The sequence below is a fragment of the Porphyromonas canoris genome, from assembly GCF_000765975.1.
GTDB classification, from domain to species: domain Bacteria; phylum Bacteroidota; class Bacteroidia; order Bacteroidales; family Porphyromonadaceae; genus Porphyromonas_A; species Porphyromonas_A canoris.
The window spans coordinates 115,343-230,685 of sequence record NZ_JQZX01000002.1 but is presented as its reverse complement, the minus strand read 5'-3'; the positions used below and the strand labels follow the sequence as shown (position 1 = coordinate 230,685).

The following is a 115,343-nucleotide window of genomic DNA, read 5'->3' as shown; positions in this document are numbered from 1 at the left end:
ACAATCTCGGCACTTTATGCTGTCCTCCCAGCTTTCCTTTCGAGTGGAGCCAGTCATGAAACGTTCCGTTCGGTGCTATACTCAATTGGAGAGGGAGTAACGTGTAGTCGTTGAACCTCTTGGCGTCGTAGTCCGAATTGATCTCCCTGAGGGTTTTATCCAATATATCGGCAAACTGCTCCGGTGAATCGGGTTGCGTATAAAACTCTATCAGCCACCGGTGATAACCTCTTCCCTCCTCTGCCAGTACAATAGGTGCAACGGTGTATTCAGACACTTTAGCTCCTGTTTCGGCACAAGCTCTTTCTATTGCCTTGTCCGCATTGTGCACCATCAGTTCTTCTCCAAATGCGTTGATATAAGACTTTGTCCGCCCCACTATCTTTATCTTGTGAGGATAAATGGATGTAAACTCCACGACATCCCCGATGATGTAACGATACAAACCTCCTATTGTGGTGATGATCATAGCATAAGGGCTACCTCTCTTCACGCCTGAAAGTGGTACGATAGCCCTTTCGTCTCCTCTGTTATATGCGTCCAGAGGCCAAAACTCATAGAATACAGCGTGATCCAGAAGAAGCAACATTCCGGGATCTTGACTCTCATCTTGAAGTGCAAAAAAGCCTTCGGAAGCGTTGTAGGTTTCTCTATAAAAGATCTCCTTTCCCATTATGGAGCCGTATTCTGCCCTGTATGGGTCGAAGCTGATACCTCCATGAAAAAACACCTCGATATTGTTCCAAATCTCCGCCACACTCTTTGCCCCCGTGTAGTCGAGCACTCTCTTGATCACCATCAATAGCCATGAGGGAACGCCCGAAATGCTTCCCACATCCGCTTTGGCTATCACCGGAATGAGCTTTTCCAGCTTTTCCTCCCAGTTTCCCATCAACAAAATCTCTTTTGAAGGAACTCTGATCCACTCCCCGATGCTTGGCATATTTTGCACAAGTATGGCAGAGACATCTCCTGTCCGGATCCCGCTGCCCTCGTATGTAGGAGCATGACTTCCACCGAGAACGAAACCTTTGGATGCGAAAAGCCTGCTGTCGGGATTTTCTGCCAGATAAGACCAGACCACGTCCGAGCCGGCTTTGTAGTGGTTCTGCTTCAAGTAAATCTTTGGAACCGGTATATACTTGCTCCTGTCATTGGATGTACCGCTGCTTTTTGCCATCCAAGTGACGGAATAAGGAGAAAGAACATTCTTCTCGCCCCTTAGCATTCGCTCGATGTATGGTGCCAAAGCCTCATACTCTACCACCGGGACAGACGATGCAAACTGCTCATAAGAACACTGTTGCCCTAATCGAAAAGGTGCAAGGTAAGCAGTATTCTTGCTTCTATCCAGAATATACCGCAGCTGTTGGTCCTGCAACGCTTCTCCGGTCTTTGCGTAGCTGTTCAGGACTTTTACCCGATGTTTCGTGGCTTGATGCAATATCTTAGTCAGAAGATCCATTATTGTCTATATGAATTCGGATGTACACAAAGCGCAACAAAAGCGAATAGCTCAGCAGGTTGCCCCATACTCCTATTCGCCTTTGAAGATATTGGTTCGGACATATTCCGTACCAAACAGTTATTTCAGATACTCGGAGAGATCTGTATTTCCAAGAATTTCGCCAAGTTTGGTCAGATTAGGCTCTAAGCGTCCCCTTACCATTCCGGCCAGGAATGGAGGAACATCTGCATCTACCAACAGCTGTCCGTAGTTTTTGCCCTCTCTTTCCGTAAGCTCTACTCTCAGGCGAAGAGGAATGGGAGTAGATATGCCTTGATAGGTTATACAGTTCGGAGCAACATCTATCAACTTCAACCCCACTTCTCCGAGCGTTTTCACTTTCAGTTTCAGTTCTCCCTCAGAAGCAGAAAGAGTCTGAACCTTCTCTCCTCCAAACTTTGCAATCAAAGGTTCTACTTTGGTCAGGTCTGTAAGATAAGAGTGAACAGCAGGTATATCGAGCTTTATTGGAAATTCGGGACTTGAGAATGTCTTCATCGTAAATAATCTGTTTAAGTGTTACTCTACAAAGCTAATGAAAAACGTTCAGATCTGCCATCCTCCACTATTCAAGGAGTGTGCATTGCGAACTTTCTACTCAAAATCTTCTCGATGAATGCGTTTCTTTTCTCTCTTTAACCTGTTTATAAAGAGAGATTAAGCTATTAAGGAAACAATTTCAAGGCTTGGTCTGTAATATTCAAAGATTGGTTTGCAGGATCCAAGGCTTGGTTTCCAATATTCAAAGCTTGATGTTCATGCTTCACTATTTGATTTGAGATTTTTATAACGTTCAGAACAAGATATAAACGAGATAAGAGAAGCTTCTTAAAGCGTTAGGAAGAGGGTTTGAATTTTAATAGTTTCGGGTTTTGCAGTAACCCTTAAAAATATTATTTTTGCAACTTATAAAACATATAGGGTAGAAAGCCCTCGAACAACTCAGTAGAAAATATAGAACTGCAAGATATATGAATAAAAAATACACTGAATATAGTGGTATGGATTTAGCCTCCACCAACCGCACGATGCTTGAAAAATGGAAGGCTGAAAATCTCTTTGCTAAAAGTCTTAACATTCGTAACGGAGCTCCGGACTTTGTCTTTTTTGAAGGACCTCCCTCTGCTAATGGTATGCCGGGTATCCACCATATCATAGCAAGAACGCTTAAAGATGTATTTTGCAGGTATAAAACCATGAAGGGATTCCGTGTCAATCGTAAGGCGGGATGGGATACACATGGTCTTCCGGTAGAGCTTGGCGTGGAAAAGAATCTCGGTATCACGAAAGCGGACATCGGTACAAAAATCTCCATAGAGGAGTACAACCACGCTTGTAGAAAAGAGGTGATGAAGTACACTAAGGAGTGGGAAGATCTTACAGACCAAATGGGATATTGGGTAGATATGCAACATCCTTACATCACCTACGATAACAAGTACATAGAGACCCTTTGGTACATGCTCAAGAAGCTCTACGAGAAAGGGCTTCTTTATAAGGGTTACACCATTCAGCCCTACTCTCCTGCTGCCGGCACAGGGCTGAGTTCTCATGAACTTAACCAACCGGGGTGTTACAGAGATGTTAAAGACACCACTTGTACGGCTCAGTTTGAGATATGCGCCCCAAAGTCGGAAATGCAAGGATGGGGAGATGCTTACTTCTTGGCTTGGACGACAACACCGTGGACCCTCCCTTCCAATACGGCTCTTTGCGTAGGCGGAAAGATAGATTACTCCGTTATCAGAACATACAATCCCTATACATTCAAACCCATCACCGTGGTTTTGGCTTCGGATCTGGTGGGTTCATACTTCCATAAAGACGGGGCTACTTTGGACCTTGACTCCTACAAAGAGGGCGATAAAGTGATCCCCTACCAAGTGGTAGCACAGCTAAAGGGAGCAGATCTTGTAGGCATGAGATACAAGCAGCTTATCCCTTGGATCAAACCGATGGGAGACGCTTTCCGTGTAATATCGGGCGACTTTGTTACAACAGAGGACGGAACGGGTATCGTACACATAGCTCCCACATTCGGTGCAGATGATGCCAGAGTGGCGCAAGCCAATGACATCGTAGGTCTTCTGCTTATAGACCATGAAGGCAAGCAAAGACCTATGGTAGATCTGTCCGGAAAATATTACAGGTATGAAGATCTGTCCGAAGAGTTTATCAGCTCCTATGTGGACAAATCTCTGTATGACGAGTATGCAGGACACTTTGTAAAAACAGAATACGACGACTCCGAACAGAAAAAGGATGAGGAGTCTCTGGACCTTAAGCTCTGTATGATGCTTAAGCAACAAGGACTCGCCTTCAAGATCGAGCGATATGTGCACAACTATCCTCACTGTTGGCGGACAGACAAACCTATCCTCTACTATCCTCTTGACAGCTGGTTTATCCGATCCACTGCCGTACGAGAGCGTATGATAGAGCTGAATGAAACAATCCTTTGGAAACCTGCAAGCACGGGCACAGGGCGTTTCGGAAAGTGGTTGGAAAACCTTCAGGACTGGAATCTTTCCAGAAGCCGCTATTGGGGAACACCTCTTCCAATCTGGAGAACAGAGGATGGCAAGCATGAGATATGTATCGGTTCCGTACAGGAGCTTTACGAAGAGATAGAGAAAGCTGTCAAAGCTGGAGTTACAAGCAAAAATCCTCTCGAAGGATTCGTTCCCGGCGACTTCTCCAAGGCGAACTACGACAAGATAGATCTTCACAGACCTTTTGTCGATGAGATTGTTCTTGTTGCGCCTAATGGCGAACCGATGCACAGAGAATCGGATCTGATAGATGTTTGGTTCGACTCCGGTGCCATGCCTTTTGCACAATGGCACTATCCGTTTGAGAATAGGGAGTTCATAGATAATCATCAAGCCTATCCGGCAGACTTTATCGCCGAAGGTGTGGATCAGACCAGAGGTTGGTTCTATACGCTTCATGCGCTGTCTACCATGATGATGGACTCTGTCGCTTTCAAGGCAGTGATCTCGAACGGATTGGTATTGGACAAGAATGGCAACAAGATGTCTAAACGTCTTGGTAATGGTGTGGATCCGTTCGATACGATCAACAAATATGGTTCAGACCCGTTGCGCTGGTACATGATGACCAATGCGTCTCCGTGGGATAACCTCAAGTTTGATATAGAAGGGCTGGAAGAGGTTCAAAGAAAGTTCTTTGGAACACTTTACAACACCTATTCGTTCTTTGCCCTCTATGCGAATCTTGATGGCTTCTACAACGAGCAAAACGAAATTCCATACAAGGACAGACCGGAAATAGACAGGTGGATACTCTCAAAGGTTAATACGCTTATAGAGGAGGTGGATAGTGCTCTCCAACAATACGAACCTACACGGGCAGGGCGTGCAATAGCCGAATTTGTAACAAATCAGCTTTCAAACTGGTACGTGCGTCTCTGTCGTAAAAGATTCTGGGGCGGTGGTCTCACCGAAGATAAGCTGAGTGCTTACCAATCTTTATACATCTGTCTGGAAACGGTAGCCAAGCTGATGGCTCCAATAGCTCCGTTCTACGCAGATATGCTATACAGAGACCTTCAGATGAGCACGGCATCAGAAGAAGATCCGGTATCAGTTCATTTGGCCGACTTCCCTGTCTCCGATAACCGTGAGATAGATACTGCTCTTGAAGCACGCATGGAACTTGCACAGAATATCTCTTCCATGGTGTTGGCACTAAGAAGAAAAGCAAATCTTAAAGTGCGTCAGCCTCTGACCCGCATCATTGTTCCGACGATAGATAAAGAGTTCAGGAAAAATCTGAAAATGATAGAGCACATCGTGATCAATGAGGTCAATGTGAAAGCTATCGAGACTGTGGATCCTTCCGACAGCGTTATAGTAAAACGTGTGAAGCCGAATTTCAAAGCATTGGGCCCCAAGTGCGGTGCTCACATGAAGCAGGTGGCTGCATATCTTACCGCTCTGGAACAAGAGGATATAAACAACCTCGAACAGGCAGGATCCATATCGTTTGAAGTGGCAGGTTCTAACATAACGGTAGATAGAGCCGATGTGGAGATCTTTGCAGAAGATATTCCGGGCTGGTTGGTTGCCAATGAGGGAACTTTGACATTGGCTTTGGATATCAATGTAACAGAAGAACTGCGCCGAGAAGGAGAGGCAAGAGAGTTTATCAATCGTGTGCAAAACCTCAGAAAGTCAAAGAACTTTGATGTTGTGGACAAGATAAAGATCACCATCAAATGCGATGAGGATCTCCAACAAAGCATACAGACACACATGGAATATATCTGTACACAGGTTCAGGCATTGGATATAGCATTCTCTTCAAACTTGGATGAGAACAGTGCAGATACGATAGATATAAACGAGATAATAGTACCTCTTGTTCTGGAAAAGGTACAATCTTGATGGGAATATAAATAACCTCTTATACATTAAATGCTATGAGTGAAAAAATTGAAAAGACCAGGTATTCGGATGAAGAGCTTTTGGAGTTTAAGGAGATCATAACTCAAAAACTGGAAAAAGCCATAGAGGACTATGAGCTGCACCGTTCTTCTCTTGACAATTCGGACAGCAATGACACCGCGGACACCTCTTTCACATTTAAGAATATGGGAGAAGGCGCCAATATCCTCTCTAAGCAGGAGTCTGCAATGTTCGCTGAAAGACAACTCAAGTTTATTCAGAATCTTCAGGCAGCTCTGGTAAGGATAGAGAATAAAACTTATGGCATTTGTAGGGAAACAGGAAAGCTTATTCCGAAAGAACGGCTAAGAGCTGTTCCGCATGCAACACTAAGTATTGAAGCTAAGAATAGCGGAGTGAAGTAAACCGGGAAATAAAGAATAATGATAGGAAGCGAAAAAAAGAAGAGGAGCATCATAGTGGGATCACTAATACTCCTTCTTCTTGTGGTGGATCAGATTGTAAAAATTCTGGTCAAGACTAATATGGCTCTTGGAGACTCTATTGAGATAACCAAGTGGTTTTATATACACTTTACAGAGAATCCGGGAATGGCTTTTGGCTGGGATTTCTTTAATAAGTATATACTGACCATCTTTAGGATTGTAGCCTCGATGGGACTCCTTTATCTCATTGTAAGACTTATAAAATCTTACGATAAAGAGAAGCCTCGTTACTCTCTAGGGTTTATACTTACAATCTCTGCCATATTTGCCGGAGCTTTTGGGAACATAATAGATTCCGTGTTCTATGGTCAGCTTTTTTCTCATAGTCACGGACAAGTAGCCCAATTTTTACCGGCGGAAGGAGGATATGCCCCTTGGCTAAATGGGAAAGTGGTGGATATGTTCTACTTCCCGATCATCCAGACAGTATGGCCAAGCTGGGTTCCATTCTTTGGAGGAGAAGAGCTTATATTTTTCCGTCCTATCTTTAATGTAGCAGACGCTTGTATCTCCGTTGGGGGAATACTTCTCATCACACTGTATTATAAGTCTTTCGGAAGATTGATAGAATCGTCTAAGAAACATGAAGACTCTACTGAGGAGAAGGTATAATACCATTATTCTCTCTGTATTCTTATGCAGTATTCTCATATTTGGTTGCCGGACAAGACCCAAATATGTTCTCAATAGCGATGAATTTTATGCTGTTTCAAAGGATATATTCATCGCCGAACAGATTTTACGATCCGAATCCGTAGAAGATTCCGTTAAGGTTCTTTACTATCAAAGTATTTTTGACAAGCACAACCTTACACAGGCTCAATATGATTCGTCTCTTGTCTGGTACGCCAAGAATGTGAATCTTCTTAATCCGATATATGACAAGATTGCCAATGAGCTTGCAGCAGAAGAGGCTCTATTAAAAGTGATCAAACAGGATTCTCTTCATGTTTTGGACAGATTGGCTCCTAAAATAGATGATCTGTGGACTCATGCCAGACAGTTTGAGGTTCCGACTTCTCACTCTATATTCAGACGCCTGTTCTTCTTCAACAGTTTTCCTAAAGGAGCAGATAATGAAGGGTTGCGCTTTTCCTTTAATGTTATCACACCCTCGAATGAAGAGCGTTCGGATAGTCTGAGAGTGGTTTGGTTGATCTTTTCCGAAAAGCGGAAAAGTGTTCGGATAGATACATTGTACAATCATCCTTCAGGGCAATATAGAATAGACATCCCTTATGACTCGACTCTATTTAACAACGCAACAAGACTTATAGGTCTGTTTCATTGGGATGGAGTAAAGAGTCTTCAAAGAAAAGCTCTGAGATCTTTTATAGACTCCATTCGTTTTTACCACTTCAAAGAAGAGAGTCTAACGGATACATTAGATGTTTCCAAAGATAAAAACGGAAGTCTCGATACAATACCAACAGCAGATACAAGCACAGACAGCATCCCTGAAGAATCCGAAATAAAAGACTCGATACCCGGCTCCAAAGAACTCTAATCATGAAAGAAAAGATAGAACAACTCCGAGAAGAACTTAATAACCATAACTACAACTACTATGTTCTTGGAGTTCCTACTATTTCGGATATAGAATTTGATGCTCTGATGAAAGAGTTGGAAGCATTGGAGAAACAGCATCCGGAGTTTTTTGATCCTCTTTCCCCTACTCAGCGTATAGGAAGCGATTTAACCGAAAAAGGTGTAAAGGTTAAGCACGCAAGGCCTATGCTTTCTCTTTCCAACTCCTATTCATTTGAAGATGTAGTTGCTTTCTCTAACCGAGTCAAGGAGACAATAAAAGAAGATACCATTGAATATAATACCGAGTTGAAACTGGACGGTATATCTATATCTGTGATCTATGAACATGGTCGCCTGTTACAGGCTTTGACCAGAGGGGATGGTGAGCAGGGAGAAGATGTTACTTCGTCTGTTAAAGCCATTTCTTCCATTCCTCTAAAACTGAGAAGCGGAAATAAAATACCCGAAAGGATTGAAGTAAGAGGAGAAATAATCCTTCCATGGAAAAGATTTAAGGAGATCAATGAGGAGAGAGCAAGAGTAGGAGAAGAACTATTTGCCAATCCTCGAAATGCAGTATCTGGAACGATTAAGCAATATAGCCCGGCACTCGTTGCTCACAGAAAGCCTGAAGCGTATATGTACTACATCTATGCCGATGATGCTTCTTTTCTTCCCCAGAGTATATCAGAAAGAATAAAATTGCTCCATAGTCTCGGCTTTAAGACGGAATCTCATGGAAAAGTATGTCGTAGTACCGATGAGATTCTGGAGTTTATCAAACATTGGGAAAGCAAACGAGATGATCTGCCATTTGCAACAGATGGCATCGTGATCAAAGTAGATGAAATCAGACAACAAGAAGAGCTTGGACTTACAGCCAAATCTCCTAAATGGGCCATCGCCTATAAATATCCGGCAGAGAGAAAAGAATCTAAACTTATCGGGGTTGAGTTTCAAGTGGGAAGGACAGGTACTGTAACGCCTGTCGGGATAATGGATCCATTACATCTTTCCGGTACAATCGTCAGACGTGCTTCCCTGCACAACGCAGACTATATCAAAAGTATGGATCTCCGCCTTGGGGATATTGTTGCAGTAGAGAAAGGAGGCGAGATCATTCCCAAAATTGTAGGAGTAAGAACCGATCTTCGGAATGATGGAGCGACATCCCCTATTGTTTTTCCATCCAACTGTCCGGAGTGTGGCACTCCTTTGGTACGAAAAGAAGATGTTGCAGCAATCTACTGCCCCAACTCTACCGAATGTCCTCCGCAAATCATAAACTCAATAGAACACTTCTGCTCAAGAAAAGCTCTCAATATAAACATTGGTCCGGAGACTATTAAGGAGTTGTATGGTAAAGGCATGGTGAAAGATGCATCGGATTTATATACTCTCACGCCCATGCACCTTATCCAACTCAAAGGTTTCAAGGAACGTAGCGCTCTCAAACTATACGATAGCATAAAAGACTCTGCAAGCACTCCTTACCACAGGGTGCTGTATGCTTTGGGGATTCCTCAGGTTGGGGAAACGACAGCAAAACTTCTCGCACAAAAGTTCAAGTCTCTTGACAATCTCTCTATTCAGACAACCGACTCTCTCTGTGAGGTAGAAGGTATCGGGGAGATTGTTGCCGGTTCCATTAGAGGCTATTTTCAAGAGGAGAGACACACGAGTTTTATAAACAGATTAAAAGCAGCAGGACTCAAGCTTGAAGTAGAAACGACATCGGAGCAAACTATTACTTCCAAAAAGTTAGATGGAATGACTTTTGTTGTCAGCGGAATATTCTCTTCGCACTCAAGAGATGAGATAAAAGAACTTATCACTCAAAATGGAGGGAAAGTTGCCTCTTCCATATCCTCTAAAACGAGCAAAGTAATAGCCGGAGAGAATATGGGACCACAAAAGTTAGAAAAAGCGAACCAACTCAATATCCCTATCATCTCCGAAGACGATTTTCTGAGCCTCATCCATTAAAACTTCATCAACACCATGAGCCATAACATATATCCATTTACACACCTTCATGTTCACTCTTTCTACTCAACCCTGGACGGACTTTCCTCTATCCCTCAGCTTGTAGAAGCCGCAAGAGAAGATGGACAAAGAGGTCTTGCCCTCACGGATCATGGAAATATGTTTGGAATAAAGGAGTTTTATAACCATGTTCAGAAGATCAACTCTCCCATCAATAAAAATATCAAGAATCTTAAAGAGCAGCTTAATGATGCTATTTCAAATGGAGGAGATGTAGCAAATATAGAATCCCAAATAGCAGAAGAAAAGAAAAAGCTGTTTGTTCCGATATTTGGCTGCGAGTGTTACTGTGCCAGAAGAGGCAGACTATCCAAGCAAAACAATGAGTTTGACCGAAGCGGCTACCACCTCATAGTCCTTGCAAAAAACAAAGTAGGATATAACAACCTTATCAAAATGGTTTCGATATCCTACTCTGAGGGAAAGTACCACCGCCCCAGAATAGACAAAGAACTCCTGGAAAAGTACCATGAAGGTCTTATCATCAGCAGTGCTTGCCTTGGAGGAGAGATTCCGAGACTTATCGCTCAAGATAAACTGCAAGAAGCAGAAGAGAGCATCCGCTGGTTCAAAAATATCTTTGGGGACGACTACTATCTTGAACTTCAACGACACAAAACGGACGATCCAACCGCAGATAGAACAACCTTCCTCAGACAAGAGAGTGTAAACAAACATATTTTGGATTTAGCAAGAAAGGTTGGAGTTAAAGTCATTGCGACCAATGATGTTCACTTTGCAAGAGAAGAGAATGCAGAAGCCCATGACAGACTGATCTGCGTAAGCATGGGAAAGCTTCTTGACGATCCCAATCGCCTAAGATACACAAAGCAAGAGTGGCTGAAGACTCAAGCACAGATGAGTGAGATATTTCAGGATATTCCTTTTGTGCTTACCAATACGCAGGAGATATTGGATAAAGTAGAGATCTACTCCATAGACAATCCTCCTCTGATGCCCCACTTCCCTATTCCGGAGAACTTTAGAGATGCGGACGACTACCTGCGTCATCTCACTTACGTCGGTGCTCAAAAGCGATACGGAGAAAATCTTTCGGAAGAACTTAAAGAGCGTCTTGAGTTCGAGTTGAACACGATCAAGAACATGGGATATCCCGGATACTTTCTCATCGTCCAGGACTTCATTGCTGCAGGACGTGCAATGGGTGTGGCCGTTGGTCCGGGGAGAGGATCTGCTGCGGGATCTGCGGTTGCATATTGTCTTGGCATAACGAACATAGACCCCATCAAGTATGACCTTCTTTTTGAAAGATTTCTAAACCCCGACAGAATCTCACTTCCCGATATTGATATAGACTTCGATGATGATGGTAGATTTGAAGTGATCAAGTGGGTTACCGAAAAATATGGTGTGGAAAACGTTGCCCATATCATAACATTCCAGACGATGGCATCAAAGAGTGCCATAAAAGATGTTGCCAGAGTAACCAATGTCTCCATTGCCGAGAGTAATCATTTGGCAAAACTGATTCCGGCGAGACTCCCGGACGTTAAAAAGATAGACATTACATCAAGTCTCCAACATGTTCCGGAGCTTGCTGAAATTTACGGCAAAGGGGACAAAAAGATACGAGAGACGTTAGACTATGCCATCCAATTGGAAGGGACTGTCCGCTCTACCGGTATTCATGCCTGTGGTATTATTATTGGTCAGTCCCCCATCTCAGATGTTGTACCCATTGCCACATCCTACGACAAGGAAATAGATGAAGAGATTCTTGTTACTCAATATGAGGGAAACATCATAGAGGAGACCGGACTTATAAAGATGGACTTTCTCGGTCTCAAAACACTCTCCATCATCAAAGAAGGATTAAAGAACATAAAGAGCAGACATGGTATAGAGATAGACATTGATGCCATTCCTCTCGATGATGCAAAGACTTTTGAGCTCTTCTGTAAAGGCAATACTTCTGCCGTCTTTCAGTTTGAATCCGCAGGGATGCAGAAGTATATGAAAGAGTTGCGACCATCTCGCTTTGAAGACCTTATTGCGATGAACGCTCTCTATCGTCCGGGGCCAATGGACTATATTCCCTCTTTCATCAAACGCAAGCATGGTGAAGAGGAGATATCCTATGACCTTCCCTGTATGGAGCGCTACTTGGCAAACACTTATGGTATTACGGTCTATCAGGAGCAAGTGATGCTTTTGTCCCGTGAGATTGCCGACTTTACTCGCGGACAGTCCGATGAGCTTCGTAAAGCTATGGGTAAAAAGATCATCGAAAAGATGATGACACTCAAAGACAAGTTTATGGCAGGAGGTTCGGCTAAAGGGTATCCCAACCAAACATTGGAAAAGATCTGGGCAGACTGGGAGAAGTTCGCTTCATACGCGTTCAATAAAAGCCATTCCACTTGTTATGCCTACTTAGCTTACCAAACGGCATACCTAAAAGCTCACTATCCTCCGGAGTTTATGGCAGGTGTGCTCAGCAGAAACGTAAACAACGCCACAGAGGTTACCAAATACATAGACGAATGTCAGAAGCTGGGTATTCAAGTACTTTGTCCCGATGTCAATGAATCGGACCACAAGTTTACCGTAAACAAAGATGGTAACATCCGCTACGGATTGGAGGCAATAAAAGGGATGCCCAAGTCTGCCGTACATGCTATAGTTTCGGAAAGAGAAGCCAACGGTTCCTTTACCGATATTTACAACTTCTTTGAGAGGGTTAATCTTTCTGCTTGTACAAGAAAAGCTTTGGAATCCATAGTTTATTCCGGAGGTTTCGACTCTTTCTCCAATTACAGCCGAGAAGATTTTGTCGTCCCGGAAGTTCCGGGAGATGAAGATACTTTCCTCCTTAAGCTATTCAGATACGGACAGAAAGTACAACAAGATAAACACAGCATGCAACTCTCTCTCTTCGGGGATAGCGACTTTCAAGAGATGGCAAAGCCGTGTCTGAACAGCCATCCACCCAAGTGGAGCGATATAGAGAGACTCAAGAAAGAGAGAGAGCTTTTGGGAATATCCATCTCGGCATCCCCTCTCGATAAGTATGCCATCACGATCAAACACTTCTGCAACTCATCCATTTTGGATCTGAACCACGTCGATGAGTTCGTTGGAAAAGAGATGACGATGGCAGGAGTCGTAACAGGTTTCCGACAAGCCTATACCAAGAAAGGGCAGCTGTGCGGTTTCATCAAAGTGCAAGACTTTGAAGGAGAAGGCGAGATAGCACTCTTTGGAGACTCTTTTCCGAAATTTTCATCTTACGGAGTAGAAGGAATGTACATTTATGCCCAGATTCGGGTAGATGTGCCTCATTATAGAAGTGAAAACAAAAAGCCTTTCGTCAATATCGTCAATATCACTTCTTTGGACAACATCCACGACAATCTGAAGTACGATCTCGAAGTAGAGATTCCGATAACCAATCTGACGGAAGAGATTGTAGCCGAAATAGGAGATCTTCTTACGGTATGCGAAGAGGGAGATACCAATATCTATTTTCATTTCGTAGACTCCATAGCCGAAGTGAGGCTGAAAATGCAGGTGGAAAGACCGCTTAATATTTCGGCAGATCTATTGGACTACCTGACAGAGGCAGAGCTTAAATTCACTTTGGCACAAAAATAGATAGGACATTAAGAAGATAGATGATAGAGTATTTATTCCGAAACGAAACCGGTAAAATGCCTATCTTTATGTTGAAAATGATTTTTTTGATACTAAGAACCCTTTAAAACTTAACAGCAATGGCTTTTAACTTTACAGACGACAACTTCAAGCAAAAAGTGGCAGAAAGCATGCCTATCGTAATAGATTTCTGGGCAGAATGGTGCGGACCGTGCAGAATGGTAACCCCAATCATCGAAGAGCTTGCCGCTGAATACGAAGGCAAAGTCCTCATTGGCAAGATGAACGTAGATGAAAACAGCTCTACACCGGCAGAGTTCAGCGTTCGCAATATTCCTACTATCCTGTTTATCAAGAACGGAGAAGTGGTAGAGCGCCACGTGGGAGCGGCAAGTAAGGCAGTTCTTCAGCAAAAAGTGGAAGCTTTGCTGTAATCTTACTCGATCTCCGATCAATAAGCCTTTACACAGAAAGGAATTTTTCCAAGCTGTGTAAAGGCTTTTTTGTTGCTCTAAACCGACTAAAAAAACGGGATATAAATATTTATATGTTTGGTTTAACAGGTTCAGAGTTGCAAACCAAGCCTTGATTGGTAAACATCAAGGTTTGATTTCTGAAAATCAAAGTCCGACTTATGGCATTCAAAACTCGGTTTGATATAATAAACAGGTTCGGACAAAGCTTTATACACGTTCATTCTTTTTTGTGGCAGTATTCAAAAAAAACAACGCAAAGCTCCATTCCACCATCTTTCAACTTCATCTTTTCTACTCATCCGCATCTCCGGGCAGATCCCCAACGTTAAACGGGTATGGTGTTCGGCATAAAACGATCCAGGGACTCTCCTAAGCTCCTTTTTTTCAAGGATGGCAGTGCCGTTCAAAGATGGCATGCATCGCTCGGTGGGTCTCTTTTTATTTGAATTTGACGTTGAAAACTATTATCTTTGTAAAATCTATAAACCAATGATTGTAAAGGAATATGGGAAAGAGAAAGATCCTCTTTGTTTCACAAGAGATTACTCCATATATTGAAAACTCCGAAATAGCAACACTTTCATTAAAGCTTTCTCAAGGCATCCAAGAGAAAAAGCATGAAATACGGACATTTATGCCCAATTACGGCAGCATAAACGAACGCCGCAATCAGCTCCATGAAGTGATAAGGCTTTCCGGTATGCTCTTGAATATCAATGATCACGATAATCCTTTGATAGTGAAGGTTGCAACACTTTCATCGGCGAAAATACAAATCTACTTTGTCGAAAGTAAAGACCTTTTCGATACAAAAACAGGGGTGTTGAATGAGGAAGGACTTCCGCATGACAACAACACGGAGAGAGCCATATTTTTTGCGAGAGGAGTGTTTGAAACAGTAAAGAAGCTCCGATGGGTACCCGATATTGTGCATTGCCAAGGCTGGTTTGCCGGCATGGCTGTCTTGTATCTCAAGAAGATGTATCATGACGATCCGCTTTTCAAAGATACAAAGGTGGTACTCTCTCTATTTGAAGATACCCCTGAAATACCTTACGGAAAGGATACGGAAGAGATCTTGAAGTACGACAATATCAAGTCTAAACATATCACAAAAGAGGGATTGAACTTCTCTTCATTCGTGAAGCTCATGACCGAAAATCTTGATGGTATGATTTTAGGACCGATGGAAGCTCAAAAGGGTACAGAAATAGAAGAGGTTCTAAAACAAGAGAGTGTACCATATACCCGATTTGAAGGAGAAAATGATCTGGTGGACAAGGTTGTTGCATTCTACGACACGATCTAAAGATCGGCTCTGTCTAATATCAGTAAACATGAAAAATGGTAGTAATATGAAGAAACTTATAGCGTTTCTCCTTTGTAGCGTAGGTCTTTTGGTCTCCGTTGCTTCTTGTGATGAACCAAGGAATGCTCTCGGAATAGAGCTTCAACCCGACGACTCTAAGATAAAGACCTACTCGGCACAGTTTTCATTGGATGCAGTAACTGTTCCCTTCGATGTCAAAACAAATGGCGCAAAAGACGAAGACGGATTCAATAAGATATTGGTATCAAGTCCTTTCAGCTTTATAGGACATCTGCCCGATGAGTATTTCAAGAGTGTAAGCAGCGATTATCTCTGCCAGTTGTACGCTCCAAAGGGTTTGAAGTTCTCTGACATTCCCGAAAAAGGACGCATAGACTCCACAAGAGTTTCGCTCTACTATACCTCCTATGACGGAGACTCTTTGGCTCCTCTTACTATTGCCGCATATAAGTTGGGGAAGACAATTCCTTTTGAACACTACTCCGTTGGAAACATAGACCAGTACGGGCCTTTTGAAAAATTGGGAGAGTCTTCTTTTCTTCCATCTGTGGGCAACTCCCGAATCGTTATCGGCTCCGGACAAGATAAGGTAACAATCATGTCCGTATCTATTCCGGTGGATAACAAATTGGGACAAGACATATACGATCGGAGCGTAAAGAATGACCCGATATTCTCTTCGCAAGAGGCGTTTAATAAATACTTTCCGGGAATGCATCTGACCGTTCAAGCCGGATCCGGTAGTATGTTGCGCGTCTATCGTACTGCTCTTACGATGTATTATACCAAAGATACCATTGTTCAGTCTTCAAAGAAGACGGACTCACTTGTACACTTGGTAAAGGATCAAGAACTGATCCTTACTCCGGAGGTTTCGCAGATCGCAAGATTTCATCATGCGGATCTTTCATCCCTACTTGGCAAGACTACGCTGAGCGGTAATCCGGATGAGTACTACACGAATCTCAAATCTCCGGCAGGAGTAGTTACGGAAATTACCTTCCCAACAAAAGCTATCCAAGCTCTTCTCAAGGAGGGCAATACCGGTTATGAAAGAGCTTTGGAGTCTGTTCCGCTCACTCTTACCGCAGATCCGAGCGACAATGGCGTCTATCATCTCTCTGCTCCGACCTATCTTTTGATGTTGCCTAAAGACTCTGTCGCTTCATTCTTCAGCAGAAGAGAGACAGAATTGACAGAAGCTTATACAACATTCTTAAGTCAGATTTACAGCTCTGCATCTACAAGCTACAGCTTTTCAAACATATCAAAGCTTATCAACAAGCACATCAAGGACACCCCCAATGAAGATCTAAAGGTATGGGTACTCCCGGTAGAGAGAGCGTTATCTGACCCTAACAGCAGCAATCCTGTTACTTTAAGCATAAGCAATCTCTTGAAACCGACCGGTCTCCGACTCAAACACAGTAAGAACGTAAAGAACTTACGCATCATTTACTCGGAGCGGAAGACGACGAACAAGTGATATAGTAAACCAAAGAAGAGACAATAAAAAACAAAAGAGAGGATACTACGGGCTGATGTTCCGGGTAATCCTCTCTTATTCTAAAGAGTCATATAGAAATGAATAATTCATCAGTATCAAACTTAAAGTTCAGACTTATCTTAATGAACTTTTTGCAGTATGCAATCTGGGGAGCATGGTTGATCTCCTTAGGCGCATACTTGGGAGGATCACTACACTTTACCGGACTGCAAATAGGAAGTTTTTATGCCACAATGGGGATTGCTTCGCTGTTTATGCCCGCCATTATGGGTATCATAGCAGATAGATGGATTCCGGCAGAAAAGCTCATGGGAATCTCACATCTGTTAGGAGGAGGTTTTATGTTCTTAGCAGCCGGAATGACATCCTATGAAACACTCTACCCGATAATCCTATTGAGCGTAATGTTCTATATGCCAACCATAGCTCTTTCCAATTCCGTTGCATACTCCGCATTGAGCAATGCCAATCTCGATACCGTTAAAGTATTTCCACCAATACGGATTTGGGGAACCATCGGCTTTATCATTGCGATGGTGGCTGTGGATTTGTTAGGATTTAAGACCAATGCCAATCAGCTCATATTCTCTGGAGCACTCTCCATAATATTGGCACTCTATTCCCTAACCCTTCCGAAGTGTTCGATATCCAAAAGCAAAGATAAAAAATCGTGGGTGGACTTGTTGGGCTTACGTGCATTCGCCCTGTTCAAAGAGAAACAGATGGCAATATTTTTCATCTTCTCTATGTTTTTGGGCGTTTCCCTGCAAATCACAAATGGCTTTGCCAATGACTATCTAACCAACTTCTTCGGATCAATGCCACAGTTCGGCGACACCTTTGGAGTGAAATATTCGGGAGTACTCATTGCTATATCACAAACATCCGAAACACTCTGCATCCTTCTCATACCATTCTTCCTCAAGAGATATGGCATTAAGATCGTGATGCTCATGAGCATGGTGGCTTGGTCTCTTCGCTTTGCCTTGTTAGGCTTGGGCGATCCCGGCAACGGAGTGTGGCTCCTTGTCCTATCTATGATTGTCTATGGCATTGCTTTCGACTTCTTCAACATCTCCGGCTCGTTATACGTGGACAAAAAGACCGATACCTCCATACGTTCCAGTGCACAGGGAGTATTCATCATTATGACAAACGGGCTGGGTGCAACAATAGGATCCTATGCCGCAGGATACGTGGTGGATCAGTTCGGTTATCCCAACTCCTGGTACATATTTGCAGCTTATTCTGCCGTTGTTGCCGTCCTGTTTGCTTTTCTATTCAAATATAAACACGAGCAGTAACCTCTCTTTCCTATTACTGAGCGACACTTGCTCAGATTACGTGCCTTAAAAAAAGCTCTCCGATAAGCGTTACGATGCTTATCGGAGAGCTTTTCTTATGTAGTATAAAACAGAAACGAAGAGGAGTTCAGAGACGATGCGCAGTGAGTTCGGCTTGTACAAGCGCAAGGTCTCGCTCCATATTCAGTTTCTCTTCATAGGCTTCAAAGAAGTATTCAACCTCCAAGAGGTAGGTAAGCAGGGAGATCTCTCCGTTGTCGTATGCCTTGAAGAGCAGGGCATCGTTACGATTATTGACCAGTACAGCGTTGTAGCGGTCTATATTTTGTCGCAGCACTTTGGCTCTGTCATAGAGGTTGCGATAGTGGCGTTGGTGCTGAGTACGACTCTCTTCAGTTTCTGCACGTGCCGCAAGAAGCTCCGCCTTGGCTTGACGAATGCGGTTTTTATTCTCCCAGAGAGGAATGGAGACTCCCACGGTGATGCCCTGGAACCGCTCTCCGGTAAGAAACTCTCCCAAGTATCCGACGGAAAGCTTTGGAAGAGTCTCGGAGCGAGTGAGCCTAAGCTGCTGCTCGCCAACGTGCTCTTGCTCTTTTTGTGTGAGCAGAAGCGGACTATTGTCTTGTGCATCCGTGTACCAAATGTCAAAGTCCGGCATCTCTTCGGGAGCAGGATAGGAGTCAATGGCAAACTCCGGTGCTTCTCCCCCATTGAGTACGGCAAGTTCGGAAAGGAGTCGATCTCGCTCCAGATTCAGGAGCTTGAGCTTGTTTTCGGCATTGGTGAGGTTGAGAATGGCTTTATTGTATTCAAGGACATTGACGCTGCCGGCTTTACTCATTCTGTCGTACGCGGTGGCTATCCGACGTGCATTGTTCAAGATCCTATCGTATAGCGCGAGAAGAGCATTGTAGCGAACGAGTTCTATGCAAAGTGATTTGGCTGCGAACATCAGCTCCATCCTCTCCGTGAGGTATTGGTAGTGAGCCGTGCGATTCTGTCTGTCGGAGAGATTTTTCCTATACAGATAAACGGTTGGAAAGTCCAGTGTCTGCTTTACGATGATCTCTTGACGCACTCCCAGTTCTGCAGGCCTGCCTCTGAAATAGCCCCATTCCACTTCCGGATTGGCAGGAGTAAGCCCGGTCTTATTGGAGATTTTTTTGGCTTCATATTGCCGTTGGAGCGTTTTGAGCTTCTTGCTGTTCTGCTCTATCTGCCTAAGCACAGGAGTGTATATGTCTTGCGCAAGGAGAGGTGCAGCAGTAAGAGATAGGAGTAATATCAGGGTCTGTATTTTTGTCTTCATTGTGCGTTCTGTTTTTGTTTTCTTTGTGCGAACCATTCGTACACTATCGGCATGAGATAGATGTTGAGAAGAGTAGAGGTGAGAAGCCCGCCCAACACAACAACAGCCATAGGGCTCTGAATTTCATTACCTGGTTTGTCTCCACTGAGAATAAGCGGAATGAGCGCAAGTGCAGAGGTAAGGGCGGTCATGAGGATAGGATTGAGGCGGTCAATAGAACCGTTCAATACTGTTTCATGCAGCGGTGTCTGCTTCTCTTGCAGCTGTTTGTACTTGGAGATGAGGAGTATTCCGTTGCGAGTGGCTATCCCAAACAGGGTGATGAAGCCGATGATAGAAGGAATACTTACAATAGAGGTGGTAAAGAATATGGCAAGAACGCCTCCGATAAGTGCCAATGGCAGGTTCAACAGTACGATGGCGGAGAGCGAAACACTCTGAAACTCTCCGAAAAGCAGCAAGAAGATGACAAGGAGAGAGACTATCGTGGCGATCAGAAGAGTCCGTGTGGCACTCTGCGCACTCTCGAACTGTCCTCCATATTCTATGCGATAACCTTCCGGAAGTGTCGTGCTTTTTTCTATCTCGGTGCGTATCTCTTCTACCGCTCCTTTGAGATCTCGTCCGGAGACATTAGCGGAAACAACGAGCTTGCGCTGTACGTTTTCTCTTGAAATGCTGCTCGGTCCTCCCGCGGATACAATCTCTGCAACTTCACTCAAAGGGACTTTTCCTCCGAATCCGGTGTCTATAAGAGCATCTTTTATAGCGTCTATGGAGGAGGTGTAGCGTTTATCCAGCCTTAATACCACTCCGAAGCTTCTCTGTCCTTGATAGATTTCGGAAAGCTGCTCACCGGAGAATGCCAACTCAATGAAGCGGTTGAACTCCTCAACGCTTATACCATATCTGGATAAAGCCCCCCGATTGGCTCGGATTTGTAACTGCGGCGTCTCGGTCTGCTGCTCTACAGAAACGTCCACCACACCATCTATTTTCTCTATAACACTTTCGATCCGGTTACCCAACATTATGAGTCTGCTCAGCTCAGTACCGAAGATTTTGATCGCAATATTGGCTCTGGTTCCAGAAAGCATGTGATCTATCCGGTGTCCCAACGGCTGTCCTATTGTGGTTGCAATGCCGGGAATGCCTGCCAAGCGTTCTCTCATTTCATTGAAGAGCTCTTCTCTGCTTCGCTTGTCAAGCTTGAAATTGACGTCGATCTCTGCTCCGTTGGTGGACTGTGAGTGTTCGTCCAACTCTCCTCTTCCTGTCCGTCTGGCTGTGCTGATTACCTCCGGAATCTCCAATAATGATCGTTCTATCATGGAACCAATCTCGTTGTTCACATCCAGCGATACTCCCGGCTTGACAACGGCGGATATAACCGCAGATCCTTCATTGAACTCCGGAAGAAAACTCTGTCCCATTCGAGAGAATATCACTATGGCTCCGACAAAAAGAACCACAGTGAAAGCCACGACTTTCTTTTTGTTATCCAATACCCACGAGAGAGTTTTGAAGTATCCGGCAGAGAGTTTGCGAGTGATCCAGCTGTCTTTTTCGTTCTTTTTAAGGTACTTTTCTCCTGAGAGGATCATCTTGCAAAGCAAAGGTGTTACGGTCATAGCAGTAACCAAAGACATGAAAAGAGAAATAATATACGCTATTCCAAGCGGTTTGAGCATGCGACCCTCCATCCCGGAAAGGAAGAAGAGAGGCACGAAGGCAACCATGACTATGAATGTTGCATTAAGAATAGAGGCACGTATCTCCTTGGATGCCTCAAAGACAACCGTGAAGACCGACTCTCGTTCGGCCTTTGGCTTCTTATGGTTCTGCCTTAGTCGCTTGTAAACATTCTCCACATCTATTATGGCATCATCGACCAAAGAACCAATGGCTATACACATCCCTCCCAGTGTCATCGTATTGATATCCAATCCAAGAAGGTAAAGCACGACAAGAGTGCCAAGAAGAGAGAGAGGAATGGCAATAACGGAGATAATCGTAGTCCTAAAGCTGTTGAGGAAGATAAACAGTACAACGATAACAAATATCGCTCCCTCCAACAACGCTCGACCAACATTGCTCACTGAACGCTCTATAAAATCTGCCTGACGGAATATATGGCTATCCAGCTTTACATCTGCCGGAAGAGACTTTTGAATCTCTTTCAGATTGGCTTCAATCTTTCTTGTCACATTCAGAGTATTGATGTTCGGCTGCTTTGAAACAGATAGAATGACAGCCGGAGTAGCATTCCGGGAAGCATATCCCATCTTGATGGCACTGCCTATCACTACATCTGCCACATCGGAAAGCAGTACCGGTTTCCCGTCATTCATCTTCACAAGAGTAGATCCAAGCTCTTCCAAATCGGTTGTTCGGGCAATACCTCTGATGGCATACTCGTTACCATAGTCTCTCACAACTCCTCCGGTGGAGTTTGTACTCATGCTTCTTCCTACGGCCTCCAGCTCTGACATCGTTACACCATAGGCGTGCATCTTCTGAGGATCTGCAAAGATCTGATACTGCTTTAGATCTCCTCCTATTATGGTAACCTGTGAGACACCTCCGGTGGCAAGTATCGCTGGCTTTACGACCCAGTCTGCCAATGTCCGCAAATCCATCATGGAAGTGGAGTCTGCCTGCATACCGATAAAGAGGATCTCCCCCATAATACTGGATTGAGGTGCAATAATCGGAGTAATACCTTCGGGCAGAGACTCGCCCAAAGCAACCATCTTCTCGCTCACGATCTGTCTGGCTTTGAAAATATCCATTCCCCAGTCAAACTCCGTCCAGACAAAAGAGTAACCATAAGAGGAGGCAGAACGGACTCTTCGCACATTTGTTGCTCCGTTCACAGCCGTCTCTATGGGGAAAGTAACAAGGCGCTCCACCTCTTCTGTTGCCATTCCTTGAGCATCGGTCATGATGACAACGGTAGGAGCCGTAAGATCCGGAAAGACATCCACATCCATCTTTCCCGATGAGTAGATACCTCCTATTATGAGAAGCACCGAAGCGAGTAAGATAACCAACCGGTTCTTCAAAGAGAATCGGATTATATTATCTATAATATTCATCACTATCCTCCTTTCTTTTTAGTGCAAATGACCGGCATGAGGGTCTATTGATCCGGATGCTTGTGCCAGCTTTACCAAAACAGCTCCACGTGCCACCACTCTATCTCCTTCGGAGAGACCTCGAACGATCTCCGTTCTCAAGCCATCTTTCCTTCCTGTCTCCACCTCTCTTTTTTCAAACAGAACCGGTGTAAGTTGCAGATAAACAAAGAAGTTTCCCATCTCTTCTATGAGAGACTCATTGGGGATGGTGAGAACTTCTTCCTGACCTCTTGTACGGATGTACATCTCTATGAAAGAACCGGGAAGCAGATCGGCAATATTCTTTACGCGGAACAGCGTTGATACCACAGGGTTTTCGGTATTGACAAAACGGCTGTAAGAGACCAGACTACCATCCAATTCCTCAAGCGTGTATGTCTTTTCATCATTCAGCTTTTTGAAATGAGCTGCAGAGATATCTCCGAGATAAGGATAATATTTTGAGGGTATCTCTGCCCGAATAAACAGATTTTTATTCTGCGAGATAGTCATGATGGCACGCCCCTCTTCCACATACTCTCCACCGGCAACCATGAGTTGCTTTACGTATCCGGATATTGAAGCAGTTACGGCTCTACGATTACCGGAACAGTTTTTCTTTAAGTTATTGAAGATACTTTCTGCTGTCTCGTACTCCGATTTGGCTTGAAGAAGTTCGCTCTCCGTAACGATATTGTCTTCGGCAAGAGTGAGTTTGCGCTCATATTCCCTTTTTGCCAGCTCATATTGGCTCTCGGCTTCTCGGTAGCGCACGGCAAGGTTATTGTCTACCAACTCTCCCCCTTCCACATAGAGCAGTGTCTGTCCGGAAGAAACAGATTTCCCCTCCACCATATCCCCGAATGGAATGGAAACGATACCGCTGTTCTTTGCCACGATAACACGCTCTTCGCCTTGTGCCGGTTCTATTTGAGCCATGGTCTTTATTACCTGTCCAAACTGCTCTTTCTTGCACACTTCTGTCGAAAAGCCTATTTTCCAACTCATCTCTTTAGTAAAAGCCACGCCGTTGGAACTGGTTATGACAAGATCTGCAGCTGCATGTTGTGCTTTATGAAGATTGTTAAATACGACTATTTCCGGTGTTCGGGTTGGCTGCTGTTCTCCTTTACCGTCAATCATTTCTATTAACAAAGCTCCTTTTCCTGCTGTTGATGGGGCAAGCTTCAGCTTGAATATCCCCGGACTTTGAGGAGCTTCGACTTCCTGTTTTACGGTCTCCATCGCCTCACCAATAAGGCTAACGGTTATCTTTCCCGACTCTAATGGCTTAAAGTCTGAAAGTTGAGTAACATAAATGGTTATATTGGAGGCTTTTCCTTTAGCAAATGGTGTGGCTTCGATAAAATACTCGTAATGGTCGTTATATGCCGTAAGCTGAAGCACTTCATCGTGCGTATGTTCCTCTTTCTCGGCATCTTTTTTTGCTCCACATCCTGAAAAGATTATAGTAAGGAGCAGAGATAATATTATGGTATATCGTCTCATTTTATAGAATCTGTTTATAGGTTTTACAGGACTTCCTCTGCCGACAACATGAGAATATATTCGGACAGAAGTATATAACGTAACCCTCTTTCTCGCCATACGGATGGCAGAAAGAAAGATAAAGTCTCAGAAAATATCCGGACTCGACAGATCTATAAAACGGGAGGGGCGCGTAAACCGGAGACAGGCAGTACAGCTTCTGAGAGCTTGTACTTTACGTAAGGATTAAATAGTAATGTTCGGACAGGAAAAGCTGCTGCACCATCTATCTCTATGCCATTCAAAAGAAACGCTACCCCGAAACTTAGGTCTAAAATAACCGGTTCCGGAATCTGATCGGCATCATTGACGCTTCTGGATGAAGCCACATAAGCATCTTTCACCAAACACTCTTCCGCTCTCCCATCGCTGTGAGAACAATCGTCTCCGTGTGTATGTGTACGCTTCTGTTCGCCTACAATAGATGTTACAGATACGAAGTGCTCATTCAAGTGAAGATGAGGGGCCAAAGAGTGCACCAGCACGAAAATACCGGTAATCAAAGTCACTAATATGATGCGTCTGTCTATCATAAAGATGAAATCTGCACAACGTATAGGGCAAAAGTAACAATTTATATCCAAATAAAGCAACAATTTTATCCGGCTCCTTCTATTTATTCAAAACAACACCATTTTCTAAAATCATTCCTGCTTTTGAAGCAAAAGTCAAAGATGTTTTTATATAAAAGTACCGCACCTCTTTCCCTTATTTTCTTTCTCTTTTCTTGCTTTTGCAGCTTACTCGGAAAAACAGATTTCTCATAAAACACTTATAATAAACATCTTATCAAAATCTCAAATTTTTGATCAACTCTCCTCTCGGTCGTTTTCATAGGCTGTTTTTTCGTTAATATAGTTGAAATTTATACCATTTTAGTGTGAATAAATCCTAACTAAGAATATACATAAAAAATGGTCATCCAATCAAGAAAATATCATAAACATATAATTATCAATACATTAAACCAAAAATCTAAACGTATTAAGTGAATTCGATAAACGTATTAAATGAAATCAATAAACGTGTTTACTGAAAAATTAAACACGTTAAGCCGATCGACTATCCCTATTCACACTTTTCACTTACCTGAATCGCTTAATTTGTGTAAAGAATCAAGCCGGTTTTAACAATTCGATTTGGAGTCAAAAACAAGAGGAAAGATCAAAATAGAGAGCCGTATTATGGGGAAAATCTTCGGGATGGAATATATAAAAATACACTCTCTATAGTTGAATAAAAAAGCCAAGAGGACAGGATGCCCCTGTCTCTTTTTAGAAAAAGCATGTATCTGCCCCGATTTACAGAGTTTTCCTGTCGGAAGAATAAAGAAGAATAAGACTGATATACAGGAACTAAAACTCCCACTGCAGCTTCATCTTGAACCCAAATTCATTATAATCTTTGAGGCGAGAAGGGGTTATTCTGTAATAGAAATCCACACGCAAGATACGTAAAATATTCTCCAATCCCACCCCACACTCTGCATACCATTTATGAGACATGGGTGTGGTTTCGGGTGGAGTGATAAAAATTTCATCCGAATACTTGGGATGGTTGCGTCTACTTGTATTGCCGTACATACCGTTGAATATCAACACTTCCCTAAGTTTAAGCTCTTTGATGAGTGGGATCTTGTTGAGAAGAAGTCCTTTCATGTGATAACTCATAAAAAGAGAAGCGTACTCATCGGCAACATACTCCAATGGGCGCATAAGCTGGAACGCATGAGAGTAAAACTCGAATGAGGAGTTGGCAGGCGGTGAAAAGAGCATCGGGAATGGCACATGGTTCCAAATAATACCGGCACCTATCTTATAGTCTATATTCCCAAGGCGACCAATCCATAGATTTTGTTGCAAAGCAATCTCGGATCTATTGTAATAATACTCTCCGCCCATACGTGGAATGGCTGTCTCATGGCTGAATAGTATCTCCGGAATATCCATGGAAATTCTCACCTTTTCCGGATTTCTGGAAGCTCCCTCATACACCTTGCTACCCGGTGCATACTTTAGATGAATACCCAGTTTGACATCCTGAATGTGAGGTACTATCTCCAATGTGGAGTCCGGTAATATTTTCAGATAACGATATGTACCGGTGGGAGTATCTTTTACTTTCGTCCACTCCGCTCGGAGAGAGAGTCCGGAAAACCAGTCTTTCCTATAACTCACTTTGGCCGCATTGCGGTAAGATCTGTTTGTGAGATAGGCAGAGCCCAAGCTGTTTAGCAGATTATCTTTGCTGGAACTGGAGTATATCTGTCCCGGAGTATGCAGATCCCGTTCGCTCGTAATGGTAATATCGTGCTTGGGGAACTCGTTCAGATTGTACTTTTTATCCGTAAAAGAGTATGAGGAAGATATGGAATACTTCCACTGCTTGTCCTTGAAGCCATAAGCTGCAAAGCCGTCAAGGAAAAAGTTTGAAAACAGATAGCCGGTTGTCTGTCCCCCTATCCTGAGTCTCAATCCCTCTATCGCATTGGTAGACACAAAGCTCGAAATGGGACCGAAATTGAATTTACTTCCGCCGAAGAGCATATCTTTTCGATAGCGTGTTCTCAGATAGTCGGAAGCAAAAGTATCTATCGTGCCGAAGACGAAGCGATAAAACGAAATCTCTTTCATCTCATCCAAAAACGATTTAAGCCCCTCGTTCGTGGACAGAAGCCTGCGATCCGCAACATAAGTACTATCTAAAGCCACTGCGGCATCAGTATTTGAAAGATCTATATATCGAGATGGAGTATTCAGGACGATAGAGTCCGGAGGATTCCATGCATGGTTATCGTACATTCTGTTATGAATGCTGTATACTTTCAATAGTCGGTGAAAAAGCGACATTTGAGAGTACATATTTTCCGTTTTCGGCACTACAAGTCCATTCTCAAGAGCCATATAGTCTATCTCTATTCGGAGCTTTTCCACAAAATTGAGGTTGATATACTCCGGCACTTCCAGCTCGCACCTTTCTATGGTATAGTCTTTGGTCGTATTAACGATGACACTTCCCGTAAAATTGAATGCTTGTGGCGTGAAAGGATAAAAGCTCAACACCCGGAGGCTATCCCCTTGGTCATTAACCAGTGAGTCCGTTATATAATATTTGTATGCCTTAGTCCCTTGAGAGCCGATCGGGGAAACAAATCTGTTGTTCAGCAGTTTTATGTAGCTGTTATGGATATCCATGTCGGGAAACATCTCGTCAAGACTTTTGGTCATAGTACCATCATCTATGTCCTGATCCACTCCGAGCGTGTTTCTGTAAAGTACAACCTCGTTTTTCTTAGACTTTTTGATTTCCGTTCCTACTGCCGTAACAGACTCTCTAACAGACAGAGGCAAGATGTATGACTTGTCAAAAACAGATCTCTCCACATATTTCTGGAAGAATGGAAGAGCTTTGTTCATCAACTTGTTGTTCAAGTTGAAGTTGGAAAGGCAGAGAGTAAGGTTTTCATATCTCTTGGCAGAATAGATTTGAACATCATCCACCAACAGCAGTCTCTGTCTATGCTTGCTCTGAATGCTGTCCAAGAGAATCACTGCAGGATTATTCTTTGCCTGATACTTCCCTCTTTTTGCTACAACAATAACATCCGGCGTTTTCCATACACCTGCCTGCTTATGTATGATAGAAGTGCTATCTTGCATCGGGATATGCTCCACTCTATCCGGGATAAGCAGTGTGCCTCTGGCAAGAGCCCTCACAGGCTTTAATCCTAAAAGCAAGAAAACCGCTAAAAGCAGTAAATATGTTATTCTGTTATAACTCATTCGATTACAAAAATAGGCTATTTCTTTTTATTCTTCAATAAGTAATAGTTTCTGCTTTTTGCATATATTTTTATCTATATTAGGCTTCTTGACCATAGAAATACCGTTTTAATGGATTATCTTTGTGGGAGAAGAAATAAAAGTCGACACAAAGAAGAAACACAATAAACACTTATACAACATTTATAATTATGGCATTTTTGACACAAGACAAACTCGTAATCGTTGGTGCTGCCGGTATGATCGGCTCAAATATGGCACAAACAGCAGCTATGATGAAGCTTACTCCGAACCTATGTTTGTTCGATCCATTTGCTCTTGGATTGGAGGGTGTAGCAGAAGAGTTAAGGCACTGTGGATTTGAAGGAATCAATATCACCTACACCACAGATGTTAAAGAAGCATTTGCCGGAGCCAAGTACATCGTTTCTTCAGGTGGTGCACCAAGAAAGGAAGGCATGACAAGAGAAGATCTTTTGAAGGGTAATGCAGAGATCGCAGCTCAATTGGGTAAGGATATCAAGCAATATTGTCCGGATGTTAACCATGTTGTCATCATCTTCAACCCTGCAGATATTACCGGTCTTGTTACTTTGGTTCACTCAGGACTCAAGCCAACTCAGGTAACTACCCTTGCAGGTCTCGACTCTACAAGACTTCAAAGCGAATTGGCTAAGCACTTCGGCATCATGCAAAGCGAGGTAACCAACCCACGTACCTATGGTGGACACGGAGAGCAAATGGCAGTATTTGCATCTACTGCAAAGGTTCAAGGCACTCCTCTCACCGATCTTATCGGTACAGATAAGCTTACCAATGAAGCTTGGGCTGCTCTAAGAGAACGTGTGGTAAAAGGTGGAGCCAATATCATTAAGCTTCGTGGACGCTCTTCTTTCCAAAGCCCTTCTTACGTTTCAATAGAGATGATTCGTGCGGCTATGGGCGGAGAAGCTTTCCGTTGGCCTTCCGGATGTTATGTTTCTACTCAAGGATTCGACCATATCATGATGGCTATGGAAACAGACATCACCAAAAATGGTGTGGTATATAAGGAAACAAAGGGTACTCCGGAAGAGATGGCTGAACTGCAAAGCAGCTACAAGCACTTGTGCGAATTGAGAGATCAAGTTATCGCTATGGGTATCCTCCCTGCTCTTGATAAGTGGAACGAACTTAACCCCAATATCAAGTAATGGTGCTGTAAAGTATCTTTCATAAAGAAGAAAAGAGAAAATCCCTTAGAGTGCTTGCTCTAAGGGATTTCTTTTTTAGCCTGATCCGAATAGTTCTACTGCTTAATCAAAGGCGAGGAGTATGAAGCCGTTTGAACGGGCAGGATATCTATGGAGACCGGTAGCTTTCCTCTAAAAGGGGCAACGCCGGTTATGGCTTCAACCATCGCTTTGCAAGCCATGGAGGTATCTTCGTACCCGACACAGATAGCGGAAGCTTTTTCGGATAACAATGGCAAAGCATTAAGAAGATAAGGCGTTCCCATTACCACGATGAGCGGCTTCCCTTTGACTTGTAAAGATTCAAGAGCTTCTTTATTCTCAACCCTCTTACCGGACAGTACAAGCAGAAGAAGCTCCCTATCCGATGTCTCTTCCGATATTCTATGAACCTGCTTCATCGCATCCGTTTTAGATAAAAGAAACTTTTTCGATAACAGTTGGCGAGGGATGTGGCGGGCAAAATCATTCATCAAACTCTCGTTTCCATCCACCAGCAATACGATCTTTTTTCCATCGTTCGGCTTCAAAGGCAGAGTGTTATTGTTTTTCACCAAAGTCATGCCAAGAGCGTGCATTTTCTCAGATAGCTGCACTGCTTTTTTTGCATGAAGACGTTGAAGAAGTCTGTCCGAAGAGAGAGCTGTTCTATCCATACATCCCAAAGCGATTTTGAATGCCAATACTCGTCGACACCTATCTTCCACTTCATTATTCTGCACTTCTCCTCTTTTTACGGCGTTGGCTATGGTGATAATATCTTCCAACGGAGTATTGCTGCCCAATAACAGATCTGCTCCGGCTCTGAAAGCTTCAAGTGCCACATTGATCTTTTTATTCTCCTTTGCACCTTCCATTTCGAGAGCATCCGTGAAGAGAAGTCCATCGAACAAGAGTCCGTCTCTAAGCAGAATGGTAGATATATCCCTGTTTAAGCTTGCGGGAGACGGCTCCGAAGATAGAGACGGCACCAGAAGATGCCCGACCATCATACTACCCATTCCGGCACGAGCATACTCTCTAAAGGGAAGAAGAGCAGTCTCTTCCAAAGTCTGACGATCCGCCGCAACCGTTGCCAGAGCCTCATGAGAGTCTATATGTGTGTCTCCATGTCCGGGAAAATGTTTGGCACAAGAGAGGATACCATTTGCCTCCAACCCTTCCGAGTAGGCAATACCCAGGCGAGACACATTATGTGGAACTTCTCCGAAGCTCCGAATACCGATGACAGGATTTGCCGGATTGGTATTTACATCCAACACAGGAGCAAACATCACATGAATGCCCATCTGTTTGGCTTCTTCTGCAACCACTTCTCCGTACTCCCTCATAAGCGACGCATCATCTATCGCACCCAGCAACATACTTTTGGGGTATCGTGTTGTGCCTTTAAGTCTCATAGCCAACCCCCATTCACCATCAAAAGCCACCATCATGGGTGTTTTGGCTCTTGCTCTCATTCTATTGGTCATGAAGAGCTGATCATACGCACTTCCCCCTCTGAAGAGGACGCCTCCCATCTTGCCGTCAATAAGAAGATCCCATTTTTTCATGGCATTTGCATCTGTGGAAGGGACGACCATCGGCATCATACATTGTGCTACCTTCTCTTCCAAGCTCATCTGGTCCATTATGGAGTCGGCTTGCCGGTAGTATGCTTCGGCATTCTTCCCGAACAGTTTTAAGGGATGTTTGGCAGATTGAGCTGCAACAGAAAAGGGGCAAAGCAGTAGAGCAAGGGCGGTAAAAACGAGATAAGATACTCGAATGTTTGGGTTGGTATTCATGATAAATGCTTATTTGTTCTATTATACAAATGTAAGAAGAACAGCCGTATTTCTACTCTTTAAGGCTTCCACTCTCTTTGTCGAAAAGGTGATCCTCTTTCATTTCTTTGCCAAACGCATTCAAATAAAGAGATTAACGGGAATAAAAGTTGCGATGAACCTTAAATCTTCTGCAAATCGAGCTTTGATTTGTGGCATTCAAGACTTGATGGTAGCCAATCAAACTTTGTTTCTTGCAACCCAAGGCATGATTTCAACCTTTTATCATATTCAAGCATAAATATATACCTGATCAATCTATTTTTTCAACAGCTATAAAGAGAAAAAGCAGACAATACAGGCTTGAACAGAGCATGGAAAGAGGCCTTAAAGAAGGAGTAAAAAGAAAGATTTGGTTAGGTGGGAGAATTTCCCTTTTTTTGTACCGAAATATGAGTACCCAAGTAGAAAAAGTGCTATGAAGGGTAGCGAATAATTGAATATAAAACAATGTATATCACAGTATTAAAGTCCAAGATTCACAGAGTACACGTTACGGAAGCCAATCTGGACTACGTAGGCAGTGTTACCATAGACGAAGATCTTCTGGACGCTTCGGGTATTTTGGTGGGAGAAAAAGTGCAAATCGTTAATAACAACAACGGAGAGCGAATCGAAACTTACACCATACCCGGAGAGAGAGGCAGCGGTATTGTCTGCCTTAATGGTGCTGCCGCCAGAAAGTTTATGGTCGGAGACGTCGTCATCATTGTGGCTTATGCGATGGTTACACCGGAAGAAGCCAAGACGCTGAAACCGACAATCATATTCCCCGATACTGCTACAAATAAGTTGGCTCGGTAATCCCGAAGTCTATACATGAATAACAGATAAAAGATATGAACAGTATGTACAATCCACAGGAGTTCTTGAAATATGCTACCAAGCATGTCGGGCTGTCATCCCTCGGAGTGGAACAATATATAGGGCACTTGAATACCAGATCCGAAGGCGGATATATCAATCCTTCAATCATTGAAGAACGCCAGCTGAATGTTGCCCAAATGGATGTCTTCTCGCGCTTGATGATGGACAGAATCATCTTTCTCGGCAGCGGTATCAACGACTATGTTGCCAACGTAATACAAGCACAGCTTCTGTTCTTGGAAACCAGTGAACCGGGGAAGGATATATCTATATATATAAACTCACCCGGAGGCAGCGTCTATGCCGGATATGGCATTTACGATACCATGCAGTATATCTCTTGCGATGTTAATACCATCTGTACCGGTATGGCTGCTTCCATGGCTGCAATAATATTGGTTGCCGGAGAGAAAGGCAAACGCATGGCACTTCCCCACTCTCGCGTCATGATCCATCAGCCTCTCGGCGGAATGCAGGGGCAGGCTTCGGACATGGAGATAGCGGCAAGAGAGATTCTCAAAGTGAAAAAGGAGCTTTATGCCATCATAGCAAAACACTCCGGAAAATCTATCGAAGAGGTAGAGCGAGACAGCGACAGAGATTATTGGATGGGGTCTCAAGAAGCGTTGGAATACGGAATGATAGATAAGGTGCTTGTACGCAACGACAACAAGAATGCCTAATAACCCTGTACATGAGCAAGAAAAAGTCTGAAGATAAAGATAGACAGAAGCAGCACTGTTCTTTTTGCGGCTTGGGACTGGATCAGGTTGACATCTTGGTTCCGGGGCCTCAAGGAAGTTTGTGTGACAGGTGTGCCTATGCCGTTCATGATGCTTTAGAAGAGGCTCTGAACCCGAACTACAACAAAAAGAAAAAAGGGAAAAGCGCAGAGCTTCCCCCTTTGGAACTTCTTCCCAAACCAAAAGACATAGTAGCCTATCTGGACAAATATGTCGTAGGACAGGATGATGCCAAAGTAACACTTGCAGTGGCTGTTTACAACCACTACAAGAGATTGCAGTACAAACAGGCAAATATCGCCGGAGGTAAAGATTTGTCTTATCTTGCAGATAGCGAAGTGGAGTTGGAAAAGAGCAATATCATGATGGTTGGACCCACAGGAACGGGAAAGACTCTTCTGGCTCGCTCCATATCCAAACTCCTGCACGTTCCGTTCACAATAGTGGATGCCACAGTGTTTACCCAAGCCGGATATGTCGGAGAAGACGTGGAAAGCATTTTGTCTCGCCTGCTTCAAGCAGCAGACTATGACGTATCGTCCGCAGAGAAAGGCATAGTCTTTATAGACGAGATAGATAAAATCGCAAGAAAAAGCGACAATCCATCCATCACAAGAGACGTGAGCGGTGAAGGCGTGCAACAGAGTCTGCTGAAACTTCTTGAAGGTACGGATGTCAATGTTCCCCCCGAAGGCGGACGCAAACATCCGGAGCAGAAGATGGTTAAGATCAATACAAGCAACATCCTCTTTATCTGCGGAGGGGCATTTGATGGTATAGAGAAGCGTATCGCCAAACGTCTGAATACCAAAGTGGTGGGATATGGCGTGGAGAACAAGCATAAAAAACTTGGGGAGCTGGATCTTTTGAAGTATCTCTTGCCTGCAGATCTTAAGTCTTTTGGTCTTATTCCTGAGATAGTGGGACGTGTTCCCGTCCTCACCCATCTGCTGCCTTTGGATAGGAATGCCCTGAGAATGATCTTGACAGAACCGAAAAATGCCATCTCAAAACAGTACAAACTGCTGATGAAGATGGATGGTATAGACTTGGATATATCCGAAGAGGTTTATGATTTTATCGTAGATGTCGCTTTGGAGTACAAGCTTGGAGCTCGCGGACTTCGAGGTGTTTTTGAAAGATTGATGAGAGGAGCAATGTTCAGTATGCCTTCAAGTCAGGAAAAAAGACTGCACATAGACTTGGAATATGCGAAGGAACATATTGATCTGACAGACTTCAAAGAGGGGTATTTGTAGAGAAAGCCGATATTTTCAAAGAAATATCATGAGAAGTGGTTGGTATATTCGTTTTATTGCTATATTTAACTTCAAATAGGGAAGGATTCTTAACACTTTCCTTAAAGTGAGAACCACTCGAAGAATAAAGCAATAGTTTTAAGACTATAGATACCAATACTACTTATTATCTGTAATAATGGCTAACTCTTTACGACTGACAGAGCATCTGAAAAAGCACTTTGGCTTTGACTCTTTTAAGGCAACACAAAAGGAGATTATTCAAAGTATCATAGAGGGTAACGATACTTTTGTGTTGATGCCTACGGGAGGAGGAAAGAGCCTTTGCTACCAACTCCCGGCTCTTATGTTGGAAGGGACAGCCATTGTAATATCTCCGCTGATAGCATTGATGAAAAATCAGGTTGATGCCATCCGTTCATACACGGAAAAAGAATCAACGGCACACTATATCAATTCATCTTTGAATAAGGCGGCATTAGAGCAGGTAAAAGCGGACGTTATCTCGGGGCAAACAAAGCTCTTATATGTAGCTCCTGAAAGTCTTACAAAACAAGACAATATAGAACTGCTTAGACAGATAAACATATCTTTCTATGCAGTGGATGAAGCTCACTGTATCTCTGAATGGGGACATGACTTTCGTCCGGAATATCGCCGGATAAGGACATTGATGGATGAGATAGGTACTAAACCTATAATCGCTCTGACAGCAACCGCAACGCCTAAGGTGCAAAGCGACATCCAGAAAAACCTCGGCATGGTAAATGCCAAAGTCTATAAAAGCTCCTTCAACAGAGAGAATCTCTACTACGAAGTTCGACACAAGAATAGCGAATTTGAAAAAGATATGATTCGCTTCATAAAGCAACATACAGGCAAGACAGGCATAATCTACTGTATGAGCCGGACGAAAGTAGATGAGATAACAGAGCTTCTGAAGACAAACAACATAAAAGCGATGGCTTATCATGCCGGCATGGATTCCATACAGAGAAGCACAAATCAGGATGCTTTTCTGAATGAGGATGCGGATGTGATAGTAGCGACCATTGCTTTTGGTATGGGGATAGACAAGCCGGATGTACGCTTTGTCATACATCACGATATGCCTAAAAGCCTCGAGGGATATTATCAAGAGACCGGAAGAGCCGGAAGAGACGGAGGAGAAGGACTGTGTATTGCCTACTATGATGAAAAGGATATGGAAAAGCTGGAAAAGTTTCTTATATCCAAAAATAAAAGTGTAAATGAAAGGGAAATCATCAAACAGTTACTGTCTGATGTTTCTGAATTTTCTCGAACCTCTATATGCAGACGCAAATTCCTGCTGCATTACTTTGGAGAGGTTTACGAACAAGCTAATTGTTGTAACTGTGACAACTGTAAAAGAATAACAAAGCAAGTGGAAGCAAAAGATTTATTACTTAACGTATTGGACGCAATTGCGGCACTAAAGGAGAAGTTCCCTGCCGAATATGTAATCACGATACTTTCCGGAGAGGAAACTGCTGATGTAACAACCTATAAACATGCCGACCTTGAGGAATTTGGTTCCGTAGTAGAAGAGGATAAAGAAAAGCTGGAAACCGTAATAAGACAGGCTCTCATAGATGGATATATCTCAAAAGATATAGAAAACTTAGGAGTACTTAAACTGACAACAAAGGGAAAGTCTTTTCGTAAGAAGCCCACTTCTTTTACGATTCAGATGGAAGATGCTTCCGAAGAAAGCAGCGAAGATGTAGAGCTTAAAGGGTCCGGTGGCGGAGCGTCCGACCCCATTTTATTCTCAATGCTGAAAGATCTACGGAAAAAGATTGCCAAAAAGTTGGATTTGCCTCCTTACGTCATATTCCAAGAGCAAAGTCTGAACGATATGGCGATGTTTTATCCGGTAACCATAAGTGAACTATCCAATATTTCGGGAGTAGGACAAAACAAAGCTCAACGCTATGGAGCTGAGTTTGTGGAACTGATAAGCTCTTATGTTAAAGAGAATGAGATCGAGAGACCGGAAGATATCAGAATCAGGATAGTTCCCAATAAGTCCAAACTTAAAGTTTCCATTGTTCAGCTCATAGACAGAAAGGTGTCTCTTGAGGATATTGCCAATAACTTCAATCTGGAATTTGATGAACTTCTTGATGAAATAGAGGGGATCGTGTATAGTGGAACGAAAATAAATATAGACTATATCATAAAAGATCTTTTGGATGAAGAGCAGACAGAAGAAATCTTTGAATATTTCAAGAACTCCACTACCGACGACTTAAAAACCGCAATAGAAGCACTCGGTCCCGATATTGAAGAAGAAGAGGTAAGGCTGGTAAGAATTTATTTCTTGTCCGATGTGGCTAATTAAACAACATCCCCGGTAAGTTTCTATGAAGGCATCTCTTTTTCTTCTCTCCTGTTTTCTTCTTTTGGCACATATCAGTACATCTTGCATTGCCAAAGAAGAAGAGAACGATTCTCAGAAAATAGAAGATCTGAACTCTTCTATTTCCTGGAACAATATCAGAAGAGATACCCTCATAGCGATAAACAAAGACTCTTTATTGGCTTGGGGGATAGATGCGGCTGTTACAAAAGAACTTAAAGTCGCCACTCTTTATATAGAAATGTCTCTTATCTCCCCTAAAGTTTTATCTAAAAACTTGAGTGTTTTAGAGCAAAATATACATAGGATACTCTCTTTTGTCTCACCTAAACAGTATGCGATAACAAAGAGTAATACGGAAGAGTCGAGAGTTAATTCTTATTTCTCTACTTACATTGATAACTTCAAGGCCAACCTTAAATCTTACTACACTGCAATGCAGTTTGGCGATATTGAGGATGAAAAGCTCTCGTCGGCATCTACTTGGTTTATCTCTGTGAAAGATTCTTTGATATACAATAAACATAATGTTGCTTCCGTGGTACAGTTTGTTGAGAGCAGCTTGGGAGAGGATGATAAAACCATTCGTTCTGCTGCATATAACATAGACTTGGAAAAAGGTAGCAGAATATACTTGGACTCTATTATCAACCTTAACTCTGAAGAGTTAGTATCAAGTTTTGTGGTTAAAGCCCTAATGAGGGACTATTCTGCCGTAACGGAGGAAGATTTAAGTAACAAAGGCTTTTTTCATTACTCCGATATTCATGTCGGAGAAGATTTTTATTTTTCAGATACCGGCTTGACATTTATCTTCGATCCTTACGAAATCGCTCCTTCGTCTATGGGGCGAATAGAAGTGAACGTTCCGTATAGTGATCTAAAGCCCGTTTTCAAAGAACCTTTAATAATAGACTCTTCGTTGTAGAGAATATTATATACACTCGATCTTTATGAATGTAGAGCTTATATATAAATTTTTTCCCTCTCTTACAGATCGTCAGAAAGAGCAGTTCAGCTTGTTACCGAGTCTCTATCTGGACTGGAATAGCAAGATAAATGTTATATCCAGAAAGGATGTAGACAACCTTGTCTGCAATCATATTTTGCACTCTCTTGCCATAGCAAAGTTTGTCTCCTTTAAGCATGACACTACAATCCTTGATATTGGTACAGGGGGAGGTTTTCCCGGAATACCTCTTGCCATTATGTTCCCGGAAGCAAAATTTACCTTAATAGACAGTATAGGGAAAAAGCTGAAAGTGGTTGATGATGTCATATTAAAGACAAGACTTGAAAATGTGAGAACCATTCACACAAGAGCGGAAAACCTGAATGACAAATATCAATTTATCGTAAGTCGTGGAGCTCTATCTATGGATATTTTAAGAGGACTAGCTCAAAAACTAATAGATAGAAAAAATCAGAAAAATGGCATCCCCAATGGGATAATAGCTTTGAAAGGAGGGAGTTTGGAGGCTGAGCTACGAAATGTAAAAAATATAGCTATCCAAGAAAACATTTTGGAGTATTTTGATCTGCCATTCTTTGAATCGAAAAAAGTAGTTTTCTTGCCCTTATGATCTTACATATAAAGACATTTTCATTTAATCTGGCGGGAGAAAATAGCTATCTCCTGTACAATGAAAAAGGAGAAGCAGTTCTTATAGATTGCGGTGCTTCAAACCCTAAAGAGTGGAATACAATCCTATCTTTCTTATCTGAGAAGAATCTTACTCTAAACATATCTCTTGCTACTCATTTTCATTTTGACCATGTTTGGGGTGCCCCGTTCGTATGGGATTCTTTTGGCATTAAGACCTACGTATCTCAAGAAGAACGAGAAATATTACCCTCTTTGAAAGATCAGCTACGAGCCTTTGGTTTAACACTTGATTCTAAATTAGATGATACATGTTTTGAGGCCTTGGATCCTAATATGAAAACACTTATTGGAGAACCACTACAAGTACTATCGGTACCAGGACACTCTCCGGCACACGTAGCATTTTTCTTACCAACACAGCAATGTATGTTTTCAGGAGATGTTATATTTGCAGGGGGGATAGGGCGTACCGATCTGTGGGGAGGATCTTACGAAGTGTTAGAACAGTCCATATTCGATAAGATTTATACGTTGCCTTCTGAAACCACAATTTATTCCGGACATGGGCCGAGTACAACGGTCGGCATTGAACAGCTAACAAATCCTTTCTTTAGGTTATAGCATAATTATCAAAAACATTATAAAAATCCATTATTCTTAATCATGATATGAATACATTAGATTTTTCTATCCGTCACGTAGGTATTTCGGAAAAAGATCAACAAGAAATGTTGGAACGTGTGGGAGTTAAAAGTTTGAACGAACTGATAGAACAAACCATACCTTCAAATATACATCTTCCTAAGGAACTTAACCTTCCATCTCCACTCACAGAGAGAGAGCTTATAGAACATATCTCTGAGTTAGGTAGCAAGAATAAAGTCTTTACATCTTATATAGGTATGGGATGGTATGACACATGCACTCCTGCACCAATACAGAGAAATATTCTTGAAAATCCAAGCTGGTACACTTCATATACTCCTTATCAAGCCGAAATTTCTCAAGGACGTTTGGAGGCATTATTTAACTTCCAAACAGTGGTAACAGAACTAACCGGTCTTCCTTTAACAAACTGCTCATTATTGGATGAAGCAACAGCCGGAGCAGAGGCCGTGGCTATGCTGTACAATACGCTTCCAAAATCCAAAAAGAAAGCAACTAAAGTTTTGGTAGATGAACGAGTATGGCAGTCAACCATAGATGTTATTACCACTCGTTCTATTCCTCAAGGTATTTCCGTAGAAGTATGCGATGTATTTAGTGCAGAACTTTCCGAAGATGTATTTGGAATAGTTGTTCAGTATCCTGATGCCAATGGAGAGGTAAAAGATTATACTCAACTCGTAGAACACTCTCACGCTGCGGATGTACGTGTTGCTGTTGCCGCAGATATTCTTTCTCTTGCTATTCTGACTCCTCCAGGAGAATGGGGAGCCGATATAGTCTTTGGTTCTTCGCAACGCTTTGGTATTCCTATGTATTTTGGAGGTCCTTCCGCAGCATTCCTTTCTGCTCATGATGACTATAAAAGAGCTATACCGGGTCGCATAGTTGGGCTGTCAAAAGATCGTAATGATCGTCCAATATATCGCTTAGCTCTTCAAACTCGCGAGCAACACATCAAACGTGAAAAGGCGACATCAAATATCTGTACAGCTCAAGCTCTTTTGGCTACAATGGCAGGTATGTATGCTGTATATCATGGGGCAGATGGCTTGAGAGATATAGCAGAAAGAGTGCATGGGTATGCCAACCGTTTGGCTATTCTTCTTAAAGATCTTGGCTACCAAATAAAGAGTGAGTCATTCTTTGATACCATTGTCTTAGAATCACTTTCAGAACAAGAAATCGCCAAGATAAGAGAAATAGCTGAAGAAGTACGAGTCAATTTCAGATATGATAAGAGTGGAACCATCGGTATTTCCGTTGATGAGACAACATTAGAAAGCGATTTGGGAATGCTTCACTATATTTTTGCTCAGGCTAAAGGTCTGGAAGTTGACACTAATGTATCTTACGATTCAGATAGATGCACAGCTAAGCTACCACAAAGTATGGTACGTAAAAGCGATTTCTTGCGCTTTGATGTCTTTGAAAAATATCATACAGAGACAGAACTCATGAGATATATCAAGCGTTTGGAAAGAAAAGATATTTCTTTGGCGCACTCTATGATTTCTCTCGGATCATGTACAATGAAGCTGAATGCAGCGTCAGAACTATTCATTCTAAGTAATCCTCAATTTGCCTTTATACACCCTTATGCTCCTAAAGATCAGACAGAGGGATATATGGAAATGTTGGACAACCTTTCCGGTTATCTTGGAGAGATTACGGGATTACCTTATGCATGCCTTCAACCTAATTCCGGAGCGTCCGGTGAATATGCAGGTCTTAGAACTATCAGAAATTATCATGAATCGATAGGACAGTCTCATCGAGACATCATACTGCTTCCTATTTCTGCTCACGGTACCAATCCTGCAAGTGCTATACAATGCGGTTACAAGACCGTAACAGTGGCTTGTGATAATGATGGCAATGTGGATGTGGAAGACTTTGAAAAGAAAGCAAAGGAGAATGCAGACCGCCTTGCCGGAACAATGATTACCTATCCTTCTACTCATGGTATATTTGAACCGGAGATAAAGAAGCTTTGCCAAATTATTCATGACAACGGAGGACAAGTTTATCTTGATGGAGCAAATATGAATGCACAAGTAGGTTTTACCAATCCGGGATATATCGGAGCGGATGTATGCCACTTGAATCTACATAAAACATTTGCCATTCCTCATGGTGGAGGTGGTCCTGGCGTAGGCCCTATATGTGTGAAAGAACACCTTAAACCATTCTTGCCAAGTCATTCTCTCATCTATGGAGATGGTGTTACTCCAGTATCTGCAGCGCCATTTGGTAGTGCGGTGATCTTCGGTATCACTTACGCATACATTAGAATGTTAGGTGTAGAAGGTCTTAAAAGAAGTACCGCTATAGCAATTCTTAGTGCAAACTACATGGCTAAATGCTTGGAAAAAGAGTATGGAATTGTATATACCGGTAAAACAGGCAGAGTGGGACACGAACTTATCTTGGAATGTCGCAAGTTAAAAGAAGAGACAGGAATAGATGAGACCGATATCGCAAAACGTCTCATGGACTTTGGTTACCATGCTCCAACACTGTCATTCCCTGTTCATGGCACACTTATGATAGAGCCAACCGAGAGTGAAAGCTTAGATGAGCTTAACCGCTTCATAGACGTTATGAGATGTATCCGTCGTGAGATAGAGGAAGTGAAAGAAGGAAAAGCAGATCCTGCGAATAACGTTCTCAAAAATGCTCCACACCCACAATATGAAGTTACGGCAGATGAATGGCCATTCCCATACTCAAGAAGTAAAGCAGCATTTGCTCTTCCATATTTGTTAGAGAATAAGTTCTGGATCAATGTTGCTCGAGCAGACGGAGGTTTCGGAGACCGCAACTTGGTAGCCACCATGTCTTGCTGCGTTGTGGAAAACCAACGAAACGAATAAAAATAATTATGTTCGTTAAAATAAACTTTGACATATAACCTTAAGGTGTACTCTGCTTCAATTCAATATAGAGGCAGAGTACACCTTTTTCTTTTATCTTAAACATTATTATCACTTATCGCTATATGAAAAAATGCAACTATGTCTCCATTACAGAAGCCATCTCTCATGTCAAGAGTAATGATAAGATAGTTCTTGGACATGGGGCAGTCTCTCCTATCTTACTATTGGAAGAGTTATATCGTCAGCGGGAAAGATTATTTGGAGTAAAGATATTCCACCTGATTTATTTGGGAGACCCTGTTCACACGCGCCTTGATGCTCAAGCTCACTTCCAAACACGAGCTCCATTCATCACCGGAGGAGCAATAAGAGATGCCGTAGCAGAGAATCGTGCAGAGTTTGTACCAATGCACTTCCATATTATTCCATATCACTTTTTACCCGGAGGAGGATACGAACCGGATTGGGCTTTTATTCAAGTAACCCCACCCGATGCCAATGGACTCTGTTCCCTATCTTTGGCTTCTGACTATACCTTACCCGCAGCAAGAGCAGCTAAGCGAGTTATTGCTATGGTCAATCCTAACTTGCCGTATGTGTATGGAGACAATTTTCTGTCAGTAGATGAAATAGATTTCATGGTCGAAGCTCCTATGGAGAATCTTACCATTGCGTCTTCCCCCATTACAGAGACAGATCAAAAAATAGCAGAGTATTGTACTTCTCTTATAGGGGATGGTGCTTGTATTCAAGTAGGAATTGGCTCTGTTCCAGAGGCTGTTCTCTCCAAACTTCACGACAGAAAAGATCTTGGGATACATACAGAGTTGATGACCGATGCCATTATGAATCTGATTAAGAGCGGAGCAGTCAACGGATCAAAAAAAGGAGTTTTACCCAATAAAGTACTCACTGCATTTGCCATGGGATCTCAAGAAATGTACGACTTCATGCACAACAATGACGACATTCTCCTCTATCCTGTGGATTTCACAAACAATCCTTTTGAAGTTGGAAAAAATGAAAACTTTGTATCTATCAATTCTACGATAGAAGTTGACTTATATGGGCAACTCTGCTCTGAAAAAGTCAATGGAAGACAATACAGTGGAACCGGAGGACAAGTAGACTTCCTTCGAGGAGCAAGATATTCCAGAGGAGGAAAGAGCATTATTACTGTACACTCAACAGCAAAGAATGGAACTATTTCCCGCATCGTTCCATCTCTTTCAGCCGGAAACAACGTTACTTCAGGCAGGACGGATGTTGACTACATAGTTACCGAACACGGTATCGCCCATCTGTTTGGAAAGAGTGAACGGGAACGAGCATTGGCACTATGCGCTATTGCAGATCCTCGATTCAGAGAAGAGTTGGAAAAAGAGGCTTATACTCGCTTCAATATTAAGAAGATCTTCTAATCCAACCAACAGAAAGGTTCAAACTACTTGATATACGAAAGCAACCGCTTTGAATAGTCTCTTAAGAGCTATTTCAAAGCGGTTGCTTCTTATATAAACGAGTCTATATATCCTTGACAATATAAAAAGGATAAATTCCTAATAAGTTACCGGTTTTAGTTTCAAGCCGGTAGTTTCTACCAGTCCACACATCAAGTTCATAATATGTACTGCAGTTCCTGCTCCACCTTTAAGAAGATTATCCTGTACACTTACAACCATTAGTTTTCTTCCGTACTTCATCAAATGGATTATAGAATAATTGGTATTCACCACTTGTCTGATATCCGGAACCGTATCTTGAATATAGACAAAGGAGTGATCATCAAAATGTTCTCTATAAAACTTCTTTATTTCATCCAAAGAAACATCTATATCAAAGTAGGTACAAGCATAGGTTCCTCGAACAAAGTTCCCTCGTATCGGCAAAAAGTTAATCGGCTGAGTAAAGCTATTCTGACAACACCTCAGAGCATATTCCATCTCTTTCGTTTGCCTGTGTTCAAAAGGGTGATAAAGAGTAATCCTATCACTCATCGAATCGTAATGAATAGCCGAACTTTGTGGTCTTGCAGCATTCTCTGTATGTCCTATCACGGAAGAGACATGCAGCTCACTGTTCATAAGCAGATGCTTGGCTAAAGGAATGAGTCCGACAATGACAGAATTTGCAAAACTTCCCGGTACAGAAACTGATGAGGCATTACAGATAGCCCTTCTATTCATTTCAGGTAAGCCATACACAAACTCCCGTCCGGAACAAAGTTCTGCTGTCTTAGCTACTCTCTGCTCATCCAGTGGGCGCAGTTCATAAGAGAAGTCTATAACTTTCAAGCTCTCTGGCAGTATATGAGATGAGTAAAAAGCTTTTGCCCGTGCGCTGTTAAGGCAAACGAAAAGAACCTCCAACTCCGAGAAGTCTGCATTATCCGTAAAAACAATTTCTCTAAAGTTGAAAAGCCCCGGATGAATATGGGAAACCATCTCACCAACATGCTCCGGAGCATAAACTTTTTCCAGTACTACATCCTCATGATTTATGAGCAGAGCTATAAGCTCGCCCACCATAAAACCTTCACTCCCTACTATTCCTACCTTTATCATACTGTTTTATTCTCTACTAAAATACGAAGTCAATACCAAGAGCCAAAGAGGCGGTAGTATAGCCATCAACATTCGCATACTTGAAGTACGGGAACACCCCAAAATACTTATTGAAGCGATAAGAAAGCCCACCACATATAACATCCTTTGGTATAGATTTATCGGTTTTTCCTGCCTTAATATCCACATGATCCCATCTGGCAAAAAGAGAAAGCTCCGGCTTCAAATAGACCGTAGAATAGATAGCTCCACCCTTAATAATACCATCATCTTCACCAAATTGAGCGTGAGATAGTACATTATATTCCGCTGCAACCCTAAATGGTTTGGTATTATAGGCAACCATACCTCCCAACAGAGTTCTGGGAGCAAAGCCTTTCGGAGCATCCCCTACCTTCAAATCCGGAGTAATTGCAGCAAGTGCATTCAGCCTTAATCCCACAGGAGTGCTGATGTTGATACCGGAATAAAATTGAATGCGACTGTCCACAGCCAGATTGAAACATCCTTCACCATTCGTTACAGAAGCGTATAGCTTAAAATAGTCTGTCGGACGATAATTGAGATATACACCCAAGTCTGCACTGGATGCAAAGCCATGCACATAAAGGAAAGCCGGTCCCACGTAGCGATGTCCCCATTCTATCTCATGCTCAAAGCCAACACCGGTTTCCACAAGACCGCTTCTCACGGTTAGCTTCTCCACATCATAATTTACAGAGGCGTACTTGGGCATCATCTGATACCTTCCGTCTACGGGAGCTAAATCGAGTACCACTTCTCCGCTCCAAGGAGTATTTGTTGTTATACTATAACCGAGATAGCTCCGATTAAGGATAAACTGAGAGGGAGTATTTTTATTTAGCCCTTGGGAATACTCTCCAAAGACGCGCAAGATGGGTTTACCTTCCCAGTTAATTGTTTTTTCTTGTGCCTTCATCTCTCTTCCTGTAAAAAACAGGGTGCACATAGCAGCAATACAAAAAATAAACTTTCTCATCTTTTTAAGGTTTTAGGTCTGAATACTTACACTCTCACAATCAGCGGATATACCCTTAGTCTAATATATCCGCTCTCTTTGCGACTCTACGAGAGAGTCCACAATATAGTCGTCATACTCCATAAGCTTATCTATATGTCCCTTAGGTCCAAGCTCTATGATGCGATTGGCTACGGTCTGTATAAACTCATGGTCATGACTTGCAAATAAGATATTACCGGAGTAAGTCTTCAGAGTGTTATTAAATGCTTGTATAGATTCCAAATCCAAATGATTCGTAGGGGTATCCAATATCAAAACATTAGCATCTTTAAGCATCATGCGAGAGATCATGCAGCGCATCTTCTCCCCTCCGGAAAGTACAGAAGCTTTCTTAAGAATCTCCTCTCCGGAAAAGAGCATCCGCCCAAGATACCCCTTTAGATAGACCTCGTTTGTATCTTTTGCAAACTGACTGATCCACTCTATAAGATTCATATCTGTGTCGAAAAAGGCTGTGTTATCCAAAGGAAGATAAGCAGTTGTGATAGTCTGCCCCCAGTCATACTCTCCCTCATAGTCTTTCTCATTGCCATTTATAATCTCAAAGAATGCTGTCATAGCTCTTGGATCTCGGCTCAAAAAGACTACTTTTTCGCCCTTTTCGATATTAAAGTTCAGATCTTTGAAGAGATACTCTCCATCCAGTTTGTATGAAAGCCCTTTGATTTCCAATATCTTGTTTCCGGCTTCTCTATCCGGTTGGAACAGAATACCCGGATAGCGACGAGATGAAGGCTGTATCTCATCCACATTGAGCTTTTCCAACATCTTCTTTCTACTGGTTGTCTGCTTACTTTTAGCGACATTGGCACTAAAGCGTCTGATAAACTCTTCAAGCTCTTTTCGCTTCTCTTCCAACTTTTTATTTTGCTGTTGCTGTTGTCTGAGAGCCAGTTGAGAGCTTTCGTACCAGAAGCTGTAGTTTCCTGCAAACATTTGGATCTTACCATAATCTATGTCCACAGTGTGTGTACATACCGAATCGAGGAAGTGGCGGTCGTGACTAACGACCAAAACGGTATTCTCAAAATCTGCAAGATAGTTTATCAACCAATGTACGGTATCGAGGTCCAAATCGTTTGTAGGCTCATCCAGAAGCAGATTATCCGGCTTACCATACAATGCTCTGGCAAGAAGAACACGAACCTTTTCCTTACCACTCAAGTCTTTCATCTGTGCATAGTGCAGATCCTCTTTTATTCCAAGCCCGGAAAGAAGTATGGCTGCATCGCTTTCAGCATTCCATCCTTCCATTTCGGCAAACTTTTCTTCAAGATCTGCGGCACGGATACCATCCTCGTCTGTAAAGTCTTCCTTTGCATAGAGAGCATCTTTCTCCTTCATCACATTCCAGAGTACAGAATGTCCCATAAGGACTGTATCCATAACGCTAAACTCGTCAAACTCGAAGTGGTCTTGCTTTAGTACGGACAACCGTTCGCCCGGTCCGAGGATCACGCTTCCCTTTGTCGGTTCAAGGTCTCCACTGATAGCTCTTAAAAGAGTGGACTTCCCTGCCCCATTGGCACCTATAATTCCGTAGCAGTTTCCGGATGTAAACTTCATATTGACATCCTGAAACAACGCCCTCTTTCCAAACTGAATAGTTAGTTCGCTAAGTGTAATCATCTAATATCGTTTCTTCTTTGTCTATAAATTAAAACTTTTCTATTTCTCTTATCCACATTTCTCCCACTGCATCACTCGGCATACGCCATCCTCCTCTTGGGGAGAGTGTGATAGCTCCAACCTTTGGAGCATCCGGGCTACAGTTTCTCTTAAACTGATTGCTAAAGAATCTCCTTATAAACGTGGTCATTGTACGCTTCAGCATATCCTTAGAATACTTATCTCCAAAAGCCTTGCCTGCCATGAAAAGTATCTTTGTCGGAGAGAAAGCATTATGTATCATGTGATACAAGAAAAAGTCATGCAGCTCGTATGGTCCGATAATAGCTTCTGTGCTTTGCCTGTTGGTACCATCCTTATCCTTTTCGGGGAGAAGTTCCGGGCTTACCGGAGTCTTCAAGACATCCCTTAAAGCATCCTCCACAACCTTTGCATAACCACCGTTATCGGCAATATGTTCTACCATCAGACGTACGACAGTCTTTGGAATAGAGGCATTCACGTTGTACATCGACATATGGTCGCCGGCAAAGGTAGTCCACCCTAAAGCCAGCTCCGAAAGGTCTCCCGTTCCTAACACGATAGCACCTTCCATATTCGCTATATCCATAAGGATCTGCGCACGTTCACGAGCCTGAGCATTCTCAAACGTAACATCGTAGCTCTTTCCGTCGTGTCCTATGGCAGCAAGATGATTTCGGACCGGTTCGGTGATCTCTACTTCTCTGGTGGAGATACCGAGTCCGTTCATCATGGTTTTGGCGTTATTGTATGTCCTTTCCGATGTTCCAAAACCCGGCATCGTTACTCCTATGATTCCTTTTCTGTCCCAACCCATAAAGTCGAACGCATGCACGGCAACCATCAGAGTAAGCGTGCTGTCCAGACCACCGCTTATACCTATCACGGCTTTCTTCGTTCCGATATGGATAAGACGCTGGAAGAGAGCAGACATCTGTATATCCCACATCTCTTGGCAACGCTCTTTCCAGTTTTTGGAAGAGGGCATAAAGGGATACTTCTCCACGGGGCGGGTCATATCGTACTCTTTAACCTCGTTAAGGTAGAAAGGTATCTCCGTCATCTCTTCCGTGCACACCACGGAAGCAACACTCTTAAACGAGGTATTGATAAGCCGTTCCGTGCGTATATATTCTACGTCTATATCGTTTATCAATAGGCGTTCACCATATTCAAAACGCTCCATTTCCGACAAAATCTCTCCATTTTCCGCGATGAATGCTTTCCCGGTATAGACCAAGTCTGTAGAGCTCTCTCCGTATCCGCAGGAAGCATACACATATCCGCATATCGCTTGTGCCGAGTTGCCACTAATGAGTGCTCTCAGATAAGCATGCTTTCCGGCATTCTCGTTACTTGCGGAAAGGTTGAAGATGATATGTGCTCCGTAGAGAGAAAGACGTGTTCCCGGAGGTGTCGCTGTCCACATATCTTCGCAGATCTCCACGCCTATCCCTATCTGCTTATACTTGAACAGGAGATTGTGTCCGATGGGTACAACAAAATCTTTGATATTGATATGCGAGAGAGAAAGCTCATTGGCAGAAGAGAACCAGCGTCTCTCTTGAAACTCTCTATAATTGGGAAGGAACGTTTTAGGGATGGCTCCCAAGATCTTACCATTTTGGAAAGCAATGGCGGCATTGTACAGACGCTGCTCCACACGGATAGGCATACCGACAAAAACAAGGATATCTGTCTCCTTGGTACGCTCTACCAAAGTACAGAGTGCCTCTTCTGCCTGCCGTTGCAGGAATGGCTGTATAAACAGATCCGAGCAAGTATAGCCCGTAATACACAGTTCGGGAAAGGTGATAATCTCCACCCCTTTTTCACAAGCCTTAAAGATGAGCTGCTCTATGCGCTCTATATTGTAGTTACAGTCTGCAACCTTTACAAATGGCACGCCTGCTGCCACTTTTACATATCCATGTTTCATATATCGCTATACACGTAGATTATTGGTCTGTTGTTCTCGATCTTCTTATTCTGTATGTTGAATGATTTTAGTGTAAAGGTAGGGAAGATTTATCAATCTACCTATTGTTGTGCCTGCTTAACTGCCATCTCTACTCTTTTCTTGACGCTTTCTTACACCATCCGGCGATAAATTCTCTTGTAAACGGCTTCAAAAACAGCGTTTAATACAGTAAAATCTTGCTCTATTCCCGTTAAAGATTTGCAACCAAACTTTGAATGCCATAAATCAAGGCTTAATTTGTAAAATTCAAGCCTTGACTTCCAAAAATAAGCATTTGATTAGTAACTCTTTAGCGATTAAAAGAAGATTCTAAACACGTTCATCACAACTTGTAAACAGATCAAAAACAAATACTCTCCCGGTATCAGAAAAAATCTTTGTAAAGAGAAGATTGCAGAACGTCCTATACATACCGGAAGCAGATCTTATCTGCGAGAATGGAGATACCTAAAAATGCCCGTTTTCCTCACCTGCAGGAAATTTGAGAGAAAGAGCAAATAAAATTGCTATTTTTGTATGAGATTGTGGGCTATACCCCAAAATAAAAAGCGAGAAATGAATAAGAATAGATCCATTTTACTTCTACTGTTTTTAACACTCCTAATCCCGTCGAAACTTTCCACTTACGCCGATGCTTCCGGTCGGGTCGGGATCAAGAGCGAGGTATTAAGAAATTGGCGTTACAAGAGTTTGAAAGATACCCTTTGGAGCAACTGTATTGTGCCTTCTGTGGTGCAGGAAAATCTTATCAAAGAGAAGAGGCTTCCTCTCCCCTACTATCGGGACAATGAAAAAAAGGTTCAGTGGGTATCGGATCAAGATTGGGTCTATGCCACAACATTTGAAGTATCGGAGATTGATAGGACTTCGGGAACAAGACAGATGCTGGAGTTTGACGGGATAGACACATTTGGAGAGGTTTATCTCAATGGCGAACATCTTGGCTCGACAAAAAATATGTTTTTGGCTTACAGCTATGATGTTACGGGTAAGCTCGTAAAAGGGGAGAACCATCTGGTGGTACATCTTAAGTCTCCTATCGGTACGGTTCATTCGCAATACCTTTCAAACGGATTCAACTACCCTGCCGACAACGACCACTTCCCTATTCGTTACAGCCCTTTTACACGGAAAGCTCCTTATCATTACGGCTGGGACTGGGGAATGCGTATGGTTACCATGGGCATTTGGAAAGAGGTACGTCTTTCTACATATCATACTGCACGCATCGCCTCTGTGGATGTAGAGAGCAAAATAGAGTGGTCCGGAGAAAATAGTGCCAAGCAGGCATCCGTTGTCGTAAACGTGGAGTGCGACTCGTTTGATAAGAAAGTTTATTTTGCCCAAGCGGAACTCACCTCCAAGCAGAACGGCAAAAAGTGGTCTGCCGATATGGATAAGAGTGGTCTGCAAAAGAAGACATTCCGCTTCTTGATCCAAGATCCGGAGCTGTGGTGGCCAAGAGAATGGGGCAAAGCAAATCTGTACACACTCACCATACGCCTGTTGGATAAAGACAAAAAAGAGATAGACAGAAATATTTCGGAGATAGGAATCCGGGAGATCAAGCTGATCAATAAACCGGATGACAAGGGGACATCGTTCTATTTTGAGGTAAACAGACGCCCGATATTTGCCAAAGGAGCCAACTATATACCCGGAAATTTGATGCTTACGACACGAACAGACGAGTACTTTAAGTCGCTGTTCGATGATGTCGAGTTCGCCAACATGAACATGATTCGCGTTTGGGGAGGAGGAGCATACGAGGATGACAGATTCTATACAGAAGCAAACCGAAGAGGCTTGCTGGTATGGCAGGACTTCATGTTCGGCTGTACTGCTTATCCTGCGGATAGTTCGTTCCTGGACAATGTACGTCAGGAAGCCATCTATCAAGTAAAGCGTCTGAGAAATCATCCCTGTATAGCATTCTGGTGTGGTAATAATGAGATAGAAGAGGGAATACTCTATTGGGGCTGGCAGAAGCGACTCTCTCCACAACATTATCAGCAGCTCAAAGACAGCTATGCCCCTTTATTTCATGAGTTACTTCCAAGCATTATAAAAGAATATGCTCCAAGATTCGATTACATTCACGGCTCTCCGATGGGTTCCAACTGGGGACAGCCTCAAACATTCACGAACGGAGATATTCACTATTGGGGACTGTGGTATGGTAAACAGCCTTTTGAAGTCTTCGACAAGTACCCGATGCGTTTTGTGAGTGAGTATGGCTTTCAGTCTTTCCCCTCCATGAAGACAATATCGACATTTGCTCTTCCTGAAGATTACGGGCTCGAAACAGAGGTGATGAAGGTGCACCAAAAAGCTTCGACAGGCAACGGACTGATAAAGGAGTACATGGAGCGCGAGTACGTAGTGCCTGAAAAGTTTGAAGATTTTGTCTATGTCGGTCAGGTTCTTCACGGAAGAGGTATGGCTAAATCCATTCGTATCATGCGGAGAGAGCGTCCCACCTGCATGGGGTCTCTCTATTGGCAGTTGAATGATGCTTGGCCTGCTGTATCGTGGAGCAGTGTGGACTTTTTCCAAAACTACAAAGGGATGCACTATACAACGCGTGAAGCGTATGCTCCGGTAGCTCTAATGACAAAAGAGATAGGGAAAGATTCTCTTGCAATATTCGTTGCAAATGACAAGCTGAATGCACTTCCCGGAGGATCTCTTCGCTTGGAGACAAAAACAGTTCAAGGTAAAAAGCTGTACACTAAAACAATCTCTCTGCCTGTGATAGCGGCTAACAGCGTTACGCAGGTGGGTCTCTTCTCCAAAAGAGATATTGCAATGGCGGAGAATATTACAGAAAGAGTGCTTTCGATCAGTGTCTCTACCAAAGAGGATAATGCGCGCCTGCTATGGTACGCAGTTGCCACAAAAGATATGGATCTCCCCGATCAGGTATTGAAGTACAAGGTTATCAAGCAAACAGATGGCGAAGCTGTAGTCCGCTTCCAAAGTGAACGTTTGGTGAAAGATCTGTTTATAGAGACACCTTGGCACGCTACCAGATTTAGCGATAATTTCTTTGACCTCTTCCCCGGAGAGCAAAGAGACATTATTATCAGACATGCCGAAATTTCAAAGAAAACGCCTTTGAAATTGGAGCTGAAAACCATGAATGAAATTCACAACAAGTACAAAATAATAGGAACAATATGATATTAGAAATTTGTGCCAACTCTGTGGCTTCTTGTATTGCCGCTCAAGAAGGAGGCGCACAACGTATAGAGCTATGTGCCGGTATTCCTGAGGGTGGCACTACCCCCTCTTATGGCATGGTAAAAAAAGCTCGTGAGGCTGTAAGTATTGGTTTGAACATCATCATTCGTCCAAGAGGAGGAGATTTTCTATACTCTCCGACAGAAGTGGAAGAGATGATAGAGGATATCAAAATCCTTAGAACATTGGGAGTAGATGGCTTTGTATTCGGAGCTTTGACACCCGATGGAGAGGTAGATAAAGAGGTTTGCAAAAGACTCATAGAGGCTGCACAAGGCTCTCCGGTTACTTTTCACAGAGCTTTCGATATGGCTAAAGATCCGAAGCAGGCATTGGAAGATATTATCGAGTTAGGGTTCGATCGCATTCTTACATCCGGATGTATGCCCTCCGCATTAGAGGGAGTCTCCACCATAGCCATGCTTGTACGAGAAGCTCAAGACAGAATAGCAATCATGGCAGGCTGTGGAGTAAATGCTTCTAACGTGCATGAGATAGTACAAATGACAGGTGTAAAAGAGGTGCATGGCTCTTTCCGCTCTCCCATCGAAAGCAAAATGCGATATAGAAACAGCGTTGTAAGCATGGGAGGAACCGTGGTTGTGGAAGAGTATAGCACTCCTCAGACAGATGCCGAGAAGGTAAAAGAAATTATTAACATCATAAGCTGAATATGAACTCTAATCTTTCAAATATAGGATTGATAGGTCTTGCCGTAATGGGTGAGAACCTTGCTCTAAACATTGAACGGAACGGATACCGTGTCTCGGTATATAACAGAAGTGGAGAGACGGTGGACAGATTTATCAATGGGCGGGCAAAAGGGAAAAACTTTCAAGGATTCAAGAATATCGAAGAGTTTGTTGCTTCGATAGAAAGACCTCGAAAAATCATCTTGATGATTAAGGCAGGAGGTCCTGTGGATGCAGTCATTCAACAACTTCTACCCTATCTGGAAAAGGGAGATATCATAATGGACGGAGGCAACTCCAACTATACCGATAGCGAAAGACGTGTGGAGGAGCTCTACGAAAGAGGTATCTACTTTGTCGGTAGCGGTATTTCCGGCGGAGAGGAAGGTGCTTTGAACGGACCTTCAATAATGCCGGGAGGAGCAGCCGAAGCGAAGGAGCATATCCTTCCGATACTGGAGAAAATATCTGCCAAAGCGAAAGACGGAACTCCTTGTTGCGCTTGGATTGGCGGCGGAGGTGCAGGACACTTTGTGAAGATGGTGCATAATGGTATAGAGTATGGTGATATGCAGATCATCTCGGAGGCTTATTTCATCATGAAGAAGCTGCTCAACTACTCCAATGACAGGATGGCAGACATTTTTGGAGAGTGGAATAAAGGAAAGCTGGAAAGCTATCTCGTTGAGATTACAGAGCAGATACTCAGATTCCGAGACAAGGATGGTAATCATCTTATAGACTATATCCTCGATGCCGCAGGACAGAAAGGAACGGGGAAATGGTCGGTTATCAACTCTCTTGAATTTGGTATACCGCTTAACCTGATCTCTACTGCAGTGTATGAAAGAAGCCTGTCTGCTCTTAAAGATTTACGTGAAAAGGCTGCGGCTTTATACAATCCGTTTCTTGTACCGGAACCATTCAAAGGAAGTGGTAATCCCGAACATAAGATCGAAAATGCGATGTATGCGTCAAAGTTGGTATCTTATGCACAAGGCTTCCAACTCATAAAGGCAGCATCCAATGAACACAATTGGGGTATAGACTTAGCAGCAGTAGCTCGTATCTGGAGAGGGGGATGTATCATTCGTTCGGCGTTCTTAGGTGAAATTTCTAATGCTTTGACAAGAAATCCGGACTTGGAAAATCTTTTATTGGACGAGTTCTTCAAAAAAGAAATAGAGCAAGCATTGGATGATTGGCGGGAAGTAGTATCTGTCTGTATTATATCAGGGCTTCCGATTCCTGCATGCAGCAGCTCGATCAACTACTTCCACTCATTGACCACAAAGGTTCTTCCGGCGAATATGTTGCAAGCACAAAGAGACTTTTTCGGGGCTCATACATTTGAGAGAACGGATCGCCCAAGAGGTGAATTTTATCATGAAAACTGGACAGGCGAGGGCGGAACTACGGCTTCTACTGTTTATGCTGTATAGATAACAGGGATGAATACAACGATAACACCAACACTGCCTTCAGCAATGGGCTTAGTCATATTCGGAGCATCCGGAGACCTGACTATGCGAAAGCTGATACCGTCTCTTTATTCTCTTTTTCAGGCAAAGCGCGTGCCTAAATCTTTCTTTGTCTTGGGTGTTGCCCGGACGGAATATTCGGATGAAGCCTTTAGGACTTATCTTAAAGAAAAGCTGCAAGAACACCTTAAAGATGAAGAGAAAGACACAGAAACGGTTTCTCTTTTCCTTTCGCACATCCATTACCACACGATGGATCCGGCAGAGGAAAAGGATTATAATGGTCTGAAATCGAAGCTCCGGGAGTTAGATGAAGTTTACAACAATCCGGCTAACTATATCTTTTACCTCTCCACTCCGCCAAGTCTTTACGGAGTTATTCCTAAACATCTTAGTGCCGTAAATCTTAATGCTAAAGGCAATGGCGCAGGGATAGAAGAAAATATACGTCGAATCATTATCGAGAAGCCGTTCGGATATGATCTTGAAAGTGCTCACGAGCTCAATCTTATCTACGAAGAAGCTTTTACGGAAAATCAACTTTATCGTATAGATCACTATTTAGGGAAAGAGACAGTCCAAAACATTATGGCTCTTCGCTTCTCTAACGGTATCTTCGAGCCTCTATGGAACAGACGTTACATAGACAGAATAGAGGTAACGGCTGTTGAGAATTTGGGGATAGAGAAGCGTGGCGGATTCTATGATAACGTAGGAGCTCTCCGAGACATGGTTCAAAACCATCTTATACAGCTTTTAGCCTTGGTAACTATGGAGCCTCCGGCTGTCTTCAATGCGAAAACATTCCGCGATGAAGTACTGAAAGTGTACCAATCTCTTCGCCCTCTCTCTCCGCAAGATATACGAACCAATGTCATTCGAGGGCAGTACACTGCATCCAAAGCCAATAATGAGAGACAGCTAAAAGGGTATAGAGAAGAAGAGAAGGTTAATCCTCAGTCTCGGACAGAAACCTATGTTGCCATAAAAGTGGCGATAGACAACTGGAGGTGGGGAGGTGTTCCCTTCTACATCCGGACAGGAAAGCAGATGCCGACAAAGGTTACCGAAATCGTTGTCCATTTCCGTAAAACACCTCACTCACTCTTTGGAGATGCTCCGGCAAATGCTTTAATCATTCGCATCCAACCCAATGAAGGTGTTGCACTAAAGTTTGATATGAAAACGCCGGGATCCGGTTTCGATGTACAGCAAGTATCTATGGACTTCACTTATAATAAGCTTGGAGGCGTGCCGAGTGGTGATGCCTACTCTCGTTTATTGGAGGACTGTATGCGTGGAGATGCTACTCTGTTCACAAGAAGTGATGCTGTGGAGGCAAGCTGGACCTATTTCACCCCAATCCTTAAAGCATGGGAGCAAGATGAAAAGATACCTCTACATGGTTATCCTGTAGGGACTTGGGGACCCAAGATGGCGGATCAGATCATCAACGATGGCTATTCATGGACCAATCCGTGCAAAAATCTTACGGACACCGATCTTTATTGCGAACTCTAAATATGACGATGTTTAACATAAACAGATATGCTACCCCCCGTTTGGTAGCGGAAGCCATAACAGACTTGCTAAGGCAAAAGTATCTGGAACACAAGGTGCACTCGCCTGAAGAACCCTATACGATAGCTCTAAGCGGAGGGTCTACTCCACTCTCTCTTCTCCACTACTGGGAAGAGAGAGTAGAGATGCTCCGGGAAATGGATGTACATTTTTTCTGGGTGGACGAGCGAATGGTTCCTTATGACTCCAATGAGAGCAACTACGGAGAGGCTGCCAGAGCTTTCTTTGACCGCTCCGGCATATCCCCTAATCGCATTCATCCCATAACCCCATCCTCTCTGACGGCAGACTCTGCACAAGAATACTCCGAGCAGCTAAGCCGATTTTCCAGCCAATATCAGAAGAAAAAGGCAATAGACTTTCTGCTATTGGGGATTGGTGGTGATGGGCATACCTCCTCGCTTTTCCCCGGACAAGAGGATTCCTATTCGGTCGAGCGGCTTTTTATAGCCTCTATCAATCCTCAAACAAAAGTGGAAAGAGTAGCTTTGAGTATGTATGGCATTCTTCACGAATCGGATACCATCCTCTTTCACTTGCTTGGAGAGAAGAAGAGAGAGATACTTCAAGAAGTTTTGAGCAGTACTGCCCCATCCCACGAAGAGTCGCTTTTACCCTCCGCTTATGTTATTGCACATGCTCAAAAGCCGGTGGATATTTATACCGACATCTCTGTGTAAAAGCTCTCTCAAAGAAAATCACTACCTTGTCTCAATACTAAAACCATATCACTGCACCTACCAATGGATGCAAACCTTCATACTTCACGCTACTTCAAACGAGATCTGAGTTGGTTGTCGTTCAATAAACGCGTGCTCTTGGAAGCAGAAGATACCGAGCTGCCTATCTATGAAAGGCTCAAGTTTTTAGGGATCTTCTGTTCCAATCTTCAAGAATTTTATCAGGTTCGAGTAGCAAATGCAAGAGCTGCCATAGAGAATAGAAAACAGAGCGACTTCACTCAAGAAGAGGCTCTGGATACATTTGTCCAAGTGATGAAAGAGGTCTCTTCTCAAGAAGATCTCTTTTACGATATTCTCTATAACAGGGTTATCCCAGACCTTAGTGCACAGGGAGTGGATCTCATCACGGATATCAATGTCTTGACGGATGCGGAGCGTGAATATCTCTACCAATACTGCATCATGGAGGTTTATCCGCACCTCTCCCCTATTTTCCTGGATCCGGATCATGCCAATCCATTTGTACGAGACAACCGTCTCTACCTTGCCATAAATGCTGTCAAGAAGAAAAAAGAGGGAGAAAAGGTAGAAGATCACTACATCATCAAGCTCCCGTTCGACAAAGCAAACAGATTTGTGCCTATTCCACCGGAGATACGCCAAATCAAAGATGGCAAGAGATCTCCCTATGCCTACGTTTTTCTGGAAGACGTTATACGTACAGGCATACACTATCTGCTGCCCAACTATGAGAAGATAGATGCTTATGCCTACCGAATATCTCGTGACGTGGATGTTGTCATCACCGAAAATATTCATGGCAAAGACCTTGCCCAGAGGGTGAAAAGCATTCTCAGCCAAAGGCAACGCGGAGCTGTTTCCCGCTGTCTGTACGACCGCCGTATGCCTCATACACTATTGGATAAGATCATGAAGCTGAGCTATGTCAAGGAAGACCTGCTCATTCCGAGCGATACCTACATTATGCTCTCGGATCTTCTTCAGCTACCCAATCCGATAGGCTCGGAATATGCACGACGGTACCCGGAACCCATTGCGTGGCATCCGGAGATACCGAGAAACGAGTCCATGATCCGATACATCATAGAGCACAACCTTACAACAACTCTTTACGCTCCATATCAGTCTTTCAGAAACTTTATCCAGCTGTTGCATGCGGCTGCCACTTCTCCGGATGTGGAAGAGATAAAACTGACTCAGTATAGAGTGGCAGAAGATTCCGAAGTGATAGAAAAAATGACTCTGGCGGCTCTGAACGGAAAAAAGGTTACGGTCTTTGTCGAACTAAAGGCAAGATTCGATGAAGCCAATAATCTCATCACAAGCGAAGTCTTACAAAGAGCCGGAGTAAAGGTGGTATACAGTCTTCCCAAACTGAAAGTACACGCCAAAACGTGCCTGATCCGACTAAAAAGCGATCCCGATACGGTTAAAGGTTTGGCATGTTTCAGTACCGGAAACTTTAACGAAGATACCGCAGCCATCTACTCCGATCTGACCTACATAACCCCTCATCCGGAGTTGGTAAAAGATCTTGTCTCTCTCTTCAAATACGTTGAGTCCGAAGTGAAGACCCTACCAATGTTCCGACATCTATTGGTTCCCGGATGTGGACTTGTAGAGACACTGAATGCTCTTATAAATAGAGAGATAGAGGAAGCAAAGGCAGGAAGAAAAGCGCACATAATACTCAAGCTGAATGCTTTGCAGGATCAATCCATGATAGAAAAGCTATACGAAGCATCCGAAGCAGGCGTTGAGATAGACCTTGCCGTAAGGGGTATCTGCTGTGCCATCCCAAATCAGCCTTTCAGCAAGAATATTCGTGTTACACGCACCATAGATATGTATCTTGAACACACCAGATTATGGTACTTCTATCATGGTGGTAAGGAGAGCATCTACATCGCTTCTGCCGATTGGATGAAGCGTAACCTTTACAAGCGCATAGAGTATGCAGCACCGATCCTGCACCCCGATATTAAAGCTCTGGCTAAGGATATACTCATGCTGCAGCTTCAGGCAAACAAAAACACTTACGAGGTAGATGAAAATCTCGAAAACCGACCAAGACTTGGCTCTTCCTCACAAAAGATAAGGTTGCAAGAGGAGCTTTACAAGGTTGTTCGCTCTCACTCCGAAAAGAAAGCATAACAGACTGCTTCTTACGACACTTTCGGCATCGAAAATTCTACATACCAATCCCCCCTTGAATGCCATAGCTCAAACATTCAAGGGGGGATTTTTATCATCGTGAACCTATTGAAAAAGTGTGTCGATAAGGGTAAGAAAATCCGTTGAACCCGATAAATATCATAAATCAAGAGTTGATTGCTACTACTCAAACTTTGATTTCCTAAAGTCAAGGCTTGGGCGATACAATTCAAGCTTTGATTTCCATCAATCAAAGCTTGAACTGCAGATCCAAATCCGTTTAGAAGATATTCCGAACGGCTTCAGGCAAACTTTTGTACGGCTATATAAAAACATTACACCCTCCAAATCTGTAAAGGCAACACTTTCGTGCCCAAAAACAGATATGGAGGGTGTATAAATTATATAGAAAAAAGAAGCCGGATTAGATCGCTGCATCCAAAGCTGCAATCCACTTATCCATTCTGGCATCGCTTTCTTCCGGATAGTTTACTTCGTCCAAGCAAAGTCCGACAAGCTTGCCATCTCTTTCTGCCTTTGAATCTGTATAGCTGTATCCTTCCGGAGCATAAGCACCAACAAATGTAGCACCTGTACCTTGAAGCTCATCGTAAAGAAGACCAACAGCATCACAGAAAGTAGTATCGTAGCTATCTCCGTCTCCACATCCGAAGAATCCTACCTTCTTACCGGAAACGTGAGATTTTAGTTTTTCGATAAAGTCGATCCAATCATCCTGAAGTTCACCATCACCCCAGGTACTGGAACCAAGAATAAGCACATCGTAAGCATCAGCCGCAGCAGCATCTGCACCGGCAACGTTATGTACATCGCTTTGAGAAACATTTAGTCTGTCTGCTACACGTCCCGCAACATCTTCTGTTGTTCCGGTAGAAGAACCGAAGAATATACCAATATTAGCCATAATGAATGTTGATAAAATAGGTTGTTAATTTTTTATTTTTAGGGCTCTTTGCCTTCGGTGCAAATGTAAGAGTAAGGATGCATACCCACAATACCAAAATATAGGTATTATATGAGCTTTTATGCCGGATATGTGAGATAGAATACCCCTCCGTACGGGACATCTTTGGCAAAAGCTTCTTGAGCGGTTTCGCATATGCCGCAAATAAGGAAAAGCGATCTTAATGTCCCTCCGTGAGCAACAATCAACAGCTGTTTCACGCCCTCTTTTACATAATGATTTATCAGCTCTTCCACCCTATCTCTAAGCTGTGAAAAAGACTCTCCACTCGGGCATATCGTATTCTCATAATCCCGGAACCACTCTTTCCCTTCCTTTGTCTCATAGATACTGTTCCATGTCTTCCCTTCCCATGCACCGAAATTGAGCTCCATGAGTCTTGAATCCGTAGAAAATGTGAGTCCTAATCTTGAAGCAAGAGCCGTGCAACGGGAAGACGGGCTGGATATTGCCTTGTACATCCCGACATCATCGGGCAATAACTTCCGGACTGCATCGGCTTCTTCGTCAAACTTGTCGGATACCCCGACATCCTGATGCCCATAACAGACACCGGACGGAGCATTTACAGAGGTATGTCTTATGGCTAATATATTCATGGTTATACCCAAACAAGAGTAGTGGCAAGAGCAAAAGATAGATAGACAATCAACTCTCCTATCTGCTGTACAGCCCCTAAAACATCCCCCGTATATCCTCCTATTTTTCTTTCCGTATAGCTCTTGAGGGTAAGAGCAAAAGCAGTATCAAGGAGAAGAACAAAGAGTGCAACTTTCCATGAAATCAGGAAAAGAGGTGTGAGTCCGAATATGGAGGCGACTACAAGTGTTGTCGGAGTAATGCCATTACGGGTATGCTCTGCCTTGCCATGCTCTTCCTCTTTCCTTACATACTTGGACGAACGGATATAAAACGTGGAAAGAAGCCTGCTACTGGCATGAGATGCCATGAAAAGATAGAGCCAAAGCAGAGGAGTGTATGGATATAAAGAGACAAACTTAAACAGGTGCAGAAAGATAAGAGCAATGATACCATACGCTCCTATCGAGCTGTCTTTCATTATAGATAAGATGCGCTCTTTTGTCCGTCCCGCTCCGAAACCATCGAAAAAATCGGAAAGACCATCCTCATGAAAAGCTCCGGTAAAAAATGGAAAAAAGGCAAGACCGAGGAGCAATGCAAGTTCATTCGGAAGGATATACGATAATAAAAAAGTGATACTTCCCCCTAAAGCTCCTATCAGGAGCCCTATTAGAGGAAAGTATCTGAAAGATTTATTCAAACTCTCTGCCTTATATTCCACACTCCTAAGCGGAGTTCGGGTGTAGAACATCAGAGCATGAAGAAAATAGTCTATCTCTTTGCGTATCATGAACGTAAGTTCTCAGGCGTCTCTCTGTATCGCTCCACCTCATAAACTTCAGCTTCATCGAAAGATGCCATGTTATTAAGAAAAACGAGGGCAGACTGTATGATAGGATAAGCTATGGCTGCTCCCGTACCCTCTCCCAAGCGCAAGTCCAAACGGAGTACCGGCTCCCCTTTCATGTGGGCAAGCATTACTTGATGCCCCTGCTCCTTGGATGCGTGCGAGAAGATCACATTATCTATGATGCCATGATCTATTTCAAAGGCAGAAAGAAAGCCGGATGAGGTTATAAAACCATCGGCTATAATCACCATTCCCAATCTTTTGGCCTCCAACACTGCTCCTGCAATAGCAGCAATCTCTAAGCCGCCATACGTGGCAAGAGCTTCTAATGGGGTGGAAACTTTATGCTTGGCATAGGCACGCTTCAGAATATTCAGTTTGTGCTCTACTCCTTTTGCATCCAATCCTGCTCCCGGTCCCACGCAGATTTCCAAAGGAGCACCGGTGAAGTGATGCAGAAGAAGAGAAGCAGGAGAGGTGTTGGCAATACCCATTTCTCCAAATCCTATCACATTGCATCCTCGCTCATGCTCCATGCGAACATATTTTGCACCGACCTCCATCGCTTTCCGGCAAGTCTCTATATTCATGGCTGGGGCGTGGAGAATATTTTCCGTTCCCCTTGCAATCTTCTCTCGAGCCACGTTCAGACCCTCAGCGAAGTCATAGTCGACACCAACATCCACAACAGTGAGATTGAATCCGTGTTGTTTGCAAAAGACATTGATTCCGGCTCCTCCACGAAGAAAGTTGAGAACCATCTGCCATGTCATCTCTCTTGGACAGGGACTCACCCCTTCTCGTTCTATGCCGTGATCTGCGGCAAAGACTATCATTGCCGGATTTTTCAGCTCCGGCGTTAATGTTTTTTGGATAGATCCTATCTTGAAAGCCAGTCTTTCCAAAACACCAAGCGATCCTATGGGCTTGGTTCGAGTGTCTATCTTCCGTTGTAGTTGTTGTTGAAAGTTCATTTTCTCTTACTTTAGTCTTAACGGTATGCCCGATATCATACAATATGCTTCGTCTGCCAAACCGGCGATATACTGGTTAATCCATCCCTGCAAATCGGTAAAATGTCTGGAAGATTGGTCAGGAGCGTGTAGTCCCATCCCTATTTCATTGCTTACAACAATGAGTGTAAACTGCTGTTCTATAAACTTATTCCACTCTTCTTTGGCTTGTTCGAGAGAGCTTTGGAGAGCATATCCATTGGCATGATAGATGTTTGTGAGCCACAATGTAACACAGTCGAGCAACACTACTTTCCCGGAAAGATCGTGCTTGCTAATCTCTATCTCCTCCTCTATATTCGTCCAATGCGGTCCTCTATCCTGCTGATGTCTTCGGATACGCTCTCTGAAGTCATCGTCCCAAACATGTGCCGTGGCAAGATAGACAGGATACGGAGAGAGTAGCTCCGCTGTCTGTTGAGCGAAGCTACTCTTTCCCGATCTTTGTCCACCTGATATATAGATGATCTTACGCATCATCTCTTCCATTCCAAACCAACCCTAAGGGTTGCAAGGAAATTCCTTCCCGGCATATAGTATTGGTCTTTGAATGCGTAGTTTTCATTGAAAAGGTTGTTCACTTGGAACTGCAACCCAATCATTCTGTTAAAGTCGGCTCTTAAAGAAAGGTCTGTAACAAGATGTGGAGGTGTTTCTATCACTTTGTCTTTCGCAACATAACCATCCTTTTCGATAAATGCTTCCGCAGCATGTTTAGCGAAAGATTGCTCGTATCTTGAGCCTCCGTATCTTGTATTAAGACGTGCAGACAAGAATCTGTACTTGAAATAGATTCCGGCATTAAGGTTTGTGTTTGCAACATACAAGGCAGCTTTCCAAACATCAGCCTCCTTTACTCTGTTTTTGAACAGATAAGTTCCTTTTGCATAAAGCTCAAGATTGAGAGAAGGACTCATCAATTTTCCAAAATCTATAGAAGCCAATGCTTCCAATCCTTGCATTTCCCCGGCTTTCGCATTGATATAGAAGTTTTCAGGACGAGAGGTATCCTTTATGATCTTTCCGTTATAAAGCGTGTAGAAGTAATTCAAGTCTATATTGATAAAGCTGTTTCCATAACCAAAACCACCTTCAAATGTATGGGAAGTTTCAGGTTTAAGATTTGGATTGCCTACATACTTGTAATTACCCCAAGTGGTTTTTATTTCGTAAAAACCACTTGTGTAAAGAGGATCCGGTACATAGAAAGCATTTCCGTAAGAGCCATGGAAATTGAGACCATTATCCATAACATACTTTATGCCCGCAGAAGGATTGGCATAGAAGTGGTTATCATCCTTCTTTTCACTTGCAAGAAGTTTGTTGGCATAGGTTGTAGAACGCAAACCATTAGCTCTTGCGCCCAAATTGAATGTCAGTCCTTCATTCGTGTATGTTACTTGGCTATATCCGCTGATACGTAGAGAGGAGTTGTCCGGCTTATATGGAGCAATAGGTTTACCCGCTGCCTCTTGACGTTCAGAGCTATACTTATACATGTCATAATCTACTCCGAACAGAACATTCCAATTGGAGATAGTCAGGTTATCCGATAATTTTAGCCCATAACTCTTAATATCATCACGGAAGTTCAGGAAGTTATCTTTTCCTCCCAGTTTTTCGTAGAATCCTGAATTCTCTACTGCAAAGTATGGAGATATAGAAAGATTGTGAGATCCCAATCTCCATTCAACATTTCCTTGTACGTTGGATCTCTTTGCTTGCTTAAGAGAAGGATAGGTTGCAGGATAAGCTCCCGGACTATCTATGCCATCCGCATTGTAAAACATTCCGGTGATTCCGGCTTTAAGGTCATCGGTAAAGTCGTAGCTCAATTTACCCATCAACTGCAAGTGATCTATCTTGGTACAAGGATATGGCTTGTTGTAAGAATCTTTATTGACAGTAGCTTTTTGTCCGGCCGTCAAAGGGAGCATATGTCCGTCTCCTATCTTATAATCATCCTTCTGAGCATCACTCTGTACACCTAACACAACTCCAAGGTTATCATATTTCGCCGCATAGTGAACATCAATAGTATGATGCTTGAAGCTACCATAGCTGACACCCCAACCAAGTTCTGATGTAGGCATAGCCTTTTTGGTTATGACATTTATTATACCTCCCATAGCATCTGTACCATAAAGCACAGCATAAGGTCCCCTTATGACTTCCACTCGTTCGATGAGAGAAACCGGAATGGTAGAGACATTTGTTGTTCCTGAAGGCAGACCATCTATCATAATTAAAGTATAGGCTCTTGCATGGGCAGTTGGTGAAAAACCTCTCATACCTATACTCGAACTTGCTCCGGGATATTTAATCATATCCACGTTAGTAAATCTGGATAGCAATTCTCCCAGATCTTTTGCCACCGTAGAGGCTAACTGTTCCTGTGTTATAATCTCTACTCTTTGAGGGATATTCTTTAGAGGAATGTTAGTCTTTGTAGAAGTAACCACTACGTCTCCTATTTGTAATGGATCTTTCTTAGATTCTTGAGCATATCCCAATGTTGCAAGAGCAACAAGAGAGCATGTAAGTAATAACTTTTTCATGTTTGATGTAATGTAAATGTTTAACTTCTTTATGAGTGTTTGTGTATCTTACAGCATAGAGACAATGCAGACAAATATGAAGACCGGAACGGAAACCATTATAAGAGAATCTATCCGATCCAATATTCCTCCGTGTCCGGGCATTATACTGCCACTATCCTTGACATTGTATGTCCTTTTCAGCAGGGATTCAAACAGATCTCCCAACGTTGCAAGTATGGATACCAAAAGAGCAAGAATAAGCCATTGCAAAAAGGAAAGTACTTCCGGGAACAAGAAGTAGAAACCAATAGAAAACAAAAGAGTAAAAAGGACACCGCCCATAAACCCTTCCCACGTTTTCTTTGGAGATATACGTTCAAATAACTTTGTTTTCCCCATCAGACTTCCTACCAGAAACGCTCCTGTATCATTTATCCAAATGAATACAAACATCGGCAATAGCCAGAAAGTATGACTCATCCAAGTCGGGATATTCTCGGGTAATATCAGAGTGCTATCCACACACAACCTATGCACTACCGCTAAAGGAATTATACAATAAGCATGTGCAGCAAAAGCGTAAGCCACTTCTCTTATCGGACTCTTTCTGTTTCGGAATAATTCTGCCAATATGTAGAAAAACACATAAGCCGTGTAAGGAAGAGAGAATATTATTTTCTCCTTCTGATCCAAAGGCTCTACTCCACTTGTCGTAACGATAAAAAAGAGCAAAAGTCCCATTAGCGAATGCCATATTTTCAGGAACAAACGATCCCTGTTTATGGAGACAATGGACTGGAACTCAAAGATTCCCAAAGAACCCATAGCTGCCAATAGTGCCCCCGTTAAGTATGGAGAGTTTGAAAAAATAGCTCCGAGTATCAGAACTACATATATAGAACCATAAATGGTACGCTGTACGAAATTGGACTTTATCATAATCAAGCAGAATACCTTAATAGGGTATCTGAAAACAAATTTAACTATAATATTTTAATCTATAGGGATGACATAAAACTCTGCAATAAGAGGATTATGATCACTTACACCTTCTTTGTTCTCCACTTTTGAGAGATAAGCCTTGAGGTTTCCGCTATAAAAAATGTGATCTATACGAAACCAAAAGAACCTCTCATTGTAAGTAAACCCAAATCCCGAACCGGCATCCTTGTATGCATCTCTCATATCGGATCGCATTGTTTTATAGGTGTAAGACATCGGAGTATCGTTCATATCTCCACAGACAAAGGAGTACGCCGGAGCATACAATAAGGAGAGCGAATCTACTGTCTGTTTTACCACGCCTGCTGCAAATGCTCGCGTTTCAAGTTTAGGTCCCAACTTTTCTCTCAATCCGGAGTAGATACGGGGAATATTCAATAGCGGTTCTTTCTTTATCCATCCTTTAATCGTCTGCTTATCCCGTTGGGTAAGACGATAAGACTCCATGTGGTTATTGACCACCATAATCTTCTCACCTCCATGATGCTTCAACATATAGGAGCAAGAGCTGTTACCATCTGCCGGGTAACGGATCGGAATCTGTTTTATTATCGGGTACTTGCTTAGCAAAACCAATCCCTGAGAGTGAGATTCATAGTCTACATGCTCATGAATATAGGGATACTCCTTGCCAAAACTCTTTTTCAGAAGAGCCGTATTCTTCTCTAAGTTTGAGTTAAATATGGCTTCCTGCAAACAGACAATATCTGCATCCGAATTATTGATGAACTTAATGGCGGTCTCCCCATTCTTGGACTTTCCCTTAAAGCTCTTCACATTGTAGGTCATCACCTTTATCACTTCTGCATCTTGAGGAGCTTTGTTTGTTCCGAATCTTACCGGGCAATATGCCAAACTGTATGGTATGGCAAAAAGGAGCAAGACAGAGTATATGCCAAACAAGAGCCAGCGTCTTCTCAAAAGGTAAAACAAGAAAAAGAGCAGTAGGAGAAAGAACCATACCGGATACGAAAGATTGAAAAAAGCAGGCAGTACGGTAATCTTCGGAGAGATATAAGGAGCAAGAAGAGCTATTGCAAATGCCAAAATGAACAGAGCATTAACAACGCCCTCAATAGTGAGAGTAAGATGCTTAAATATTTTATAGCGATGCTTCATCTCTTTATGCCACCTTTCCGAATGAGTTGTTTTCTTTGAGATCCGGACAGAGAAGTATATCCGGACTCATGTATCTGTTTTTTCATATCCGTTCTATCTGCTTCTCCTTTTGTCACAGAGTAGAGAAAAATTTTTTTCTTTCCAAAAACAATCCCCAATATAAGTGCCCCCAGATGGACAATATGTCCGGCACTATTCCCTAGCAAAAGCAGTCCGAGAATAGTTGCGATACCAAGAAATGCAAACAGGTAAAAAGGAAGCCTCTTATAACACCCCAGCACACTGCCGAAAGCAAACAAAGCCAAGCCGGATGCGCCACTAAGAGACCCCATCCATTGAGGGACTAAAATAGTAGTAGCAGTGAAAAGAAAGAGAGGGAACAGAAATGCAAAAATGGTATATAAAACAGGACGAAAGATGTAAACCTTCTTATCTCCAAAGAGAGAAAAAAGTATAACCCCGGTAAACAACAAGATATTACTGCCCAAATGCAAGAAGGTCTTGTGAAAAAAAGGATACGACAGCAAGGTCCACGGTGCATCTGCAACCGATGTAAGTGCGGGAGTAAACAGAAGATCCCCGGAGACGGGAAGCAACCAAAAGAGTACAGACAGTGTACACATACCGGCACACCACCAAAAGAGTGGCAGATGTCCTCGTTGTTGTCTGATATTAACCACGTCTACTGTTTAGTAATAAACCTCTTTCCCGTGTTTTCTGCGCCAGATAAGTATAAGGATGAGACCAAACAACATCCCTCCCAAGTGTGCAAAGTGAGCGACATTATCCCCTGCTCCCGGATGGATACCGGCAAACAGTTCTATAAGTCCATATCCTATCATCATATATTTTGCCTTGATAGGTATGGGTATGAACATGATATACATGGGGACATTAGGGAAGGTCATACCAAAGGCAAGCAGTATTCCGAATATGGCACCACTTGCTCCCACGGTTATAAACTGGTCTAAATAACCGGAAGAAAGGAATATACTATACTCCGAGTATCCTGTAAGAGTGAGATACCAAACGATCTGTTGCACAATGCCGGCACCAATCCCTGTGAAGAGGTAAAAGAATAAAAACTTCTTTCCACCCCATATTCTCTCCAGACTTGGTCCGAACATCGCCAAGGCAAACATATTAAAGAATATATGAGAAAACCCTGAAGCATCATGCATGAACATATATGTGAAAGGTTGCCACAGCTTAAAACTCTCTGTTGGGAAGTAGTGTAAACCAAGCAGATAAGTGAGATCCCAGCCCAGCCTTGAAAGGACGAACATGGAAACCCAAGCCAAAGCATTTATGATCACAAGGTTTTTTGTAACGGGAGGGAAATGACTTAAAGGGTTCATTATGCATTTATGATGATATAGATTTTTATAATAACCGAGAAACTCAGTAGGCTTCTCTGTACTTGGCTTCGTCTTTATCTTCCAAGATACTCAGATAGCTTCTGAATCTCGACTCTGAAATATGCCCCTCTTCCACAGCTACATTTACGGCACATCCGGGCTCGTGAGTGTGCGTACAGTTGGAAAAGCGGCAAGACTTCGACATTTGGAAGATTTCCGGAAAGAAATGTCCCACTTCTTTAGGGTCAAAATCCAACGTTCCGAACCCCTTTATTCCCGGCGTATCTATCAAGAAAGAGTCCGGCTCACCCGGCAAATCTATCATGGTAGAATAGGTTGTCGTATGTACACCGGCAAGGTGAGTGGAAGAGATAGACGCTGTCCGTAAAGAGGCGGTAGGCACAAGAGCATTTATGATGGAGCTTTTCCCCACTCCGGACTGACCGGACAGGAGCGTTACGCCTCTGCTTACATACTCTCGGAGAGACTCCATTCCCTTATTCTCGATAGCAGAGACGGAGAAGCACCTGTACCCTATCTCCTCGTACATTTTACAGAGCTGTCCGAGCATCTGTTGCTCCTCATCGCTGTAAAGGTCTATCTTATTGAAGACCAAAGCAGCTTCCACACCATAAGCCTCGGCTGTTGCCAAAAATCGGTCTATGAATGTAAGCGGTGTTTCCGGATAGTTTATCGTAACGATGAGCAATGCCCTATCCAGATTGGCTCCTATTATATGTGCCTCTTTGGAAAGGTTGATGCTCCGACGGATGATATAGTTTTTCCGGGGCAGTATCTCAGTAATAAAGCAACAAAGATCCGCCTTACCACTTGAAGACTCTCCGTAACCTTCGGGAATGGAAAACCGCACCCTATCACCGATGGCAATAGGATTGGTTGTCCTTATCCCCTTTATCTTGAAGCGTCCTTTCAGTCTGCACGGATAATCTTTTCCCTCACTGCGAACAGTGTACTCATTACCCGGATTTCCTATAATAATTCCTGTCTGTAGCGATGTCATCTACTATCCACAAAACAAAGGAGCAGAGCTTTTCTCTTCTCTTAAATAGTAAGTATCTCCTTCTCTTTAGCTGCGTAGAGTTCGTCTATCTTTTGTACAAACTTATCGTGGATCTTCTGCACTTTTGCTTCTGCATCCTTACCCATGTCTTCGGCAAGACCGTTCTTCACCATCTTTTTAAGCTGGTCTATTGCATCTCTTCTGGCATTTCGAACACTCACTTTAGCAGTTTCCGCTTCATGCTTGCTCTGCTTGGCGAGCTGCTTACGTCTCTCTTCTGTAAGAGGAGGAATACCGATGCGGATAAGCTCTCCGTTATTTTCCGGAGTGATTCCAAGATCCGAATCTATGATTGCCTTTTCTATGTCCTTAATAATAGACTTCTCCCACGGAGTGATAAGAATAGTCTTGGCATCCGGAGTAGTAAGAGACGAGACATTGGCTAAAGGTGTCATGTTGCCATAGTACATCACCATGATACCGTCAAGAATTTTCACATTTGCCTTACCTGCGCGAATACGTGCCAGCTGCTCATCTAAAAATGAAATGGCATCATTCATTAGAGTTTCTGCGTGCTCTATAACTACTTTAATATCTTCCATAAATTATTATACTTGTTTTTTGATGATTGTTTACTCTCTATTGTTGTTACTCCTTATCTATATAGACACGTGTACCGATATTTTCTCCGGAGAGAAGCTTGAACAGATTTCCAGGTGTATCCATATCGAATACCACGATAGGCATCTTGTTCTGCATACACATTGCCGTAGCCGTTACGTCCATTACCTTCAGATCTTTGGCTATAACATCCGAGTAGGATATCCGATCGAAACGAATAGCATCCGGATACTTTTCCGGGTCTTTGTCGTATATGCCATCCACTCTCGTTCCTTTAAGCATGGCATCCGCTTCCAACTCTATCGCTCGGAGAGACGAACCGGTATCTGTGGTAAAGAAAGGATTTCCGGTACCTGCCGCACAGATGACCACCCTACCGGCTTGAAGGGCTGCTATTGCTTTCCATTTATCGTAAAACTCCCCTATTGGTTCCATTCGGATGGCGGTATAGACCACATTATCCACTCCGTTTGCCGTCAGTGCAGAGCTTAGAGCCAAGCTATTGATACACGTGGCTAACATCCCCATCTGATCTCCTTTTACTCTATCGAAACCGGACTGAGTGGCTCCGGATAGACCTCTAAAGATGTTTCCTCCTCCTATTACTATTGCAATCTGAATACCCAAATCACGAGAGCGTTTTATCTCTTGTGCGTATGAATTTAGTCGGGAAGGGTCTATGCCATAGGACTGTGCTCCCATGAGACTTTCGCCACTGAGTTTCAATAAGACTCTCTTCATTTCCAATCTCTGCTAGGTATAATATTATTCGTATTTCTGTTATTCGGCAGAAGGAAGCACAAAAGCCACCTTCTCTATCCCTCAAAGATAAAGAATTTAGTTTAATACTCCGCATCCAAAACGGTTTATACCCTATTTCTCCACGCTCCGAATTTTGCATCATGATGCTGTTTTCATGCCTGTAACGGTGGTTATTCGGAGATAGAACATTTTGGAAAAACATCTATTCTTTAACCCATCTGCCCTTTATACATCTTAAAGACAGAGAAATGTTCTTTTCCTAAGCTGCAATCTAAAGTGTCTGAACCTGATTAGAAAAGATATTTACCGTATTTAGAGTTTGCTCTGAACGCAATCGGAAATTCAAATCAAGGCTTGCTCGCTCTCTTTCAAGATTGGATTTTCAAAAGTCAAGGCTTGACTTCCACAACTCAAAGCCTGATTTCGAGATTTTATAACGTTTGGCAAAAGATTTAATACCGAATACCGGATCTATTATATACGTTCAAAATCTCAAATACATTCCATAAAAGATCTCTCCGTTATTCGTTTTTTCTTTACATTTGTGCCATCAAACTAAAAGCGCAATCCGATGAAACACAGTTTTTCTACACTATTCCATCTTTGCCTGCTACTGCTTGCAGGCTCTTTTCTGACAAGCTCTTGTAAGGGAGAAGACCCCGATATCATCTTCGATTTCTATCCTCTCAACATAGAAATAGAAGTGGCAGATAAGGAGGGAAGAGATCTTTTGGATGCCAATACTCCGGGCAACCTGCTCTCTCAAGATGTTACCGCCATATTTTTAGGAAAGACTTTTAAGATGGGAGAAAGAATAGACCGACCGACTCCTGATGTTTTCCGAGCCTATATGCCTACATTTCATGGGCTGCTTATTGGGACAAACAAAAATGGACGTAAGGTTTTATATTTTGGAGAATTGGCAGGCGACAGTACGTTTGAATCGGAAAAGTTGGTGCTGAACTGGGGGAACGGCTGGCCGGAAGATGTAATAACCATCAACCAGAAAGCGCACAGGAAAAAGAATGATATAAAGGTAAAGAGGAGTTTTTATCTCAACGGCAAACAGGTTTCTCGTCCTATCAAGATCGTGAAAGGATAACAACCTCTCTGTCCGAAAGAAAAAAGGATTCGTACGGATGTGGTAAAACTACCACGCTGTACGAATCCTTTTCTGTTTAAGATATATGCCAATCTACTTTTTCCAGTATATCCCATGCCCCTCGAGTGAAGTCCGGGATCTCTATCGGAACTGATCCGAGACGAAGAGACTCTTCCGAAAGCGGAATGATAGAGCACCACTCTGCCATGTCATAGACATCCATGTCAAGAGGTAAACCTTTCTGCAGACAGTATATAAGCCGTCTGTCCATAATGCCGCTCATAGGAGCATGTCCCTCCAAATGCTTTATGCCGTCAAGAATATCCGGTGTAAGGATCGGATGGCTGTATTTCTGCAACAGCTGCTCCGTCTGTTCGTGTGGCAGATAGTCCGGAAGATCCGGATGAACTACGCTGTTATAAGAGATGCCGTTACAATATTCAGGCTTCAGCGAGAGTACGGGATAAGGGTATTTTTGAGCGAATCCGTCCGTGCCGACAATCTGCAAAGAGCGAGAGTAAGGTCTGTATGAGGCAACATCGTGTTCGATATAGAGCGTGCATCCTTTCTCTGTCTGTATGATGGTCTGAGTGTGATCTCCATTTGCAAAGCTGCTGAAATCTTCGCCATAATGATCGCCCAACACACGAGGAGTATGCTTCGGGACGGCTTCCATAGCGACTAATCGTGAAAGACGATCTCCTCTGTGTATGTTCATGGCAAGGCAGAGAGGAGCCACTCCATGGGTTGGATAGAGATCTCCTCGCCTTGCAATATTATGCGCCAATCTCCAATCTTCTCTGTGTTGCAGCCATTGGCTGTGAAGATTGTGTACATATCCTCCCTTTGCGTGAACGATTTCCCCGAAGATGCCACACTGTGCCATGTGAAGCATGGACAGCTCAAAGCGGTCGTACACACTGTTTTCCAACATGAAGCAATGCCTCCGGGTCTGCTCGGCGGTCTCTACAAGTTGCCATATCTGAGCCATGGAGATGGCTGCCGGCACCTCTATTGCGACATGCTTTCCGTGCATCATCCCCTCCGTTGCTATCTCTGCATGACTCTCCCATGTGGTTGTGATGTAGAGCAAATCCACACAAGAGTCCGTAACACAAGAAGTCGCGGCACGCTCTCCGGTATAGCAAGAGACCTCACGATAAGGTAAAAGCTCCGATGCTTTCCGTACGACAGACTCGTCCAAATCTGCAAGAGCCACTATTCTGACACCGGGAATCTCTACAAGTCTATCCAAAGCCTTGCTACCTCTTACACCTAAACCAACTATACCGATGCGTACAACCGGAATAGGTTCGGCTCTAAAGGAAAGGAGATGATTATGGTTCATCTCTTTTCTCGCTACTCTTGAGCAAATCCTCCATCAGGGCATCTATGGAGAACAGACCCTTCCGTCCCGGAATATATTCTGCTGCCATGATCGCTCCGGTGGCAAATCCTTCTCGCCCGTGAGCTTTATGCTCTATCGTGATGTCGTCTATCTTTGAAGAGTAAGATATTGTATGCGTGCCCGGTACATTATCTTTGCGATGCGCACGAATGGTAATACCCTCATCCACAGGAGCAAGCGAACCATCCGTAGTGGTAAATATAGCCAACTTCCGATCTATCTTGTCGAGAATCTGATTGGCAAGCGTCAGAGCCGTACCGCTTGGAGCATCTTTCTTCTCGGTATGATGTGTCTCATCTATAATAACACCATACTGGGGAAGAAGATTCATATAAGTGGCAAGCAGCTCATTTATCTTTCCGAAGATATAGACACCGATACTGAAGTTGGAGCTATAAAATAGTGTACCATTCTCCTTCTCCATCGTGCGGATCACATTATCCCACTCGGAAAGCCAGCCTGTAGTACCGCAGACAACAGGTATTCCTGCTCTGAAACACGCCTCCAAATGCCCCGGAGCAGACGAAGGGGTGCTAAACTCTATGGCAACATCCGCAGTGAAAAAAGAGGATGAACGGTCTTCCAACTCCCATACATTCTCCTCGTCTATCACCGATACTATTTTATGCCCTCTCCTTTCCGCTATCTCTTTGATGGTTTTACCCATCTTTCCATATCCTATAAGAGCTATTTTCATGCTGTCTTCGTATATATTTTTCGCTCACAAATATACTTATTATTTCATCCCATCGAAAGCAACAAAAGCTTAACGGGACAGATATGAAGCTTAAAATAAAAAAACTGCAAACTGATATAGTCTCCCGAAAAAAGTTTAGGAGCTTCGGCGATAACCAAAACCCCTAAACTTTTTCTCTCCACTCGGATCTAAAGAGTCTCTTATTTCTTTATGTGAAAAATTATAACTCAACGTTCATACTGACCTCTTCAGGATAATTATATCCCGAACCAAAACCTGACGTCTTCTCTTCTTTTAGCTCTTCGTCCATCGGAAGCTGAGAAATCATTGCCTTCCCCGGCTTTCTTATCTTGCTAACGGAGATATGGTATAAGTGGTTTCTTACCGAAGAGTAAAGTTTGAAAATCTTGGATGAGGATGAGTCTAAAATCTCTTTATGAACCAATGGTATGGCATAAAAACAGATGCCGCCATGATGGTAAGATATACCTCTAATGTGATAAGAGCTGGTATGAGAGTTCATTCCCGATAATATGTAACGGGCTCTGTCTTTCTCACGTTGGCTTCCCGTAGCTTGCTTGATAAAGTTTTCCAGGTATTTTTTGCCTTCTTCATAGTCTTTCTTAAATGCCTGCTCGTAAGCATCCAGCTGATCTACCTTTGCAGTAGTAACCTTTGTGATAAGAGCCTTGAAACTATTGTCGTCAAATGTTCGTCCTTTATATGTTGCCCAACTCGAACCTAACTCTATTGTCTCCGGAGCATAGGTAACAGAGACAATTAAGCGCGAGCAGTTGGTTGCTAAAAATTCAGGTCCCTGAATGGTGTTTTCGGGAATTATTCCGTAAAACGGAGTATCGGAAGGAGAGTTTATGTTTATTGTCTTTCCGATATTGGTCCGGGAAAGCTTAGAGTCTTCAATGCGAAAAAACTGAGCATTAACCTGATCAAAATTCTTGATGCTGCCAAAATTTCCATCCTTAGGAATGGAAAAATCGCTTTCCACACCGGTTCTTATGATCATCTTGGAGTAGGAGGGAAATGGAACAATGCTCTTGTTCACAACATCCGGATAGATCTTTATCTCTTCACCGATACGTCCTCCTTCCACGACCATGTTATCAAATGAGAGAGTATAATAAGAGCTGACGGGAGTCATCTCGAATAGCTGATAATGCTGAGATGTATCGGAGTTTGAATCATGAGTGTCCGGAGTGGGTTTTATGGTTACCGCTCCATCTTTACAGATGTATGTGTTTTGGATGAAAAAGTCGTCTTTAGAGTCTTTGTCATAGATTGATACCGGACTATCAAATATCTTTATGTTGGTTTTATTAAGTTCAAGCTTGTCTATAAGAGTCTTATAAGGGTTAAACAAAACAATCAGCTTATAATTGTTTTGCTTAATCTTGATCGGATTGAATTTTATATCGACTCCTGTTTCTGTTAAAGTCAAAGATTCAAAAGCATCCGAAACTATACCTTCTTTGCTTCTGAATACAGGATAGTATATCTGCTGTTTAAGGATATACTCTTTACCGGAAGGTGCAAAAAAAAGAAAATAAACACTTTGAATATCCTGCGAAAGATGCTTCTTAATCTCTAAAAGTTTGTTGCTCCCCTCCTCTTCTCCTCTAAAAACCATCTCATTGTATCTTGTAGAAGAGGTCAAATGCAGCTCCATCAGTTTCTCTTGTGGAGTTTCTTTACCATTATTAGGAAGTCTGAATGGCTCTTCCTTACAACCGGAAGAGAACAGAGCAAGTGCAAACACTAATGCTGAAATGTGGCTTTTCCTCATAAATTCTTTGTTTTTACGTTAATTTGGAGGTCAAAGGTAAATAAAGGCGGTCTCATAAACAAAAATTTACTCATAATTCACTTCTTTATCGTATTGAAATGGTGATAACGGAGGTTTGCAGCCTGTTTACCTGTGATATCGACAAAGCTTGCCGTGAACATCCATTTCACCAAACGTATTTCCGGAGAACGAAATGCTCCGACAGGAAGCTTGATCAGTATATGATTCCAACCCTTATTCAATTCTACATGAATAGGTTTTCGAGAGGGAATATTCTCATTTCCCAACAAGATCTCATTATCTCTTTTATCATGTGTAGCAGACCATTCGGGAGCCGGAATCTCTCTCTTATTTATCCAAATCTTACTCCCTCTATAATCCCACTTTCCTTTAGGAGGAGGTAGATCGCTTTCGCTACGGCTATAATTCTGTGTCTCGAATAATAAACCAACAGTCTGTTTCTTGGGAGAATGTACCCAAGTCATTGCATAGGCGGTGTGATACTCTTTAGGATTATCATAAACATTAGGGCAAATAGCATTACCCCAAACGTGTCTTAGATAGAAACCCGATCCAAAGAATTGATGGCTATCTCTCCTCTTTCCCTCAAATATATAGTGAGGAAGCTGCTTAGGAGGATAAGTAGAAGATTTATCTGAAAGGTAGATCTCTTCAGGAGGAAAGACTTTTTCCAATTCTCCACCATTTTCAAAAGCATCAACAATAATCCAAGAAGCTTGGCTCTGCTGCACATAAGGAATTAACTCTGCTGATAGAGAGCGATCTTTGTGCCAAAGCAGCCTTCTTTCAAAGTCAGCAAACTCCTTATATATATCACTCGAATTATCGAAAAGCAGATTTGTACTCTTATCGAAATATCCATATCCACCTCCAAGCCATGTACGTTCAGCCATAGCCAATATTGTCGGATAGAAATTATTCTCAGCCATTAAGGTAGGAATATCAGCAATATATCTGTCATTCCATACTGCAAGTATCGTTCCCGCCAGATCCGGAGAGCCATTGTGGCTATTATAAATAGTACTGTTGTACAATGCCCTTATATCTGCAAAAAGATCGTAATGGTTTATATAGTGAAGTCGACTATCTATTGCGGGGATACCGGGCTGGGCTTTACCTCTATAACTCCACAGATGTGTCATATCTATCTCCGTTAGTTGATAGTTCCAGCCGGGATTCCATGAGATAACTTTTCGCCCCAAAGAACGGACGTACGCAACCATTTCAGGAACAAAACGCGGATCCGTAAACTCCACTTCATCTGTTCCTATATGTATATAAGGCACGTCCATCACCTCTATTGCTTCAGAAAGCAATCTTTTAAGAGCAGTCTTACCCTGTTCTGTTTGCATACCATATCCCATAGCACGTTCAAAAGCAGCACTGTGTCCGGGCATATCTATTTCAGGAATAAGCAACACATGATGTTGTTTACACCATTCGACCAATTCTTTAGCCTCTTCTAAGGTATAGTATTTACCCGGCATACGAGTGGTATGTTCCGGAGCATTCAGCTGAGAATAAATCTTACTCTCTAATCTCCAAGCTTGATTCTCCGTCAGATGCCAATGAAAGACATTAACCTTAAAGTATGAAAGCAGTTGTATTTGCTTTTTAAGTTCGGACATGGGAATGTAAGTCCTTCCGACATCGTGCATGAATCCTCTGATCCTCCAAGCCGGCCAATCTATAATTTCACAAGCCGGAAGTCTGTGAGGATACTGTTCCCATAGCTGAGCAAGCGTTTGCAATCCTCTATAAAGTCCCGTTTCGGTCAGAGCAGAAAGAGTTATGGACTGCTCTGATACGCATAACCTATAAGCCTCTTCCTCGTTTTGAGTTACCTGAGATGGTAAACTGTCCACGACAGAAAGCTGTATGAAATGAGGAGAGTTGGTATCTGTTTTTAAGCCCACTCTCGATAACCAAGTTCCAATAGGAATACCTTGGGAAGAAGATATCAGTTTGACTTTACGAGCAGTAAAAAATCCTTTGTGTTCCTTATAGCTCTGTGGCTTGGGCAATAGATGATGATGAACAGAGGCATAAACATTTGTACATATACATATTGCAAGCAGAGCAATAAGAGAAAAGCTGAAAAGTCTAAAAATCGTGCGCATTCCTTGTGAGTATTATCGAATGGTAAAGATAAAAATATGGCTGTAATATTTCGAGAGATTTCTGTTTCTTTCTACCCAAGAATACTGTCATAAACTTCTGCAATATCACTTCGGTAAAGAATGTCCCTTAGGAAGTGCCTTAAAATAAGAGTTTTGGCAAGAAAAAATATTTTTCATACCTTTGCCCCTTAGCTGTTCAGCGGAATAGCTTAAAAGTATCCGAAAATCGGATACCTCTTCGTTTCGGGTCTCTAAAAAGAAGCCTGCTACCGGAGAGCCAGTGTGAACTTAAACTTATTGTATGAATTCTAAAACTTTTGCCTTGGCAACAGTTTTTCTGATTTTGCTTTCAGTACTACTTACTGCTTCTGTCAGTAAAGGAGAGCGCGCCATTTATGGTTATAATCCGGGAGATATGTTGCAAAGGATCAAAGTGGAGGGAGAAATAGTACCGGTGTCTGTGGGTGATGAAGACTCTTCAATAGTACACTTTTGGAGTATTGAAGATGCAAAATCCAGACTGACAAATGCGTTACTTAACGAGCGTTGCAAAGGTTCAGATGTAAATTTTATTTCTATCTGCATTGATGGCTCGCTTCGGGATATGGAGCAATGTTTGGCTTTGGATGGCATAGACCCTCAAAGCAGCTCCAACAAATACCTCCGTTTGAATGATTACCGTACTCTTGCTCGAGACTTTGAAGTAAGAAAAGGACAGACAAAGACGTTTCTTGTATCTGCTTCAGGGATAATAGAAGAGGTCTTCTCCAATGAAGATGCGTGGAAAACCTACTCAGGATTATAGTTCATCGAAAGAGTATGCATGGTCTTAAAAAGACTAAAGTACGACAAGTAAGTCGTTATGGATATCTAAACCCCTCACAATAGTATCTTCGGATACCAATTGTGAGGGGTTTATTTTTCTCTTTGTATCTTTGGGACAAACTCACAGAAAGCTCTCTTCTATGTTACGATATTTGGCTCCTTTGCTTTATCCTTCCATTTGTTCTCTTTCTGAGAAAGAACGAGAACGATATTTCAAAGGCAAATGGGTTGTTGTTACCGGTGCATCTCGTGGCATAGGTGCTTGTTTGGTGGAAGAGCTCATCGCGTCAAAAGCAAATCTGCTGCTCATTGCCCGATCTGAAGATAAACTCCGGGAGCTTTGCAGGAAGGCATCATCCCATGGTTGTTCTGCTATCTATCGGGCATTGGACTTGCGTAACCAAGAGCAATTCTCCCTTCTTTGCGAAGAGCTTCCGGGCTTACTTCCCAATGTTCACTTCTTTTTCAGTAATGCGGGAAAATCCATCAAGCGTAAAATATCAGACTCCATTTCACGTGCACATGACTTTGACCGAACCATCTCACTGAATTATACCGCAGCAGTACATCTATCCCTTGCGCTTCTTCCTGCTCTCAAACAATCTCATGGTACCATCATATCAACCTCTGCTGTAAGTCTCCTCTACCCTTTTGCACCCGAATGGTCTGCTTATCATTCCTCAAAAGGAGCTTCGGATATCTGGTTTCGCACGGCATCGACAGAGTTACTTGCAGAAGGAGTAAAAGTTTGCATTGCCTACATGCCTTTGGTACACACCGAGATGTCTGCACCTAATCTTTATTACAAAAATCTTCCCGGTTATCAACCGGAAGCAGCAGCCCGAATACTTTTGAAGCTTGCCATTGGCGGACGAAGCAGATATATCCCTTGGTGGGCAAGGTTATCCGCTCCTTTCGCCCAAGTTTTCTCTCCTCTTGTAACCATTGGCTACAAATACTATTTCAAGAAAAAAAGATGTCTCAATACCGCTATTCGATTATAAAAACCCTCTATAATCAGAATTTTATCTCTCCTAAAGGAGTCTTCTATTGGGTAAAATCCTTTATGAAAGAAGGCTTATCTCTCATGGCTCTACTCCATTTTTCTGCTAAACTTTATCCGAGCAAATCGGCTTTGATCTATGGGCAAAATGAGGAGAAAAGCTACAAAGAGTTGTACGAAGACTCCCTTAAATTAGCCCAACTCCTTATTCAATGTTATAAAGTAAAAAGAGGAGATCAGATTGCAGTCCTGGTAAGAAATCATCATATAGCTGTCATGCTTCTGCCCGCATTGTCTCGTATAGGAGCAGATATTCATCTTCTGAATACAGATCTGAATGCTTCCAAGGTAGAAGAAATCTTAACCACCAAAAGGAGGTTTTCTCTTCTTATCATAGATGAAGAGCTTCGGGAGAGAGCGCTTCCACCCACACCATTGCCTTTTACTTGGATTACAACCGAAGCCATAGACTCTCTGCTATCTTCCGTTCATAATAAAACTTCCTCTACTACCCTGCCACGCATTTGGAGAGGTGGTGCATTCTCTATTCTGACAGGAGGATCAAGCGGGAAATACAAGGAAGTATCTCGAAAGCCTTCAGCTACAAATTTTCTCCCTCCCCTATTGGCTCTATTCCGTCAAGTCGGTATTCAAAACTACGAATCTACCTACATTGCTCTCCCTCTCTATCACGGCTTTGGGTTAGCTACGCTCATAGTATCGCTTGTGATGGGCAAAAGAGTTTGGCTGACTCGCAGATTCGATCCGGAAGAAGCAGTTCGTGGCATAGAAAAATATGGAATAGAGGTAATGCCCTTAGTTCCACTTATGCTTTCTCGAATGATACAATGTCCGCAAGCAGAGCAACATCTTAAATCCCTGAAAGCGATCATCTGTGGTGGAGACAGGCTGGATCGCAAACTGATCTCCCACGTACATGCGGCGGTATCCCCTATTATCTTCAATCTATATGGCACTTCCGAAGCAGGTTTTTTCCTATTGGCTACACCGGAAGATCTGGATGCAAATAGTAAAACTACTCTTGGAAAGCCCATAAAAGGAGTAAAATGTGAAATAAGAAATACCTCTTCCGAAGGAATAGGAGAGCTTTGGGTCTCCTCCTCATGGGCTATGCAGGAGCGAAGAAACCGATGGCAAAACACAGGTGATAGGGCTCGCAAAACTCCGGATGGGTATTACTTTCACGAAGGACGTCAGGATCAGATGGTGGTTTGTGGTGGAGAAAATGTCTATCCGGAAGTTGTAGAAAGAGTCATTGTAGAGCATCCGAATGTCCTCTCAACCAAAGTTTATTCCGAGTCGACTACCGATGGCGTTACATTCTTGGTAGCAGACATAGAGCCGGTGAAAGGGTCGGAAATTTCGGAAGAGGAGCTTAAAACATGGCTTCGTCCAAGACTTTCCCGCGCAGAAATGCCCAGAAAGATAAATATTGGCACGCTCTCTCTTTTGGCTACAGGGAAAAGAGTAGCCAATCAGAGTGGACTAAATGAGACCGTAAATCAAGAGAGAAAATAAAAAGAGTCTGTCTCACACCTTTTTTTGTTCCTCTCCGGCTTCTACTTCTTCTTACCAAAATAGGTCTCTAATAGCTCTGCGCTGGCAACAAATGAGCTTTTTCTATTCTCCAACACATCGTTCTCTACAAGAGGAAGAAGTGTTTCTATCGTTTTATTGTGATAGAAGTTTCTCAAAAGTTCTTCATGTATGCTTTCGTACATCCAGTATTTGGACTGCTGGTTACGCTTCTTCTCGAAGTAGCCATTCTCTTTTACGAAAGCGACATAGTTCTCAATCATCTGCCACACTTCATCTATACCCAAAGCGTAATAGCCCGAATAGGTCAAGACTCTGGGAAACCAACCGCTTTCTGCAGGGGGGAACAAGTGCAGCGCATTGCGATAGTGAGATGCTGCAAGCTTGGCTTTGTCTATATTATCTCCGTCTGCTTTGTTGATGACAATGCCATCCGCCATCTCCATGATACCTCTCTTGATCCCTTGCAACTCGTCTCCCGTTCCGGCAAGCTGAATAAGCAGGAAAAAATCGACCATAGAGTGCACAGCCGTTTCACTCTGACCCACACCTACGGTTTCAACAAAAATGGTATCAAAACCTGCAGCCTCGCAGAGGACAATGGTTTCACGCGTTTTTCTGGCAACACCTCCCAAAGATCCTGCCGAGGGAGAAGGACGTATAAAAGCATTATCTTCCTTTGAAAGATCCTCCATTCGTGTCTTATCTCCCAAGATACTGCCTTTAGAACGTTCACTACTGGGGTCTATTGCCAACACTGCAAGCTTATGTCCCTTACGGATAACATGCATCCCGAAAGCATCTATACTCGTACTTTTACCTGCACCGGGAACGCCCGTTATACCGAGACGTATGCTCTTCCCGGCATGAGGAAGACACTTCTCGATCACCTCTTGGGCTATCACTTGGTTGCTCTCCAGCGAGCTTTCCACGAGTGTTACCGCCTGAGAAAGCATTGTCATATTTCCTTTTAGAATGCCTTCCACATACTCCGCAGCCGTGTATGTACGTATCTTTCTCTTTTTAAGATATGGGCTGACTATGGGAGCATTTTCTACTCCCTTATTTACTTTCAGACCTTTATACTTCTCGTCGTTCTCCGGGTGAAACATCTGTGATAACGGTATTAAATATTAAAACGCATTAGTCGATATAGAGCACAAGTCCTTTCAGGTATTCTCCTTCGGGATGATAGATACTTACCGGATGATCCATCGGCTGTGTTAGCTGATGAAGTATCCGCACTTGCTTTCCTGCCTGAAGCGCAGCAGTGAAAACAGCTTGTCTGAACTGTTCGGGAGAGACAGCCTGTGAACAGCTGAATGTAAACAAAATACTTCCGGAGTTCATCTTGGACATCGCAGCCACATTCAGCTTGCGGTACCCCTGAAGAGCATTATGCAACACTTTACGATGCTTGGCAAAAGCAGGAGGATCAAGTACTACCACATCAAACTCTCCCGGTTCTACCCTGTCCAAATAGCGGAACGCATCTTCCACATAAGCCTCATGAGTGGCATCCTTACTCCATACACTCTTGTTCTCGTCTATGTTTCGCTGCATCATCTCTATGGCTTTGGCACTGCTATCCACCGATACTACCCTTTTGGCTCCTCCGCGTAAAGCGTAGATGGAAAAGCCTCCCGAATAGCAGAACATATTCAGTACGGATGCCCCTTTAGAGTAGTGTTCGAGAAGTGTTCTATTTTCTCTCTGATCCACGAAAAAGCCTGTCTTCTGTCCTTTAAGGATATCCGGATATATCTTGATGCCGTTTTCCAAAGCATAGTTATCTGCAAACTTCTCTCCGCCAATAAGACCACTTGTAAAATCTACTTCGGCTTTGAATGGCAGTGTAGTATCCGACTTGTAATAGACACTCCTGATGATCTCGGAGAAAGGGGCTTGCAGGAGAACATCCCTTACAGACTCCCTCAGCAAGTGTATCCCGATAGTATGCGCTTGAATAACCGCAACAGAGCCATATACATCTACCACCAATCCGGGAAGGAAGTCCCCTTCCCCATGCACAAGACGGTATATGGTATTATCGGGACGTATGAGTCCAATCTTCTTCCTAAGATCCAAAGCAGACTCTAATCTTCTCTTTAGAAAAGCACTATCTATAACCTCCTCTTTGAAGGTTAAGACCCGAACGGCTATGGAGCCTATTTCGCAATATCCACGAGCAAGAAAAGAGCCCTCGGCACTATATACATCCACGAGTTCTCCCTCTTCCAGTGGTTGAGAACTGTGTTGTATCGCTCCGGAGAACACCCACGGATGACGCCTCTGAAGCGATTCGTTTTTCCCCTTTTTCAAAGTTATGATAGGATATATACCTTTTTCCATTACACTTTTCTTCTTCGTCTTTTTATGACTCTCCTCTTTGGTTTAACTACGGTGGAAGCCAAAAACTCCTCTTTCATATACTCTCTCAGCGCAAGATATATCTTGAGCCCTGCCACGGCATCCAATGCCGCGTAAGTGCATTGAGGTGCCGAAAGAACGGGGGCTTCCCAGTTGGTCAGGCGTTGCGCCTTTGAAAGCCTTCTGTTGAACAGCACGGCATATATTTTTGAAAGAGCAAGGACTTCTATTCCGGCAGCCGAAGAGAGGTGTCGAAGCTCACAAAAGTTATGAGTTTCCATCTTATAGTCGGACAGCAGAGCTTTGGTATCGTCTCCAATGCCCACACCCACCTTCACCGGTGCTTCCGACCATAGGAAAGAGAGATAGTCTCTCTTCTCCTCACTATCCAGTATTCGGGGCAGACGGAAAAGATAAACCTTTCCCGGAATAGCCACTTGCAGAAGACTCACCTTGTGATGTACTCCACGCTTAAATGCCGGCTTTGTCTCCGTATCCATACCGATGACATTGGCATGCCGGATCTCTTCCACTATCTCTTGCAGCTGCGTATCCGAAGTGGTTTCGTCTATTACCACGACAGGTTCAGACAGCTGTTCTATCTCTACTTCTTGCAGCTCTTCCTCCGTGATATTTGTCTTCCGGATGCTATTCATACTCTCCGTCCCCTTCCATCTCCATCTCAATAGCATCATGAATGGCACGAGCAATGATCAATACCTTCTTTCCCCACGTGTGAGTGAATCCTTGCAGGTAGTCATAGATCAGCATCCCTTTTATTTCATCGGTCTGAACATCTATCCGATAGTTCCAGACAAAGTCCACTATCTCCTGAAAAACATCTGCCACCAGTTCCGAAACCGTAAAAGCCTTGGATTCATACTCCGGCTGAGCCACATCTATGGAGCCGTCTATTATGGTATCGTACTCTCCCATCAGTTCAGCGATACTGTCTTGTACGGCATTATACTGCTCTTCGGTTACGATGTACTCGCGCTCCGACTCTTCATACTGATACTCCTCATAGTCCGAAACAGGAGTAGATAGAGCTGCAGAGTAGAGAGCCAACAGATGCCCCTGCAAACCTCGAAGCTTTGCTTCACGATTTCCGGACGAAGACTCTTGCCGAAGAACGGCATAGATGGCTCCTATACAGCCTTGACTGCTTTCGAGAAGCAGGCTTGTAGGCATAGAGCTGCCCTGATCACTGTCTGATGATACTTTTATACTCATCTTGCGATTGCTGATTTATACTTCCAAATACAAAGGTAACGATACTTGATGACAAACTTTGTCCTTTGATTGAATAAATATGGAGAGTGGAAGAAAACAGTATGGTACAATCTTGATCACGCTACAATAATCGTCTATACATGATTAAATCTTCTTTTAATCCTTTCAAAAAAGAGCTTTAATGCCTTTTATATTTCAATATCAAGGGCTGATTTGTGGAAATCGAACCTTGAGATATACGAACCAAAGCTTGAAAGGGAGCAGTCAAAGCCCGATGGCAACTCTTTGCCCTATTCGACCAATCTTTTGAATAGGTTTATCAAAGAAAGTGTACGGCTTAATACTCATTTCTCTCGCGCCTAAATAGCACAGAGCAATGGTTTGTGGATCTCTTCAGGAAATAAAAAACTGCAAGCACTCCCCTTAAAAGAGGTAATACTTGCAGTTTACCGACTATGCTCAATCTTACTTGAGCATTTCGGGAAAGTTTCTAAAGAGAGTTGTTACTCTTCGGAGAGATATTACAGCTCGTTTTCAGACAAATATCTTTCTACTTCTATCGCAGCCTTACATCCGCTTCCTGCCGCTGTAATAGCTTGACGATAGTGCGGGTCTGCCACATCTCCTGCAGCAAAGACACCCGGAACATTGGTCTTTGGAGAGCCTTCTATGGTCTTGATGTAACCTTGTTCGTCAAGATCTACCACACCTTTAACCAAATCCGTATTAGGAGTATGACCGATAGCCAGGAAGAAGCCGTCTATGGCAATATCCACCATCTTTTCATCTGCTTCACCCTTGCGATAAACAAGATGAGCGCCTTCCACTCCGTTTTCACCAAAGAGTCCGACAGTGTTATGTTCAAATAAAATCTCGATCTTTTCGTTCTTCATAACGCGATCTTGCATAACCTTAGAAGCTCTCAAATATGGTTTACGAACGATAAGATATACTTTCGAGGCCAAACTGGAAAGATAGATAGCCTCTTCACAAGCGGTATCTCCGCCTCCTACTACTGCTACTACCTTGTTGCGGTAGAAGAATCCGTCACAAGTGGCGCAAGCACTCACACCCATTCCATTGTACTTCTTCTCATCTTCCAAGCCCAAGTATTTGGCTGTGGCTCCCGTAGAAATGATGATAGCATGAGCCAGATAGCTTTCGGTGCCATCTACGGTTACCTTATAAGGTTTAGAGGAAAAGTCTATATCCGTAACGAGTCCGGGCTTTATGTCTGCCCCGAAACGCTCTGCCTGTGCACGCAAATCCATCATCAGCTCTGTACCGGTGATACCATTGGGATAACCGGGGAAATTTTCTACATCGGTAGTAGTGGTAAGCTGTCCTCCGGGTTGTATCCCCTCGAAAAGAACGGGAGAAAGATTTGCTCTTGATGCATATATGGCAGCAGTGTATCCCGCAGGACCGGATCCTACTATCAGACAACGCACTGTGGGAGTTGTGTTCATGTTGGTCATTTTTTGTTGTTTATTTATTGGTTTATCTTAAATCTATTACTTCAATATTTCGGGAAAAATTTTTCTTGTCGAACTCAAAAAGTTTCCCCGTTGTACCATAGGGTTTCGTTATCTTCTTAATCTCTATGATGGTCTCCTTGTCCTCTTTTCTATCTCCCTTTTCCTTGAAACGGATGATCGAAGGTGTGTAAGATGCGTCTGTATCTATGGACAAAGAGGTAAGCATGCCTCCATAACCGGCTTTCGGCGTTGCCAAAAAGCGAGACATATTATTAGGCAATTTCTGTACAGAGGTTGTAAAATCTTGCTTGAGCAGTCTGCTCAAAGAGATAAGAAGAGAGAGCTCTTCAAGCTCTGACTCTGAAGGAGAGGTCAGATTGACTTCGTTTGTCCCACTCGACATGACCCAAAGAAGCTTTCCATTGTACCAGGCTGTGAGCGGAGTGGTATTGAGGTAAAACTTTTCCCCTTGAGCCGTAAGAGTGCAACCGTGTACAGGCTTTTGGTCGGGATAGGTCAGTGTAAACTCTATCAACATACCATCTGACGGACTGACCTTGTCCGACAATGCCTTTATCGGATCCGTTGCTTTCACTTGTGCCACCGAACCGATGGCGACAACAGCCAACAAGACACTGAATATTGTTTTTACTATTTGATGTTTCATGATGTTTCTTCTTAAAGTTGGTTATCTGTTAAGACCTCTCAAGGATTTTCCGAAGATCTTCTGCGGACTCAATCAATACCTGTCTCGGCTTACTTCCTTCGGATGGTCCTACCACGCCTGCCTGCTCAAGCTGATCCATAAGTCTGCCGGCACGGGCAAAACCGATGGCAAGACGTCTTTGAAGCAGAGATGTACTGCCACTCTGCTCTAAAAGCATAATATTCGCCGCCTCTTCAAAAAGAGCATCTCTGCTGCCGGAATCCATATCGCTACCATACTCTCCACGACCTCCGGATGAGCCGTTGCCTCCTACTTCCGGGAGATAAAGGGGATGAGGATACCCCTGCTGCTTGGATATATAATCCACGACTCTGTTTATCTCTTCGGTATCTATGTAAGCACACTGTACGCGTATCGCTTCATTGCCTTGCGAATAAAGCAGATCGCCTCGACCAACAAGCCTGTTGGCTCCTGAAGCATCAAGAATGGTACGAGAGTCGATGGATGAGTAGACTTTGAATGAGATACGTCCGGGGAAGTTGGCTTTAATGGTTCCGGTGATGATACTTGCCGTTGGACGTTGAGTGGCAATAATAGAGTGTATTCCCACTGCACGGGCTTTTTGAGCGATTCGAGCCAGAGGAAGCTCTATCTCTTTACCTGCTGTCATGATGAGATCTCCATACTCATCTATCACCAGCACTATGTATGGCATAAACTTATATCCGTTGCTCGGACTCAAAAGCCTGCGTTTGAACTTGTGGTTATACTCCACAATGTTTTTTACACCTGCTTTGGTGAGAAGTTCATACCTGTCATCCATCTCCTTACAAAGAGAGTTAAGTGTACTTACAACCTTGGCTGTATCGGTGATGATAACCTGTTCTTCATCTTCCAACTTAGCCATATAGTGGTTTTGAATCATGGAAAAGACACTAAATTCAACCATTTTAGGATCCACCATGACGAATTTAAGTTCGCTCGGATGCTTGCTGTATAGCAGTGAAAGGATGATTACATTAAGACCTACGGACTTTCCCTGCCCCGTTGCTCCGGCTACAAGAAGATGAGGAATCTTTGCAAGGTCGAAGCTGAACACTTCATTCGTAATAGTCCGACCCAATGCAACCGGAAGCTCGTACTTTTTCTCCAAAAACTTTTGAGAGCTTAGCACAGAACGGAAGCCGACAGTCTTTGGATTTCTATTGGCTACCTCTATACCGATAGTACCTTTGCCCGGAATAGGAGCAATGATACGTATTCCAAGTGCAGACAAACTAAGTGCAATATCATCCTCCAAATTTTTTATTCTGGAAATGCGCACACCATCTGCCGGTACCACTTCGTAAAGAGTTACAGTAGGACCAACGGTTGCCCTGATAGAGACAATGCTGACCTGAAAACTCTCTAATGTCGCAGTGATACGCCTTTTATTATCTTCTATTTCATCTAAATCTACCGTCTGCGTATCCTCTTTTCTGTCGTCCAAAAGCTCTATGGAAGGCATCTTGAAATGACTCAATTCGATATGAGGATCGTACTCTCCCAACTCCTGCAATAGTGCTTGCGCTAAAGCATTATCTTCTAAAGTATCACTCTTGGGACGTACAACTTCAAGATCTATCCCATCTTCTTTTCCGGAAGCATAGGTTTCGATATGATGATCAATAAGTTCCTCATCAGAACCGGAATGGGTTGGCGAATAGGATGATGCCGGTTGAGAAGAGGAATCGGAGGTAAAAACATCTTCATCAATGCCTTCAATCTCATCTCCCAAAGCATCATAATCGTCTTCTTCTTTTCTTCTCTTTTTGAAACGTGCAAAGAAACCATTTCCTTTTTTCTTCTCTTCAGGCACAACAGGGATGGCTTCGGCTGGCTGTTTTTTCTTTATCTCCAACCATCCTTTGACCTTTGGAGTGAAACTCTGAAAGAATATGAGCAGTATCGCAAAAAGGAAAAAGATTAAGACAAGAATGGTTCCCGGATATCCTATCTGCAATATGCTGTAATCTGCAAGCTTTTTACCAAAAAGACCTCCAAGAAAAAAGAACTGATTCGGGAATAATACTCCTCCTGCAAGACCCAGTAAAAGCATACTCCAAAACATCAATGAACCGCACAAGAAGAATAGTCTTATGTATCCCCCTTTGCGATTACGTAAAATGCGCAACCCGGCTAAGCAGATAAAGACAATGGGAAAAATGGCAGATAATCCAAGCCATCCATTAACAATATTATGCATGGAGTATGCACCTTTTACTCCCGAAGGATTGGTAATAGCATCTTCTGTGGAGACTTCTGCCTGTGGGACATTAAGAACAACACTCTGATCCGCCTTTCCGGTAAAGAAATAAGAAAAAAATGCTATAAGAAGAAAGACTCCCAAGAAAGTCAAAAGAGCACCGATCAAAAGTACGTACGTATCCCTCGTAACGTGTATGCCGGTATTCTTGACCCATTCAGGGAGTTTTATATTTTTAGTTTTGCCTTTATTTGTCTTCATCTTCAGAGTAAGGAGAGATTATTTAGCTTAGCAAATGTAGTGATTTTTTCGTACTATTCAGAGCCTTTTCTGCCCTCACATATCTCTTCTTTCTCTTTTATAATCCCAGTTTTTGTCTCAGTAAACGGTATCTGGAAAGACTGATGCGTATAATGTCCCCACTATGTAAAACCAGCTGTCTCTGCTCTCCATAACGCTCTATTCTTGCAATGTGCTTGACATTTACAATGTAGGAGCGGTGTACGCGAACAAAAAGATCTTGAGGAAGCATGTCTTCTGTTGCTTTCATCGTTTGCTCTTTCAGCCAATGTCCGTCCGATGTATGAATAACAATATAGTCTCCATCCGCTGCAATATAAAGGATTTCCTCTAAAGAAAGTATGCGTATTTTAGACCCACTCCTTACGGTCAGCTTATCTACTACCGGAGAAGAAGCGGTCAGAGCCTGTTCTTCAACGGGTATCTTCTCCTCCTCTTCCTGTGTCTCTTTCACTTTGTTGAGGTATCTCATCATGAATATTATCCCGAACAGACAAGTGATCAATACTCTTACCGGAGCCGTTTTCAGCCACTGCTCCCATGAAAGAGACTCAAAAAGATTTAGAAAAAGATACTCTGCACCAACAGCCACAATGCTTATACACAACAAAGCAACAGCTATCCAAACTCTTACTTTACTAAACCGGAGCAAGTAAGAAAAGGCATAACTTCCTAAGAATAGTACCGCAGCATAGAAAAGTATATCCCAAACAGAAAGATAAAGATTAAGCCCTCCTACTGCAAAGGTATATACTGATGCTATTACCAAACAAGCAAAGATGCGGTGTTTCTCTATGTTGTGCAGCTGCTCCATCCGTTATTTGATCTCCACTCCGGAGAATATTGCAGACTTGACATTGATAATCAGTTTGCGGTCTGAATTCTGATTGAAAATTCTCATGCGCTTATTGGAAACACCTCCGAATGTAGAAACTGATTTCACTTCTACGTTCCAATCGGGCGGCATCAGTATCTCAACACCACCAAAAGCTGCTGTAACTACCAATTCAGTCTCTCCAACAGGAAGCGTGGTCTGTCTTAAATCCAAATCGACTCCGCCAAACAAAACATCTATACTCCCTCCTCTGAATACCGGATCCAGTACAACGTACTCGCCACCGGAGAAAAGATATCGGCAATCTATTCTTCCATCATCTGTTATCCCATTGCCGTTAGTTTCTTTGGTATAGTGTCTTGTAAAAGATTTTCGTAGTTTTTCCCTCCTGTTATTCTGAATGGCCGGTAAGGCATACAGAAAAAGAAGAGCTCCCAAAATCATTGCTCCAACAGGCCAATATGTAGACAATGACTCCAGATAAAAGGATATTTCCGGAAATATCTTACTAAGCTTCAGCAGAAGAAAGCCCAAACCAAATCCGGTAACCACCAATCCTCCGATATCAAAAGAGTGGGACAGATAAAAAAGCCCGACAGTAATGAGCAACATCTGCCATGAGAATATGATTCTAAGGAATGATTTGTCCAATAATCCCATGTTAGACAATAAAAAGAGAAGTGCTCCTGCTATGATCAATAACGCAATCGAAGCTGTTGTGTTCCTGCCTCCGGTATCTCTTTTAGCTAAAAACCGTCCCATGAATCCCGCTCCTAATATATATAGCATCACCGCTCCCAATATTTCTATAAGAGCATCGAAGTTGTCCCCTCCGGATATAACACCGGCAAACAACAGACCTCCACCTGCTATCATAAGCAAGAGAGAAAAGAACAGAGTAAATCCCGATTTTTGATTTGAAATATTCATATCACAATACATTAGTTTATCAGTTACTATTCAGACCAAAGAGTTGGCTCTCTCATCCGGAGCAGTACTCTCGTCTATCTGATACAAAAATAGGATAATCAGGCTCCTAATACAATACAACCCCGACTAAACGGCTTAATAATCCCGACGAATGACCTCTTTTAGACGATCAAAACCGACAAAATCAATCTTCATTTTTTGTTCCTTATACCGATAAGGTGTTCTTCCCAAAGGTCTCCTGAAAAGGCATTCCGCCTCTCTGTTTTTATCGAAAAAGACCGACACTGCCTTCTAAAGCAAGTCGGTCTTTCTGTTTTATTGTCAAACATTATCTCTGTCAGAGATCTTCCCTCAAACTAATCTTTCATAAAGATTTTTGCATCAAGGGATTTCGTACAGGATAATGCCTTTGAGTCAAGCATCAATACAGAGATCGGATAACCTCTGTAAAGAGTGCCGTCATCTTCTTGGAGGCGGCATTTGCTGCTCGTATCACGTCATCGCCATCATTTACAAAGTCATCATCGAAATGATACCCCTCATTTGTTATCACAGACATACCAAATACACGAATATCGCAATGGCGAGCCATTATCACCTCAGGCACTGTACTCATACCTATTGCATCCCCTCCGATTATATTCAGGAACTTATACTCTGCCGGTGTTTCATAAGAAGGTCCTGTCCAACCCACATATACTCCCTCCTTCAGAGCGGTATTCTGTTGGGCTGCCACCTCTTTGGCTTTTGCGATAAGTGCACGATCATAAGCCCTGGTCATATCGGAAAAACGAGGTCCAAACTCCGACATATTCGGTCCGATGAGTGGATTGGGCAGAAGATTTATATGATCCGTTATGATCATCAAGTCTCCGACCTTAAAAGATTCGTTGGTACCTCCTGCGGCATTGGAGACAAAAAGATATTCTATACCCAAAAGCTTGAACACTCTTACGTGAAATGTTACTTGCTGCATGCTGTACCCCTCATAGTAGTGAAAGCGTCCCTGCATGACGACAACCGGAACACCCCCCAACTTTCCTACGATAAGCTGACCTTTGTGCCCTATGGCTGTGGACTTTACAAAGTTTGGAATTGTATCATAAGGTATTGCCTTGGCATCCTCTATCATATCTGCCAATGCTCCCAATCCGCTACCAAGCGTGATGGCAACCTTTGTATCTTCCGGGATGAAGCGACGCAGATAAGCTGCCGCCTCTTCATAATGTTTATATTCAAACTGTGTCATAATGTAGCAATATAAGTGTCTGTTAATATTTATCCTCTTCCGGCTCTGCGAAGCAAGTCGTTAGAAACTTCCACTCCTTTCTTTAAGAGGACATCGTATTCCGGTATCTGCCGTTCTCTCATCAGTACTTTTCCATCTACGATAGTGGTATCCACGGCACTACCGGAGGCAGAATAGACCAAATTTGAGATAAAGTCATGGCACGGCGTCATTTCCGGAATATCAAGTCGGACAAGAGACAAATCTGCCAGTTTTCCCGGCTCTATCTCTCCCCCGTCTATTCTAAGAATCTCGCTTCCTGCCTTTGTCGCAGCCACGAACATCTCTTTAGCCGGTGTTGCTTTGGGATCTCCGCGCCAAGCTTTCCCAAGAAGTGAAGCGAGTTTCATCGCTTGCACCATATCCAGATTGTTGGAAGAAGAGCATCCGTCCGTACCTATTCCCACACGTATTCCTTTCTCACACATCTCTTCGCTCCTGAACTTGTACCCGGATGCCAACTTCATATTGGAAGCCGGATTGTGTACGGTGCTGCAACCATAATCGGCAAGGATTTGCAGCTCTTCACTATCCATCCAAAGGGAGTGAGCCAAAACCAAACGAGGAGAAAGGACGCCGAGATCTTTGAGATACCTTACCGGCGTTGTTCCAAAGTTCTTAGTGCAGTCTTTCCACTCTTGATAGGTCTCAGCCAAGTGCAGATTCACGAGACAGTCATGCTCCTTTGCAAACTCATGTGCAAACTGTAACTGAGGAGCGGAAACGGTATATATGGCATGAGGTCCTACTGCAAACCGGACTCTGTCGGAGTAATGAGAAAACAGCTCAAAGTACTTATGGCAGTTTTTCTGATCCAATTTTGCTCGTGCATCATCCCATCTGTCAAACATGGTGTAAGACAATACGGCTCTTATTCCACTATCTTCCACCGCTTGTGCAGTAGCTTCCGGGAATGTGTACATGTCCAAAAAAGCCGTCGTTCCGGTCTGTATCATCTCCATACAAGCCAGACGAGAGCCCCAATAGATGTCGTCCGGCGTAAGATGTGCCTCTACCGGCCAAATCATGTTTTCGAGCCAATCCATCAAGTCTCTATCGTCTCCATAACCTCTAAAATAGGTCATCGCCGCGTGAGTATGACAGTTGACCAGTCCCGGTATCACTCCCCTGTTTTTACCGGAAATGATATCCACCTCACCTGAAAGAGATGCCGGATTTATAGACCCGGCATTCTCTACCTTTGTTATTCTGTTTCCTTCTATTAAAATATCTACCTGCCTGTCTATGTGCAGGACATCTTGTATCAGTATAGGCATGTATCCTCTTATTTATGTCCAAAACGCTTGTAAAACTCAGCCACGGCTTCTATACCTTTCTTCCAGATATCTATGCTGATATTTTCGTTTGGAGAGTGAATGGCATTACTTTCAAGTCCGACCCCCATAAGTACGCTCTTAAGACCCAATACTCGCTCGAAAGTGGCAATAATAGGAATACTTCCACCGCTTCTACGTGCCAATGGGCGTTTGCCGAATGCTACTTCAAAAGCCTCTTCCGCTACCTTGTAAACCTCAAGATTAGTAGGGCAGATGTATGGACTGCCTCCGTGAAGAGGTGTAACCTTTACCTTGATGTAGTCCGGAGCAATGCTCTTAATGTGTTTAACGAAGTCTATGGAGATCTTTTCAAAGTCCTGATTAGCCACCAAACGTGTAGAAACCTTTGCATAAGCCTTGGATGGCAATACTGTTTTGGCGCCTTCTCCGGTGTAGCCGCCCCATATACCGCAACAGTCTAAGCTCGGACGAGAGCTGTTCCGTTCAAGGGTATGGTATCCCTTTTCCCCATGTACCGCATCTATCTTTAAGAATTTCTTGTAATCTTCTTCCGAGAATGGAATCTGCTTTATCATCTCTCGTTCTTCCGGTGACATCTCTTCCACATCATCATAGAAGTGAGGAATGGTGATCTTGCCATCCTCATCGGTCAGTCCGGCGATAAGCTTACAAAGCTCGTTTATAGGATTTGCAACCGCTCCTCCAAAGTGTCCGGAGTGAAGGTCGTGGCTTGGTCCAGTAACCTCTATTTCCCAGTATGCCAAGCCCCTAAGCCCTGTACAGATGGATGGTACATCCTTGCTTATCATACTAGTATCGCTTACCAGAATGATGTCGGCACGGAGCTTCTCTTTGTGTTCTATGCAGAACTCTTCCAAAGAAGGAGAACCCACTTCTTCTTCACCCTCCATGATCACCTTCACATTGCAGTTGACATAGCCCAACTTCAATGCTGTCTCAAACCCCTTGATCTGTACCATGCTCTGACCCTTATCGTCATCTGCACCACGTGCCCAGATATGTCCGTCGCGAATTTCGGGTTCAAACGCTCCACTCTTCCATAATTCGATAGGCTCTGCCGGCATCACGTCATAGTGTCCGTACACCAATACCGTAGGAAGAGTTTGGTCTATGATACGTTCGGCATAGACAACCGGATTGCCTTTGGTCGGCATTACCTCTGCTTTTTCAAATCCGGAGCTCAGCAGCAACGCTTTATATGCTTCCGCACAACGGATCATATCCTCTTTGTGAGTAGTCTTGGCGCTGATAGAAGGGATACGAATAAGATCGAATAACTCTTCTATAAATCTATTTTCATGCTCTGCAATGTACTGCTTAATAGTAGCCATAATGTTTATATTTTTAGTTGGTTTTATATTGTTTCAAGGCATATCATTCCAAAGATACCAAGATATTGCAAGATAACCAAGCTAAAAAGAGTGCGCCCGGATAGTCCGGGCGCATCATCTTTTCATCTTTTGGGGTCAGGCAGATTAAATGTATCTCCTCCTTCCAACGTACCTGTGGTATAGCCTTTTCTCAACCAGGCCATCCGCTGTTCGGATGTACCATGATTGAAAGACTCCGGCACCGTATATCCCTGTGCCTGCATCTGAAGTCTGTCATCCCCTATGGCTTGAGCCGCAACAAGTCCATCTTCCAGGTCGCCTATCTCCATGGACTGAAACATTTTGTTGTCATGATGCGCCCAAAGCCCTGCATAATAGTCCGCTTGCAGTTCGAGCCTCACACTGATGGCATTGGAGTCTTTCTCGGAAGCCTTTGACATGGCTGCATGAGCCTTATCCAAAGTACCCAAAAGATACTGAACGTGATGCCCCACTTCATGGGCTATGACATACGCAAAAGCAAACTGCCCTTTGGCTCCAAACCTCTGCTCCATCTCCTTAAAGAAAGAAACATCCAGATATATAGTCCGGTCTGCCGAACAGTAAAAAGGTCCTGTCGCGGCAGAAGCATATCCGCAGCCGCTATTGGTGGCTCCGGTAAAAAGCACCAAGCGGGGAGGTTGGTATCTGCGACCATAGTCCGCAAAAATCTTTGTCCAGACATCTTCTGTTCCTGCGAGTATCTGAGAAGAAAAAGCAGCCAGGGCATCTTCTTCTGCAGAAGGTTCATAACTCTGCTCTGAACTGAATGAGCCACCTATGCCTTCCTGTATCACCGTAAGAGGATTCCCTCCTAAAAGCCACGTGATAAGCCCTACAATGATAAGCCCACCCAATCCGAGTCCTCCGGCTTTGCCGGATATTTTCATTCTTCTATTGTCTTGAACATTACTGCTCTCTCTTCTTCCATCAAGCCTCATAATCAATATCTTTTTTGCTTAAACTACTGTACAGAGACAAAATTACACCAAATTTTATCATTCAGGCTCGTATGCAATAATATGAGACTTTTGAAAAAGGATTTTTTAAGCCGTTCAAAACTTTCTGTTATCCTGTTAAGAACTTTTCCTGAACAGATTCAATCTTCACATTCAAGGCTTGGTTTTCAGAAATCGGCGCTTGGTTGCCACTCTTCAAATCTTGATCTCCGGCAATCGTGCCTTGATCTGCAAAGCTGTTCCTGTTTAACGAAACTATTGAACGGGATAAGAGAAACATCCGAACGCTTTTACCTCTTCTTCAAGAAAGCATCATGAGTTTATCTCAACCTTTGCATAGCACCTCATCTATCATTAAACAAGAAGCAAACATAGCAGAAAGAGCCGCACAAAAATGTGCGGCTCTTCCCGTTTCTATGCAGACCTCTCTGTCTGTTTATCTTGAAATATTAAAACTCTGCGTTGTTTGGAGTTCTTGGGAAAGGTATCACGTCTCGGATATTACTCATACCCGTAACGAATAGAAGCAGACGTTCAAAACCCAATCCGAATCCGGCATGTGGAGCCGTACCGTAACGACGAGTGTCCCAATACCACCACATCTCTTCGTGAGGCACGCCCATATCTATGGCTCTTTGGGTAAGTTTATCGAAGTCAGCCTCTCTTTCGGATCCTCCGATTATCTCTCCGATCTTCGGGAATAGGACATCCATTGCGCGAACAGTCTTACCATCATCATTCTGCTTCATGTAGAAAGATTTGATCTCCTTAGGATAGTCTGTCAGAATAACCGGTGCTTTGAAGTGCTGTTCCACCAAATATCTTTCGTGTTCGGAGGCAAGATCTGCTCCCCAGAAGATTGGGAACTCGAACTTAATGCCATCTTTCACCGCTTTTTCCAAGATTTCGATACCCTCCGTGTATTTCAAACGCACAAAAGGCTTGTCCAAAACGAACTTTATACGGTCGAGAAGCTCCTTATCTATCATGTCATTGAGGAACTTCAAATCATCTTCGCAATGATCCAAAGCCCATTGGAGACAATACTTGATGAACTCTTCCGCCAAGTTTTGGTTATCCTCGTTATCGAAGAAAGCCACTTCCGGCTCGATCATCCAGAACTCAGCCAAGTGTCTTGGAGTATTCGAGTTTTCGGCACGAAACGTTGGACCAAAAGTATAGATACCGCCAAGAGCCATGGCTGCTAATTCTCCTTCCAACTGTCCGGACACGGTAAGATTGGCGTGTCTTCCGAAAAAGTCTTCCGAATAGTCTATCTCTCCGCTTTCGGTCAAAGGCAGATTGTTAAGGTCTAACGTGGTTACCTTAAACATCTGCCCCGCACCTTCGGCATCGCTGGCAGTAATCAGTGGTGTATGGAAGTAGTAAAAGCCTTTGTTGTGAAAGAACGTATGGATAGCCATAGCCATGTGGTGGCGTATTCTGAATACCGCTCCAAAGGTGTTGGTACGAGGTCTCAAGTGAGCAATCTCCCTCAAAAACTCCATGCTGTGTCCCTTCTTTTGAAGAGGATAAGTATTAGGATCTGCCGTACCCAGTACCGTAATAGAGTTGGCTTGAACCTCTACATTCTGACCTTTACCTTGCGATTCGACAACAACACCGACAACACTCACACTCGCTCCCGTAGTAACAAGTTTAAGGGTCTCTTCATTCTCTTCGTTTGGTACTATAACCACTTGAAGATTATGGATAGTAGAGCCGTCGTTGAGAGCTATAAAGGTTACACTCTTACCACCTCTCTTGGTTCTGACCCATCCCATAACGGTAACTTCCGACCCTACGGGAGTTGCCTTAAATACATCTGCTATTTTAGTTCTTTTGATAGACATATTTACTATCTTCTTTTTACATCAATCTATTTTATTCAAATGCTCCCATGCGAAGCATATTTACCTCTTCTTGACTTAGGTATCTCCACTTTCCTTTACCCAAATTCTTCTTGGTCAATCCGGCAAAATAAACTCTGTCAAGCTTGTACACCTTGTATCCGAGATGCTCGAATATACGTCTTACAATCCTGTTTCTTCCGGAGTGGATCTCTATACCCACTTGAGACATATCGTCTTGAGATACGTAAGAGATTGCATCGGCGTGTATCTCTCCGTCTTCAAGCTCTATACCATCGGCTATCTTTTGCATATCTTCTACTGCCACAGGCTTGTCGAGCCACACATGATAGATCTTCTTTTTATCGTACGACGGGTGCATCAACTTGGTTGCAAGATCTCCGTCATTAGTTAGAAGAAGGACTCCCGTAGTGTTTCTATCGAGACGTCCGACAGGATAGATACGCTCCTTGCAAGCAGTCTTAACCAAATCTAAAACCGTCAATCTCTCTTGCGGATCATCGGAAGTGGTTACGCAGTTCTTGGGTTTATTGAGAAGGACATATACTTTGTTCTCCAAAGAGAGCAGCTGATCATTCAACTTCACTTCGTCTGTAACATAAACCTTTGCCCCAAGTTCGGACACCACAACACCATTCACCATCACTTTACCTGCTTGGATGAGTTCATCTGCCTCCCTTCTTGAGCAGACTCCGGAGTTAGCCATATATTTGTTCAGACGTATAGGTTCTGTAACATCAATATGATCCTGAGTGTAAACTATCGGTTTGGGTCTTGGATGGAACACTCTCTGTTGAGACTGATTAGACCTTTGCTTTTTGCCCTTATTGTTCTTAGAGAAATTATTGTTGGGTCTGTTGTTGCCGTAATAGTTGTTATTAGGCGCACCATACCCTTCATTATACTCGTTTCTTTGAGGTCTTTGTCTGTACGGATTGTTGTTATTGTTGTAGCGACCACGAGACTGAGCATTGTTATTGCCATAACGTGGCTCTCTTGGCTGCCTGTAAGGAGTAAAGTTTCTCTCCCCGTGAGGATGATAATTGTTGTCTCCGTACTGGTTTTGTCTGGAATATCTTCTTTGTTCGTACTTCTCGTCGTATTCGGCAGACTGGGCAGGAGAGTAGCCGTTATTTTCATAACCGAATCTTTCTCTCTGGTAATTACCCGAAGAATAATCACGATAATTGTTGTTATCCTGATTATACCTGTCATTTCCTGCCTGATAGCTGTTATAAGATCGCTCGGATCTTCTGTTGTCTTGATACTGAGATCTTGGATGTCTGTTCATATTACCATACTCGTTAGGGCGATAAGAATCAGAGTCCATAGATCTTCTATAGTTTTGTTGATAGTCCGAAGAAGAACGCTCTCTGTCCATTTCGGATATGCGAACACGTCTCCGTCCCACAGGACCTGCGGGTGCATTGGATGCTCCATACTCTTCGGAGCGACCTTCAGCCTGTGGTTCGTTTCCATTGTCCATTCTTCTTGGAAATCTTTGCTTCTGTGGTGATTGAGTGTACTCCTCAAAACCTCTCGGAGTCGAAGAGTTTTTTTCTTCTACTCTCTCTTCATTCTCAAAAAACTTATTCTCCATCTTTTTTTGATTTAATGATGTAAACTCTACATTATTATTCTACAACCTCTCGGTTTTTTTATCAGTTAAAACGATAAAAGGTAAGGTTTGTTGGATATTAGTGTAATAATTTCAATCGAAATTTTCCGGTATTATTTATTATGGTTTATACTTACTCCGTGTAGTCCAATCTCAATCCGGTATAAGACTCAGGAGTTATGTTCTTTAGTTCTGCCTTGACTGCTTCCGATACGTTTAGAGTATCCACAAAAGCAGATATACTTTCTTTGGTAATGCTGTCTCTGCCACGAGTCAGTTCTTTAAGTGCTTCATAAGGTGCCGGGTATCCTTCTCTTCTAAGGATTGTCTGAATACCTTCTGCCACAACAGCCCATGCAAGATCCAGATCTTGCGCTAATCTTTCCGGTGCAAGCATAAGTTTACCCAATCCTTTCTTCAAGCTTTGCAAAGCAATAAGAAGATGAGCCACCGGCACACCCATGTTTCGCATGACAGTCGAATCCGTTAAGTCTCTCTGAAGACGGGATATAGGCAGCTTGTGAGAAAGGTGCTCAAATATTGCGATGGCTATACCACAGTTTCCCTCTGCGTTTTCAAAGTCTATCGGATTCACTTTGTGTGGCATTGCAGACGAGCCTACTTCCCCCTTTACGACCTTTTGCTTGAAATATCCATCGGAGATATATTGCCAAATATCACGACACAAGTCTATCAGAATAACGCAAAGACGCTTGTAAGCATCGAATAGAGCTGCCAAGTTGTCATAGTTGGAAATCTGAGTGGTTACCGATTCCAACTCCAAACCCAAGTGATTACGAGTAAAGTTTGCCGCAAACCTTCTCCACTCCACATCGGGATAAGCCACTTTGTGAGCATTCATGTTTCCTGTTGCGCCCCCAAACTTTGCAGAGTGAGGAATACGAGCAAGCTGCTTCATCTGCTCCTTCAATCTGTAGACAAACACATATATCTCCTTGCCCAATATCGTAGGAGAAGCCGGTTGTCCGTGGGTTCTTGCAAGCATTGGTACTTCTTTCCACTCGGTGGAAAGAGTTTTCAGATAGTCTATAATAGCTTCTATCTCCGGATTGATCACCTGCTCCAATGCCTCTTTCAGCATCAAGGGTTGAGAGGTATTGTTGATGTCTTGAGAGGTAAGCCCGAAATGCACAAACTCTTTATAGCCCCCGAGTCCGAGAGTGTCGAATTTCTCTTTGATGAAATACTCTACCGCCTTTACATCATGATTGGTTACAGCCTCTATGGACTTCACCTTTTCGGCATCCGATTCGGAAAAATCCCGATAGATATTCCTTAGATCATCTTCGCTGCAAGGCAGTTTACCTTCCGGCGTTCCAAGACCTATCTCTTGTGCCAAAGCGATAAAATACTCTATCTCCACCAATACTCTGTAACGAATAAGGGCATATTCTGAGAAAAACGGAGCCAGACACTCCACCTTGCTTCTGTACCTGCCATCCACCGGCGATATTGCTAAAAGAGAAGATAAACTCATATCTGTTCGGAGTAAACTACTATACTTTCTAAGTCGCAAAGATAGCACTATACTTACAATGATGCAAGAAATCAAAGATTAAGCTTATATTTGTTCCTCAAACAATCATACATATTTGTCATGCAGATACATCCGGAGCAGACCATCAGCCTTACAGATCTTGAGTTTTATAGCTTTCACGGCGTTTTGGAGCAAGAGAGAGTCGTAGGTGCTCACTACTTGGTCTCCTTGTCGGTATCGGGATCTTTTGAAGATGCTATGCGGAACGACAGCATTGAAGATACCGTAAACTATGCCGAGCTGCACAGGATCGCACAGGAAGAGATGGCTTCTCCGAGCGACCTCTTAGAGCATGTCGTCTATCGAATACTTGCTCGTATAGGCGATATGGATAGCCGCAAACAGATAAAGGAAGCCACTGTATCCATTACCAAAAAAGCTCCTCCCATCGCCTCTTTCCAAGGCTCCGGAGCCTCTTTTACGGCAACGGCTGTTTTTTGATTACGGACTCGGCATACAAGTTACTCGTCTCACTGCATCAAAACTATCAGTACAATGAAAGGTATCATTCTTGCCGGAGGAAGCGGTTCTCGTCTTTATCCCGTTACCACAGCCGTTTCCAAGCAGCTTCTCCCCATATACGACAAACCGATGATATACTACCCGCTCTCCGTGCTTATGCTGGCAAAGATTCGGGAGATACTCATCATCACCACACCCGAAGACGAGAAAGCATACAAAAGACTGCTTGGGGATGGTTCCCAATGGGGTATCTCTCTGACCTATGAAGTGCAGCCCAAACCGGAGGGACTTGCTCAAGCATTCATCATAGGCGAAAAATTTGTCGGCTCGGATTCTGTCGCGCTCATTCTCGGAGACAATATCTTTTACGGACAAGGATTTACGCAGCTTTTGGCTGAAACCATCGAACAGACCTCTCGGAGCGAAAAAGCCCACATCTTTGCCTACTATGTCAATGACCCGGAGCGGTACGGAGTGGTAGAATTGGCAGAAGACGGCAAGCGAGCTCTGTCCATAGTGGAGAAGCCGAAAGAGCCAAAAAGCAACTATGCAGTGGTCGGGCTCTACTTCTATCCGCCGGGAGTGGCTGAAATGGCTAAGGATGTAAAACCTTCCGATCGGGGTGAACTTGAGATTACAACCTTGAATGAAATGTACCTGAAGCAAGACAGACTTCAAGTAACTACCTTTGGAAGAGGTTTTGCATGGTTAGATACCGGAACTTTCGACTCTATGTACGATGCCTGCACATTCGTCAAAGCAATCGAAAACAGGCAGGGACTGAAGATTGCATGCCTGGAAGAGATAGCTTTGAGAAATGGTTGGATAGAAGTCTCATCCTTAGAAAGCCTGCTTGGCAGATACCCCAACAGCAGCTACGGACTCTATCTAAAAAAAATGATAGAGAATCATCGGAAATAACCCTCTGCCTTTTGTCGAAAAAGGAAGGCTTTTTTTCCATTTTATCCAAAACGACCGAATGCTTTTTGCAAGACAGAAAAAGATGTTCTGCAAAAGGCATTTTTATATATTCCATCCCTCCGAAAACCTCTTCAAAAACCCATTCTCTATTTTGATCGGAGGGGTCGTTTTCAGAGCACGGCAGAATTGTTAAATTCGCCCTATTTTATTAACACAAATTCCGATACCTGTTCATCCAAAACGCTAAACGAGCATATTCTTTCGGCTTAACGTGTTTAATTTTTCAATGAACACGTTTACCGATTTCATTTAATGCGTTTACCGGATTCAGTTAAAGTGTTTAGAATTTTTACTTACTTATCTGGTTATTAGTGTTTTAGCTATTTCTTCCTCTTTTCTGCTACTTTTTGGCTCAAAATTGCATTAGGATTTATTTGCAGATAGAGGCGTTAAAATTCACACCAATTAACGCGAAAAAGCCCCATGAAATGGACTGAGAAAAAATTTTTTCCAAATTCAAGATTTTTCGCATAGAATTGATTACAAATCAGTTACCATTTCACACAAAAAGAGGTCGGCTCAAAAACGTCAAAACAGATGCCTCCAGCCAACGGCAAACAGCCCTTCCATTTTTATATAAAAGTTCTCCAAGCCCCTCTCTTTTTCCTCTTCGCAACGGGATTTCAAGCATAGATTTTTTTTAGAAAAGTCATGCCTCTATTTATTCAGAACATCCAAAATTCCGTATCTTTGCGTAATAATAAATATGGTATCATATATTCACGTACAAAAGATATAGATTATCACTAATCAGACACGACAATGCACATACAAGACCAACTAACCAACACGATTGGAGCGATCCTTCAAAAACTATACGGAGATAGCGTGCCAACGGCACAGATTTCGAGAACAAAAAAGGAGTTTGAAGGGGACTATACTTTGGTTGTCTTCCCATATCTGAAATATTCTCAGAAGAAAAATCCGGAACATGTCGCACAAGAAATAGCAGAGATGCTTCTTCAAGAGAGCGGCTTAGTAAAGAGCTACAACGTGGTAAAAGGCTTTCTGAACCTTTCTCTCACGGATGAAGCATTCATCCAAGAGACCAACCACATCTCTTCTTCGGACAACTACGGGCACAAGACAGAGACAGAAAAGTCTCCGTTGGTGATGGTCGAATACTCTTCCCCAAATACCAATAAACCTCTTCACCTCGGACACATCAGAAACAACCTTTTGGGGTATAGTCTCTGTAAGATCCTTTCGGCAAACGGAAACCGTGTAGTGAAGACCAACATCGTTAATGACAGAGGAATACATATCTGTAAGTCGATGCTTGCATGGAAGCTTTGGGGTAATGGAGAAACGCCTGAACAGAGCGGACTGAAAGGAGATCACTTGATAGGGAAATATTATGTCCTCTTCAACACCAAGCTCAAAGAAGAGACCAATACCTTACCCGAAAATGAGCGTACTCCCGAAAACATAGATAATCTTCCCTTGATGCAGCAAGCAAGAGAAATGCTTCGCAAGTGGGAAGCCGGTGATAAAGAGACATTGGAACTTTGGGGAATGATGAACCAATGGGTTTACGATGGCTTCGATGTTACTTATAAACGATTGGGGGTCGACTTTGATAAGATTTACTATGAGAGCGACACCTATCTCGTAGGTAAGGAAGAGGTGTTGAGAGGATTGGATGAAGGTATCTTCTGCAGACACGAAGACGGATCGGTTTGGGCAGATCTCACAGACAAAGGTCTGGATCAAAAAATCCTGCTGCGGGCTGACGGGACTTCTGTATATATGACACAGGATATCGGAACAGCGAAGATGAGATTCAACGACTTCTCCATAGATAAGATGATATACGTAGTAGGGAACGAACAGAACTACCACTTCCAAGTCCTCTCGCTACTACTGGATGCTCTTGGATTTAAGTTCGGTAAAGATCTCGTCCACTTCTCTTACGGCATGGTAGAGCTTCCGGAAGGAAAGATGAAGAGCCGTGAAGGCACGGTGGTAGATGCTGACGATCTTATGGATGAAGTGATACAGACAGCCTATAACACGTCCAAAGAGCTTGGCAAGGTGAAAGAGCTTACCGAAGAAGAGGCTTTGGAAGTTGCAAGAAAGGTGGGGCTTGGTGCTCTTAAATACTTCTTGCTGAAGGTGGACCCCAGAAAGACTCTGCTGTATGATACCAACGAGTCGATAGACTTTAACGGCAACACGGGACCTTTCCTACAATATACCTATGCACGTATCAGAAGCATCGTACGCAATGCAGAAGCACAGGGGATAGACTTTAAGGGAGTTTATACCAAAGCCGATAGCGAATACGAACTTTCCGATAAGGAAAAGACACTGGTACTAAGACTTGCGCAGTATCCTGAGATAGTCGATGCAGCAGGCAAGGAGCTGAGTCCGGCACTGATAGCAAACTTCACATACGATCTTGCAAGGGAGTACAACCAGTTTTATCATGACCATTCCATTCTGAATGCTCCGAATGAAGAGGTCAAGAGATTGCGTGTAAAACTCTCTTACATTACTTCCGAAACACTCCGCAGAGCTTTGGATCTTCTGGGAATAGAAGTTCCGGAAAAGATGTAACTTCATAACGATATACAAAGTATCTCACACAACGCATCACCAACATGGATAAGCAACGGGAATTGGACTTGAGATATCTCCGAATGGCTCTTATCTGGTCGGAAAACTCATACTGCAAGCGCAGACAGGTGGGCTGTCTTGTGGTCAAAGATCAGATGATTATATCCGATGGTTATAACGGAACACCCTCCGGATTTGAAAATATCTGCGAAGATGATGATGGCGTTACAAAGCCATACGTACTCCATGCAGAAGCAAATGCCATAACAAAAGTTGCCGGCTCATCTAACAGCAGTAAGGGAGCGACAGTCTATGTAACGGATTCGCCATGCCTGGAATGCGCGAAACTGATCATACAAAGTGGTGTCAAAAGAGTAGTATTCGGACGCCCATACAGGCTTACAGATGGAGAAGATCTGCTGAGACGTGCCGGAGTAGAAGTATTGTTTTTGGATATTTCTCAGTTTGAACAAAACCATGAAGAATAAAAGTCTCTCCCCGTTCTCCAAGATACTTATTCTGGTTGTAGTATTCGGAGTCGGTATATTTATCGGATCAAGATCCGTCACTTACCACTTTATATCCTACGGTAACTCTTCAAAAGCCGCAGGGATAAAGAAGGTAGAGAAGGCTCTGCAACTGATAAAAGACAACTATGTGGATGAAGTCTCCATAGACTCTATCGCTCAGAACATCGTCCCGACCATATTTTCCGAGCTTGATCCTCACTCAAGCTATTTTACCAAAGAAGATTATGAGCAAGAGGCGGGAAGGCTTTCCGGTCATATCTTCGGCATTGGTGTTTCATTTAACAAGCTTATAGACACAGTAGTTGTTCTTCAAACCGTACCTAACGGGCCTTCGGATATTGTAGGGATAAAAGCCGGAGACAGAATTATAGCAGTCGATTCTATAAGCATTACCGGAAAAGAAGTTTCCCAAGATAGTATCATGGGACTGCTTAAAGGTCCTAAAGACTCTTCTGTAAGATTGTCTGTGCACAGACCATCAGAAAAGAAGAATTACAGCTTCAATATAAAAAGAGGACAGATACCCGTTCCTTTGGTCTCTCCGGCTCTTCTTTTGTCTGACAGCATCGGATACATCAACATAAAGAGCTTCGGGCAGACGACCATATCGGAGTTTCAAAAAGCGGCGGTATCTCTCATGAAAGATGGTGCTAAAGCGTTGATACTGGACTTGAGAGACAATTCGGGAGGACTCGTACAGGGAGCACTCTTCATTGCAAACGATTTTCTTCCTCCTAAAAAGCTCGTTACCTATACAGAAGGTAGAGCACACCCCCGAAAAGACTACATTTCGGACGGGACAGGATCTTTTCAAGATCTGCCCGTGTATATCCTTATCAGCCAATTCTCTGCGTCTTCGTCCGAACTGTTGGCCGGCGCATTACAAGACAATGATAGAGCTATATTGATAGGACGAAGAAGTTTCGGGAAAGGAGTCATCCAGCAACCATTCTTCTTTTCAGATGGTTCGGCAATACACCTGACCGTCGCCAGATACTACACCCCAAGCGGTAGAAGTATTCAGAAAGAGTACAAGCTGGGACAATCTGCCCAGTATGGGGAAGACCTCATAAAGCGTAGCATGAGTGGAGAGTGGTTTGTCAAGGATAGCATACACTCGGATAAGTCTCTCCTCTACCATACCGCCGGAGGAAGAGAAGTGTACGGAGGTGGAGGTATCATTCCGGATATATTTGTGGCACAAGATACTATGGGCATCACTTCCTACTATTCGACAGTGATGAAACAAGGATTGATATCGGAGTATGCTTTCAGATATGTGGATGCAAGAAGAGAACTGTTCAAGAGTTTGGAGGGAATAGAGAAAGCTCTTCCCTATCTTAAATCTCAATCTCTTCTATATGATTTTTCAAGATTTGCAGCAAGAAAGGGAGTAACACCCAAGAATTATCTGATTTTCAAATCCAGAGAGCTTATTCTGGAAGCTATTTTCTCGCAAATTCTTTTCTTTGCGTACGATGAAGGGGAACGTATAAAACTTCTTGCCTTAAATGACTGGGATATCTTGGAGGCGCAGAAACTCGTAAGAGAAGGATTTACTTCTCCCCTGCACTTGGAAGGCTATCAACCTTCTTCTCACAACAGGTACTTGTTCTATACAGTGAGTATTCCGACCACTGATGAAGAGGACGAAAGTGCCGAAACACAAATAGAGCAATAATGCTATGACAAAAAAAGAAATACGGCAACAAGTAAAGCAGGAAATAAAATCTCTAACTCGAACTCAGCAAATCCAGGAAGCAGGAGAAGCTGCAACGATTTTGGTAAACTTTTTGGAACAAAACTTTCCCAAAGCAAGCGTGGCACTGTTTTTCTCTATGACCGGTGAGATTGAAACAGGAGACCTGATCCATACTCTAACTACAAAAGATTTCAAGGTGAGTCTGCCTCGTGTGGAAGGTGAGCACATTCACTTCTATCCTGTGGGGAAACCGGGAGGAGACTTCTTTGATATATCCGAATATGGTATTCGAGAACCTATCGGAGAGGTAGAAGATCGTGTATGCAAAGAGGTTGAAGTAGTTATCGTTCCCGGAATGGCATTTGATCACAAAGGAGCGAGGCTGGGCAGAGGCAAAGGTTTTTATGACCGCTTTCTGAATGCGCACCCTTCAACCGTGAAGGTCGGTTACGCATTCAATTGCCAAATATTGCCGGAAATCCCCACAGAAGAACACGATATCAAGATGGACTATGTAATATCAGCGTCCGGCTTGAAGATCTTTAACGATAGATAATGACACAAGGAAATCAACGGAAAAGATCCATAACCATACTTGGAAGTACCGGATCCATCGGGACACAAGCCTTAGACATTATCAATCGTCATCCGGATCTTTTTGAGGTCTATGCTCTTGTTGCTAACAGAAATAGTGATCTGCTTATCTCTCAAGCAAGAGCATTTTCTCCTGCAGTGGTCGTAATTGCAGACGAATCCTGCTACTTAGAGGTGAAAGACGCTTTGAAGGATCTTCCTATCCATGTATGGACAGGCAAGGATTCTATTACCGGCGTGGCTGCATCTCAAGAGGCTGATATTGTTCTTACCGCAATGGTTGGGTTTGCAGGACTGGAACCGACAATAGCTGCAATAAAAGCAGGAAGGACAATTGCATTAGCCAATAAGGAAACTCTCGTGGTAGCAGGAGAGATGATCACTGCCATGGCAAGCCAATACAATGCGTGTATCATTCCTGTGGATTCTGAACATTCTGCGATCTTTCAATGCTTGGTGGGAGAGAGTTGCAATAAGATCTCAAAACTGATTCTTACCGCATCCGGAGGCCCTTTCATAGATATTCCGGCTTCGGAACTTAAAAATGTCAGACCGGAACAGGCTCTTAAACATCCAAACTGGAAGATGGGGAATAAAGTAACTATCGACTCGGCTTCTCTTATGAATAAGGGATTTGAGATGATAGAAGCTCGATGGCTCTTTGATGTTAATCCTTCTGATATAGAAGTATTCATCCATCGCCAAAGCATCATACACTCGATGGTTGCATTTGAAGATGGTAGCTTGAAGGCTCAATTAGGACTACCGGACATGAGAGTTCCGATCGCTTATGCTCTCTCTTTCCCTTACAGAAAGCCAACAGGCGTTCAAGCACCCTCCATTCAGGCTATGAGTTCTCTCTCTTTTGAGGCTCCTCGCACAGAAGATTTTCCAAATCTTTCTCTTGCCTATCGCAGTATAGAAGCCGGAGGTGTTGCTCCGTGTATTTTGAATGCGGCCAATGAGATTGCCGTAGAGCGTTTTCTCAATCACGAGATCGGATTTATGGATATATCTCATCTGATAGAGACGATGCTGAACAAATACTCATCCAACTGTGCAAACCCTCTTTCTTTGGACGATCTCATCTCTCTCAACAAAGATGTAAGGCATAGTGCATCTTTGTGGTTAAAACATTAAAATTGATTTTTTAGACTTTCATATATGTCTCCTTTCTTAATCAAAGCTCTCCAGCTCATCCTATCTTTTTCCATACTCATATTCGTACACGAGTTAGGTCATTATCTTTTTGCACGTCTCTTTAAGATACGTGTCGATAAGTTTTATCTCTTCTTCGACTGGGGATTCTCTCTCTTTAAGTACAAGCCCAAGGGCTCTGATACAGAGTTTGGTATTGGTTGGCTTCCTCTTGGAGGTTACTGTAAGATTGCAGGCATGGTGGATGAAAGCATGGATACGGAACAACTTTCCAAACCGGCAGAGCCATGGGAATTCAGATCCAAACCAGCTTGGCAAAGATTACTTGTTATGGCAGGAGGAGTAATATTCAATATCATATTGGCTGTTGTCATATACACAGGCTTGGCATTTAACTATGGAGATGACCTGCTCCCGATGTCATCTGTCGGTCATAATATCGCTTACAGTAGTGTAGGACACGATATGGGACTAAAGGATGGGGATATGCTTCTTGCTGTGGATGGCACTCAACTGGAATACTACGATAATACCCTGCTAAGAAAGATCGTTGACGGTAAGGTTTTAACGGTAGATAGAGACGGCGTAAAGCAAGACATCGAAATCCCTGTTGATCTCATGCAGGCAGTCATCGCTTCCAACAAACCATTCTCTACCCTCTCCCTGCCTGCCATCATCGAGAATGTGATCCCCGACTCCGAAGCATCCAAAGCTGATTTGAAGAGTGGAGATAAGATTTTGGAGGTAAATGGAGCAACCAAGGATCTGCAAGGATTTGTATCGGCAATGGAAGCCCATAGAGGAGACTCGGTAGAGCTGCTTGTTGATCGGAATGGAGAAAAAATTTCCATATCGGCAATGGTGAACAGTGAAAACAAGTTGGGTGTATCTCTTGTCCGCCCAACTATCCATATCTCCTACTCCCTGCTCGAATCCGTTCCTGTGGGGCTTAAAAAGATGTACACGACTTTGTCTTCTTATGCCTCTTCTTTGAAATACTTGTTTACCAAGGAAGGAGCTTCCCAAATAGGAGGGCTTGGAAGTATAGGCAGCCTATTCCCGGAATCTTTCAACTGGATGAATTTTTGGAGCTTAACCGCTCTGATCTCGATCATATTGGCGGTGATGAATATTCTGCCCATTCCTGCTTTGGATGGGGGGCACATCGTATTCTTATTGTATGAGATCATAACAAGAAAGACCCCCAGCATCAAGGTTCTCGAAAGAGCTCAGATCTTTGGATTAGTACTCCTCTTTGGTCTTATGCTCTATGCGAATATCAATGACATCATCAAGTTTTTCTTTAGATAGATGACAGAAAATCAAAAGCCCGGCAGCAGAAGAAGACACTACAAACAGAGCTTTAGAACAGCTTCTCCTTTATATCCATCGGATGTGGAGGAGAAGCTTGGTTTTGTTAAGACTCGGGAAGAGATTTTGGAGAGATGCGGCAATGAAGTCAGCAGACATCTTGCGGAAAGCATCAAGTTCTCGACCGACTTCAAGGAGATTTCCCATCAGCTCTCCCTGGTAAGAGAGATGCAGACGCTTACCGCATCTTCCGGCAGTGCTTTCCCCTCCACAAGATATGGGGATATTAAAGAAGCTATTTCTGCCATTCGCCCCGAAGGAACGTATCTGCCCATAGAGAAGTGCATTTCGTTGAGAGAGCTTCTGTCTGCTTCCGAAGAGGTGCAACGCTACTTTGAGCAGTATTCCAAACAAGAGGGCGAAGATTCTCCGATTTGTATCGACAATCTCAGAGAAGTAGCCTCTCAAATCGTACCTGTAAGGAATGTCTCCAAAAGACTTTCCGTGATTCTGGACGATGAGGGCAATGTTTCGGACAGTGCTTCTCCGCTTCTTCGAGAGATTCGGAGGGAGATGGCAAGAATGGAAGTCGGCATTGGGAAGACGATCCAGTCCATCCTCGCCCAAGCACATGCCGAAGGCTGGGTAGACAAAGATCACAGCGTTACGATGAGGGATGGCAGACTTGTTCTTCCCGTGATACCTCATGCCAAAAGAATGGTTCGAGGGATACTGCACGACGAGTCCGCCACGGGTAAGACGCTCTTCATAGAGCCGGAAGCCGTTGTCGAGGCGAATAATAAGCTTAGAGAAAAAAGGAGCGAAGAGAAGAGAGAGATCGTGCGCATACTGAAGGAGTTCACGGCACTTGTTCGCGAGCATCTGCCTGAAATCAAAAGTAACTCGCTTGCTCTCGGAGTGTTGGACTTCGTCACTGCCAAAGCGAAGTGGGGCAGCAAGTACAACGCGATTGTTCCTCTTCATCTTTCTGCCTCTCCGGGGCTTCAGTGGAAGGAAGCCCGCCATCCTTACCTGGAGCATCACCTCAAGCAGGAGGGGAAAAGCATTGTGCCTCTGGACATAAGGCTGACCAAGAGGGAGCGCATACTGGTCATTTCCGGTCCCAACGCCGGAGGCAAGTCCGTCTGCCTGAAGAGCGTAGGGCTACTGCAATATATGCTGCAGTGCGGTCTGCCCGTGCCGATGTCCGAAGAGAGCCATGCCGGCATCTTCAACAATATTTTTCTCGACATCGGAGACCAGCAAAGTTTGGAGAACGACCTCAGCACCTACTCCTCTCACCTCTCCAACATGAAGCACTTCATTCTTCATGCGGGGTCTCACTCGCTGCTGCTTATCGACGAGTTTGGTTCCGGCACGGAGCCGGTCATCGGGGGAGCCATTGCGGAGTCTCTGTTGGAATGCTTCATAGAGAAAAAATGCTTCGGCGTGATCACCACCCATTACACCAACATCAAAGACTTCTGCGAGACCCAAGAGAGTGCCGTCAACGGAGCCATGCTTTTCGACCGGCACAAGATAGAACCTCTTTTCAAGCTCTCCATCGGTCAGCCGGGAAGCTCCTTTGCGATAGAGATCTCCAGGAAGATAGGTCTGCCGCAGGAGATACTCGGCCGTGCTTCCGAGAAGGTGGGCGAAGACTTCATCATGCAAGACCAGTATCTTCAGAGCATCATGAGGGACAAAAAGTACTGGGAAGAGAGAAGAGCCGACCTCAAGACAAAGCTGAGCGAGCTGGAGCAGGAAAAAAGAAAATGGGAAGAGCGGAACGAAAAGCTCAAGCTCAAACAGACACAGCTGATCAAAGAAGCAGAAAAGCAGGCGGCAGCAATCATAAAAGGCGCCAACTCCGAGATCGAGAAGACCATCCGGGAGATCCGGGAGTCCGGCGCGGACAAGTCCGTAACCAAGGAGCTGCGACAAAATCTCTCCGAGCAGCACCGCCGCCTGGAGACCAAGAGCCGATCTTCCGAGAAGGCATCCTCCCCTGCCCCGACCTTCAAGCCCGGAGACAGCGTAGCTGTAGAAGGTGCGGCAGAAGTGGGAGAAGTCCTGGAGATAAAAGGCAAAAAAGCGCGCATTCGTTTGGGGCAGATCTCCATGGAAGTGCCGGTGAGCCGGCTCAAGCCCTCCCTAAAATCGCCCACGAAAGTACAGAAAAGCACCTCGAAGATCGTTCTTGAATCCGGCTCCGAGAGCAGGCTCCACTTCAAACCTCAGATAGACTTGAGAGGCATGAGAGCCAACGAAGCCATGGAAGCGCTGGCGTACTACATAGACGACGCGTATAAGATAAACATCTCGCCCGTCCGCATCCTTCATGGCACGGGCACCGGGGCATTAAGAGAGATGGTACGAAGCTTTTGCGCCTCCTCACATCTCGTCAAGTCGTACCGGGACGAACACGCCGACAGAGGAGGAGCAGGCATCACCGTCGTGGAGCTGTAATCCTCTCTCTTCTACCCTCTTTCCCGGCCTCTTACCCTCTTCCGAAAGAGCTTGCGACAAGCCCCAAAAATCTTTTTTCGGAGACCTCCCAATACTTATAGACACAGAAAAAACCTTCCGTTCGGAAGAGCAAAAATTTCTATGGGCATAGAAAAAAATTTCTATGGGCATAGAAAAAAATTTCTATGGGCATAGAAAAAAATTTCTATGGGCATAGAAAAAAATTTTCATGGGCATAGAAAAAAATTTCCGTGGCCAAGAAAAAAAATTTCTATGGGCATAGAAAAAAATTTCCGTGGCCAAGAAAAAAATTTTCTGTGGCCAAGAAAAAAAATTTCCGTGGCCAAGAAAAAAAATTTCCGTGGCCAAGAAAAAAAATTTCCGTGGCCAAGAAAAAAAATTTCCGTGGCCAAGAAAAAAAATTTCCGTAGGTAAGAAAAAATATTTTCGTAGGTAAGAAAAAAAATTTTCGTAGGTAAGAAAAAAAATTTTCGTAGGTAAGAAAAAATATTTTCGTAGGTAAGGAATTTTTCATGCTTCCCGAAAGCGGCTAAATACCTGAGTATTAAAGCTGTTTTCGGAGAGGGCGACTTTTAAGATCAAAAAGCAGAAAAAGCATCCCCGTCCGGCTTGTGGCGACACAGGACAGAGCTGGGAGAAATGAAAAAGTTCCCGGCGCCAACAGATGCGGCACCGGGAACTTTTTGTTCGTTGGCGGATGCCCGAAACGAAGATTCGGGACATCGGCGGATCATATTGCAGACTAATCGTTCATGTTTTCGAGGAAGCTCCTGTTGTCCAACGTCAGCTCCATGTTGCTCTTTATCTGCTCCATCGCCTCTATGGAGTTCATCTCCCCGACCATGCGGCGGATGATTCTCATTCTGTTGAGCGTGAGGTCGTCCTGGAGCAGGTCGTCGCGCCTTGTGCTGGACGCCAAAATGTCCACCGCCGGGAAGATGCGCTTGTTGGCAAGACGCCTGTCGAGCTGAAGCTCCATGTTGCCCGTTCCCTTGAACTCCTCGAAGATCACTTCGTCCATCTTGGAGCCGGTCTCGGTGAGTGCCGTAGCCAAAATGGTGAGACTCCCTCCCCCTTCGATATTGCGCGCGGCACCGAAAAATCTTTTGGGCTTCTGGAGCGCATTCGCTTCCACCCCACCGGTCAAGACCTTTCCGGATGCGGGCTGAACGGTGTTGTAAGCACGTGCCAGACGGGTGATGGAGTCGAGAAGAATGACCACGTCGTGCCCGCACTCCACGAGTCGCTTCGCTTTGTTCAGGACAATCTCCGCAATCTTGACGTGCTGGTCTGCCGGCTCATCGAATGTGGAAGCAATCACCTCCGCATTGACGCTCCTCTGCATGTCCGTTACCTCTTCGGGACGCTCGTCTATGAGCAGCACAATCATGTAGACCTCAGGGTGATTGTACGCAATGGCATTGGCTATATCTTTGAGCAGCATCGTCTTACCGGTCTTTGGCTGAGCCACGATCAAGCCTCGCTGACCCTTGCCGATGGGAGAGAAGAGATCTACGATGCGCGTGCCGATCTTGTCGAAAACTTTTGGGGACTTGGGTGCTTCCAGGTTGAACTTCTCCGTCGGGAAAAGTGGCACCAGGTGGTCGAACGGAACGCGGTCTCTCACCTTCAACGGGTCGCAGCCGTTGATGCCCTTGACCGTGGCAAGAGGGAAAAACTTGTCGCCATCTTTCGGTGCTTTTACGACGCCTTCGATGACGTCGCCCGACTTCAATCCGTAATACTTGACCTGCTGAGGAGAAACGTAGACGTCGTCCGGAGAAGAGAGATAGTTGTAGTCCGCCGAGCGTATGAAGCCGAAGCCCTCACTCATCACTTCCAAAACACCGCTCATGACGAGCGCCTCGCCAAAGTCGTAGTAGGCATCCGTGGGCAGAGCACTCTTCTTGCCGGACTGCTGATGAGGGGCAGGAAGAACCATGGGAGTGGCTTTTACACCTTTCGCCACGGACTGAACGGCTTTGTGATCCTTTGCTTCGGCATTCGCCCCATTCAGAGGTGCGCCCGCCGATTGGCCATTCTGCTGTTTCTTCTTGTTCTCCTGCTGCTTCTTCTGCGGGTTGGGAGTAGAGATGAGAGGCATCATCTCTCCAAGCAGAGAGTTGTTGGCTTTCGGATTTTTGAACACAAAAGCTCCCTGCGATGCCTCCGCCGGCTTTACCTCCTCCTCTCTTGATGATTCTTCCGGATGCTCCGAAGCAAGATTCTTCTGCACTCCGTTCTCCTGCGATGGCTCGGAAATCTTCTTTGGAGAGCCGGATGGAGATACAATCTTGATATGTGAGTCCGGTCTCGCAGGCAGAGATTTTACCTCCTCTGAGGCTGGCTGTCTGTTTTCTTCCGCACGAGAGACTAACCTGATATTCTTGGAAATCTCTCTCGTTGCTGCGTTATTATCGGTTGATGGAGTCGCAGAAGATACAGGTTGCTCCTGCTCCCTTTTTCCTTTCTGAGAAGGCACGAGCTTGATGTGCGACTTTTGAGATTTGCTCTCTTCTGCTTTCTTTGCGGATGCTCCTCCCACAGGATCTTCTGAAACCTCCGGACTCTGAGCGAAAGGCTT

Annotated in this window: 87 protein-coding genes (2 of these 87 running past the window's edge); 41 read left to right on the top strand and 46 right to left on the bottom strand. The window is 43.5% G+C overall.

Features of this window, described 5'->3' with window-relative positions; translation table 11 throughout:
- Both HQ29_RS00880 and HQ29_RS00875 read right to left on the bottom strand, forming a co-directional pair.
- On the bottom strand, positions 1–1,465 hold the 5' portion of the coding sequence (locus tag HQ29_RS00880) for a GH3 auxin-responsive promoter family protein (protein ID WP_036862853.1). 62 nt of this gene lie to the left of the window's left edge; only the first 1,465 of its 1,527 coding nucleotides appear in the window; it begins with the start codon at positions 1,463–1,465; the stop codon falls past the left edge of the window.
- Between the two features lie 120 nt (positions 1,466–1,585).
- Entirely contained in the window at positions 1,586–2,005 is a 420-nt protein-coding gene (locus HQ29_RS00875) for a hypothetical protein (protein WP_036866983.1), read from the bottom strand.
- Positions 2,006–2,478: 473 nt separating this feature from the next.
- On the opposite strand from HQ29_RS00875, the gene ileS reads away from it, so the two are divergent.
- The 10 genes from ileS (at position 2,479) to HQ29_RS00825 (ending at position 18,230) form a co-directional block, all read left to right on the top strand.
- Positions 2,479–5,916, top strand: a complete 3,438-nt coding sequence (ileS, locus tag HQ29_RS00870; RefSeq protein WP_036866981.1) for an isoleucine--tRNA ligase — start codon at positions 2,479–2,481, stop codon at positions 5,914–5,916.
- A gap of 35 nt (positions 5,917–5,951) precedes the next feature.
- Positions 5,952–6,341, top strand: a complete 390-nt coding sequence (locus tag HQ29_RS00865) for a TraR/DksA family transcriptional regulator (RefSeq protein WP_036792346.1) — start codon at positions 5,952–5,954, stop codon at positions 6,339–6,341.
- A gap of 18 nt (positions 6,342–6,359) precedes the next feature.
- Complete coding sequence (locus tag HQ29_RS00860; RefSeq protein WP_036862845.1) at positions 6,360–7,034, top strand: lipoprotein signal peptidase; 675 nt, start codon at positions 6,360–6,362, stop codon at positions 7,032–7,034.
- Positions 7,006–7,929 carry a DUF4296 domain-containing protein gene (locus HQ29_RS00855; RefSeq protein WP_036866978.1) on the top strand — a complete coding sequence of 308 codons (924 nt, stop codon included), beginning with the start codon at positions 7,006–7,008 and terminating at the stop codon, positions 7,927–7,929. Before HQ29_RS00860 ends, HQ29_RS00855 begins: the two co-directional genes overlap by 29 nt.
- A 2-nt stretch (positions 7,930–7,931) precedes the next feature.
- Positions 7,932–9,938 (top strand): NAD-dependent DNA ligase LigA, encoded by a 2,007-nt coding sequence (gene ligA, locus HQ29_RS00850; protein ID WP_036866975.1) that lies wholly within the window; start codon positions 7,932–7,934, stop codon positions 9,936–9,938.
- 15 nt (positions 9,939–9,953) lie between these two features.
- Entirely contained in the window at positions 9,954–13,613 is a 3,660-nt protein-coding gene (dnaE, locus tag HQ29_RS00845) for a DNA polymerase III subunit alpha (protein ID WP_082226804.1), read from the top strand.
- Positions 13,614–13,732: 119 nt separating this feature from the next.
- Positions 13,733–14,047: a thioredoxin gene (gene trxA / locus HQ29_RS00840; RefSeq protein ID WP_036792335.1), complete on the top strand. Its 315-nt coding sequence runs from the start codon at positions 13,733–13,735 to the stop codon at positions 14,045–14,047.
- 547 nt (positions 14,048–14,594) lie between these two features.
- Positions 14,595–15,398 (top strand): glycogen/starch synthase, encoded by an 804-nt coding sequence (locus tag HQ29_RS00835; protein WP_036848968.1) that lies wholly within the window; start codon positions 14,595–14,597, stop codon positions 15,396–15,398.
- Between the two features lie 46 nt (positions 15,399–15,444).
- Positions 15,445–16,905, top strand: coding sequence for a DUF4270 domain-containing protein (locus HQ29_RS00830; protein ID WP_161781543.1), 1,461 nt, complete (start codon positions 15,445–15,447; stop codon positions 16,903–16,905).
- 98 nt (positions 16,906–17,003) lie between these two features.
- Positions 17,004–18,230 carry a nucleoside permease gene (locus HQ29_RS00825; RefSeq protein WP_036866969.1) on the top strand — a complete coding sequence of 409 codons (1,227 nt, stop codon included), beginning with the start codon at positions 17,004–17,006 and terminating at the stop codon, positions 18,228–18,230.
- Between the two features lie 127 nt (positions 18,231–18,357).
- On the opposite strand, the gene HQ29_RS00820 is transcribed toward HQ29_RS00825, so the two are convergent.
- The 5 genes from HQ29_RS00820 to HQ29_RS00800 all read right to left on the bottom strand — a co-directional run bounded on the left by HQ29_RS00820 (position 18,358) and on the right by HQ29_RS00800 (position 27,991).
- The gene (locus tag HQ29_RS00820) at positions 18,358–19,542 is read right to left on the bottom strand and encodes a TolC family protein (protein ID WP_052089636.1); all 1,185 of its coding nucleotides are present in this window, start codon (positions 19,540–19,542) and stop codon (positions 18,358–18,360) included.
- Positions 19,539–22,640 carry an efflux RND transporter permease subunit gene (locus HQ29_RS00815; protein ID WP_316930796.1) on the bottom strand — a complete coding sequence of 1,034 codons (3,102 nt, stop codon included), beginning with the start codon at positions 22,638–22,640 and terminating at the stop codon, positions 19,539–19,541. Before HQ29_RS00815 ends, HQ29_RS00820 begins: the two co-directional genes overlap by 4 nt.
- An 18-nt stretch (positions 22,641–22,658) precedes the next feature.
- Positions 22,659–24,170, bottom strand: a complete 1,512-nt coding sequence (locus tag HQ29_RS09795) for an efflux RND transporter periplasmic adaptor subunit (protein ID WP_052089633.1) — start codon at positions 24,168–24,170, stop codon at positions 22,659–22,661.
- 152 nt (positions 24,171–24,322) lie between these two features.
- A complete protein-coding gene (locus tag HQ29_RS00805; RefSeq protein ID WP_036792322.1) occupies positions 24,323–24,742 on the bottom strand; it encodes a hypothetical protein in 420 nt (139 codons plus the stop codon).
- An 822-nt stretch (positions 24,743–25,564) separates the two neighbouring features.
- The gene (locus HQ29_RS00800) at positions 25,565–27,991 is read right to left on the bottom strand and encodes a DUF5686 family protein (RefSeq protein WP_036866966.1); all 2,427 of its coding nucleotides are present in this window, start codon (positions 27,989–27,991) and stop codon (positions 25,565–25,567) included.
- Between the two features lie 191 nt (positions 27,992–28,182).
- On the opposite strand from HQ29_RS00800, the gene HQ29_RS00795 reads away from it, so the two are divergent.
- Complete coding sequence (locus tag HQ29_RS00795; protein WP_036866964.1) at positions 28,183–29,184, top strand: malate dehydrogenase; 1,002 nt, start codon at positions 28,183–28,185, stop codon at positions 29,182–29,184.
- A 95-nt stretch (positions 29,185–29,279) separates the two neighbouring features.
- On the opposite strand, the gene HQ29_RS00790 is transcribed toward HQ29_RS00795, so the two are convergent.
- Positions 29,280–31,010, bottom strand: coding sequence for a glycoside hydrolase family 3 protein (locus tag HQ29_RS00790; RefSeq protein WP_052089631.1), 1,731 nt, complete (start codon positions 31,008–31,010; stop codon positions 29,280–29,282).
- Between HQ29_RS00790 and HQ29_RS00785 the strand changes: the two genes are divergently transcribed.
- The 10 genes from HQ29_RS00785 (at position 31,009) to HQ29_RS00740 (ending at position 42,873) form a co-directional block, all read left to right on the top strand.
- Positions 31,009–31,290: a hypothetical protein gene (locus tag HQ29_RS00785; protein WP_036866963.1), complete on the top strand. Its 282-nt coding sequence runs from the start codon at positions 31,009–31,011 to the stop codon at positions 31,288–31,290. The genes HQ29_RS00790 and HQ29_RS00785 overlap by 2 nt on opposite strands.
- 209 nt (positions 31,291–31,499) lie before the next feature.
- Positions 31,500–31,853 carry an aspartate 1-decarboxylase gene (gene panD, locus HQ29_RS00780; protein WP_036792314.1) on the top strand — a complete coding sequence of 118 codons (354 nt, stop codon included), beginning with the start codon at positions 31,500–31,502 and terminating at the stop codon, positions 31,851–31,853.
- A 44-nt stretch (positions 31,854–31,897) separates the two neighbouring features.
- On the top strand, positions 31,898–32,599 hold the full coding sequence (gene clpP, locus HQ29_RS00775) for an ATP-dependent Clp endopeptidase proteolytic subunit ClpP (RefSeq protein WP_369794016.1): 702 nt from the start codon (positions 31,898–31,900) through the stop codon (positions 32,597–32,599).
- Between the two features lie 11 nt (positions 32,600–32,610).
- On the top strand, positions 32,611–33,918 hold the full coding sequence (gene clpX / locus HQ29_RS00770; protein WP_036866961.1) for an ATP-dependent Clp protease ATP-binding subunit ClpX: 1,308 nt from the start codon (positions 32,611–32,613) through the stop codon (positions 33,916–33,918).
- A gap of 178 nt (positions 33,919–34,096) precedes the next feature.
- The gene (gene recQ, locus HQ29_RS00765; protein WP_036848949.1) at positions 34,097–36,283 is read left to right on the top strand and encodes a DNA helicase RecQ; all 2,187 of its coding nucleotides are present in this window, start codon (positions 34,097–34,099) and stop codon (positions 36,281–36,283) included.
- Positions 36,284–36,305: 22 nt separating this feature from the next.
- A complete protein-coding gene (locus tag HQ29_RS00760; protein ID WP_036792290.1) occupies positions 36,306–37,229 on the top strand; it encodes an RsiV family protein in 924 nt (307 codons plus the stop codon).
- A gap of 25 nt (positions 37,230–37,254) precedes the next feature.
- The gene (gene rsmG, locus HQ29_RS00755; RefSeq protein ID WP_036848948.1) at positions 37,255–37,884 is read left to right on the top strand and encodes a 16S rRNA (guanine(527)-N(7))-methyltransferase RsmG; all 630 of its coding nucleotides are present in this window, start codon (positions 37,255–37,257) and stop codon (positions 37,882–37,884) included.
- Entirely contained in the window at positions 37,881–38,528 is a 648-nt protein-coding gene (locus HQ29_RS00750; protein ID WP_052089630.1) for an MBL fold metallo-hydrolase, read from the top strand. Before rsmG ends, HQ29_RS00750 begins: the two co-directional genes overlap by 4 nt.
- A 47-nt stretch (positions 38,529–38,575) precedes the next feature.
- Positions 38,576–41,449 carry an aminomethyl-transferring glycine dehydrogenase gene (gene gcvP / locus HQ29_RS00745; RefSeq protein ID WP_036866958.1) on the top strand — a complete coding sequence of 958 codons (2,874 nt, stop codon included), beginning with the start codon at positions 38,576–38,578 and terminating at the stop codon, positions 41,447–41,449.
- Between the two features lie 125 nt (positions 41,450–41,574).
- Positions 41,575–42,873, top strand: a complete 1,299-nt coding sequence (locus HQ29_RS00740) for an acetyl-CoA hydrolase/transferase family protein (RefSeq protein WP_036792282.1) — start codon at positions 41,575–41,577, stop codon at positions 42,871–42,873.
- 138 nt (positions 42,874–43,011) lie between these two features.
- Here the strand turns inward: HQ29_RS00740 and HQ29_RS00735 are convergent, their stop codons facing one another.
- The 4 genes from HQ29_RS00735 to HQ29_RS00720 all read right to left on the bottom strand — a co-directional run bounded on the left by HQ29_RS00735 (position 43,012) and on the right by HQ29_RS00720 (position 48,647).
- Complete coding sequence (locus HQ29_RS00735) at positions 43,012–44,016, bottom strand: hypothetical protein (RefSeq protein ID WP_036848941.1); 1,005 nt, start codon at positions 44,014–44,016, stop codon at positions 43,012–43,014.
- A gap of 16 nt (positions 44,017–44,032) precedes the next feature.
- Positions 44,033–44,956 carry a hypothetical protein gene (locus HQ29_RS00730; protein ID WP_152566452.1) on the bottom strand — a complete coding sequence of 308 codons (924 nt, stop codon included), beginning with the start codon at positions 44,954–44,956 and terminating at the stop codon, positions 44,033–44,035.
- Between the two features lie 120 nt (positions 44,957–45,076).
- The gene (locus HQ29_RS00725) at positions 45,077–46,687 is read right to left on the bottom strand and encodes an ABC-F family ATP-binding cassette domain-containing protein (protein ID WP_036792272.1); all 1,611 of its coding nucleotides are present in this window, start codon (positions 46,685–46,687) and stop codon (positions 45,077–45,079) included.
- Positions 46,688–46,715: 28 nt separating this feature from the next.
- Positions 46,716–48,647 (bottom strand): NAD(+) synthase, encoded by a 1,932-nt coding sequence (locus HQ29_RS00720; RefSeq protein ID WP_036866952.1) that lies wholly within the window; start codon positions 48,645–48,647, stop codon positions 46,716–46,718.
- A gap of 597 nt (positions 48,648–49,244) precedes the next feature.
- Here HQ29_RS00720 and HQ29_RS00715 point away from each other — a divergent pair.
- From HQ29_RS00715 to ppk1, 6 genes are all read left to right on the top strand, one after another.
- Complete coding sequence (locus HQ29_RS00715) at positions 49,245–51,872, top strand: glycoside hydrolase family 2 protein (protein ID WP_052089628.1); 2,628 nt, start codon at positions 49,245–49,247, stop codon at positions 51,870–51,872.
- The gene (locus HQ29_RS00710; protein WP_036792266.1) at positions 51,869–52,603 is read left to right on the top strand and encodes a copper homeostasis protein CutC; all 735 of its coding nucleotides are present in this window, start codon (positions 51,869–51,871) and stop codon (positions 52,601–52,603) included. Before HQ29_RS00715 ends, HQ29_RS00710 begins: the two co-directional genes overlap by 4 nt.
- 2 nt (positions 52,604–52,605) lie before the next feature.
- Complete coding sequence (gnd, locus tag HQ29_RS00705) at positions 52,606–54,066, top strand: decarboxylating NADP(+)-dependent phosphogluconate dehydrogenase (protein WP_036792263.1); 1,461 nt, start codon at positions 52,606–52,608, stop codon at positions 54,064–54,066.
- A gap of 9 nt (positions 54,067–54,075) precedes the next feature.
- Positions 54,076–55,626 carry a glucose-6-phosphate dehydrogenase gene (gene zwf, locus HQ29_RS00700; RefSeq protein WP_082226799.1) on the top strand — a complete coding sequence of 517 codons (1,551 nt, stop codon included), beginning with the start codon at positions 54,076–54,078 and terminating at the stop codon, positions 55,624–55,626.
- 2 nt (positions 55,627–55,628) lie between these two features.
- Positions 55,629–56,366: a 6-phosphogluconolactonase gene (gene pgl, locus HQ29_RS00695; protein WP_036792261.1), complete on the top strand. Its 738-nt coding sequence runs from the start codon at positions 55,629–55,631 to the stop codon at positions 56,364–56,366.
- Positions 56,367–56,429: 63 nt separating this feature from the next.
- Positions 56,430–58,544, top strand: a complete 2,115-nt coding sequence (gene ppk1, locus HQ29_RS00690) for a polyphosphate kinase 1 (RefSeq protein ID WP_036862803.1) — start codon at positions 56,430–56,432, stop codon at positions 58,542–58,544.
- A 424-nt stretch (positions 58,545–58,968) separates the two neighbouring features.
- Here ppk1 and HQ29_RS00685 read toward each other — a convergent pair whose 3' ends face one another.
- The 13 genes from HQ29_RS00685 to pyrH all read right to left on the bottom strand — a co-directional run bounded on the left by HQ29_RS00685 (position 58,969) and on the right by pyrH (position 70,376).
- The gene (locus HQ29_RS00685; protein WP_036862800.1) at positions 58,969–59,469 is read right to left on the bottom strand and encodes a flavodoxin; all 501 of its coding nucleotides are present in this window, start codon (positions 59,467–59,469) and stop codon (positions 58,969–58,971) included.
- Positions 59,470–59,588: 119 nt separating this feature from the next.
- Positions 59,589–60,128, bottom strand: a complete 540-nt coding sequence (locus tag HQ29_RS00680) for a histidine phosphatase family protein (protein ID WP_036862797.1) — start codon at positions 60,126–60,128, stop codon at positions 59,589–59,591.
- Positions 60,129–60,130: 2 nt separating this feature from the next.
- Positions 60,131–60,901, bottom strand: a complete 771-nt coding sequence (gene cobS / locus HQ29_RS00675) for an adenosylcobinamide-GDP ribazoletransferase (RefSeq protein ID WP_036862793.1) — start codon at positions 60,899–60,901, stop codon at positions 60,131–60,133.
- Positions 60,898–61,935 carry a nicotinate-nucleotide--dimethylbenzimidazole phosphoribosyltransferase gene (gene cobT / locus HQ29_RS00670; protein WP_036862792.1) on the bottom strand — a complete coding sequence of 346 codons (1,038 nt, stop codon included), beginning with the start codon at positions 61,933–61,935 and terminating at the stop codon, positions 60,898–60,900. Before cobT ends, cobS begins: the two co-directional genes overlap by 4 nt.
- Before the next feature lie 6 nt (positions 61,936–61,941).
- Entirely contained in the window at positions 61,942–62,451 is a 510-nt protein-coding gene (locus tag HQ29_RS00665) for a bifunctional adenosylcobinamide kinase/adenosylcobinamide-phosphate guanylyltransferase (RefSeq protein ID WP_200878510.1), read from the bottom strand.
- Positions 62,451–64,532, bottom strand: coding sequence for a TonB-dependent receptor plug domain-containing protein (locus HQ29_RS00660; protein ID WP_036866947.1), 2,082 nt, complete (start codon positions 64,530–64,532; stop codon positions 62,451–62,453). The genes HQ29_RS00665 and HQ29_RS00660 overlap by 1 nt, the downstream gene beginning before the upstream one ends.
- 48 nt (positions 64,533–64,580) lie before the next feature.
- Entirely contained in the window at positions 64,581–65,453 is an 873-nt protein-coding gene (locus HQ29_RS00655; protein ID WP_036866945.1) for a CDP-archaeol synthase, read from the bottom strand.
- Between the two features lie 54 nt (positions 65,454–65,507).
- A complete protein-coding gene (locus HQ29_RS00650) occupies positions 65,508–66,635 on the bottom strand; it encodes an endonuclease/exonuclease/phosphatase family protein (protein ID WP_052089624.1) in 1,128 nt (375 codons plus the stop codon).
- Entirely contained in the window at positions 66,632–67,315 is a 684-nt protein-coding gene (locus tag HQ29_RS00645; RefSeq protein WP_152566451.1) for a rhomboid family intramembrane serine protease, read from the bottom strand. The genes HQ29_RS00650 and HQ29_RS00645 overlap by 4 nt, the downstream gene beginning before the upstream one ends.
- 9 nt (positions 67,316–67,324) lie before the next feature.
- On the bottom strand, positions 67,325–67,993 hold the full coding sequence (locus HQ29_RS00640) for a rhomboid family intramembrane serine protease (RefSeq protein ID WP_036792232.1): 669 nt from the start codon (positions 67,991–67,993) through the stop codon (positions 67,325–67,327).
- A 43-nt stretch (positions 67,994–68,036) separates the two neighbouring features.
- Complete coding sequence (rsgA, locus tag HQ29_RS00635) at positions 68,037–69,014, bottom strand: ribosome small subunit-dependent GTPase A (RefSeq protein WP_036866939.1); 978 nt, start codon at positions 69,012–69,014, stop codon at positions 68,037–68,039.
- Positions 69,015–69,055: 41 nt separating this feature from the next.
- Positions 69,056–69,616 (bottom strand): ribosome recycling factor, encoded by a 561-nt coding sequence (gene frr, locus HQ29_RS00630; RefSeq protein ID WP_036792226.1) that lies wholly within the window; start codon positions 69,614–69,616, stop codon positions 69,056–69,058.
- Positions 69,617–69,662: 46 nt separating this feature from the next.
- The gene (pyrH, locus tag HQ29_RS00625; protein ID WP_036866938.1) at positions 69,663–70,376 is read right to left on the bottom strand and encodes a UMP kinase; all 714 of its coding nucleotides are present in this window, start codon (positions 70,374–70,376) and stop codon (positions 69,663–69,665) included.
- A gap of 592 nt (positions 70,377–70,968) precedes the next feature.
- Here pyrH and HQ29_RS00620 point away from each other — a divergent pair.
- Positions 70,969–71,499 carry a hypothetical protein gene (locus HQ29_RS00620; protein ID WP_036866935.1) on the top strand — a complete coding sequence of 177 codons (531 nt, stop codon included), beginning with the start codon at positions 70,969–70,971 and terminating at the stop codon, positions 71,497–71,499.
- 76 nt (positions 71,500–71,575) lie between these two features.
- On the opposite strand, the gene HQ29_RS00615 is transcribed toward HQ29_RS00620, so the two are convergent.
- The 4 genes from HQ29_RS00615 to HQ29_RS00600 all read right to left on the bottom strand — a co-directional run bounded on the left by HQ29_RS00615 (position 71,576) and on the right by HQ29_RS00600 (position 77,546).
- Entirely contained in the window at positions 71,576–72,847 is a 1,272-nt protein-coding gene (locus HQ29_RS00615) for a Gfo/Idh/MocA family protein (RefSeq protein ID WP_052089623.1), read from the bottom strand.
- Complete coding sequence (gene dapB / locus HQ29_RS00610; protein ID WP_036792220.1) at positions 72,837–73,604, bottom strand: 4-hydroxy-tetrahydrodipicolinate reductase; 768 nt, start codon at positions 73,602–73,604, stop codon at positions 72,837–72,839. The genes HQ29_RS00615 and dapB overlap by 11 nt, the downstream gene beginning before the upstream one ends.
- 220 nt (positions 73,605–73,824) lie before the next feature.
- On the bottom strand, positions 73,825–75,405 hold the full coding sequence (locus tag HQ29_RS00605; protein ID WP_036866932.1) for a fimbria major subunit: 1,581 nt from the start codon (positions 75,403–75,405) through the stop codon (positions 73,825–73,827).
- A 77-nt stretch (positions 75,406–75,482) separates the two neighbouring features.
- Entirely contained in the window at positions 75,483–77,546 is a 2,064-nt protein-coding gene (locus HQ29_RS00600) for a family 20 glycosylhydrolase (RefSeq protein ID WP_036866930.1), read from the bottom strand.
- A gap of 343 nt (positions 77,547–77,889) precedes the next feature.
- Here HQ29_RS00600 and HQ29_RS00595 point away from each other — a divergent pair, with 343 nt between their 5' ends.
- The 3 genes from HQ29_RS00595 (at position 77,890) to HQ29_RS00585 (ending at position 80,913) form a co-directional block, all read left to right on the top strand.
- The gene (locus HQ29_RS00595) at positions 77,890–78,351 is read left to right on the top strand and encodes a hypothetical protein (RefSeq protein WP_152566450.1); all 462 of its coding nucleotides are present in this window, start codon (positions 77,890–77,892) and stop codon (positions 78,349–78,351) included.
- Between the two features lie 160 nt (positions 78,352–78,511).
- Positions 78,512–79,375: an SDR family NAD(P)-dependent oxidoreductase gene (locus HQ29_RS00590; protein ID WP_052089622.1), complete on the top strand. Its 864-nt coding sequence runs from the start codon at positions 78,512–78,514 to the stop codon at positions 79,373–79,375.
- A 62-nt stretch (positions 79,376–79,437) separates the two neighbouring features.
- Positions 79,438–80,913: an AMP-binding protein gene (locus HQ29_RS00585; RefSeq protein WP_235318017.1), complete on the top strand. Its 1,476-nt coding sequence runs from the start codon at positions 79,438–79,440 to the stop codon at positions 80,911–80,913.
- 41 nt (positions 80,914–80,954) lie between these two features.
- On the opposite strand, the gene meaB is transcribed toward HQ29_RS00585, so the two are convergent.
- The 16 genes from meaB to purB all read right to left on the bottom strand — a co-directional run bounded on the left by meaB (position 80,955) and on the right by purB (position 100,912).
- On the bottom strand, positions 80,955–82,043 hold the full coding sequence (gene meaB / locus HQ29_RS00580) for a methylmalonyl Co-A mutase-associated GTPase MeaB (protein ID WP_036792192.1): 1,089 nt from the start codon (positions 82,041–82,043) through the stop codon (positions 80,955–80,957).
- 31 nt (positions 82,044–82,074) lie between these two features.
- Positions 82,075–83,283 carry a class I SAM-dependent rRNA methyltransferase gene (locus HQ29_RS00575; RefSeq protein ID WP_394332360.1) on the bottom strand — a complete coding sequence of 403 codons (1,209 nt, stop codon included), beginning with the start codon at positions 83,281–83,283 and terminating at the stop codon, positions 82,075–82,077.
- Entirely contained in the window at positions 83,283–83,957 is a 675-nt protein-coding gene (locus HQ29_RS00570) for a 3'-5' exonuclease (protein ID WP_036866923.1), read from the bottom strand. Before HQ29_RS00570 ends, HQ29_RS00575 begins: the two co-directional genes overlap by 1 nt.
- On the bottom strand, positions 83,950–84,534 hold the full coding sequence (locus HQ29_RS00565; protein ID WP_082226797.1) for a DUF5063 domain-containing protein: 585 nt from the start codon (positions 84,532–84,534) through the stop codon (positions 83,950–83,952). Before HQ29_RS00565 ends, HQ29_RS00570 begins: the two co-directional genes overlap by 8 nt.
- Positions 84,535–85,055: 521 nt before the next feature.
- Entirely contained in the window at positions 85,056–86,003 is a 948-nt protein-coding gene (gene trxB / locus HQ29_RS00560) for a thioredoxin-disulfide reductase (protein WP_036792858.1), read from the bottom strand.
- A gap of 31 nt (positions 86,004–86,034) precedes the next feature.
- Positions 86,035–86,679: a LolA-like putative outer membrane lipoprotein chaperone gene (locus HQ29_RS00555; RefSeq protein WP_036866918.1), complete on the bottom strand. Its 645-nt coding sequence runs from the start codon at positions 86,677–86,679 to the stop codon at positions 86,035–86,037.
- A 28-nt stretch (positions 86,680–86,707) separates the two neighbouring features.
- The gene (locus tag HQ29_RS00550) at positions 86,708–89,185 is read right to left on the bottom strand and encodes an FtsK/SpoIIIE family DNA translocase (RefSeq protein WP_036866915.1); all 2,478 of its coding nucleotides are present in this window, start codon (positions 89,183–89,185) and stop codon (positions 86,708–86,710) included.
- 97 nt (positions 89,186–89,282) lie between these two features.
- Positions 89,283–90,038, bottom strand: a complete 756-nt coding sequence (locus HQ29_RS09790; RefSeq protein ID WP_052089621.1) for a LytR/AlgR family response regulator transcription factor — start codon at positions 90,036–90,038, stop codon at positions 89,283–89,285.
- Positions 90,039–90,041: 3 nt separating this feature from the next.
- Positions 90,042–90,989, bottom strand: a complete 948-nt coding sequence (locus tag HQ29_RS00540) for a LiaF domain-containing protein (protein ID WP_036866914.1) — start codon at positions 90,987–90,989, stop codon at positions 90,042–90,044.
- A 421-nt stretch (positions 90,990–91,410) separates the two neighbouring features.
- Positions 91,411–92,238, bottom strand: coding sequence for a purine nucleoside phosphorylase I, inosine and guanosine-specific (locus tag HQ29_RS00535; RefSeq protein WP_036866913.1), 828 nt, complete (start codon positions 92,236–92,238; stop codon positions 91,411–91,413).
- 29 nt (positions 92,239–92,267) lie between these two features.
- Positions 92,268–93,554: an amidohydrolase gene (locus HQ29_RS00530; protein WP_036862738.1), complete on the bottom strand. Its 1,287-nt coding sequence runs from the start codon at positions 93,552–93,554 to the stop codon at positions 92,268–92,270.
- An 8-nt stretch (positions 93,555–93,562) separates the two neighbouring features.
- The gene (locus tag HQ29_RS00525; RefSeq protein WP_036866911.1) at positions 93,563–94,927 is read right to left on the bottom strand and encodes a dipeptidase; all 1,365 of its coding nucleotides are present in this window, start codon (positions 94,925–94,927) and stop codon (positions 93,563–93,565) included.
- A 122-nt stretch (positions 94,928–95,049) separates the two neighbouring features.
- On the bottom strand, positions 95,050–95,907 hold the full coding sequence (ypfJ, locus tag HQ29_RS00520; protein ID WP_036866909.1) for a KPN_02809 family neutral zinc metallopeptidase: 858 nt from the start codon (positions 95,905–95,907) through the stop codon (positions 95,050–95,052).
- A 467-nt stretch (positions 95,908–96,374) separates the two neighbouring features.
- Positions 96,375–97,778 carry an asparagine--tRNA ligase gene (asnS, locus tag HQ29_RS00515; protein WP_036866906.1) on the bottom strand — a complete coding sequence of 468 codons (1,404 nt, stop codon included), beginning with the start codon at positions 97,776–97,778 and terminating at the stop codon, positions 96,375–96,377.
- Positions 97,779–97,809: 31 nt separating this feature from the next.
- On the bottom strand, positions 97,810–99,177 hold the full coding sequence (locus tag HQ29_RS10045) for a pseudouridine synthase (protein ID WP_449421035.1): 1,368 nt from the start codon (positions 99,175–99,177) through the stop codon (positions 97,810–97,812).
- 370 nt (positions 99,178–99,547) lie between these two features.
- Positions 99,548–100,912 carry an adenylosuccinate lyase gene (gene purB / locus HQ29_RS00505; protein ID WP_036866903.1) on the bottom strand — a complete coding sequence of 455 codons (1,365 nt, stop codon included), beginning with the start codon at positions 100,910–100,912 and terminating at the stop codon, positions 99,548–99,550.
- Between the two features lie 120 nt (positions 100,913–101,032).
- Here purB and folB point away from each other — a divergent pair, with 120 nt between their 5' ends.
- From folB to HQ29_RS00455, 10 genes are all read left to right on the top strand, one after another.
- Positions 101,033–101,413 (top strand): dihydroneopterin aldolase, encoded by a 381-nt coding sequence (folB, locus tag HQ29_RS00500; protein WP_036848884.1) that lies wholly within the window; start codon positions 101,033–101,035, stop codon positions 101,411–101,413.
- Between the two features lie 54 nt (positions 101,414–101,467).
- A complete protein-coding gene (rfbA, locus tag HQ29_RS00495) occupies positions 101,468–102,355 on the top strand; it encodes a glucose-1-phosphate thymidylyltransferase RfbA (protein ID WP_036792162.1) in 888 nt (295 codons plus the stop codon).
- An 822-nt stretch (positions 102,356–103,177) separates the two neighbouring features.
- A complete protein-coding gene (gene argS / locus HQ29_RS00490; RefSeq protein WP_036792159.1) occupies positions 103,178–104,974 on the top strand; it encodes an arginine--tRNA ligase in 1,797 nt (598 codons plus the stop codon).
- Positions 104,975–105,018: 44 nt separating this feature from the next.
- The gene (locus HQ29_RS00485) at positions 105,019–105,462 is read left to right on the top strand and encodes a dCMP deaminase family protein (protein WP_036792156.1); all 444 of its coding nucleotides are present in this window, start codon (positions 105,019–105,021) and stop codon (positions 105,460–105,462) included.
- The gene (locus HQ29_RS00480; protein ID WP_052079282.1) at positions 105,452–107,185 is read left to right on the top strand and encodes a S41 family peptidase; all 1,734 of its coding nucleotides are present in this window, start codon (positions 105,452–105,454) and stop codon (positions 107,183–107,185) included. The genes HQ29_RS00485 and HQ29_RS00480 overlap by 11 nt, the downstream gene beginning before the upstream one ends.
- Positions 107,186–107,189: 4 nt before the next feature.
- Positions 107,190–107,762 (top strand): 5-formyltetrahydrofolate cyclo-ligase, encoded by a 573-nt coding sequence (locus HQ29_RS00475; RefSeq protein WP_036866901.1) that lies wholly within the window; start codon positions 107,190–107,192, stop codon positions 107,760–107,762.
- A complete protein-coding gene (locus HQ29_RS00470; RefSeq protein WP_036792150.1) occupies positions 107,762–108,940 on the top strand; it encodes a 1-deoxy-D-xylulose-5-phosphate reductoisomerase in 1,179 nt (392 codons plus the stop codon). The genes HQ29_RS00475 and HQ29_RS00470 overlap by 1 nt, the downstream gene beginning before the upstream one ends.
- A 24-nt stretch (positions 108,941–108,964) precedes the next feature.
- Positions 108,965–110,269, top strand: a complete 1,305-nt coding sequence (rseP, locus tag HQ29_RS00465) for an RIP metalloprotease RseP (RefSeq protein ID WP_036792147.1) — start codon at positions 108,965–108,967, stop codon at positions 110,267–110,269.
- Entirely contained in the window at positions 110,270–112,738 is a 2,469-nt protein-coding gene (locus HQ29_RS00460) for an endonuclease MutS2 (protein WP_052089620.1), read from the top strand.
- Between the two features lie 207 nt (positions 112,739–112,945).
- Positions 112,946–113,173, top strand: coding sequence for a hypothetical protein (locus HQ29_RS00455; protein WP_036866898.1), 228 nt, complete (start codon positions 112,946–112,948; stop codon positions 113,171–113,173).
- A 328-nt stretch (positions 113,174–113,501) separates the two neighbouring features.
- On the opposite strand, the gene rho is transcribed toward HQ29_RS00455, so the two are convergent.
- Positions 113,502–115,343, bottom strand: partial view of a transcription termination factor Rho gene (gene rho / locus HQ29_RS00450; RefSeq protein WP_036866895.1) — the 3' portion only. Its footprint extends 282 nt past the window's final position; only the last 1,842 of its 2,124 coding nucleotides appear in the window; its start codon lies off the right edge, out of view; its stop codon occupies positions 113,502–113,504.

Coding starts and splice junctions, on each gene's coding strand:
- HQ29_RS00525 (WP_036866911.1), bottom strand. CDS start 94,927: ATGGCTACTATTAAGCAGTACATTGCAGAGCATGAAAATAGATTTATA.
- HQ29_RS10045 (WP_449421035.1), bottom strand. CDS start 99,177: ATGGACAGAGAGCGTTCTTCTTCGGACTATCAACAAAACTATAGAAGA.
- ligA (WP_036866975.1), top strand. CDS start 7,932: ATGAAAGAAAAGATAGAACAACTCCGAGAAGAACTTAATAACCATAAC.
- rseP (WP_036792147.1), top strand. CDS start 108,965: ATGTCTCCTTTCTTAATCAAAGCTCTCCAGCTCATCCTATCTTTTTCC.
- HQ29_RS00855 (WP_036866978.1), top strand. CDS start 7,006: ATGAAGACTCTACTGAGGAGAAGGTATAATACCATTATTCTCTCTGTA.
- HQ29_RS00460 (WP_052089620.1), top strand. CDS start 110,270: ATGACAGAAAATCAAAAGCCCGGCAGCAGAAGAAGACACTACAAACAG.
- HQ29_RS09795 (WP_052089633.1), bottom strand. CDS start 24,170: ATGAGACGATATACCATAATATTATCTCTGCTCCTTACTATAATCTTT.
- HQ29_RS00830 (WP_161781543.1), top strand. CDS start 15,445: ATGAAGAAACTTATAGCGTTTCTCCTTTGTAGCGTAGGTCTTTTGGTC.
- HQ29_RS00535 (WP_036866913.1), bottom strand. CDS start 92,238: ATGACACAGTTTGAATATAAACATTATGAAGAGGCGGCAGCTTATCTG.
- HQ29_RS00760 (WP_036792290.1), top strand. CDS start 36,306: ATGAAGGCATCTCTTTTTCTTCTCTCCTGTTTTCTTCTTTTGGCACAT.
- dapB (WP_036792220.1), bottom strand. CDS start 73,604: ATGAAAATAGCTCTTATAGGATATGGAAAGATGGGTAAAACCATCAAA.
- HQ29_RS00800 (WP_036866966.1), bottom strand. CDS start 27,991: ATGAGTTATAACAGAATAACATATTTACTGCTTTTAGCGGTTTTCTTG.
- argS (WP_036792159.1), top strand. CDS start 103,178: ATGCACATACAAGACCAACTAACCAACACGATTGGAGCGATCCTTCAA.
- HQ29_RS00475 (WP_036866901.1), top strand. CDS start 107,190: ATGACAAAAAAAGAAATACGGCAACAAGTAAAGCAGGAAATAAAATCT.
- ppk1 (WP_036862803.1), top strand. CDS start 56,430: ATGGATGCAAACCTTCATACTTCACGCTACTTCAAACGAGATCTGAGT.
- zwf (WP_082226799.1), top strand. CDS start 54,076: ATGAATACAACGATAACACCAACACTGCCTTCAGCAATGGGCTTAGTC.
- HQ29_RS00620 (WP_036866935.1), top strand. CDS start 70,969: ATGAAACACAGTTTTTCTACACTATTCCATCTTTGCCTGCTACTGCTT.
- HQ29_RS00590 (WP_052089622.1), top strand. CDS start 78,512: ATGTTACGATATTTGGCTCCTTTGCTTTATCCTTCCATTTGTTCTCTT.
- HQ29_RS00640 (WP_036792232.1), bottom strand. CDS start 67,993: ATGAACCCTTTAAGTCATTTCCCTCCCGTTACAAAAAACCTTGTGATC.
- purB (WP_036866903.1), bottom strand. CDS start 100,912: ATGAGTTTATCTTCTCTTTTAGCAATATCGCCGGTGGATGGCAGGTAC.
- cobT (WP_036862792.1), bottom strand. CDS start 61,935: ATGAACTTTCAACAACAACTACAACGGAAGATAGACACTCGAACCAAG.
- HQ29_RS00575 (WP_394332360.1), bottom strand. CDS start 83,283: ATGGAAAAAGGTATATATCCTATCATAACTTTGAAAAAGGGGAAAAAC.
- HQ29_RS00650 (WP_052089624.1), bottom strand. CDS start 66,635: ATGAAGCATCGCTATAAAATATTTAAGCATCTTACTCTCACTATTGAG.
- HQ29_RS00715 (WP_052089628.1), top strand. CDS start 49,245: ATGAATAAGAATAGATCCATTTTACTTCTACTGTTTTTAACACTCCTA.
- HQ29_RS00750 (WP_052089630.1), top strand. CDS start 37,881: ATGATCTTACATATAAAGACATTTTCATTTAATCTGGCGGGAGAAAAT.
- HQ29_RS00725 (WP_036792272.1), bottom strand. CDS start 46,687: ATGATTACACTTAGCGAACTAACTATTCAGTTTGGAAAGAGGGCGTTG.
- HQ29_RS00665 (WP_200878510.1), bottom strand. CDS start 62,451: ATGCGTAAGATCATCTATATATCAGGTGGACAAAGATCGGGAAAGAGT.
- HQ29_RS00470 (WP_036792150.1), top strand. CDS start 107,762: ATGACACAAGGAAATCAACGGAAAAGATCCATAACCATACTTGGAAGT.
- meaB (WP_036792192.1), bottom strand. CDS start 82,043: ATGTTTCACCCGGAGAACGACGAGAAGTATAAAGGTCTGAAAGTAAAT.
- asnS (WP_036866906.1), bottom strand. CDS start 97,778: ATGTCTATCAAAAGAACTAAAATAGCAGATGTATTTAAGGCAACTCCC.
- HQ29_RS00600 (WP_036866930.1), bottom strand. CDS start 77,546: ATGCGCACGATTTTTAGACTTTTCAGCTTTTCTCTTATTGCTCTGCTT.
- HQ29_RS00875 (WP_036866983.1), bottom strand. CDS start 2,005: ATGAAGACATTCTCAAGTCCCGAATTTCCAATAAAGCTCGATATACCT.
- gnd (WP_036792263.1), top strand. CDS start 52,606: ATGAACTCTAATCTTTCAAATATAGGATTGATAGGTCTTGCCGTAATG.
- HQ29_RS00565 (WP_082226797.1), bottom strand. CDS start 84,534: ATGAGTATAAAAGTATCATCAGACAGTGATCAGGGCAGCTCTATGCCT.
- gcvP (WP_036866958.1), top strand. CDS start 38,576: ATGAATACATTAGATTTTTCTATCCGTCACGTAGGTATTTCGGAAAAA.
- HQ29_RS00815 (WP_316930796.1), bottom strand. CDS start 22,640: ATGAATATTATAGATAATATAATCCGATTCTCTTTGAAGAACCGGTTG.
- rfbA (WP_036792162.1), top strand. CDS start 101,468: ATGAAAGGTATCATTCTTGCCGGAGGAAGCGGTTCTCGTCTTTATCCC.
- folB (WP_036848884.1), top strand. CDS start 101,033: ATGCAGATACATCCGGAGCAGACCATCAGCCTTACAGATCTTGAGTTT.
- HQ29_RS00570 (WP_036866923.1), bottom strand. CDS start 83,957: ATGAATAGCATCCGGAAGACAAATATCACGGAGGAAGAGCTGCAAGAA.
- pyrH (WP_036866938.1), bottom strand. CDS start 70,376: ATGAAGAGAGTCTTATTGAAACTCAGTGGCGAAAGTCTCATGGGAGCA.
- HQ29_RS00485 (WP_036792156.1), top strand. CDS start 105,019: ATGGATAAGCAACGGGAATTGGACTTGAGATATCTCCGAATGGCTCTT.
- HQ29_RS00805 (WP_036792322.1), bottom strand. CDS start 24,742: ATGATAGACAGACGCATCATATTAGTGACTTTGATTACCGGTATTTTC.
- HQ29_RS00710 (WP_036792266.1), top strand. CDS start 51,869: ATGATATTAGAAATTTGTGCCAACTCTGTGGCTTCTTGTATTGCCGCT.
- HQ29_RS00790 (WP_052089631.1), bottom strand. CDS start 31,010: ATGAATACCAACCCAAACATTCGAGTATCTTATCTCGTTTTTACCGCC.
- cobS (WP_036862793.1), bottom strand. CDS start 60,901: ATGATACGCAAAGAGATAGACTATTTTCTTCATGCTCTGATGTTCTAC.
- frr (WP_036792226.1), bottom strand. CDS start 69,616: ATGGAAGATATTAAAGTAGTTATAGAGCACGCAGAAACTCTAATGAAT.
- HQ29_RS09790 (WP_052089621.1), bottom strand. CDS start 90,038: ATGGAGCAGCTGCACAACATAGAGAAACACCGCATCTTTGCTTGTTTG.
- HQ29_RS00540 (WP_036866914.1), bottom strand. CDS start 90,989: ATGAATATTTCAAATCAAAAATCGGGATTTACTCTGTTCTTTTCTCTC.
- HQ29_RS00605 (WP_036866932.1), bottom strand. CDS start 75,405: ATGAGGAAAAGCCACATTTCAGCATTAGTGTTTGCACTTGCTCTGTTC.
- HQ29_RS00835 (WP_036848968.1), top strand. CDS start 14,595: ATGGGAAAGAGAAAGATCCTCTTTGTTTCACAAGAGATTACTCCATAT.
- HQ29_RS00615 (WP_052089623.1), bottom strand. CDS start 72,847: ATGAACCATAATCATCTCCTTTCCTTTAGAGCCGAACCTATTCCGGTT.
- HQ29_RS00735 (WP_036848941.1), bottom strand. CDS start 44,016: ATGATAAAGGTAGGAATAGTAGGGAGTGAAGGTTTTATGGTGGGCGAG.
- rsgA (WP_036866939.1), bottom strand. CDS start 69,014: ATGACATCGCTACAGACAGGAATTATTATAGGAAATCCGGGTAATGAG.
- ileS (WP_036866981.1), top strand. CDS start 2,479: ATGAATAAAAAATACACTGAATATAGTGGTATGGATTTAGCCTCCACC.
- ypfJ (WP_036866909.1), bottom strand. CDS start 95,907: ATGAGGCTTGATGGAAGAAGAGAGAGCAGTAATGTTCAAGACAATAGA.
- pgl (WP_036792261.1), top strand. CDS start 55,629: ATGACGATGTTTAACATAAACAGATATGCTACCCCCCGTTTGGTAGCG.
- HQ29_RS00530 (WP_036862738.1), bottom strand. CDS start 93,554: ATGCCTATACTGATACAAGATGTCCTGCACATAGACAGGCAGGTAGAT.
- HQ29_RS00655 (WP_036866945.1), bottom strand. CDS start 65,453: ATGATAAAGTCCAATTTCGTACAGCGTACCATTTATGGTTCTATATAT.
- HQ29_RS00480 (WP_052079282.1), top strand. CDS start 105,452: ATGAAGAATAAAAGTCTCTCCCCGTTCTCCAAGATACTTATTCTGGTT.
- HQ29_RS00685 (WP_036862800.1), bottom strand. CDS start 59,469: ATGGCTAATATTGGTATATTCTTCGGTTCTTCTACCGGAACAACAGAA.
- dnaE (WP_082226804.1), top strand. CDS start 9,954: ATGAGCCATAACATATATCCATTTACACACCTTCATGTTCACTCTTTC.
- trxA (WP_036792335.1), top strand. CDS start 13,733: ATGGCTTTTAACTTTACAGACGACAACTTCAAGCAAAAAGTGGCAGAA.
- HQ29_RS00795 (WP_036866964.1), top strand. CDS start 28,183: ATGGCATTTTTGACACAAGACAAACTCGTAATCGTTGGTGCTGCCGGT.
- clpP (WP_369794016.1), top strand. CDS start 31,898: ATGTACAATCCACAGGAGTTCTTGAAATATGCTACCAAGCATGTCGGG.
- HQ29_RS00585 (WP_235318017.1), top strand. CDS start 79,438: ATGAAAGAAGGCTTATCTCTCATGGCTCTACTCCATTTTTCTGCTAAA.
- rsmG (WP_036848948.1), top strand. CDS start 37,255: ATGAATGTAGAGCTTATATATAAATTTTTTCCCTCTCTTACAGATCGT.
- HQ29_RS00785 (WP_036866963.1), top strand. CDS start 31,009: ATGATAAATGCTTATTTGTTCTATTATACAAATGTAAGAAGAACAGCC.
- HQ29_RS00740 (WP_036792282.1), top strand. CDS start 41,575: ATGAAAAAATGCAACTATGTCTCCATTACAGAAGCCATCTCTCATGTC.
- HQ29_RS00555 (WP_036866918.1), bottom strand. CDS start 86,679: ATGAAACATCAAATAGTAAAAACAATATTCAGTGTCTTGTTGGCTGTT.
- HQ29_RS00720 (WP_036866952.1), bottom strand. CDS start 48,647: ATGAAACATGGATATGTAAAAGTGGCAGCAGGCGTGCCATTTGTAAAG.
- HQ29_RS00860 (WP_036862845.1), top strand. CDS start 6,360: ATGATAGGAAGCGAAAAAAAGAAGAGGAGCATCATAGTGGGATCACTA.
- HQ29_RS00820 (WP_052089636.1), bottom strand. CDS start 19,542: ATGAAGACAAAAATACAGACCCTGATATTACTCCTATCTCTTACTGCT.
- HQ29_RS00825 (WP_036866969.1), top strand. CDS start 17,004: ATGAATAATTCATCAGTATCAAACTTAAAGTTCAGACTTATCTTAATG.
- panD (WP_036792314.1), top strand. CDS start 31,500: ATGTATATCACAGTATTAAAGTCCAAGATTCACAGAGTACACGTTACG.
- HQ29_RS00550 (WP_036866915.1), bottom strand. CDS start 89,185: ATGAAGACAAATAAAGGCAAAACTAAAAATATAAAACTCCCTGAATGG.
- clpX (WP_036866961.1), top strand. CDS start 32,611: ATGAGCAAGAAAAAGTCTGAAGATAAAGATAGACAGAAGCAGCACTGT.
- trxB (WP_036792858.1), bottom strand. CDS start 86,003: ATGAACACAACTCCCACAGTGCGTTGTCTGATAGTAGGATCCGGTCCT.
- HQ29_RS00680 (WP_036862797.1), bottom strand. CDS start 60,128: ATGAATATATTAGCCATAAGACATACCTCTGTAAATGCTCCGTCCGGT.
- HQ29_RS00660 (WP_036866947.1), bottom strand. CDS start 64,532: ATGAAAAAGTTATTACTTACATGCTCTCTTGTTGCTCTTGCAACATTG.
- HQ29_RS00455 (WP_036866898.1), top strand. CDS start 112,946: ATGGGCATAGAAAAAAATTTTCATGGGCATAGAAAAAAATTTCCGTGG.
- HQ29_RS00730 (WP_152566452.1), bottom strand. CDS start 44,956: ATGAAGGCACAAGAAAAAACAATTAACTGGGAAGGTAAACCCATCTTG.
- recQ (WP_036848949.1), top strand. CDS start 34,097: ATGGCTAACTCTTTACGACTGACAGAGCATCTGAAAAAGCACTTTGGC.
- HQ29_RS00865 (WP_036792346.1), top strand. CDS start 5,952: ATGAGTGAAAAAATTGAAAAGACCAGGTATTCGGATGAAGAGCTTTTG.